General features: G+C 72.1%; 108 protein-coding genes, 1 tRNA gene and 1 riboswitch (1 of these 110 running past the window's edge). Of the genes, 72 read left to right on the top strand and 37 right to left on the bottom strand.

From position 1 onward, the window contains the following. Together ACLJQM_RS30100 and ACLJQM_RS30095 are read left to right on the top strand one after the other, a co-directional pair. Positions 1 to 252, top strand: the end of a protein-coding gene (locus tag ACLJQM_RS30100) for a hypothetical protein (RefSeq protein WP_360774200.1). Its footprint begins 315 nt before the window's first position; only the last 252 of its 567 coding nucleotides appear in the window; its start codon lies beyond the left edge, outside the window; it ends in the stop codon at positions 250 to 252. Next, complete coding sequence (locus ACLJQM_RS30095; RefSeq protein WP_410633681.1) at positions 249 to 1,427, top strand: MAB_1171c family putative transporter; 1,179 nt, start codon at positions 249 to 251, stop codon at positions 1,425 to 1,427. Before ACLJQM_RS30100 ends, ACLJQM_RS30095 begins: the two co-directional genes overlap by 4 nt. An 18-nt stretch (positions 1,428 to 1,445) precedes the next feature. Here the strand turns inward: ACLJQM_RS30095 and ACLJQM_RS30090 are convergent, their stop codons facing one another. Then, positions 1,446 to 2,348, bottom strand: coding sequence for an SMP-30/gluconolactonase/LRE family protein (locus ACLJQM_RS30090; protein ID WP_410633680.1), 903 nt, complete (start codon positions 2,346 to 2,348; stop codon positions 1,446 to 1,448). Between the two features lie 178 nt (positions 2,349 to 2,526). Between ACLJQM_RS30090 and ACLJQM_RS30085 the strand changes: the two genes are divergently transcribed. From ACLJQM_RS30085 to ACLJQM_RS30075, 3 genes are all read left to right on the top strand, one after another. Continuing rightward, on the top strand, positions 2,527 to 2,850 hold the full coding sequence (locus ACLJQM_RS30085; RefSeq protein ID WP_160697098.1) for a PadR family transcriptional regulator: 324 nt from the start codon (positions 2,527 to 2,529) through the stop codon (positions 2,848 to 2,850). Further along, on the top strand, positions 2,847 to 4,079 hold the full coding sequence (locus ACLJQM_RS30080) for a DUF1700 domain-containing protein (RefSeq protein WP_410633678.1): 1,233 nt from the start codon (positions 2,847 to 2,849) through the stop codon (positions 4,077 to 4,079). The genes ACLJQM_RS30085 and ACLJQM_RS30080 overlap by 4 nt, the downstream gene beginning before the upstream one ends. A gap of 169 nt (positions 4,080 to 4,248) precedes the next feature. Continuing rightward, positions 4,249 to 5,133 (top strand): alpha/beta fold hydrolase, encoded by an 885-nt coding sequence (locus ACLJQM_RS30075; RefSeq protein ID WP_410634069.1) that lies wholly within the window; start codon positions 4,249 to 4,251, stop codon positions 5,131 to 5,133. Positions 5,134 to 5,314: 181 nt separating this feature from the next. On the opposite strand, the gene ACLJQM_RS30070 is transcribed toward ACLJQM_RS30075, so the two are convergent. Beyond that, positions 5,315 to 5,839 (bottom strand): general stress protein, encoded by a 525-nt coding sequence (locus ACLJQM_RS30070; protein WP_247013271.1) that lies wholly within the window; start codon positions 5,837 to 5,839, stop codon positions 5,315 to 5,317. Between the two features lie 234 nt (positions 5,840 to 6,073). Between ACLJQM_RS30070 and ACLJQM_RS30065 the strand changes: the two genes are divergently transcribed. Genes ACLJQM_RS30065 through ACLJQM_RS30050 form a run of 4 tightly spaced genes read left to right on the top strand, consistent with a single transcriptional unit; the run spans position 6,074 to position 10,257 of the window. After that, a complete protein-coding gene (locus tag ACLJQM_RS30065) occupies positions 6,074 to 7,438 on the top strand; it encodes a glutamine synthetase family protein (RefSeq protein ID WP_247013269.1) in 1,365 nt (454 codons plus the stop codon). Continuing rightward, complete coding sequence (locus ACLJQM_RS30060) at positions 7,419 to 8,129, top strand: gamma-glutamyl-gamma-aminobutyrate hydrolase family protein (protein ID WP_360774185.1); 711 nt, start codon at positions 7,419 to 7,421, stop codon at positions 8,127 to 8,129. The genes ACLJQM_RS30065 and ACLJQM_RS30060 overlap by 20 nt, the downstream gene beginning before the upstream one ends. Further along, entirely contained in the window at positions 8,126 to 9,490 is a 1,365-nt protein-coding gene (locus tag ACLJQM_RS30055; RefSeq protein WP_410633676.1) for an aldehyde dehydrogenase family protein, read from the top strand. The genes ACLJQM_RS30060 and ACLJQM_RS30055 overlap by 4 nt, the downstream gene beginning before the upstream one ends. Then, positions 9,490 to 10,257 carry a 3-oxoacyl-ACP reductase gene (locus ACLJQM_RS30050; RefSeq protein WP_247013263.1) on the top strand — a complete coding sequence of 256 codons (768 nt, stop codon included), beginning with the start codon at positions 9,490 to 9,492 and terminating at the stop codon, positions 10,255 to 10,257. Before ACLJQM_RS30055 ends, ACLJQM_RS30050 begins: the two co-directional genes overlap by 1 nt. Here the strand turns inward: ACLJQM_RS30050 and ACLJQM_RS30045 are convergent. Beyond that, complete coding sequence (locus ACLJQM_RS30045; protein ID WP_410633675.1) at positions 10,254 to 10,460, bottom strand: hypothetical protein; 207 nt, start codon at positions 10,458 to 10,460, stop codon at positions 10,254 to 10,256. The two genes, ACLJQM_RS30050 and ACLJQM_RS30045, sit on opposite strands and share 4 nt — an antisense overlap. 72 nt (positions 10,461 to 10,532) lie before the next feature. Here ACLJQM_RS30045 and ACLJQM_RS30040 point away from each other — a divergent pair, with 72 nt between their 5' ends. From ACLJQM_RS30040 to ACLJQM_RS30010, 7 genes are all read left to right on the top strand, one after another. Then, the gene (locus tag ACLJQM_RS30040) at positions 10,533 to 11,825 is read left to right on the top strand and encodes a helix-turn-helix domain-containing protein (RefSeq protein WP_410633673.1); all 1,293 of its coding nucleotides are present in this window, start codon (positions 10,533 to 10,535) and stop codon (positions 11,823 to 11,825) included. Positions 11,826 to 12,024: 199 nt separating this feature from the next. Continuing rightward, a riboswitch (glycine riboswitch) is annotated at positions 12,025 to 12,123 on the top strand. Positions 12,124 to 12,162: 39 nt separating this feature from the next. Continuing rightward, positions 12,163 to 14,994: an aminomethyl-transferring glycine dehydrogenase gene (gene gcvP / locus ACLJQM_RS30035; protein WP_410634068.1), complete on the top strand. Its 2,832-nt coding sequence runs from the start codon at positions 12,163 to 12,165 to the stop codon at positions 14,992 to 14,994. A 3-nt stretch (positions 14,995 to 14,997) separates the two neighbouring features. Then, a complete protein-coding gene (gene gcvT, locus ACLJQM_RS30030) occupies positions 14,998 to 16,089 on the top strand; it encodes a glycine cleavage system aminomethyltransferase GcvT (protein ID WP_410633671.1) in 1,092 nt (363 codons plus the stop codon). A gap of 13 nt (positions 16,090 to 16,102) precedes the next feature. Next, positions 16,103 to 16,480 carry a glycine cleavage system protein GcvH gene (gene gcvH / locus ACLJQM_RS30025; protein ID WP_247013255.1) on the top strand — a complete coding sequence of 126 codons (378 nt, stop codon included), beginning with the start codon at positions 16,103 to 16,105 and terminating at the stop codon, positions 16,478 to 16,480. Next, entirely contained in the window at positions 16,480 to 17,754 is a 1,275-nt protein-coding gene (glyA, locus tag ACLJQM_RS30020; protein WP_410633670.1) for a serine hydroxymethyltransferase, read from the top strand. Before gcvH ends, glyA begins: the two co-directional genes overlap by 1 nt. Beyond that, on the top strand, positions 17,751 to 18,752 hold the full coding sequence (gene lipA / locus ACLJQM_RS30015) for a lipoyl synthase (RefSeq protein WP_410633669.1): 1,002 nt from the start codon (positions 17,751 to 17,753) through the stop codon (positions 18,750 to 18,752). Before glyA ends, lipA begins: the two co-directional genes overlap by 4 nt. Positions 18,753 to 18,766: 14 nt before the next feature. Further along, positions 18,767 to 20,134 (top strand): L-serine ammonia-lyase, encoded by a 1,368-nt coding sequence (locus tag ACLJQM_RS30010; protein ID WP_247013250.1) that lies wholly within the window; start codon positions 18,767 to 18,769, stop codon positions 20,132 to 20,134. A gap of 75 nt (positions 20,135 to 20,209) precedes the next feature. On the opposite strand, the gene ACLJQM_RS30005 is transcribed toward ACLJQM_RS30010, so the two are convergent. Further along, a complete protein-coding gene (locus ACLJQM_RS30005; protein ID WP_410633668.1) occupies positions 20,210 to 20,440 on the bottom strand; it encodes a hypothetical protein in 231 nt (76 codons plus the stop codon). A gap of 105 nt (positions 20,441 to 20,545) precedes the next feature. Between ACLJQM_RS30005 and ACLJQM_RS30000 the strand changes: the two genes are divergently transcribed. Continuing rightward, positions 20,546 to 21,271: a FadR/GntR family transcriptional regulator gene (locus tag ACLJQM_RS30000; RefSeq protein ID WP_247013246.1), complete on the top strand. Its 726-nt coding sequence runs from the start codon at positions 20,546 to 20,548 to the stop codon at positions 21,269 to 21,271. Positions 21,272 to 21,372: 101 nt separating this feature from the next. Here ACLJQM_RS30000 and ACLJQM_RS29995 read toward each other — a convergent pair whose 3' ends face one another. Then, positions 21,373 to 22,311: an NADP-dependent oxidoreductase gene (locus ACLJQM_RS29995; RefSeq protein WP_410633666.1), complete on the bottom strand. Its 939-nt coding sequence runs from the start codon at positions 22,309 to 22,311 to the stop codon at positions 21,373 to 21,375. A 140-nt stretch (positions 22,312 to 22,451) separates the two neighbouring features. Continuing rightward, positions 22,452 to 23,315 (bottom strand): helix-turn-helix domain-containing protein, encoded by an 864-nt coding sequence (locus ACLJQM_RS29990; protein ID WP_410633664.1) that lies wholly within the window; start codon positions 23,313 to 23,315, stop codon positions 22,452 to 22,454. A gap of 39 nt (positions 23,316 to 23,354) precedes the next feature. Here ACLJQM_RS29990 and ACLJQM_RS29985 point away from each other — a divergent pair, with 39 nt between their 5' ends. Both ACLJQM_RS29985 and ACLJQM_RS29980 read left to right on the top strand, forming a co-directional pair. Then, positions 23,355 to 23,852 carry a MarR family winged helix-turn-helix transcriptional regulator gene (locus ACLJQM_RS29985; protein WP_360782759.1) on the top strand — a complete coding sequence of 166 codons (498 nt, stop codon included), beginning with the start codon at positions 23,355 to 23,357 and terminating at the stop codon, positions 23,850 to 23,852. Between the two features lie 79 nt (positions 23,853 to 23,931). Next, positions 23,932 to 25,821 (top strand): transglycosylase domain-containing protein, encoded by a 1,890-nt coding sequence (locus ACLJQM_RS29980; protein WP_410633661.1) that lies wholly within the window; start codon positions 23,932 to 23,934, stop codon positions 25,819 to 25,821. 15 nt (positions 25,822 to 25,836) lie between these two features. Here ACLJQM_RS29980 and ACLJQM_RS29975 read toward each other — a convergent pair whose 3' ends face one another. After that, a complete protein-coding gene (locus ACLJQM_RS29975; RefSeq protein WP_360782756.1) occupies positions 25,837 to 26,493 on the bottom strand; it encodes an O-methyltransferase in 657 nt (218 codons plus the stop codon). A 69-nt stretch (positions 26,494 to 26,562) separates the two neighbouring features. Here ACLJQM_RS29975 and ACLJQM_RS29970 point away from each other — a divergent pair, with 69 nt between their 5' ends. Continuing rightward, positions 26,563 to 27,885: a PLP-dependent aminotransferase family protein gene (locus ACLJQM_RS29970; protein WP_410633659.1), complete on the top strand. Its 1,323-nt coding sequence runs from the start codon at positions 26,563 to 26,565 to the stop codon at positions 27,883 to 27,885. A 279-nt stretch (positions 27,886 to 28,164) separates the two neighbouring features. On the opposite strand, the gene ACLJQM_RS29965 is transcribed toward ACLJQM_RS29970, so the two are convergent. From ACLJQM_RS29965 to ACLJQM_RS29955, 3 genes are all read right to left on the bottom strand, one after another. Beyond that, positions 28,165 to 29,943, bottom strand: a complete 1,779-nt coding sequence (locus ACLJQM_RS29965) for a hypothetical protein (protein ID WP_410633658.1) — start codon at positions 29,941 to 29,943, stop codon at positions 28,165 to 28,167. A gap of 312 nt (positions 29,944 to 30,255) precedes the next feature. After that, complete coding sequence (locus tag ACLJQM_RS29960; RefSeq protein ID WP_410633656.1) at positions 30,256 to 32,235, bottom strand: SDR family oxidoreductase; 1,980 nt, start codon at positions 32,233 to 32,235, stop codon at positions 30,256 to 30,258. 58 nt (positions 32,236 to 32,293) lie between these two features. Then, complete coding sequence (locus tag ACLJQM_RS29955; protein ID WP_360782745.1) at positions 32,294 to 32,497, bottom strand: hypothetical protein; 204 nt, start codon at positions 32,495 to 32,497, stop codon at positions 32,294 to 32,296. A 204-nt stretch (positions 32,498 to 32,701) separates the two neighbouring features. Here ACLJQM_RS29955 and ACLJQM_RS29950 point away from each other — a divergent pair, with 204 nt between their 5' ends. Together ACLJQM_RS29950 and ACLJQM_RS29945 are read left to right on the top strand one after the other, a co-directional pair. Continuing rightward, positions 32,702 to 33,925, top strand: coding sequence for an NAD(P)/FAD-dependent oxidoreductase (locus ACLJQM_RS29950; protein WP_410633654.1), 1,224 nt, complete (start codon positions 32,702 to 32,704; stop codon positions 33,923 to 33,925). A 21-nt stretch (positions 33,926 to 33,946) separates the two neighbouring features. Further along, the gene (locus ACLJQM_RS29945; protein ID WP_410633652.1) at positions 33,947 to 34,327 is read left to right on the top strand and encodes a hypothetical protein; all 381 of its coding nucleotides are present in this window, start codon (positions 33,947 to 33,949) and stop codon (positions 34,325 to 34,327) included. Here ACLJQM_RS29945 and ACLJQM_RS29940 read toward each other — a convergent pair. Continuing rightward, on the bottom strand, positions 34,303 to 35,523 hold the full coding sequence (locus ACLJQM_RS29940) for a multidrug effflux MFS transporter (RefSeq protein WP_247013225.1): 1,221 nt from the start codon (positions 35,521 to 35,523) through the stop codon (positions 34,303 to 34,305). The two genes, ACLJQM_RS29945 and ACLJQM_RS29940, sit on opposite strands and share 25 nt — an antisense overlap. 203 nt (positions 35,524 to 35,726) lie before the next feature. Here ACLJQM_RS29940 and ACLJQM_RS29935 point away from each other — a divergent pair, with 203 nt between their 5' ends. Genes ACLJQM_RS29935 through ACLJQM_RS29910 form a run of 6 tightly spaced genes read left to right on the top strand, consistent with a single transcriptional unit; the run spans position 35,727 to position 42,226 of the window. Continuing rightward, entirely contained in the window at positions 35,727 to 36,578 is an 852-nt protein-coding gene (locus ACLJQM_RS29935; RefSeq protein WP_410633650.1) for a fumarylacetoacetate hydrolase family protein, read from the top strand. Positions 36,579 to 36,580: 2 nt separating this feature from the next. Beyond that, positions 36,581 to 37,885, top strand: a complete 1,305-nt coding sequence (locus ACLJQM_RS29930) for an enolase C-terminal domain-like protein (protein ID WP_410633649.1) — start codon at positions 36,581 to 36,583, stop codon at positions 37,883 to 37,885. After that, entirely contained in the window at positions 37,878 to 38,624 is a 747-nt protein-coding gene (locus ACLJQM_RS29925) for an SDR family NAD(P)-dependent oxidoreductase (RefSeq protein WP_360782733.1), read from the top strand. The genes ACLJQM_RS29930 and ACLJQM_RS29925 overlap by 8 nt, the downstream gene beginning before the upstream one ends. 40 nt (positions 38,625 to 38,664) lie before the next feature. Beyond that, positions 38,665 to 39,696: a sugar ABC transporter substrate-binding protein gene (locus ACLJQM_RS29920; protein ID WP_360782786.1), complete on the top strand. Its 1,032-nt coding sequence runs from the start codon at positions 38,665 to 38,667 to the stop codon at positions 39,694 to 39,696. Then, positions 39,693 to 41,216: a sugar ABC transporter ATP-binding protein gene (locus tag ACLJQM_RS29915; protein ID WP_410633647.1), complete on the top strand. Its 1,524-nt coding sequence runs from the start codon at positions 39,693 to 39,695 to the stop codon at positions 41,214 to 41,216. The genes ACLJQM_RS29920 and ACLJQM_RS29915 overlap by 4 nt, the downstream gene beginning before the upstream one ends. Further along, the gene (locus ACLJQM_RS29910) at positions 41,213 to 42,226 is read left to right on the top strand and encodes an ABC transporter permease (protein WP_360782727.1); all 1,014 of its coding nucleotides are present in this window, start codon (positions 41,213 to 41,215) and stop codon (positions 42,224 to 42,226) included. Before ACLJQM_RS29915 ends, ACLJQM_RS29910 begins: the two co-directional genes overlap by 4 nt. 56 nt (positions 42,227 to 42,282) lie before the next feature. Here ACLJQM_RS29910 and ACLJQM_RS29905 read toward each other — a convergent pair whose 3' ends face one another. Continuing rightward, complete coding sequence (locus tag ACLJQM_RS29905) at positions 42,283 to 43,002, bottom strand: FadR/GntR family transcriptional regulator (protein WP_247013213.1); 720 nt, start codon at positions 43,000 to 43,002, stop codon at positions 42,283 to 42,285. Between the two features lie 80 nt (positions 43,003 to 43,082). Here ACLJQM_RS29905 and ACLJQM_RS29900 point away from each other — a divergent pair, with 80 nt between their 5' ends. Genes ACLJQM_RS29900 through ACLJQM_RS29890 form a run of 3 tightly spaced genes read left to right on the top strand, consistent with a single transcriptional unit; the run spans position 43,083 to position 45,243 of the window. Then, positions 43,083 to 43,421 (top strand): L-rhamnose mutarotase, encoded by a 339-nt coding sequence (locus ACLJQM_RS29900; protein ID WP_247013211.1) that lies wholly within the window; start codon positions 43,083 to 43,085, stop codon positions 43,419 to 43,421. Between the two features lie 5 nt (positions 43,422 to 43,426). Further along, positions 43,427 to 44,395 (top strand): aldo/keto reductase, encoded by a 969-nt coding sequence (locus ACLJQM_RS29895; protein WP_247013209.1) that lies wholly within the window; start codon positions 43,427 to 43,429, stop codon positions 44,393 to 44,395. Beyond that, positions 44,392 to 45,243: an amidohydrolase family protein gene (locus ACLJQM_RS29890; RefSeq protein WP_247013207.1), complete on the top strand. Its 852-nt coding sequence runs from the start codon at positions 44,392 to 44,394 to the stop codon at positions 45,241 to 45,243. The genes ACLJQM_RS29895 and ACLJQM_RS29890 overlap by 4 nt, the downstream gene beginning before the upstream one ends. A 31-nt stretch (positions 45,244 to 45,274) precedes the next feature. On the opposite strand, the gene shbA is transcribed toward ACLJQM_RS29890, so the two are convergent. From shbA to ACLJQM_RS29870, 4 genes are all read right to left on the bottom strand, one after another. Beyond that, positions 45,275 to 45,862, bottom strand: a complete 588-nt coding sequence (gene shbA / locus ACLJQM_RS29885) for an RNA polymerase sigma factor ShbA (protein ID WP_410633646.1) — start codon at positions 45,860 to 45,862, stop codon at positions 45,275 to 45,277. A gap of 323 nt (positions 45,863 to 46,185) precedes the next feature. Beyond that, complete coding sequence (locus ACLJQM_RS29880; protein WP_410633644.1) at positions 46,186 to 46,482, bottom strand: DUF202 domain-containing protein; 297 nt, start codon at positions 46,480 to 46,482, stop codon at positions 46,186 to 46,188. Between the two features lie 70 nt (positions 46,483 to 46,552). After that, positions 46,553 to 46,906, bottom strand: a complete 354-nt coding sequence (locus ACLJQM_RS29875; protein ID WP_360782715.1) for a YidH family protein — start codon at positions 46,904 to 46,906, stop codon at positions 46,553 to 46,555. Between the two features lie 202 nt (positions 46,907 to 47,108). Further along, positions 47,109 to 47,582: a GtrA family protein gene (locus tag ACLJQM_RS29870; RefSeq protein ID WP_410633642.1), complete on the bottom strand. Its 474-nt coding sequence runs from the start codon at positions 47,580 to 47,582 to the stop codon at positions 47,109 to 47,111. A gap of 149 nt (positions 47,583 to 47,731) precedes the next feature. Here ACLJQM_RS29870 and ACLJQM_RS29865 point away from each other — a divergent pair, with 149 nt between their 5' ends. Together ACLJQM_RS29865 and ACLJQM_RS29860 are read left to right on the top strand one after the other, a co-directional pair. After that, positions 47,732 to 48,142 carry a hypothetical protein gene (locus ACLJQM_RS29865; protein WP_360782709.1) on the top strand — a complete coding sequence of 137 codons (411 nt, stop codon included), beginning with the start codon at positions 47,732 to 47,734 and terminating at the stop codon, positions 48,140 to 48,142. A gap of 81 nt (positions 48,143 to 48,223) precedes the next feature. After that, on the top strand, positions 48,224 to 48,517 hold the full coding sequence (locus ACLJQM_RS29860; RefSeq protein WP_247013195.1) for an iron-sulfur cluster biosynthesis family protein: 294 nt from the start codon (positions 48,224 to 48,226) through the stop codon (positions 48,515 to 48,517). A gap of 54 nt (positions 48,518 to 48,571) precedes the next feature. On the opposite strand, the gene ACLJQM_RS29855 is transcribed toward ACLJQM_RS29860, so the two are convergent. From ACLJQM_RS29855 to ACLJQM_RS29840, 4 genes are all read right to left on the bottom strand, one after another. Further along, positions 48,572 to 49,693 (bottom strand): glycerate kinase, encoded by a 1,122-nt coding sequence (locus tag ACLJQM_RS29855; RefSeq protein WP_410633640.1) that lies wholly within the window; start codon positions 49,691 to 49,693, stop codon positions 48,572 to 48,574. Then, complete coding sequence (locus tag ACLJQM_RS29850; protein WP_360782702.1) at positions 49,690 to 50,622, bottom strand: 2-hydroxyacid dehydrogenase; 933 nt, start codon at positions 50,620 to 50,622, stop codon at positions 49,690 to 49,692. Before ACLJQM_RS29850 ends, ACLJQM_RS29855 begins: the two co-directional genes overlap by 4 nt. A gap of 9 nt (positions 50,623 to 50,631) precedes the next feature. Further along, complete coding sequence (locus tag ACLJQM_RS29845) at positions 50,632 to 51,519, bottom strand: SGNH/GDSL hydrolase family protein (protein ID WP_410633638.1); 888 nt, start codon at positions 51,517 to 51,519, stop codon at positions 50,632 to 50,634. A 106-nt stretch (positions 51,520 to 51,625) separates the two neighbouring features. Beyond that, a complete protein-coding gene (locus ACLJQM_RS29840; protein ID WP_410633637.1) occupies positions 51,626 to 53,704 on the bottom strand; it encodes an alpha-galactosidase in 2,079 nt (692 codons plus the stop codon). Positions 53,705 to 53,881: 177 nt separating this feature from the next. Here ACLJQM_RS29840 and ACLJQM_RS29835 point away from each other — a divergent pair, with 177 nt between their 5' ends. The 24 genes from ACLJQM_RS29835 to ACLJQM_RS29720 all read left to right on the top strand — a co-directional run bounded on the left by ACLJQM_RS29835 (position 53,882) and on the right by ACLJQM_RS29720 (position 79,084). Next, positions 53,882 to 54,691 (top strand): CoA transferase subunit A, encoded by an 810-nt coding sequence (locus ACLJQM_RS29835; RefSeq protein WP_360782693.1) that lies wholly within the window; start codon positions 53,882 to 53,884, stop codon positions 54,689 to 54,691. Positions 54,692 to 55,481: 790 nt separating this feature from the next. After that, positions 55,482 to 56,240, top strand: coding sequence for a CoA-transferase subunit beta (locus tag ACLJQM_RS29830; protein ID WP_247013183.1), 759 nt, complete (start codon positions 55,482 to 55,484; stop codon positions 56,238 to 56,240). Beyond that, complete coding sequence (locus ACLJQM_RS29825; RefSeq protein ID WP_410633635.1) at positions 56,237 to 57,418, top strand: thiolase family protein; 1,182 nt, start codon at positions 56,237 to 56,239, stop codon at positions 57,416 to 57,418. Before ACLJQM_RS29830 ends, ACLJQM_RS29825 begins: the two co-directional genes overlap by 4 nt. A gap of 12 nt (positions 57,419 to 57,430) precedes the next feature. Beyond that, positions 57,431 to 58,168, top strand: coding sequence for a protocatechuate 3,4-dioxygenase subunit beta (pcaH, locus tag ACLJQM_RS29820; RefSeq protein ID WP_360782687.1), 738 nt, complete (start codon positions 57,431 to 57,433; stop codon positions 58,166 to 58,168). Continuing rightward, positions 58,165 to 58,719, top strand: a complete 555-nt coding sequence (gene pcaG, locus ACLJQM_RS29815) for a protocatechuate 3,4-dioxygenase subunit alpha (protein ID WP_410633634.1) — start codon at positions 58,165 to 58,167, stop codon at positions 58,717 to 58,719. The genes pcaH and pcaG overlap by 4 nt, the downstream gene beginning before the upstream one ends. A gap of 17 nt (positions 58,720 to 58,736) precedes the next feature. Next, positions 58,737 to 59,513, top strand: a complete 777-nt coding sequence (gene pcaD / locus ACLJQM_RS29810) for a 3-oxoadipate enol-lactonase (protein ID WP_410633632.1) — start codon at positions 58,737 to 58,739, stop codon at positions 59,511 to 59,513. After that, positions 59,510 to 59,911, top strand: coding sequence for a 4-carboxymuconolactone decarboxylase (gene pcaC, locus ACLJQM_RS29805; protein WP_410633631.1), 402 nt, complete (start codon positions 59,510 to 59,512; stop codon positions 59,909 to 59,911). The genes pcaD and pcaC overlap by 4 nt, the downstream gene beginning before the upstream one ends. Positions 59,912 to 59,921: 10 nt before the next feature. Further along, positions 59,922 to 60,752, top strand: coding sequence for an IclR family transcriptional regulator C-terminal domain-containing protein (locus ACLJQM_RS29800; protein ID WP_247013172.1), 831 nt, complete (start codon positions 59,922 to 59,924; stop codon positions 60,750 to 60,752). Then, complete coding sequence (locus ACLJQM_RS29795; protein ID WP_360782677.1) at positions 60,745 to 61,353, top strand: nucleotidyltransferase family protein; 609 nt, start codon at positions 60,745 to 60,747, stop codon at positions 61,351 to 61,353. Before ACLJQM_RS29800 ends, ACLJQM_RS29795 begins: the two co-directional genes overlap by 8 nt. A gap of 591 nt (positions 61,354 to 61,944) precedes the next feature. Further along, a complete protein-coding gene (locus ACLJQM_RS29790; RefSeq protein WP_410633630.1) occupies positions 61,945 to 62,814 on the top strand; it encodes an AAA family ATPase in 870 nt (289 codons plus the stop codon). A gap of 31 nt (positions 62,815 to 62,845) precedes the next feature. Next, entirely contained in the window at positions 62,846 to 64,606 is a 1,761-nt protein-coding gene (locus ACLJQM_RS29785; protein WP_410633628.1) for a hypothetical protein, read from the top strand. 289 nt (positions 64,607 to 64,895) lie between these two features. Beyond that, a tRNA-Arg gene (locus ACLJQM_RS29780) sits at positions 64,896 to 64,972 on the top strand. A 34-nt stretch (positions 64,973 to 65,006) separates the two neighbouring features. Then, positions 65,007 to 66,119, top strand: a complete 1,113-nt coding sequence (locus ACLJQM_RS29775; RefSeq protein ID WP_360782668.1) for a vWA domain-containing protein — start codon at positions 65,007 to 65,009, stop codon at positions 66,117 to 66,119. Beyond that, positions 66,112 to 67,224: an XdhC family protein gene (locus tag ACLJQM_RS29770; protein ID WP_247013162.1), complete on the top strand. Its 1,113-nt coding sequence runs from the start codon at positions 66,112 to 66,114 to the stop codon at positions 67,222 to 67,224. Before ACLJQM_RS29775 ends, ACLJQM_RS29770 begins: the two co-directional genes overlap by 8 nt. Positions 67,225 to 67,447: 223 nt before the next feature. Then, positions 67,448 to 67,972, top strand: a complete 525-nt coding sequence (locus ACLJQM_RS29765) for a (2Fe-2S)-binding protein (protein WP_247013161.1) — start codon at positions 67,448 to 67,450, stop codon at positions 67,970 to 67,972. Further along, positions 67,972 to 70,413, top strand: coding sequence for a xanthine dehydrogenase family protein molybdopterin-binding subunit (locus ACLJQM_RS29760; protein WP_247013159.1), 2,442 nt, complete (start codon positions 67,972 to 67,974; stop codon positions 70,411 to 70,413). The genes ACLJQM_RS29765 and ACLJQM_RS29760 overlap by 1 nt, the downstream gene beginning before the upstream one ends. Beyond that, positions 70,410 to 71,264, top strand: coding sequence for an FAD binding domain-containing protein (locus ACLJQM_RS29755; RefSeq protein ID WP_360782663.1), 855 nt, complete (start codon positions 70,410 to 70,412; stop codon positions 71,262 to 71,264). Before ACLJQM_RS29760 ends, ACLJQM_RS29755 begins: the two co-directional genes overlap by 4 nt. Before the next feature lie 89 nt (positions 71,265 to 71,353). Then, positions 71,354 to 72,076 (top strand): SRPBCC family protein, encoded by a 723-nt coding sequence (locus ACLJQM_RS29750; protein WP_410633626.1) that lies wholly within the window; start codon positions 71,354 to 71,356, stop codon positions 72,074 to 72,076. 361 nt (positions 72,077 to 72,437) lie between these two features. Then, a complete protein-coding gene (locus tag ACLJQM_RS29745; RefSeq protein WP_360782782.1) occupies positions 72,438 to 73,661 on the top strand; it encodes a sensor domain-containing diguanylate cyclase in 1,224 nt (407 codons plus the stop codon). 44 nt (positions 73,662 to 73,705) lie between these two features. Continuing rightward, positions 73,706 to 74,770 (top strand): NAD(P)-binding domain-containing protein, encoded by a 1,065-nt coding sequence (locus tag ACLJQM_RS29740; RefSeq protein WP_247013151.1) that lies wholly within the window; start codon positions 73,706 to 73,708, stop codon positions 74,768 to 74,770. 68 nt (positions 74,771 to 74,838) lie between these two features. Next, entirely contained in the window at positions 74,839 to 75,069 is a 231-nt protein-coding gene (locus ACLJQM_RS29735; protein WP_247013149.1) for a hypothetical protein, read from the top strand. Between the two features lie 273 nt (positions 75,070 to 75,342). Continuing rightward, positions 75,343 to 76,899 carry a discoidin domain-containing protein gene (locus tag ACLJQM_RS29730; RefSeq protein WP_360782779.1) on the top strand — a complete coding sequence of 519 codons (1,557 nt, stop codon included), beginning with the start codon at positions 75,343 to 75,345 and terminating at the stop codon, positions 76,897 to 76,899. 11 nt (positions 76,900 to 76,910) lie between these two features. Then, a complete protein-coding gene (locus ACLJQM_RS29725; protein WP_410633624.1) occupies positions 76,911 to 78,143 on the top strand; it encodes an MFS transporter in 1,233 nt (410 codons plus the stop codon). Further along, positions 78,140 to 79,084 (top strand): TolB family protein, encoded by a 945-nt coding sequence (locus tag ACLJQM_RS29720; protein WP_410633623.1) that lies wholly within the window; start codon positions 78,140 to 78,142, stop codon positions 79,082 to 79,084. Before ACLJQM_RS29725 ends, ACLJQM_RS29720 begins: the two co-directional genes overlap by 4 nt. Here the strand turns inward: ACLJQM_RS29720 and ACLJQM_RS29715 are convergent. After that, positions 79,074 to 79,646: a TetR/AcrR family transcriptional regulator gene (locus ACLJQM_RS29715; RefSeq protein ID WP_410633622.1), complete on the bottom strand. Its 573-nt coding sequence runs from the start codon at positions 79,644 to 79,646 to the stop codon at positions 79,074 to 79,076. The two genes, ACLJQM_RS29720 and ACLJQM_RS29715, sit on opposite strands and share 11 nt — an antisense overlap. Positions 79,647 to 79,724: 78 nt before the next feature. On the opposite strand from ACLJQM_RS29715, the gene ACLJQM_RS29710 reads away from it, so the two are divergent. Continuing rightward, positions 79,725 to 81,119, top strand: coding sequence for a cytochrome P450 (locus tag ACLJQM_RS29710; RefSeq protein ID WP_410633621.1), 1,395 nt, complete (start codon positions 79,725 to 79,727; stop codon positions 81,117 to 81,119). Here ACLJQM_RS29710 and iolD read toward each other — a convergent pair. The 8 genes from iolD to ACLJQM_RS29670 are packed head-to-tail and all read right to left on the bottom strand — an operon-like array spanning position 81,090 to position 89,340. Continuing rightward, positions 81,090 to 82,925 (bottom strand): 3D-(3,5/4)-trihydroxycyclohexane-1,2-dione acylhydrolase (decyclizing), encoded by a 1,836-nt coding sequence (iolD, locus tag ACLJQM_RS29705; protein WP_410633619.1) that lies wholly within the window; start codon positions 82,923 to 82,925, stop codon positions 81,090 to 81,092. The genes ACLJQM_RS29710 and iolD overlap by 30 nt on opposite strands. Then, the gene (gene iolB, locus ACLJQM_RS29700) at positions 82,922 to 83,812 is read right to left on the bottom strand and encodes a 5-deoxy-glucuronate isomerase (RefSeq protein ID WP_410633618.1); all 891 of its coding nucleotides are present in this window, start codon (positions 83,810 to 83,812) and stop codon (positions 82,922 to 82,924) included. Before iolB ends, iolD begins: the two co-directional genes overlap by 4 nt. Further along, positions 83,809 to 84,699, bottom strand: coding sequence for an aldolase (locus tag ACLJQM_RS29695; RefSeq protein WP_410633617.1), 891 nt, complete (start codon positions 84,697 to 84,699; stop codon positions 83,809 to 83,811). Before ACLJQM_RS29695 ends, iolB begins: the two co-directional genes overlap by 4 nt. Next, positions 84,696 to 85,625: a 5-dehydro-2-deoxygluconokinase gene (gene iolC / locus ACLJQM_RS29690; RefSeq protein ID WP_410633616.1), complete on the bottom strand. Its 930-nt coding sequence runs from the start codon at positions 85,623 to 85,625 to the stop codon at positions 84,696 to 84,698. Before iolC ends, ACLJQM_RS29695 begins: the two co-directional genes overlap by 4 nt. Further along, positions 85,622 to 86,404 carry an ATP-binding cassette domain-containing protein gene (locus ACLJQM_RS29685; protein ID WP_360782629.1) on the bottom strand — a complete coding sequence of 261 codons (783 nt, stop codon included), beginning with the start codon at positions 86,402 to 86,404 and terminating at the stop codon, positions 85,622 to 85,624. The genes iolC and ACLJQM_RS29685 overlap by 4 nt, the downstream gene beginning before the upstream one ends. Continuing rightward, positions 86,401 to 87,444, bottom strand: a complete 1,044-nt coding sequence (locus tag ACLJQM_RS29680) for an ABC transporter permease (RefSeq protein ID WP_247013129.1) — start codon at positions 87,442 to 87,444, stop codon at positions 86,401 to 86,403. The genes ACLJQM_RS29685 and ACLJQM_RS29680 overlap by 4 nt, the downstream gene beginning before the upstream one ends. Next, positions 87,444 to 88,439, bottom strand: coding sequence for a sugar ABC transporter substrate-binding protein (locus ACLJQM_RS29675; protein WP_360782623.1), 996 nt, complete (start codon positions 88,437 to 88,439; stop codon positions 87,444 to 87,446). Before ACLJQM_RS29675 ends, ACLJQM_RS29680 begins: the two co-directional genes overlap by 1 nt. A gap of 22 nt (positions 88,440 to 88,461) precedes the next feature. Beyond that, positions 88,462 to 89,340 carry a TIM barrel protein gene (locus ACLJQM_RS29670; RefSeq protein ID WP_410633615.1) on the bottom strand — a complete coding sequence of 293 codons (879 nt, stop codon included), beginning with the start codon at positions 89,338 to 89,340 and terminating at the stop codon, positions 88,462 to 88,464. Between the two features lie 124 nt (positions 89,341 to 89,464). On the opposite strand from ACLJQM_RS29670, the gene ACLJQM_RS29665 reads away from it, so the two are divergent. From ACLJQM_RS29665 to ACLJQM_RS29655, 3 genes are read left to right on the top strand one after another with little or no spacing between them, the layout of a single operon-like run. After that, positions 89,465 to 90,472: a LacI family DNA-binding transcriptional regulator gene (locus tag ACLJQM_RS29665; RefSeq protein WP_410634067.1), complete on the top strand. Its 1,008-nt coding sequence runs from the start codon at positions 89,465 to 89,467 to the stop codon at positions 90,470 to 90,472. Further along, the gene (locus tag ACLJQM_RS29660; protein WP_360782617.1) at positions 90,469 to 91,467 is read left to right on the top strand and encodes a Gfo/Idh/MocA family oxidoreductase; all 999 of its coding nucleotides are present in this window, start codon (positions 90,469 to 90,471) and stop codon (positions 91,465 to 91,467) included. The genes ACLJQM_RS29665 and ACLJQM_RS29660 overlap by 4 nt, the downstream gene beginning before the upstream one ends. A gap of 14 nt (positions 91,468 to 91,481) precedes the next feature. Then, the gene (locus tag ACLJQM_RS29655) at positions 91,482 to 91,937 is read left to right on the top strand and encodes a GNAT family N-acetyltransferase (RefSeq protein WP_247013120.1); all 456 of its coding nucleotides are present in this window, start codon (positions 91,482 to 91,484) and stop codon (positions 91,935 to 91,937) included. A 28-nt stretch (positions 91,938 to 91,965) separates the two neighbouring features. On the opposite strand, the gene ACLJQM_RS29650 is transcribed toward ACLJQM_RS29655, so the two are convergent. Continuing rightward, the gene (locus ACLJQM_RS29650) at positions 91,966 to 92,274 is read right to left on the bottom strand and encodes a hypothetical protein (protein ID WP_410633613.1); all 309 of its coding nucleotides are present in this window, start codon (positions 92,272 to 92,274) and stop codon (positions 91,966 to 91,968) included. 34 nt (positions 92,275 to 92,308) lie between these two features. Beyond that, entirely contained in the window at positions 92,309 to 94,150 is a 1,842-nt protein-coding gene (asnB, locus tag ACLJQM_RS29645; protein ID WP_410633612.1) for an asparagine synthase (glutamine-hydrolyzing), read from the bottom strand. 403 nt (positions 94,151 to 94,553) lie between these two features. Here asnB and kdpF point away from each other — a divergent pair, with 403 nt between their 5' ends. From kdpF to ACLJQM_RS29605, 8 genes are read left to right on the top strand one after another with little or no spacing between them, the layout of a single operon-like run. Continuing rightward, positions 94,554 to 94,655 carry a K(+)-transporting ATPase subunit F gene (gene kdpF, locus ACLJQM_RS29640; RefSeq protein WP_360782605.1) on the top strand — a complete coding sequence of 34 codons (102 nt, stop codon included), beginning with the start codon at positions 94,554 to 94,556 and terminating at the stop codon, positions 94,653 to 94,655. Then, positions 94,655 to 96,316 carry a potassium-transporting ATPase subunit KdpA gene (gene kdpA, locus ACLJQM_RS29635; protein ID WP_410633610.1) on the top strand — a complete coding sequence of 554 codons (1,662 nt, stop codon included), beginning with the start codon at positions 94,655 to 94,657 and terminating at the stop codon, positions 96,314 to 96,316. The genes kdpF and kdpA overlap by 1 nt, the downstream gene beginning before the upstream one ends. Then, positions 96,313 to 98,364, top strand: a complete 2,052-nt coding sequence (gene kdpB / locus ACLJQM_RS29630; protein WP_410633608.1) for a potassium-transporting ATPase subunit KdpB — start codon at positions 96,313 to 96,315, stop codon at positions 98,362 to 98,364. Before kdpA ends, kdpB begins: the two co-directional genes overlap by 4 nt. Positions 98,365 to 98,370: 6 nt before the next feature. Further along, positions 98,371 to 98,982 (top strand): potassium-transporting ATPase subunit C, encoded by a 612-nt coding sequence (locus tag ACLJQM_RS29625; RefSeq protein ID WP_410633606.1) that lies wholly within the window; start codon positions 98,371 to 98,373, stop codon positions 98,980 to 98,982. Positions 98,983 to 98,986: 4 nt separating this feature from the next. Continuing rightward, positions 98,987 to 101,515, top strand: coding sequence for a DUF4118 domain-containing protein (locus tag ACLJQM_RS29620; protein WP_410633605.1), 2,529 nt, complete (start codon positions 98,987 to 98,989; stop codon positions 101,513 to 101,515). Then, positions 101,512 to 102,210, top strand: coding sequence for a response regulator (locus ACLJQM_RS29615; protein WP_247013107.1), 699 nt, complete (start codon positions 101,512 to 101,514; stop codon positions 102,208 to 102,210). The genes ACLJQM_RS29620 and ACLJQM_RS29615 overlap by 4 nt, the downstream gene beginning before the upstream one ends. Before the next feature lie 21 nt (positions 102,211 to 102,231). Beyond that, positions 102,232 to 102,456, top strand: a complete 225-nt coding sequence (locus tag ACLJQM_RS29610) for a hypothetical protein (protein ID WP_410633603.1) — start codon at positions 102,232 to 102,234, stop codon at positions 102,454 to 102,456. Beyond that, complete coding sequence (locus ACLJQM_RS29605) at positions 102,453 to 102,656, top strand: hypothetical protein (RefSeq protein ID WP_410633601.1); 204 nt, start codon at positions 102,453 to 102,455, stop codon at positions 102,654 to 102,656. Before ACLJQM_RS29610 ends, ACLJQM_RS29605 begins: the two co-directional genes overlap by 4 nt. 60 nt (positions 102,657 to 102,716) lie before the next feature. Here the strand turns inward: ACLJQM_RS29605 and ACLJQM_RS29600 are convergent, their stop codons facing one another. Further along, positions 102,717 to 103,313, bottom strand: coding sequence for a hypothetical protein (locus ACLJQM_RS29600; RefSeq protein ID WP_360782584.1), 597 nt, complete (start codon positions 103,311 to 103,313; stop codon positions 102,717 to 102,719). A 178-nt stretch (positions 103,314 to 103,491) separates the two neighbouring features. Between ACLJQM_RS29600 and ACLJQM_RS29595 the strand changes: the two genes are divergently transcribed. Further along, positions 103,492 to 103,779 carry an acylphosphatase gene (locus tag ACLJQM_RS29595; protein ID WP_247013097.1) on the top strand — a complete coding sequence of 96 codons (288 nt, stop codon included), beginning with the start codon at positions 103,492 to 103,494 and terminating at the stop codon, positions 103,777 to 103,779. A 133-nt stretch (positions 103,780 to 103,912) separates the two neighbouring features. Continuing rightward, entirely contained in the window at positions 103,913 to 107,515 is a 3,603-nt protein-coding gene (smc, locus tag ACLJQM_RS29590) for a chromosome segregation protein SMC (protein ID WP_410633598.1), read from the top strand. A 4-nt stretch (positions 107,516 to 107,519) separates the two neighbouring features. On the opposite strand, the gene ACLJQM_RS29585 is transcribed toward smc, so the two are convergent. From ACLJQM_RS29585 to ACLJQM_RS29570, 4 genes are all read right to left on the bottom strand, one after another. Then, positions 107,520 to 107,645 (bottom strand): hypothetical protein, encoded by a 126-nt coding sequence (locus ACLJQM_RS29585; protein WP_360782577.1) that lies wholly within the window; start codon positions 107,643 to 107,645, stop codon positions 107,520 to 107,522. Between the two features lie 92 nt (positions 107,646 to 107,737). After that, positions 107,738 to 108,238: a DUF3455 domain-containing protein gene (locus ACLJQM_RS29580; protein ID WP_247013092.1), complete on the bottom strand. Its 501-nt coding sequence runs from the start codon at positions 108,236 to 108,238 to the stop codon at positions 107,738 to 107,740. An 86-nt stretch (positions 108,239 to 108,324) separates the two neighbouring features. Next, a complete protein-coding gene (locus ACLJQM_RS29575) occupies positions 108,325 to 109,890 on the bottom strand; it encodes a sodium:solute symporter (RefSeq protein ID WP_410633597.1) in 1,566 nt (521 codons plus the stop codon). A 15-nt stretch (positions 109,891 to 109,905) separates the two neighbouring features. Further along, positions 109,906 to 111,105, bottom strand: a complete 1,200-nt coding sequence (locus ACLJQM_RS29570; RefSeq protein WP_410633595.1) for an anhydro-N-acetylmuramic acid kinase — start codon at positions 111,103 to 111,105, stop codon at positions 109,906 to 109,908. Positions 111,106 to 111,245: 140 nt separating this feature from the next. On the opposite strand from ACLJQM_RS29570, the gene ftsY reads away from it, so the two are divergent. Beyond that, positions 111,246 to 112,562, top strand: a complete 1,317-nt coding sequence (gene ftsY, locus ACLJQM_RS29565) for a signal recognition particle-docking protein FtsY (protein ID WP_360782569.1) — start codon at positions 111,246 to 111,248, stop codon at positions 112,560 to 112,562. Here ftsY and ACLJQM_RS29560 read toward each other — a convergent pair. Further along, positions 112,559 to 112,685: integrase core domain-containing protein (locus ACLJQM_RS29560; protein ID WP_410634065.1), on the bottom strand; the 127-nt coding region annotated here is incomplete at its 5' end. The two genes, ftsY and ACLJQM_RS29560, sit on opposite strands and share 4 nt — an antisense overlap.

Raw genomic sequence — 112,685 nt, 5'->3', positions numbered from 1 at the left:
GCCGACGGCGTGGCCATCGACGCCGCCGCCGGGCGGCAGCTGATGCCGCACCTTTCGCCCGAGCTGGTGCGGCGGGTGCTCGGCCGGACCACCTACAGCGAGGTCGAGGAACGCGAAGCCGAACTGGTCGCGAGCCTGCTCGCCCAGCGCGTCGTGCGGCCCGAGGAGCGGCGTGAGCCGGCCGCCGACGTGCCCGAAGGCGTGCAGCGCTTCGACTCGCTCTTCGGCCGCGCGCGCCGCCGTTCGCCGTGATCGAGACCCTGGCCTACCTGCTGTGCGTGGTGGGCTTCGCGGGCTTCGGCTACAAGCTCGTCGAGGCGCGCCGCAGCCAGCCGGTGCGGACGATGTGGTTCCTCGCCGGGTTCGGCATCTGCATCGCCACCGGCATCATGGTGCTGACGCCGGCGATGGCGGCCCTCGTCGGCCCGGGCCCGGTCGGCGAGTGGGTCCTCAGCCTGGCCGGCGACGAGCTGAAGCTGGGCGCGATCGGGTTCGCCGTCGCCTTCACGCAGTCCGTGTGGCGCGGCGAAGGCGCGCGCCTGGCGCCGCACGCGCTGTTCACCGGCACGACGATGGCGCTGCTCGCGGTGTGCTTCACGCTGTCGCGGCCGCAACGCGTCGGCGACGACACGGTGTTCTCGCCCGCGACGCTGCCGTTCGCGCTCGCCGACAAGGTGGTGTTCCTGCTCTACAGCCTGATCAGCCTCGGGCTGCTGTTCGCGGTGTTCGTCCGCAGCGCGCGCCACGCGGAGCCGGGACCGCTGCGCGCCGGGCTGTGGCTGCTGGTCGTCGGCGTCGGCGCGGCGTTCGCGTGGACGTTCTGGGACGTCGACGACGTCCGGCAGCTCGCCCGGACAGCGCGCATCGGCGCCCGCGAGGACCTGCCGTCCTCGGTCCTCGCGGCGGCGACGGTCGGTTTCGTGACGGCGGGCGCGACCCTCAGCGCGTGGTCGCCGGCGGTCTCGTCGGTGATCGGCCGGGTCCGGGCATACCGGGCGTACCGCCGCATCGAGCCACTGTGGACGGCCCTGCGCACGGCGGTCCCGGGCATCGTCCTGGACCCGGGCCGCGAACTGGCGGGCGGCCCGGAGTTCGCGCTGTACCGCCGCGTCATCGAAATCCGCGACGGCCACCTCGCCCTGCGCGCCCACTTCGACCCGGACCTCCCCGCCCGAGCCGAGAAGGCGGCTCGCGACGAGGGCGTGAGCGAAGCGGACCTCCCCGCCACGATCGAGGCGATCACCCTCGCGGCGGCGATCGAAGCGGGCCGGGCCGGCCGCCGCTTCGACCCGGCGAAGGCGGCACCGGACGACCAGCCCGACGCGGAGGCGGACGTCGCGGCCGAGGCGGCGTGGCTGGTCCAGGTGAGCCGAGCCTGGCAACGCGACGCGGTGGTGGCCCGGCTCCGCGAGGCCGCACTCGGCTAGCGGATCGGGGCGGGGCCGTCAGCGGGGGTAGCGGGCTCCGTTCACCGTCACCCTCAGCGTGTACACCGAACTCGAAGCCGTGATGAACAGTTCGTTCCCGCGTGCGCCGCCGAACGTGAAGTTCGAGCAGATCTCCGGGAGGCGCAGCTTGCCGATCCGCGTGCCGTCCGGGTCGAAGCAGTGCAGGCCGTCGTGCGCCGCCGCCCAGACGCGGGCGTCGCTGTCCACGCGCAGCCCGTCGAACCCTCCGCTGTCGCTCGTCGCGAAGATCTCGCCGCCGGTCAGCTTCCCGTTCTCGCCGACTCCGAACACCCTGATGTGGCTGGGGTCCTGGCGGGTGTCCGCGATGTACAGCAGCGACTCGTCCGCCGAAAACGCCAGCCCGTTCGGGCGCGAGAAGTCGTCCGCGACGATCCGGACCTCCCCCGACGGGGCGACGCGGTAGACGTGGCAGCCGCCGATTTCGCTTTCCGCCTGGTACCCCTCGTAGTCGCTGTCGATGCCGTAACTCGGGTCGGTGAACCAGATTGACCCGTCCGAGTGCTCGACGACGTCGTTCGGGCTGTTCAGCCGCTTCCCCTCGAACTCCGACGCCAGCACCGTGATCGAGCCGTCGTGCTCGGTGCGCGTGACGCGGCGGAGGCCCTGCTCGCAGCTGATCAACCGTCCGTGGCGGTCGACGGTGTGCCCGTTCGCGTAGTGCGACGGCTGGCGGAAGACGCCGACCCGGCCCGTCGTCTCGTCCCAGCGCAGGGTGCGGTCGTTCGGGATGTCGCTGAACACGAGGTAGCGCCCGGCCGGGAAGTACGCCGGACCCTCGGTCCACCGGCAGCCGGTGTGCAGGCGCTGCGTCCACTCGTCGCCGTTGACGCGCTTGAACCGCTCGTCCAGCACTTCGAACTCGGTCTTGATCAGATCCATCGGTCACCCCTTCGAACGGAATCCCCACGATAGGCACGCAGCCGCACACGACGCAGGCGTATGCCGCGCCCGGTGGACACCCAGGCCCGAGCGGGCCCGACACGCCCGTCGGGCCCTCCGCCGTGCGCACTACTGTGCAATGCGTGGTACCTTCCCATGCGTAAGACTGGAGGGTGCAGTGGAGATCAGTCAGCTGCTCAAAGGGGTGCTCGATCTCGCCGTTCTCGCGGTGCTCCGCGACGAAGACGGCTACGGGTACGACGTCCTGCGAAGACTCAGGACCGCGGGACTGGACGAGGTGGGGGATGCCTCCGTGTACGGGACGCTGCGCCGGCTGTACAAGGCCGGCCTGCTCACTTCGTACGTGGTTCCCAGTGAAGAGGGCCCGCACCGCAAGTACTACAGCCTGAACGAGCCGGGCCGGGCGCGGCTCGCGGAGTCGGGCAAGACCTGGCAGAGCTTCGCACTGACGATGAACGTGCTTTTGGGAGAGGCAGCATGAGCGACAAGCCGACCGCCGTGCGGGTGTACCTGGCGCGGGTCCGCACCGCGCTCGCCGACCTGCCCGCGAGCGAGATCGAAGAGATCCTCGAGGACGTCCGCCCGCACCTGGCGGAGCTGGAAGCCGAACTCGGGGAGGGCGCCCGCGTCGAGGCGCTCATCGAACGGCTCGGGACGCCCGAGAGCTACGCCGCCGAGCTGCGGGCGTCCGGGGGGTACCCGCCGGCCGGGGAGGGCGCGACACAGGTGCTCGCGACGGCGGCCGCGCCCAGCCTGGCGAAGCCGCGGATCGCCCTGTGGGGCCTGGTGCTCTGCGCGGTCGCGCTGGCGCTGCTGGCGTTCGGCGCCGCGATCAGCATCCACGCCGACGTGCTGCTGGGGACGCTGCTGTTCCTGCCGGTGTTCCTGATCAGCCTCGCGCTGCTGCTGCGCGGCGGGGTCGGGCCGGTGCTGGCGCTCCCGGAGGTGAGCTGGCTGCGGGGCGCGCTGGCGAAGGGGCGCGAGCAGGACGACACCGGGCGGGTGCTGCGCTGGCTGGGCTCGATGAAGCCGGCGTGGTGGGTGCTGTGCGCCGTGGTGCTGCTCGGCTTCGGCGTCCTGCTGATGATGCGCCAGCGCAGCGCCGTGCTGCTGCTGCCGTTCCTGCTCGTGGCCGCGGCCGGGATCGTGTGGGCCGGCCCGCGGGTGCGCGGCGACCGGCGGCTGCTGTGGCTGGTCGTGCCGGTTTCGGCATTCGTCGTCGGCGGAGCGCTCGGCGGGTTCGGTGCCGCGGTCGACCTCATCTCGAACCGGTACTACCCCTCGCAGCAGTCGTCGTACTACCCCTCGTCGTCCGACCGGTACGGCAACCAGCAGCTCACCTACGGCGGCGAGGAGGTCGAGAACGTCTACGCGTTCGACGCCGAGGGCAAGCCGCTGACGGAGGTCTACCTCTACGACGAGCGGGGCCGGCCGCTCGCGCTGACCCGCTACGGCTGCGAACGCTCGAGCGGCACCAAGGAGAAGATCGGCGAGGACAACCGGTTCCCGCGCCCGAAGATCGAGCAGGGCGTCACCGACAGCCGGGGCGACTACAACGGCTACTACGGCAACCGCGCCGCCTGCCGCGAGGACGCGGGCGTGCCGTTCAGCGCCGCGATCCCGAAGGTGACGGTCCCGCCGTCGAGCACGAGCACACCGGCACCCGCTACTTCTTCGTCCGCGCCGGCCACGCCGACGCCGACGAAGTAACGGGGGGACGAACGCCGGGAGCGCGGGTCGGGGCCCGCTCCCGGCGTTCACCCGATGCGAACGCGCCGGAAACGTCCCGCGAACGCGCGCGTGCTGAGCTGGGCGGGTGCTCTCGGACAGCTTCGCCCCGCGGACCCGGGTGGTCCACGGGCACGAGCGTGCCTACCGGATGGCCGGGCGCGGCCCGGCGGTGCTCTTCCTGCACGGGATCGGCGACGACTCCTCGACGTGGCTCGAGCTGCTGACGTCGCTGGCGGACGACTTCACGGTCATCGCGCCCGACCTGCTCGGCCACGGCTTCTCCGCTAAACCGCGCGCGGACTACTCGGTCGCGGCGTACGCGTGCGGCATGCGCGACCTGCTGACGACGCTCGACGTCGACCGGGTGACGGTGGTCGGGCACTCCCTCGGCGGCGGGGTCGCGATGCAGTTCGCCTACCAGTTCCCGGAACGCTGCGAACGCCTGGTGCTGGTCGGCTCCGGCGGCGTCGGGGCGGGCGTCCACCCGCTGCTGCGGCTGGCGGCGGCGCCGGGGGCGGGGCTGGTGCTGCCCTTGCTGGGCGCGCGGCAGGCGTTGCCGGTGCTGCGCGGGCTCGCCGGGCTGCTGCGGTTCTCCGAAGACCTCGACTACGTGCTCGCCCGCTACCTCCGGCTGGTCGAGCCGGACACGCGCTCGGCGTTCCTGCGGACGTTGCGCTCGGTCGTCGACTGGCGCGGGCAAGTGGTCAACATGCTGGACCGCTGCTACCTGACCGAGGGGATCCCGACGCTGCTGGTGTGGGGAACCGAGGACCGCGTCGTGCCGAGCGGGCACGCGCTGCGGGCGCACCGGGCGATGCCGGGCAGCCGGCTGGTGCTGTTCGAGGGCGCGGGGCACTTCCCGCACCGGTCGGACCCCGCGCGGTTCGCCGAGGTCCTGCGGGAGTTCTTGGACTCGGCCCCGGCGGCCCGGTACGACCGGGCCCGGTGGGGTGACCTGCTGCGGGCGGGACGGCCGGCCGGGACACCGGATCCCGCGGTGGTGCCGGACCCGGCGGTGTCGTCGGGGACCTGAGCAGCCCCCGTTTTCCACGCTACCGGCGGGCACCGACAGTTCCGGGCGCCGACGGTTCCGGGCACCGACGGTTCCGGGTGGCCGGACCACGGCGAACACCGGGCCGGGGTCCGCTCCTGACACGACGAAGGCCGCCTCCGGAGCACCGGGGGCGGCCTTCGATCGTCAGTGGGTCAGTGGGTCAGTGGCCGAAAGCGCTGCGGGCCGCGAGGTCCGCCAGCAGCGCGCGGCCCTTCTCGGCGTTGCGGGGCTGGGACAGCACGTCGTAGCGGCGCGCCACCAGCTGGCTCTGCGAGACGAACCCGCGCTTGTTGCGGTTCACCGCGTATCCCAGAGCGCCGAACAGCAGGTTGAACCCGAGGCCGGCCACCAGGCCGATCACGATCGGGACCAGGCCCGCGCCCGGGTTCAGCAGGCTGAGGACCAGGCCGAGGAACAGACCGAACATCGCGCCGGACGTCGCCGCGCTGCCCAGGACCTTGCCCCAGGACATCTTGCCCGCGATGCGCTCGACGAGCATCGGCTCGACGCCCACGATCGTGACGTCGGTGACCGGGAAGTCCGTGCCCGCGAGGTGGTCGACCGCGCGCTGCGCCTGCTCGTAGGACTCGTAGGAACCGATCGGCCAGCCGGTGGGCAGGGTCGGCAGCTGGGGTCGCGCCTGCTGCTGTCCGATCGTGTTCTGCTGCGTGAATGCTGTGGTCATCGATCTCACCTCTCCTGCCCCGTACAACGCGGGAGTACCCCGGAATCCTCCCACGCCGCAAGATTCACAGACTCTTCTCAGCCGGGCAAACCGTGCAATCCGGCCCGCGCCCGGCGCCGCCGCCGACGGCTCGCTCAATGGTTCAGGAAAATACCTTTGTTCCGGTTGACCCGGCGGGGCTGACCGGGTAGGAAGAACCGGCAAAGGATTCATACCAAACCTTTGGGGCGACCGATGGCACGCAGACGAGGCATGCTCACGCTCGACGAACTCCGCGCACGCGTGGACGCGGGCACGATCGACACGGTGCTCGTCGCGCTCACGGACATGCAGGGGCGGCTGCAGGGCAAGCGCTGCTCGGCCGAGTACTTCCTCGACGAGGTCGTCGGGCACGCCACCGAAGCCTGCAACTACCTGCTCGCCGTCGACGTCGACATGAACACCGTCGACGGCTACGCGCTTTCGTCGTGGGAGAGCGGCTACGGCGACTTCGTGCTGCGCCCCGACCTCGAAACCCTGCGCGAGATCCCCTGGCACGAGGGCACCGCGCTGGTGCTCGCCGACGTCGAGCGCGTGCAGGGCGGCCCGGTCGGGGTGTCGCCGCGGCAGATCCTGCGCCGTCAGCTCGACCGGCTCGCCGAGCGGGGGCTCGCCGCCTTCGTCGGGACCGAACTCGAGTTCATCGTCTTCGACGACACCTACGAAGCCGCCTGGGACAAGCACTACCACGGCCTCAAGCCCGCCAACCAGTACAACGTCGACTACTCGATGCTCGGCACCGCCCGCCTGGAGCCGCTGCTGCGCCGCATCCGCAACGACATGGCCGGCGCCGGGCTCTACCCGGAGTCCGCCAAGGGCGAGTGCAACCCCGGCCAGCAGGAGATCGCCTTCCGCTTCACCGACGCGCTCGCCACCTGCGACAACCACAGCGTCTACAAGAACGGCGCCAAGGAGATCGCCGCGCAGGAGGGCAAGAGCCTCACGTTCATGGCGAAGTACAACGAGCGCGAGGGCAACTCCTGTCACATCCACATCAGCCTGCGCTCGACCGAGGGCCGGGCGGTGCTCGCGGGCGACAGCGAGCACGGCTTCTCGAAGCTGATGGAGCAGTTCCTCGCCGGCCAGCTCGCCGCGCTGCACGAGCTGACGTACTTCCTCGCGCCGAACATCAACTCCTACAAGCGGTTCGTGCCCGGCAGCTTCGCGCCGACCGCGATCGCTTGGGGCACCGACAACCGGACGTGCGCGCTGCGCGTGGTCGGGCACGGCGAGTCGCTGCGCGTCGAGAACCGCGTGCCGGGCGGGGACGTCAACCCGTACCTGGCCGTCGCCGCGCTGATCGCCGCCGGCCTGCACGGCATCGAGAACGAGCTCGAGCTGGAAGAACCGTTCACCGGCAACGCCTACCACTCCGGCCGGGACACGGTGCCGACCACGCTGCCCGAGGCGGCCGCGGCCCTGGCCGGCAGCGAGATCGCCCGCAGCGCGTTCGGCGAAGACGTCGTCGAGCACTACCTGAACGCGGCGAAGATCGAGGTGGACGCCTACAACGCCGCCGTCACCGACTGGGAGCTCGTCCGTGGCTTCGAACGACTCTAGGCCGGTCATCGGCCTCACCAGCTACCTGGAACCCGCGAAGTTCGGAGTCTGGGAGACCGAAGCCGCGCTGCTGCACCGGGTCTACGTCGACTGCGTCGTCGCGGCCGGCGGCATCCCGGTGCTGCTGCCGCCGGTGTCCGGCGCGCACGACCGGCTCGTGTCCACTGTGGACGGGCTGGTGCTGACCGGCGGCGCCGACGTCGAGCCGGCGCGCTACGGCCAGGAGCCGCACCCCACCACCTACACCCGGCCGAACCGGGACGCCTTCGAGTTCGGCCTGTTCGCGGCCGCGCGGAAGGCCGGGAAGCCGGTGCTCGGCGTGTGCCGCGGCCTGCAGGTGATGAGCGTCGCCCTCGGGGGATCGCTGGTCCAGCACCTGCCGGACGCGCGGGGGACCACCGAGCACCAGCCCGCGCCCGCGACGTTCGGCCGGGGCACCGTCACCCTCGCCGAGGGGAGCCGGGCGGCGGCGATCCTGGGGTCGGAGACCAAGACGTTGTGCTACCACCACCAGGCGATCGACCGGCTCGGCGCCGGCCTCGAACCGGTCGGCTGGGCCGCCGACGGCACGATCGAGGCCGCCGAGATCCCGGGCGAATTCGCGCTGGGCGTGCAGTGGCACCCCGAGCAGGACAGCGACGACGTCCGGCTGTTCGCCGCGCTCGTCGACGCGACCGAGGAGAACCGATGAGCACCTTCGACGTCCTGAACCCCGCCACCGAGGAGGTGGTGCGGACCATCCCGCTGACCAGCGCGGAGGAGACCGACGCGGCGATCGCCCGCGCGCAGGCGGCGTTCCCGGCCTGGCGCGACGTCACCCCCGGCGACCGCGCGCGGCTGCTGCGCCGCTTCGCCGGCGCCGTCGAGGGCGACCTCGAGAACCTCGCGCGGCTCGAGGTCGAGAACTCCGGGCACACCATCGGCAACGCGCGCTGGGAAGCGGGCAACGTCCGCGATGTCCTCAACTACTACTCCGCCGCCCCGGAACGCCTGATCGGCAAGCAGATCCCGGTGCCGGGCGGCGTCAACGTCACCTTCCAGGAACCCCTGGGCGTCGTCGGCGTGATCGTGCCGTGGAACTTCCCGATGCCGATCGCGGGCTGGGGTTTCGCGCCCGCGCTCGCCGCCGGCAACACCGTCGTCCTCAAGCCCGCCGAGCTGACGCCGCTCACGGCGATCCGGCTGGGCGAGCTGGCGCGCGAGGCGGGCATCCCCGACGACGTCTTCCAGGTGCTGCCCGGCAAGGGATCCGTGGTCGGGCAGCGGTTCGTGGACCACCCGGGCGTGCGCAAGGTCGTCTTCACCGGCTCCACCGAGGTCGGCAAGCAGATCATGGCCGGCTGCGCGGCCCGGGTGAAGCGCGTGACGCTGGAGCTGGGCGGCAAAAACGCGAACATCGTCTTCGCCGATTCCGACCTGGAGAAGGCCGCCGCGACCGCGCCCTACGGCGTCTTCGACAACGCGGGCCAGGACTGCTGCGCCCGCTCGCTGTTCCTGGTGCAGGCGAGCGCGTACGACCGGTTCATGGAGCTGCTGGAACCCGCTGTGCACGGCGTCGTCGTCGGCGACCCCGGCGACGAGAAGACCGAGATGGGGCCGCTGATCTCGGCCGCGCACCGGGAGAAGGTCGCTTCCTACGTGCCCGGCGACGCGCCGGTCGCCTTCCGCGGCACCGCGCCGTCGGGTGCGGGCTTCTGGTTCCCGCCGACCGTCCTCACCCCGCCCGACCTGCGGCACCCGGCCGCGGCGGAGGAGGTGTTCGGCCCGGTCGTCGCCGTCGTGCCGTTCGCCGAAGAGGCCGACGCGATCCGCATGGCGAACGCCACCGAGTACGGCCTTTCGGGGTCGATCTGGACCCGGGACGCCGGGCGCGCGTTCCGGGTGGCGCGCGGCGTCGAAGCCGGCAACCTCTCGGTCAACTCGCACTCTTCGGTGCGCTACTGGACGCCGTTCGGCGGGTTCAAGCAGTCCGGCCTCGGCCGTGAGCTGGGCCCCGACGCCGCGGCGGCGTTCACCGAAACCAAGAACGTCTTTCTCAGCACGGAGGAGTAATGGTCCAGCGATTCGAAGGCCGCGTGGCGGTCATCACCGGCGGCGCGAGCGGCATCGGGCTGGCTTCGGCCCGCCGCCTGGCGAGCGAAGGGGCGAAGGTCGTCATCGCGGACCTGACCCCGGCCGTCGGCAAGGCGGTCGCCGACGAGATCGGCGGCGCGTTCATCCAGGCCGACGTCACCGACGCCGAGCAGGTCGAGAACCTGTTCCACAGCACGGTCGAGCAGTTCGGCTCGGTCGACGTCGCGTTCAACAACGCCGGGATTTCGCCGCCCGAGGACGACTCCATCCTGACCACCGGCATCGAGGCGTGGGAACGCGTGCAGCGCGTCAACCTGACGTCGGTGTACCTGTGCTGCAAGGCCGTCCTGCCGCACATGCAGCGCCAGGGCCGCGGTTCCATCGTCAACACCGCGTCGTTCGTCGCGGTGATGGGCGCGGCGACGTCGCAGATCTCCTACACCGCGTCCAAGGGCGGGGTGCTCGCGATGAGCCGCGAGCTGGGCATCCAGTTCGCGCGGGAGAACATCCGCGTCAACGCGCTGTGCCCGGGGCCGGTGAACACCCCGCTGCTCAAGGAGCTGTTCGCGAAGGACCCGGAACGCGCGGCACGGCGGCTGGTGCACGTCCCGGTCGGCCGGTTCGCCGAGCCGGAGGAGATCGCGGCGGCGGTGGCGTTCCTCGCCAGCGACGACGCCAGCTTCATCACGGCGTCGCAGTTCCTGGTCGACGGCGGCATCTCCGGCGCGTACGTCACCCCGCTCTAACGGCGCGTCTTCGCCCCGGGTTTCCGCACGCCGTACACCTCCCGCAGGTACTTCCAGGCCGCGTTGAGGGTCTTGCGCTCTTCGGAGATCTGGCGTTCGCGCCGCCGCAGGATGCGGGTGGCGATCTCGGCGGCGAGGAACGCCCCGGCGGCGAAGGTCAGCGTGCCGACGATCAGGACGAGGGCGATCACGGTGGTGGTCATGGTGACCAGCGTCGAGCCGGCGTGGGCGATTCGTCCCCGCGCAAAGCTAGCGGGTTTCGTTAGCTTTGTGAGGTGACGCACTGGCGCGCCGACGAGTGGGCGGAAGCGGTCCGGGCCGGGATCCGCTCCCGGGGCCTCTCCCTGGACGAGGCCGCCAGGCGCATCGGCGTTCCGACGTCGACCCTGCGCAGCTGGATCGAGCACCGGCACGCGCCGAAGGTCACCGTCTTCGACCACTGGGCGCAGCTCGCCGAGGTGACCGGGCTCGGGGAGGCCGAGCTGCTGCGCGTCGCCGGGGTGCTGCCCGACTCGCTCGCTTCGCCGGTGCACGTCGCCCAAGCCGCGAAGGCGCTGCGGGAAGGCATCGACCAGGCCGGGCAGTTCCTCCGGCAGGCCACCGCGCTCGTCTACTCCTCGCCCGGCACGCAGGTGGCCAACCTCATCGCCGCGTCGCCGATCGACTGGGAGATGCGGATCCGCTCGGCCACCCGCGGCGACGAGGTCCGCGTCACCTACCACCACTACGTCGGGGTCGTGCCGCCGCGGGACTTCCCGCACGACGACGCCGAGGCTCGCCGGATCCTCGAGCACGAGGTCCTCGGCGAGCTGTGGCGGCCGCTCGGACTCTACTGGCGGGTCGCCGAGGTGCACGACTGGCACGAGCCGCCGCGGCTGGTCATCCAGGTGCCGGAGCAGGAGGCGACGCGCCCGCCCGTGCCGTCGCCGGTCGTCGCGGCGCCACCGGTCGTGGTGCTGTCGCCGATCTGGGGGTACGGCGAGCTGCTGGCGTCGCTGGTGGCCGACGGGCTCGGGTTCGGCAACGTCGACTTCCGCTACTTCGGCCTCCCGGACGCGATGGCCGACCGCGTCCGCACCACCGCCCGCGAGCTGGCCGGGCCCGCGCCGCGGCTGGTGCACTCGGTGCCGCCGATCATGCTGCTGCACGGCCTGGCCGTGCCCGACCTGACCGGCCGTCTCCCGGTGGTGGTCCGCTACGGGCCTCGCATGCGCGCGCGGGCGGCGCGGATCTACCGGTCGGCGCTGCTCGAAGCCGGCTTCGACGACCCCCTCGACGGCGCCCGGGCGATCGAGGAGGCGATCGCGGTCCCGCCCGGCTGCCCGTACTACGAGGTGACGCTGGCCGACGAGGACGTCTTCGACGGCGACCGCCCGTCCCTGGACCGGCTCAACGACTCGGTGGCCTGGCACGCCGAGCAGATCGTGGAGCAGGTCCTGCTGGGTGCGGGCCACCCGCCGGTCCCGCTCGGCGGGCCGTTGAAGCGGCTGGTCCTGCCCTCGGGCCGGGTCCGCCGCCCGCCCGCGCTCGCCGGCGGGGTCGCGCGCCGGGTCGACGGCGAGCCCTGACCCGCTGGTCGACGTGGGGTCGAGGATCACTGTGGCGTTGGCCGGGTTGTGTAGACGCCCGCCGGAACCGCCGGGTACCGTAACCGCCACAACTGCAGATCGGGCCGTTGAGCCGAGGCGGGAGAGCCCTCACGAAGTCGGTGGGGCACCGAAGGAGCAAACTCCCCGGAATCTCTCAGGTACCTGCTACCGCTTCGCGCGAGGCCACTCTGGAAAGCAGGCGCACCCGCGCCTCACCCAAGGTGAAAGCCGCTTCACACGCGGTGAAACTCTCAGGTGCCATGACAGAGGGGGAGTTCCCAGCGCACCGTTGTGTGCCCGGCCCGAGGAGCTCCCGATCACCTCCACGCAGTTCGACGCCCGCCACATCGGCCCGTCCGAGGCCGAGCGCGCGAAAATGCTGGCCGAATGCGGCTACAGCAGCCTGGACGCCCTCGTCGGCGCCGCCGTCCCGAGCGCGATCCGCGCGACGAAGGAACTCAGCCTCCCGCCCGCCGCGTCCGAAGAGGAAGCCACCGCGGAGCTGCGCGCGCTCGCCGCGCGCAACCGGCCGATGACGCAGATGATCGGCCTCGGCTACTCCGACACCGTCACCCCCGGCGTGATCCGCCGCAACGTCCTCGAGAACCCCGCCTGGTACACCGCGTACACGCCCTACCAGCCGGAAATCTCGCAGGGCCGGCTCGAAGCCCTCCTCAACTTCCAGACCATGGTCGCCGACCTGACCGGCCTGGCCACCGCGAACGCGTCCCTGCTGGACGAGTCGACCGCCGTCGCCGAGGCCGTCACGCTGATGCGCCGCGCGTCCAAGTCGAAGTCCAACAAAGTCGTCCTGGACGCCGAGTGCCTGCCGCAGACCATCGCCGTCGTGCGCACCCGGGTCGAGGCGCTGGGCATCGAGGTCGAGGTCCGCGACCTGCTCACCGGCCTGCCGGACGAGTTCTTCGGCGTCGTCGCCCAGTACCCCGGCGCGTCCGGCGTGCTGCGCGGCCGCGGCTTCTACCACGCGATTTCCGAGTCGGCGAAGGCCGCGGGCGCGCTGTTCACCGTCGCCGCCGACCTGCTCGCCCTGACGCTGGTCACCGCACCCGGCGAGTTCGGCGCCGACGTCGCCGCCGGTTCGACGCAGCGCTTCGGCGTCCCGCTCGGCTACGGCGGCCCGCACGCCGGGTACATGTCCGTGCGTGCCGGCCTCGAGCGCTCGCTGCCCGGGCGGCTGGTCGGCGTCTCGGTCGACGCCGACGGCAACTCCGCCTACCGCCTCGCGCTGCAGACCCGTGAGCAGCACATCCGCCGCGAGAAGGCGACGTCCAACATCTGCACCGCGCAGGTCCTCCCGGCCGTGCTGGCCGCGATGTACGCGGTCTACCACGGCCCGGACGGCCTGAAGAAGATCGCCCGGCGCGTCCACGGCCTCGCCGCGGGCTTCGCCGCAGCCCTCCGCAAGACCGGCGTCGAGGTCGTCCACGAGTCCTTCTTCGACACCGTCGTCGCGCACGTCCCCGGCCAGGCCGCCGAGGTCCACGCGGCCGCCCGTGAAGCCGGCATCAACCTCGGGCACGTCGACGCCGACCACGTCCGCGTCGCCTTCGACGAGGTCAGCACCCCCGCGATCGCGGCGCAGGTCCTGAAGGCGTTCGGCGTCGAAGGCGACCTCGAAGACGGCGTCGCGCTCCCGAACGGCCTGGCCCGCGAGAGCGGCTTCATGGGCCACGAGGTCTTCGGCACCCACCGCTCCGAGACGGCGATGCTGCGCTACCTGCGCAAGCTGTCCGATCTGGACTACGCGCTCGACCGCGGCATGATCCCGCTCGGCTCCTGCACGATGAAGCTCAACGCCACCACCGAGATGGAGCCGATCAGCTGGCGCGAGTTCGCCGGCATCCACCCGTTAGCGCCGGCCGAAGACGCCGAGGGCTACCACACGCTCGTGGGGCAGCTCGCGGAGTGGCTGGCCGAGGTCACCGGCTACGACAAGGTGTCCCTGCAGCCCAACGCGGGCAGCCAGGGCGAGCTGGCCGGGCTCCTCGCGATCCGCGCGTACCACCGCGCGAACGGCGACGACGCCCGTGACGTCTGCCTGATCCCGTCGTCCGCGCACGGCACCAATGCGGCTTCCGCGGTGCTCGCCGGGATGCGCGTGGTCGTCGTGAAGTGCACCGACGAGGGCAACGTCGACCTGGCCGACCTGCGGGCCAAGGTGGACGCCCACCAGGACACGCTCGCCGCGATCATGGTCACCTACCCGTCCACGCACGGCGTCTACGAGCACGACATCGACGAGCTGGCCAAGATCGTCCACGACGGCGGCGGCCAGGTGTACGTGGACGGCGCGAACCTCAACGCCCTGCTGGGCCTGGCCAAGCCGGGCGAGTTCGGCGGCGACGTCTCGCACCTGAACCTGCACAAGACCTTCTGCATCCCGCACGGCGGTGGCGGCCCCGGCGTCGGCCCGGTCGCGGTGCGCGCGCACCTCGCGCCGTACCTGCCGAACCACCCGCTGCTGGACCAGGCCGGTCCCGAGACCGGCGTCGGCCCGATCAGCGGCGCGCCCTACGGCTCGGCGTCGATCCTGCCGATCTCCTGGGCCTACGTCCGGATGATGGGCGCGCCCGGCCTGACCGCCGCGACGAAGGTCGCCGTGCTGGCCGCGAACTACGTCGCTTCGCGCCTGGCCCCGCACTACCCGGTGCTCTACACGGGCCAGGACGGTCTGGTCGCGCACGAGTGCATCCTCGACCTGCGCCAGATCACCAAGGAAACCGGCGTGACGGTCGACGACGTCGCGAAGCGGCTCATCGACTACGGCTTCCACGCGCCGACCATGTCGTTCCCGGTCGCCGGCACGCTGATGGTCGAGCCGACCGAGTCCGAGGACCTCGGCGAGATCGACCGGTTCATCGCCGCGATGATCGCCATCCGCGCGGAGATCGACGAGGTCGCCGCCGGTCGCTGGAGCGCCGAGGAGTCGCCGCTGCGGGGCGCCCCGCACACCGCCGAGACGCTGGTGGGGGAGTGGGACAAGGCGTACGACCGCGAGCTGGCCGTGTACCCGGCCGGGGTGTCGCGCAAGAACAAGTACTGGCCCCCGGTGCGTCGCATCGACGGCGCCCGCGGCGACCGTAACCTCGTGTGCTCCTGCCCGCCCCTCAACACTTACGAAGGCTGATCCGTGTCACGCGAAACTTCCCTGCACGGAGTCCACAAGGGACTCGGTGCGCTGTTCACCGACTTCGCCGGCTGGTCCATGCCGGTCCGCTACGCCAGCGAGCTGGCCGAGCACAAGGCCGTCCGCGAGGCGGCCGGCCTGTTCGACCTCTCGCACATGGCCGAAATCCACGTCACCGGGGCGCAGGCCGCCGACGTCCTGGACTTCGCGCTGGTCGGCAACCTGACCGGCGTCAAGCCCGGCCGGGCGCGGTACACGATGATCTGCGACGCCGACGGCGGCGTGCTCGACGACCTCGTCGTCTACCGCCTCGCCGACGAGCACTACCTGGTCGTCGCCAACGCGGGCAACGCGAAGGTCGTCGCGGACGCCCTCGCCGAGCGGGTCGCGGGCTTCGACGCCGTCGTCGACGACCGGAGCGAGACCACCGCGCTGATCGCCGTCCAGGGCCCGAACGCCGCGGCGATCCTCGGCTCGGTGACCGACGCCGACCTGGCCGCGCTCAAGTACTACGCCAGCGTCCCGGCGGTCGTGAAGGGCCACGACGTCCTGCTCGCCCGCACCGGCTACACCGGCGAAGACGGCTTCGAGCTGTTCGTGAACGCCGACGAGGCCCCGGCGGTCTGGCGGATCCTGACCGAGGCGGGCGAGGGCCACGGCCTGGTCCCGGCCGGCCTGGCCTGCCGCGACACGCTGCGGCTGGAAGCCGGGATGCCGTTGTACGGCAACGAACTCACCCTCGACCAGAGCCCGTTCGAAGCCGGGCTCGGCCGCGTCGTCAAGTTCGAGAAGCCGGGCGACTTCGTCGGCCGCGCGGCGCTGGAGGAACGGTCCAAGCAGGACGTCCCGCGCGTGCGCGTCGGGCTCAAGGGCGCCGGTCGCCGCGCCCCGCGGCACGGCTACAAGCTCCTGGCCGACGGCAAGGAGATCGGCGAGGTCACCAGCGGCGCGCTGTCGCCGACGCTGGGTCACCCCATCGCCATGGCGTACGTCGATCGGGCGTACACCGAGCCCGGCACCGAGCTCTCCGTCGACATCCGGGGCAGGATCGAGCCCGTCGAGGTCGTCGCCCTTCCCTTCTACTCCCGCGCGTAAAGGACTCCCAGCTGTGAGCATCCCCGAAAACCTGAAGTACACCAAGGAACACGAGTGGCTGTCCGTCGAAGACGGCGTCGCCACCGTGGGCATCACCGCCTTCGCCGCCGAGTCACTCGGTGACATCGTGTTCGTCCAGCTGCCGGACGCCGGCTCGGCGATCACCGCCGGCGAGGTGTTCGGCGAGGTCGAGTCGACCAAGTCGGTCAGCGAGCTGTACGCGCCCGTCTCCGGCGAGGTCGTCGAGGTGAACGGCACCACAGCCGACACCCCCGAGGTCATCAACTCCGACCCGTACACGGAAGGCTGGCTGCTGAAGGTGCGTCTGACCGGGGACGTGCCGGACCTGCTCGACGCCGCCGCGTACGCCGCGCTCACCCAGGAGAACTGATGACGACGTTCGACCAGCACCTGTCCGAAGTCGACCCCGAGGTCGCCGCGGCCGTCGCCGACGAACTGACCCGCCAGCAGTCCACCCTGGAAATGATCGCGTCGGAGAACTTCGCCCCGGTGGGCGTGCTCGAGGCGCAGGGGTCGGTGCTGACCAACAAGTACGCCGAGGGCTACCCCGGCCGCCGCTACTACGGCGGCTGCGAGCACGTCGACGTCGTCGAGCAGCTCGCCATCGACCGCGCGAAGGCCCTGTTCGGCGCCGAGCACGCCAACGTCCAGCCGCACTCGGGCGCGCAGGCCAACGCGGCCGCGATGTTCGCCGTGCTCAAGCCGGGCGACACGATCCTCGGCCTCGACCTGGCGCACGGCGGGCACCTGACGCACGGGATGAAGATCAACTTCTCGGGCAAGCTCTACAACGTCGTCGCCTACCACGTCGACAAAGAGACCGGCATCGTCGACCTCGCCGAGATCGAGCGCCTGGCCGTCGAGCACAAGCCGAAGCTGATCATCGCCGGCTGGTCCGCCTACCCGCGTCAGCTCGACTTCGCCGAGTTCCGCCGGATCGCGGACCTGGTCGAGGCCAAGCTGATGGTCGACATGGCGCACTTCGCCGGGCTGGTCGCGGCCGGGCTGCACCCGTCGCCGGTGCCGCACGCCGACATCGTCACCACGACCACGCACAAGACCCTGGGCGGCCCGCGCGGCGGCCTGATCCTGTCGCGGCAGGAGCTGGCGAAGAAGATCAACTCGGCGGTGTTCCCCGGCCAGCAGGGCGGGCCCCTCGAGCACGTCATCGCGGCCAAGGCCGTCGCGCTGAAGATCGCCGCGAGCGAGGAGTTCAAGGAGCGCCAGCAGCGCACCCTGGAAGGCTCGCGGATCCTGGCATCGCGGCTGTCGCAGGCGGACTGCGCCGACGCGGGGGTGCGCGTGCTGACCGGCGGCACCGACGTCCACCTGGTGCTGGTCGACCTCGTCCAGTCCACCCTGGACGGTCAGCAGGCCGAGGACCGGCTGCACGAGGTCGGCATCACGGTCAACCGCAACGCCGTCCCGTTCGACCCGCGCCCGCCGATGATCACCTCCGGTCTGCGCATCGGCACGCCGGCGCTCGCCACCCGCGGGTTCCAGGCCGAGGACTTCACCGAGGTCGCCGACGTCATCGCCGAGGCGCTGAAGCCGGACTTCGACGACGCCCTGCGCTCGAAGCTGCGCGACCGCGTCGAGGCGCTGGCCGCGAAGCACCCGTTGTACGCGGACCTGTCCCGGTGAGCGCGCTGCCCGAGGGCCGGAAGCTGCTGCGTCTCGAGGTACGCAACAGTGAGACGCCGATCGAGAAGAAGCCGCCGTGGATCAAGACGCGGGTGCGGATGGGGCCGGAGTTCACCGAACTCAAGGGCCTGGTGCGCCGTGAGGGTCTGCACACGGTGTGCGAAGAGGCTGGTTGTCCCAACATTTACGAGTGCTGGGAAGACCGGGAGGCCACGTTCCTGATCGGTGGCGATCAGTGCACGCGCCGCTGTGACTTCTGTCAGATCGACACGGGTAAGCCTGCCGAGCTGGACCGGACTGAGCCGCGGAAGGTCGCCGAATCCGTGCAGGCCATGGGCTTGCGGTACTCGACGGTCACCGGTGTCGCCCGTGATGACCTTGAGGACGGCGGCGCGTGGCTGTACGCGGAGACCGTGCGCCAGATTCACGCGTTGAACCCGGGTACGGGGGTCGAGTTGCTGATCCCGGACTTCAACGCGGATCCGGCGCAGCTGGCTGAGGTGTTCGGGTCGCGGCCTGAGGTGTTGGCGCACAACGTGGAGACGGTTCCGCGGATCTTCAAGCGGATCCGTCCGGGCTTCCGCTATGCGCGTTCGCTCGAGGTCATCACGAAGGCGCGTGAGGCGGGTTTGGTGACGAAGTCGAACCTGATCCTGGGCATGGGTGAGACGCCGGATGAGGTGGCTCCGGCGATGCAGGACCTGGTCGATGCGGGGTGCGAGATCCTGACGATCACGCAGTACCTGCGTCCGTCGCCGCGGCACCACCCGGTGGACCGGTGGGTCAAGCCCGAAGAGTTCGTCGAGCACTCGAAGGCTGCCGAGGCGATGGGCTTCGCGGGCGTGATGGCGGGACCGCTGGTGCGCTCGTCCTACCGCGCGGGACGGCTCTACGCGCAGACCAAGGGTTACCGTGGGGAGGAGCTGCCGTCGAACCTGCAGCACCTCGCCGACCAGGGCCCGGCCGCGCAAGAAGCCAGCTCTCTGCTGGCGCGATAGGAAGGGGCGGATCAATGGCGATCAGCGTCTTCGACCTGTTTTCCATCGGCATCGGCCCGTCGAGCTCCCACACCGTCGGGCCGATGCGGGCGGCACTGACCTTTGTGGACGGACTCGGTGACGACCTCGCGCGGACTTCCCGCGTGCAGGCCGAGCTGTTCGGCTCGCTCGGCGCGACCGGCTTCGGCCACGGCAGCGACAAAGCCGTCCTGCTCGGGCTTTCCGGTGAGCGTCCCGAAGAGATCGACACCGACACCGTGCCGGGCAAGATCGCGGAGATCCGCGAGTCCGGGCGGCTGAAAGTCGGCGGCACGCACGAGATCGCGTTCGACGAGGACAACGACCTCACCATGCACCGCCGCAAGTCGTTGCCCGCGCACCCGAACGGCATGGTCTTCCGCGCGTTCGACGCCGCCGGTGAGCTGCTGCGCGAGCGGACGTACTACTCGGTCGGCGGCGGATTCGTGCGCGACGAGTCCTACGAGACCGACGCGGTGTTCGTCGAGGACTCGACGCCGGTGCCGTACCCGTTCCGCACGGGCGCGGACCTGCTCGGGCACTGCGCGGAAACCGGGCTGCCGATCAGCGAGGTCATGCTGGCGAACGAGCTGGCCTGGCGCTCGCGCGAAGAGGTGCGCGACGGGCTCCTGGACATCTGGGCCGTCATGGCCGAGTGCGTCCGCAACGGCTGCACGCACGAAGGCGTCCTCCCGGGCGGCCTGAAGGTACCGCGGCGCGCGAAGGCGTTGCACGAGAAGCTCCTGGCCGAGGACGGCCTGGACGACCCGCTGTACGCGATGGACTGGGTGAGCCTGTACGCCTTGGCGGTCAACGAGGAGAACGCCGCGGGCGGCCGCGTGGTGACGGCCCCGACCAACGGCGCGGCGGGGATCATCCCGGCGGTGCTGCACTACTACCAGCGCTTCATCCGCCACTCGACCGACGACGGCATCGTCAAGTTCATGCTCACGGCGGGCGCGATCGGCTCGATCCTCAAGCAGACGGGCTCGATCTCGGGCGCCGAAGTCGGCTGCCAGGGCGAAGTCGGCTCGGCGTCGGCGATGGCCGCGGCGGGCCTGACGGAGGTCCTCGGCGGCTCACCGGCCCAGGTGGAGAACGCGGCGGAGATCGGGGTGGAGCACCACCTCGGGCTCACTTGTGATCCGGTCGGCGGCCTGGTCCAGATCCCGTGCATCGAGCGCAACGCGGTGGGCGCGTCGAAGGCGATCCACGCGGCCCGCATGGCGATGCGCGGCGACGGCAGCCACGTGGTGACGCTGGACAAGGCGATCAAGACGATGCGCGAGACGGGCGCGGACATGAGCGTCAAGTACAAGGAAACCGCCCGCGGCGGCCTGGCGGTGAACGTCATCGAGTGCTGACCTGAGGTCCGCACTTTCACGTGAAAGTGCGGACCTGGGGTGACACGCACTTTCACGTGAAAGTGCCGCTTCGGCTCAGCGCGGCTCGTCTTCCGGCTCGACCGCCAGCCGCAGGCCGACTTCGACCAGGGTCCAGCCGAACTGCTGTCTTTTCGTGCCCGTGTGGCGTTTCGGCGTCGCGCGCCCGGGTGGGCGGTTGCGCACGCCGTGGCGCAACTCGTTCTCCCGTTCGTGGACCAAGTCCTCGGCCATCAGGAAGTGCACCGGATCGCCCCCTGCGTCGATGTGCGGTGTCGGTCGCTCCATCGTCGCTCACCGTGGCCGTCTCGATCCACCGGTTTTCCGCGCCGCGAACACCGGCGCGGGAACGCAGGGTGACCGCGGCCGGCGTGCGGCGCCTAGACTCGCGGGATGGAGTCGACGTCGGTGGCGAATGCCGGTGAAGCGCTGTTCCGGCCGGTTCGCACGGGCAACGCCTTCGAGGAGACGGTCGAGCGGCTGCTGCAGGCCATCCGGCTCGGCGTGGTCGGCGCGGGGGAGCGGCTGCCGTCGGAACGGGAGCTCGCCGAGCGGCTCGGGGTCAGCCGCGTGACGTTGCGGGAAGCCATCCGGGCGCTCTCCGACGCCGGTTACGTGGAGTCACGCCGAGGTCGGTACGGCGGCACGTTCGTGAACGAGAGCCTCCCCGCACCTTCCGAGAAGTCACCCAGCGGCAAGGTCGACGCCGTCGGGCTGGAGGACGCGTTGAGCCTCCGGTACGTCCTCGAAACCGGCGCCGCCGAGATGGCCGCGGCGCGGTCGCTGAGCCCCGCCGACCGGCAGCACCTCACCGGCACGCTCGCCGAGGCCGCGGGCGCGGACCTCGAGGACTACCGGCGCAAGGATTCCCGCCTGCACCTGGCGATCGCCGAGGTCACCGCATCCGGCTCCCTGACCACGGCGATGGCCGACGCCCGCACCCGCGTCAACCAGCTGCTCGACCGGATCCCCTTGCTGCCGCCCAACCTCGAGCACTCGAACGCCCAGCACGAGGCCATCGTCGACGCGATCCTCGCCGGCGACGCCCCCGCCGCCCGCCAGGCGATGGCGGAGCACATCGAAGGCACGGCGTCCCTCCTCCGCGCCTTCCTCTCCTGACGCTCGGACCATTGTCAGCTCGGGTAGCGCTCAGGCGGGGCGGCGACCACTTTGCCGCGCACTCGGCGGCGGGGTGCGCGGGTCGTTGGCTCGGATAGCGCTCAGGCCGGGACGACGACGACCTTGCCGTGCACCGCGCCCTCGGCCGCCCGTGCGTGCAACGCCGGCAGCTCGGCCAGCGGCACCCGCTCGGCCACGTCGACGCGCAGCTCGCCCTGGTCGACCAGGGCCACCAGCTTCGCCAGCTGATCGGCGTCGCTGCGGACGAACAGGTCGATGCCGCGCACGCCGCGTTCCTCGTCGGACGGCGCCGGCATCCACACCGTCGTGTTCACCAGCGCGCCGCCCGGCCGGATCAGGGTGACCAGCGCGGCCAGCTCCGCCGGGTCGACCGGGGCGAGGTTGAGCACCAGGTCGACCGGCTCGGTCACCGCCGCAGTCACCGGTGTCGTGGTGTGCTCGACGACTTCGTCGGCGCCGGCGGCCTTGACCGCGTCGGTGCTGCGCGGGCTCGCCGTCGCGATGACGTGGGCGCCGGCCCCCTTGGCCAGCTGCACGGCGTAGCCGCCGACCGCGCCGCCGGCGCCGTTGATCAGCACGCGCTGCCCCGAGCGCAGCCCGCCGTGGTCGAAGAGCGCCTGCCGCGCGGTCAGGCCGACCAGCGGCAACGCGGCCGCGTCGGCCAGCGGGACGTCCCGGGGCGCCGCCGTCAGGGCCTCGGCCGGTGCGACGACGTACTCCGCGGCCGCGCCGGGGCCGTCCATCGGCAGGAAGCCGACGACCCGGTCGCCGGCCGCCAGGCCGTCGACGCCGTCACCGAGCGCGTCGACCGTGCCGGCGACGTCGATGCCCGGGGTGTGGGGCAGCTCGACGGGGATGGGGCCGCGCATGAAGCCGCCGCGGATGTTGCCGTCGACGGAGTTGAACGACGTCGCGGCGACCCGGAGCCGGACCTGCCCCGCGCCCGGCACCGGCAGGTCCACGTCCTCGTAGCGCAGGACTTCCGGGCCGCCGTAGTCGTGGAAACGCACTGCCTTCATCGGAGTTCTCGCTTTCGGTGAGAGCCATGTGCTTCGAATTCGAAGCAACTGCGGACCACGCTACAACTGCTTCGAATTCAAAGCAAGTGTTGCCGGTCACCCTTGATCCACACGGCTCAGGATCGTGGTCGCGGCCGGGCTCAGCCTGGGCCGGCTTGGCCCACCCTGAGCACGGCCGGCCCGCGGGCGGCGCGGACGACCTCGGCGAGGCGGACCGCGTCGGGCGAGGACGGCGCCGCGGTGAGGACCACCGCCATCAGGTCGTCCCCTGGCACGTCGAGCAGGCTGCCGTCGAGCGCGACGTCCTCGCCGTCCGGCGTGCGGAACACCGCGCGGTTCTCGTACGCCGACACCGTTTCCGGGGCGCGCCACAACGCGTCGAACGCCCGGCTGGTGCTCCGCAGCTCGTCGACGAGGCCGGCGAGTCCCTCGTCGGCGGGGTACCGCAGGTGCGTGTCGCGGAGCCGGGCGGCGAGCGCGGCGCGGAACCCGGCCTGGTGCTCGTCGGTCCGGGAGATCTCCCCGCGCGCGTCGCGGAACGTGCGCCACGCGACGTTCCAGTCCCGGCCGCTCCCGGTCGCCGCCCCGCCGCCGAGCGCCAGCCACGCACCGTTGACGGCGACGACGTTCCACGCCCGGTCGGTCAGGAACGCCGGGGTGCCGCCGAACCGCTCCAGCAGCCGGATCGCCGCCGACCCGGCCTCGCGCGGCACCTGCCCGTCGGCGGCCGCGTACCCGGCGAGCGCGCACAGCCGCTCGTAGTCCGCCCGGCTGATCCGCAGTGCGCGGGCGATCGCGGTCACCACGCCGGCCGACGGGTGGCGGCGGCCCTGCTCCAGCCGGCGCACGTAGTCCGCGGACACCCCGGCCAGCTCGGCGAGCTCTTCCCGGCGGAGCCCGCGGACCCGCCGCCCGGTCCGCGGCCCGGCGGGCGGCTCGGCCCGCTCGCGCAGCCGGCGGACCGCGGCGCCCAGCTCGGACAGCGACATGGCGCCAGTCTGCACCACCAGACTCCTTCGAATTCGAAGCAGTAGACTCCGGGCATGCCGCAACCGTCGCTCGACCCCGTGCAGCTCGGCGCCTACTTCGACCTCGTCGAGGTGACCAGCCTGCTGCGGCACGCGGTCGAGCAGCAGCTGCGCGAGGCCGGCGAGCTCAGCTACGTGCAGTTCCAGCTGCTGGCCCGGCTCGGGGACTCGCCGACGGGCAGCCACCGCATGACCGACCTGGCCGACGGCGTCGTCTACAGCCGCAGCGGCCTGACCTACCAGGCGGGCCTGCTCGAGAAGGCCGGCCTGGTGGTGCGGTCGCCGTCGCCGGACGACGAGCGGAGCACCACGGTCACCATCACCGACGCCGGGCGCGAGCGGCTCGCGCAGGTGCTGCCCGGGCACATCGAGGTGGTCAGCGGCCTGCTCTTCGAGCCGCTCTCCCGCGCCGACGTCGAAACCCTCGCCGGCCTGCTGGCCCCGGTCCGGGACCACATGCGCTCGACGCCACCGCGCTCGGCGGCTCCCCGGAGGCGCGCCGGCGGCGGCTAACGGCGTGTCTTGACAGGATTCGAACAACCCGCGGTAGTTCTCCACAGAACCTTTTCACCCGTCCGGCCGTCATCCGTTCGTGACCTTGCCGAACGAGGAGCCGACCGACGAACCCGCCGTCAAAACCCCGCGACGGCGGCGGTGGCGGCGCATCCGGCGGACCGCGTACTGGACGTTCGGCGTGCTGGCCGGCGTCCCGCTGATCGCGTTCTGGGCCGCCTACCTCGTGCTCGACGTCCGCAGCCCGCAGGAGGTGCTGGCCGGGCTCGACAAGACCGTCGTGCTGCAGTACTCCGACGGTTCCGAGCTGCTGAAGGTGATCCCGGCCGACGGCGACCGGATGTTCGTGCCCTACGCGCAGGTGCCGGCGAAGCTGCGGGACGCCATCATCGCCACCGAGGACCCGACCTTCTGGGACAACCAGGGGTTCGACCCGACCGGCATCGGCCGCGCGTTCCTCACCGGCGTCGGCGGCGGGTCCGGGATCACCCAGCAGTACATCAAGAAGTCCACCGGCGACGACGACGCCACGATCGGCCGCAAGTTCGCCGAGCTCGTGCTGGCCACGAAGATCACGCAGGAGCAGAGCAAGGAACAGATCTTCGAGAGCTACGTCAACATCATCTCCTTCGGCCGCGGCACGTTCGGGCCCGCGGCGGCGATGAACGCCTACTTCGGCAAGAAGCTCGACGACTCGATCACCTGGAGCGAAGCGGCTTTCCTCGCCGGGATGATCCAGTCGCCGTCGGTGCACGACCCGGCCGCGTCCGGCGACGCGCACGCCGGGCGGCGCTGGGAGTACGTGCGCGACAAGCTCCGCGGCCGCGGGTACGTCAAGAGCGGCGAGGCGATGACGTACCCCGGTCCCGAGATCCAGCCGCCCTCGGAAACGCGGGCGGGCCGCGTGACCTACGACGAATTCCACGTCAAGCAGCAGGTGCTCGCCGAGCTCGACCGGGCAGGCTTCCCGCTCGGCCGGCTCCAGCAGGGGAACATGACGGTCGAGACGACGCTGGACCGCGGGATGCAGGACGCCGCCGGGAAAGCGTTGCAGGACCGGCTGAAGGGCGAACCGAAAGAGTTCCGCGGCGCCGTCGTCGCGGTCGACCCGCGGACCGGGGCCGTCCGCGCGTACAACGGCGGCGACCAGGGCGTGCGCGACTACGCGGGCACCTCGCACGCGCCGGGTTCGGCGTTCTACCCCTTCACGCTCGCCGCGCTGCTGGGCCACGGCTACGGCGCCGACCAGCCGATCCCGTCGCCGTCGAAGCTCGAGTTCCTCGGCGAGAACTTCCAGTACCCGGACGTCTGCGGCCCGAGGTGCACCCCGCGCACGGCCATGGGGAAGCACGCCGACGGGCCCTTCGTCGCGCTGGCCAAGCAGCTCGGCCCGGACGCGCTGAGCGAGACCGCGCGCCGGGCCGGCATCCCGGAGACCGTCGACGGCGTCCCGACCATGCGCGAGAAGGACGGCTTTCTCATCGGGCCGGGCATCGCGGTCGGCCGGTACCCGGTGCGGCCGCTCGACCTGGCCGGCGCCTACGCGACCTTCGCCGCCGACGGCCGGCGCGCGACCCCGCACCTGGTCGCGAAGGTGCGCGACGAGAGCGGTGCGGTGGTGTGGGAGGCCCCGGACACCGCGAGCCCGGCGTTCGGCGACGACGACGCCAGTCACCGCGTCGCCCGTGACGTCACCAGCACCCTGACCGACGACGGCGGCACCGTGCTGCGCACCGGCGAGGCCGAGCACGGGAACAGCCCGGACAACCAGGACGCCTGGGCCGTCGGCTACACCGGGCAGCTCGCGACCGCGGTCTGGATCGGCTCCGACGACGACCGGCGGCTCAAGGACGCCCACGGCGCGAAGCTGACCGGAGACGTCGTCCCGGCCGACGTCTGGCGCGGCTTCATGACGGCGGCGCACCAGGTGGTGCCGCCGCCGTCACCGGTGGCCCGGCCACCGCGCTGAGCCTTCGGAAAGCGGTTACCGGACGATGCCCAGCACGAACCCGTCGTGCCCCTTGGTGCCGACGGTCTGGACGGCGGTCGCGTCCAGCCGCGGCTCGGCGGCGAGCACGTCGAACATCTCCCGCGCGCCGCGGACGTTCGGGTCGTCGCTGCCCGCGTCGGCGACCCGGCCCTGGCGCACGACGTTGTCGACGACGATCGTGGTGCCCGGCCGGGACAGCTCCAGCGCGGCCCGCACGTAGTTCGCCAGGTTGGCCTTGTCGGCGTCGATGAACACGAAGTCGAACGGCCCGGTGAGCGTGGGCAGCGTGTCCAGCGCGGCGCCGACCCGGATCTCGGCGACGTCCTCGCCGAAGCCCGCCCGCGCCAGGTTCGCCTTCGCGACTTCCGCGTGTTTCGGTTCGTATTCGCAGGTCACCAGCTTGCCGCCGGCCGGGAGCGCGCGGGCCAGCCAGATCGTGCTGTACCCGCCGAGCGTGCCGATCTCGAGGATCGCCCGCGCGCCGGACAGGCGGGCCAGCAGGTTCAGCAGCTTGCCCTGGTTGGGCGCGACGGCGATGGACGGCAACCCGGCGGCGGCCGAGTCGGCGAGTGCGTCGTCGAGCACCGGATCGGGGGCGAGCAGCGCTTCGGTGAGGTAGTCGTCGACTTCGGCCCAGGTCTTGTCGGTCATGGCACCTCCACGGCCAATCTAGCGGGCTGGGATCATGCTCAGGAGCGACCGGAAGCGGGAAAGGTGGACATGGACGACTACCGCGTCGTCGCGGACACCCTCGCGGCCGACATCGAAGCCGGCCGGCTGCGCCCCGGCGACCGGCTCCCGCCGCAGCGCCGGTTCGCGCGGCAGCACGGCATCGCGAACTCCACCGCCGCCCGCGTCTACGGCGAGCTCGTCCGGCGCGGCCTGGCCGTCGGCGAAGTCGGCCGCGGCACGTTCGTCCGGGCCGCGAAGCCGCCGCCCGAGCCCGCGCTCGCCGAGCCCGGCGACGCCCGCGTCGACCTCGAACTCAACTTCGCCGTCCTGCCCGACCAGTCGGCGCTGCTGGCGAAGGCACTGGAACCGTTGCTGCGCCCGGACGTCCTCACCGCGGCCCTGCACCCGATCGGCGCCGCGGGGACACCGGCGGCCCGGACGGCGGCGGCCGCGCTGCTCACCCGCGGCGAGTGGCGCCCGGACCCCGCGACGATCCTGTTCACCGGCAACGGCAGGCAGGCCATCGCGGCGGCGATCGCCGCGTTCGTCCCGGTGGGGGAGCGGCTCGCGGTGGAGTCGCTGACGTACCCGGTGGTCAAGGCGCTGGCGGCGCGGCTCGGGATCGAGCTCGTGCCGATCGAGACCGACGAGGACGGCCTCGTGCCGGCGGCCCTCGCCGCGGCGGAGCCGGTGCGCGCCCTGTACGTCCAGCCGACGCTGCACAACCCGCTCGGCACGACGATGCCCGCGCGACGGCGGGAGGAGCTGGCCGAAGTCGTCGAGCGGCTCGACCTGCCGGTGATCGAGGACGGCATCTACACGTTCCTGCGCGACGACGTCCGGCCGTTCGCCGCGTACGCGCCGGAGCGGACCGTCTTCGTGGACAGCCTGTCCAAACGCGTCGCGCCCGGCCTGACCGCGGGCTTCCTGGTGCCGCCGCCGCGGTGGGCCGCCCGGCTGGCGTCGTCGGTGCGCTCGGGTGGCTGGGCGGCGTCGCGCTTCGCCGTCGAAGCGGCGACGCAGTGGATCGTGACGGGCACGCTCGCCGAAGTCGAGGCCGCCAAACGCCGCGACGCCGCCGCGCGGGCCTTGCTGGTCCGGGAGAAGCTCCCGGACCTGCGCGGCGACGCGGCTTCGTACCACCGCTGGTGGGAGCTGCCGGACCACTGGCGAGCGGACACGTTCGTGGCCGCCGCGGCCCGGCACGGGATAGCGCTCTCCCCGGCGGCGGCGTTCGCCGTGCTGCCGGGGCACGCGCCGAACGCCGTGCGGGTCGCGGTGTCGGCGCCGCCGGTGGAGATCTTGAGTGCGGCGCTGGACGTCTTGGCCGGGCTGGCGAGCGGGAGCCCGGACGACCTGCTGGCGGATTGAGCTTCCGGCCACGCCGGTGCCGAACTCGGCCGCGCACCCCGGTGTTTCGCGGAGTACGAGCGGGCGATGGCGGGTGCGCAGTGCCGAGGTGGTCGCCGAAAGCGTCCGGTTCGGCGGGCGCGCTCAGCGAATCCGGCCGGGCTGGCGGGCGGGAGCCCGGACGACCTGCTGGCGGATTGAGCGCCCGGCCACGCCGGCGCCGAACTCGGCCGCGCACCCCGGTGCTGTCGAAACCGCCTTCGCGGAGTACGAGCGGGCGATGGTGGTGCGCCCCGCCGCTCAGGGCGCGTACTTGCCCACGAAACTGCCGCAGGTCACCGGGCGGCCGGTGAGGCGGGCCTGGATCGCCGTCTCCAGGCCGAGGTAGGTGAACACCGGCGTGTCGGCCGGGACCGACGCCGGGACCGGGCCGCCGGTCGCCAGCAACCGGCTCGGCACCGTCTGGAACAGCACCAGGTACCCGCCTTCACGGTTGAGCTCGTCGCTCTTCGCGAGCATCCGCTCGGGCGCGTCGCCGACGATTTCCAGGGGCAGCGGCCATTCCAGCGGGAACGGGTTGTTCAGGCGGAAGGCGGGGTAGGCGAACGCGTTGTCCGGCAGGACCGCCGTGCGCGGGGCCGGGAAGCGGTCGAGGCAGTCGCGGATCTGCCGGACGTAGGCGTAGGTCGAGGGGTTCGTGCGGATGCCCGACATCGCCGGGCTGACGTCGCCGAGGTCCGCGGTCAGCCGGTCGTGCCCGAGGTCGAGGTAGGCGGCCTGGTCGTGGCGCGCGACGACGACCCAGCCGCACACCGCGACCGCGGTCAGCCCGGCCGTCGCGGTGACCCAGCGGCGCGCCAGCCGCGGCCGGGGCGGGACGACGTGGCTCAGCAGCAGCAACGCCGTCAGCGCGAGGGTGCCGGTGAGCAGCGTCGGGGTGTCGTTGCCCCACGACAGGCTGGTCATGAACCCGGTGGCGAGCACGAGCAGCCCGGCCCACGGCACCCTCCGCGCCACGGCCGCGTTCACCGGCACGCTGACCGCGACGATCCACCACAGGACGTCGGCCCAGCGCGAGGAGCCGGTGAACCGGCCGTCGACGACGGTCCAGACCACCGCGGCCGCCCCGGCGAGCACCAGCACCCAGGACGCGGCCCGCCCGGCCGCGCCGAGCCGGTCGCCGGGCAGCCGGACGGCCAGCAGCACCACGGCGATCGCGGCGAAGAACCCGAGTTCGCGCACCGGTGCGCGGGTCAGCGCCTCGGGGTCGGCCAGCCACAGCCCGAGCAGCCGTTCGCCGTACGCGGGCACGCCGCCGGTGAGCTGCTCGACCATCTCGGCGAACCCGCCGCCGATGGCGACCCAGGCGACGTACGCCAGCCCGGGCGCGCCGAGCGCGAGCAGGTCGAGCAGCACCCGCACCACGCGCCGCGCCCCGGTCCGGGTGGCCGGGTGCAGCAGCAGCCACAGCACGCCGATCACGGCGGCCAGCGCGAAGCTCTGCTTGACGAACACCGCGCAGCCGAGCAGCACGAGCCCGCCGCGGCGGGCGAGCGCGCGGCCGGTGCGCAGCCCGGTGTCCAGCGCCCACGCGCCGCACGCGGTGAGCGCGATGCCGTCGACGGTGTGCCAGGCCATCAGCGGGAAGGCGTTGAGGTTGATCAGCGACGCGGCCGCGACCATCGCCGTCATGCCCGGGCCCCAGTCCAGCACCCGGCGCCGGGTGACGAGCGCGGCGAAGGCGATCGTCGCCACGACGATCTCGATCATGGACAGGAAGCTCGACCCGAAGAACAGCGGCATCGGGAGGGCGAAGTCGACGACGTGCAGCACGGCCGAGCCGAGCGGGCGCGCGGAGATGATGTCGGCGTGCGGGACTTCGCCGTGCAGCACGCGCCACGCCTGCGCGAGGATGAACCCCTGGTCGGAGGGGTGGAACCCGAAGCGCCCGACGCGCAGTTCGGTGGCCAGCGCGAGCAGCACGACCCAGCCGGCGTGGATCCCCCAGCGCAGCAGCGACCGGGAAGCCTTCGAGGGCGCGGGTTCCGCGGCGGCGTGCGCAGGACTCGCCACGTCCACGCCGCGCCCGCCTTCCGCTCCCGATCACACCCGGAAAGCGATGGTACTGGCCGGGGCGGTCCGGGGTGCGATGGCCGTGCGCCGGACCATCGGCGGGCGGTGGGTGGCGACCCCGGTGGGCCACCACCCACCTGCCGTCACCCGAAGGCGGGCCGGGCGGTGCCGATCTCGGCCGTCTTGTCGGCGCGTTCCCCAGTGGTGCTACTCGGCATTTCGAACTCCCCAGTTCACGCCCGTACCGTTGTACGGGACTCGCGCGAGGGTAGAAGTACCGTTGCCGCCGTGCCAGGGTTTCGGCGGAATACGCGGGGATCAAGCACGACGGCGCCAGATCGAGCGGGTGACCGCCGCCGCGACCGACGCCGGCGCGGGCCGGCGGGGCAGGTCGCGGGCCTCCGGCGCCGACTCCCGCACGGCCGAGTACGCCAGGTGCGCGGCGAAGCGGGAGAGCCGCGGCGCCACGAGCGTCGCCAGTTCGGCCGCGCGGCCTTCGGGCAGGCTCAGCACCTCCGGCCGGTCCTCGCACGCCTTCACCACCAGGGCCGCCGCGCGTTCCGGGCTGCTCGACGGGAGGCCGCGGTAGCCGGTCGGCGCGATCATCGGGGTCCGGACCAGCGGCATCCGCACCGACGTGAACGTGACGCCGTCCGAGAGCGTCTCGCGCCCGGCCGCCAGCCCGAACTCCTCCAGCGCCGCCTTCGAAGCCAGGTAAGCGGAGAAGCGCGGGGTGTCGGTCTGCAGGCCCATGGTCGTCACGTTGACGACGTGGCCGAACCGGCGCTCGGTCATCGACGGCAGGAACCCGAGGATCAGCCGCACCGGGCCGAAGTAGTTGATCGCCATCGTGCGCTCGAAGTCGTGGAACCGTTCGGTGGACAGCGCGACCGAGCGCCGGATCGACCGGCCCGCGTTGTTCACCAGCACGTCCACCGCGCCGTGCTCGCCGAGGACGTCCTTGACGAGCGCGTCGACCGCGTCGCCGTCGGTGAGGTCGCACGGGTACGCCGCCGCGGAGCCGCCCGCCGCGAGGATCTCCTCCCGCACCTCTTCGAGTTCCGACGCGCGCCGGGCCACGAGGATCACCTTCGCGCCCTTGCGGGCCACGGCCAGCGCCGACGCCCGGCCGATCCCGGACGACGCGCCGGTGATCAGCACCGTCCGCCCGGCGAGGCCGTGGGTGCGGCGGGCGCGGTCGGGGTCGAGGTGGGCCTGCCAGTACCGGTACAGCGGCGCCGCGTAGTCCCGCAGCTCCGGCAGTTCGACGCCGCTGCCGAACAACGCGGTCGTGGTGCGCGCGGTGTCGAACTCGACCGGCATGCTCAGGTGCGGCAGCACTTCGAGCGGGACGCCCAGCTCTTCGAGGACGGCGGCCCGCGTGGCCCGGCCGCCGGGCAGGCGGTCGATCCCGGCCGCGGCCGCCTTCGCGACCCGCCCACCCGCGCGCCGGACCACGCCCGAGGCCCGGGCGGGCAGCGCGGCCCGGACGACCGGCCCGCCGGCGGCGCGCGCGAAGGCGTTGTAGACGGAGTTGAGCGACTGCGGCCACGCGGCGGCGAGGTGGTAGGTCGACCCCGGCGGCGCGTCCCGGTGCATCAGGAACTCCATCGCGTCGACGACGTAGTCGACCGGCACCAGGTTCGTCGCGCCGAGGCCGGGCGCGGCCAGGGGGAGGCGCTTCGGCAGGGCCGCCAGCCGCGAGATCGCGGGGAGGAAGAAGTAGGGGCCGTCGACCTTGTCCATCTCGCCGGTGCGCGAATCGCCGACGACCGCGGACGGCCGGTAGACGCGGAACGGCAGCGCCTGCTCGCGGACGAGCTTCTCGGCCTGGAACTTCGTCGCGTGGTACGGCGAGCCGAAGCGCTGGCCGAGGTCGAAGTCGGCCTCGGTGAACCGCCCGGCGTGATCGCCCGCGACGGCGATCGACGACACGTGGTGCACCAGCCCGGCGCCGGCCGCGGCGGCGAAGGCGAGCAGGTGCCGGGTGCCCTCGACGTTGGCGCGCCGGTTGGCCTCTTCGCCGGCGGTGAGGTCGTAGACCGCGCCCAGGTGGACGACGTGGTCGAGGTGCCCGCACTCGGCGGGGTCGACGCCGAGCCGCGGTTCGCCGAGGTCGCCGACCACGGGCCGCAGCTTGTCCGCCCCCGCCCAGTCCCGGCTCAGCGCGGCCAGGCGCTCGCGGGAGGTCTCGCGGACCAGCGCGTACACCGCGGACGTCTCCGGCCGCCGGAGCAGCCGCGCGACCAGGCGTTTTCCGATGAAACCCGTCGCACCCGTCACGAAGTAGGTCGTCATGGCCGGTCCCTTCCGTCGGGGCCGACTCTAACCTACTGAGAAGTAGGAACGGTAGTTGTCAGGTTTGGGCCGTCTCTTCCGCCGTCGCGACGACAGCGTCACGCAAGGCGGCCCGCAGCCGTCCGACGTCGAGCGGCCCGAGTACCGCCGCCTCGCCGGGTGGCGCGACCAGTACCACCTTGTCGTTGCTGACGAACACCGTCACGTCCCTGCGCCTGCCGGCCAGATCCCGGCAGCCGATCGACCACTCGCCCCGACTCATGGTCGCCGCCCTCCGATTCTTCGTCGATCGTGCTTCGTGCGAGGGTGGGAGGGGGCCGTGACAGCGCTATGACGCCGGTTCACCCGATCTGCCTACTCGCGGGTTTTGCCTTGCGCTTCGCGGATTTCCGGCGTATCCCCCGGTCGTGGCGCGGCCGGTTCCGGAGTACCGTCCGCACCGTCTCGTCGTCGTGGGAGGTCGCTGATGTCGGAGCCGCGCAAGATCGTCGTCGTCGGAGCGGGACTGGGCGGGGCGTCCGCCGTAGCCGCGTTGCGAGAGCGCGGCTACACCGGCGAAGTCCTGTTGATGGGCTCGGATCCGCACCGCCCGTACGAGCTGCCGCCGCTGTCGAAGGGTGTCCTGCTCGGCAACACCGACGAGCCCGACTGGGTGCACGAAGAGAAGTACTACGCGGAAAAGGACGTCCGCTTCAGCCCCGGTGTCACGGCGACGCGCGTCGAGCTGGGCGCCCGCCTGGTCCTCGACGACGCGGGCGGCGAGCACCGCTACGACCGCCTGGTCCTGGCCACCGGCTCCCGGCCGCGGTCGCTCCCGGTCCCGGGCGGCGACCTGCCCGGGCTCTACACGCTGCGCACCCTGGACGACGCGTTGAAGCTGCGCTCGGCGTTCGCGGCGGCGGAGCGGGTGGTGATCGTCGGCGCCGGCTGGATCGGCTCGGAGGCCGCGGCGGCGGCCCGCACGCACAACGCGGACGTGACGGTCGTGGACCCGGTCCCGGTGCCGCTGGCGAACGTCGTCGGCGAGACGATCGGCGGCGTGTTCCGCGACCTCCACGTCGCGAACGGCGTGAACTACCGCCTGGGCGAGCAGGTCGCGGAGATCACGGGCGGCCCGGACGGCGTCCGCGGCGTCCGCTTGGCGGGCGGCGAAGAACTGGCGGCGGACGTGGTCCTGATCGCGGTCGGCGCGGCCCCGCGGGTGGAGCTGGCCCACGCGGCCGGCTTGGAACTGTCCGACGACGGCGGCGTCTGCGTCGACGCGGGCCTGCGCACGGCGGCCCCGGACGTGTACGCGGTGGGCGACATCGCGGCCCACTTCCACCCCCGCTACGGCCGCCGCATCCGCGTGGAGCACTGGGCGAACGCGAAGGACCAGGGCACGCACGTGGCACAGAACTTGCTGGGGGAGAACGAGCCCTTCCTGGCCTCGCCGTACTTCTTCACCGACCAGTACGACCTGGGGTGCGAGTACCGGGGGCTGGCGGACCCGGCGGCGGACGAACTGGTGGTGCGCGGCGACCTGGCAGCCCGCGAGTTCACGGCGTTCTGGCTCCGCGACGGCGAAGTGGCGGCGGCGATGAACGTGAACACGTGGGACGACGGCGACGCACTGGGAGCGTTGGTCGACGGCCGCGCGAAGGTGACGGCGGAGCAGCTCAAGACGGCGGATCTGGCCTCGCTGACCTGATCTTCGTGCGAGTATCGCCGCGTGAAGGAATCAGACTTCGAGGACAGCTTCCACCCGACCGACGCGGAAATCCGCGCCTGGGCGTACAGCGGCGAAGACGAACCGATGCAGGACTGGGACATCCTGCTCGCCGCGCCCGGGAACCTGCCCCTCCTGCTCGAGCTCGCCGGGGATCCTGCGTGCCCGGCCCGTGAAACGCTGCTCGGCAGCCTCTACTGCGTGGTCGGCCACGAGCAGTCGAAGGAGCAGTTCCGCGAGACGGCCGAGGTCGCCGCACGGTCGGGGAATGCCTGGCTGGAGACCTGGGCTCGCCGGGTCCGCGAGATCCTCGACCACCCGGAAGCGTTCAACCGCAAGGACTGGTGCGGCTTCCCCGGCTACGCGACCAAGCCGACGGGCTGACTTTCCCGCGTCAAAACCGAGAACGCCACCAAAGCCAGCACCGCGAACCCCGCCATCGTCGCGGCCATCGGCACCGCCGTTCCCGGCCCGCCGAGGCCGACCAGCGGCGTCGCCGCCGCGCCCACCACGAACTGCAGCACCCCCAGCAACGCCGACGCCGACCCGGCCGAACGCGCGTGGGAAGCCAGTGCCAGCGAACTCGCGTTCGGCATCACCAGCCCGATGCTCGACACCAGCAGGAACAACGACACCAGCAGGAACGCCAGTGGCGCCCGCAGCAGCGCCGACGCCAGCACGAAAGCCCCGCCCACGACACCCAGAAGCAGCCCGGACAGCAACAGCGCCCGTTCGCGCACGCGCCCCACGAGCCGTCCGTTGAGCTGGCCCGCCAGCACGATCCCGACGCCGTTGACGCCGAACACCACGCTGTACGCCTGCGGACTCAGCCCGTACACGCCCTGCAGCGCGAACGAAGACCCCGAGATGTAGGCGAACATCGACGCGAACAGCAGTCCCGACGCCAGCGCGTACCCCGCGAACGACCGGTCCGCCGCCAGCCGCCCGTAGGTCCGCATCACCTGGCCCAGCCGAGCCGGGGAGCGTACGGCGGACGGCTCCGGCAGGAAGAACACCACCACGGCCAGCAGCAGGGCGCCGAACACCGTCAGCACGACGAACACCCCGCGCCACGACGTCCAGTTCAGCAGCTGGCCGCCGAGCAGCGGGGCCAGGATCGGGGCCAGGCCGCTGACCAGCATCAGCGTGGAGAAGAACTTCGTCATCGCGGTGCCGGAGTAGAGGTCGCGGACCGTGGCGCGCGCGATCACGATGCCCGCGGCCGCGCCCAGCGACTGGACGAACCGCGCGCCGACCAGCAGCCACGCGTCCGGGCTCACCGCGCACAGCACCGAGCCCACGATGTACAGCACCAGCCCCGCCAGCAGCGGGCGGCGGCGGCCCAGCGCGTCCGACAGCGGGCCGAGCACCAGCTGGCCCAGCGCCAGCCCCACGATGAACGCGCTCAGCGTCAGCTGGACCGTGCTGTCCGCCGCGCGCAGGTCCTCGGCCATCCGGGGGAGGGCGGGCAGGTACATGTCGATCGACAGCGGCCCGAACGCCGAGAGACCACCCAGGATGAGGACGAACTTCAGCTGCGCGCGCCCGCGGGTCGCGGTACGTTCCGCCGTGGTGGTCATCGGCCTCCTCCCGGTCCTGCTTCCGACCAGCGACGCCGGCGCCGGTGCTATTCCGGCTGTGATCGGTGACACCCCGTGCTCAAATGAGCGTGAACCGATACTGATCCGACCAATTTCCGGCCGATTCGCCGCTGGCTCTGGATCGAGGCCCGCGACTGCGATATACATCGGATGTCTGGTCGGTGTGGGTGAAGGGAATATCCGTGCAGCTAGTGCGCCTCGGAGAGCCGGGAAGTGAGCGTCCGTTCGTGCGGGCCGATGACGGCACCACCTACGAACTGGGCGGGCTGACCGCCGACATCGACGGCGGCTTCCTCGCCGCGGACGGGATCGCGCGCACCGCCGCCGCGCTCGCCGCCGGGGAACTGCCGGAGGCGGACGTCGACGGCCTGCGCGTGGGCTCGCCGATCGCGCAGCCCGGCAAGGTCGTCTGCATCGGCATGAACTACCGCCGCCACGCCGAGGAGACCGGCGCGACGCCGCCCACCGAGCCCGTCGTCTTCATGAAGGCGCCGGACGTCGTGGTCGGCCCGGCCGACGACGTCCTCGTCCCGCGCGGGTCGGTCAGCACCGACTGGGAGGTCGAGCTCGGCGTCGTCATCGGCAAGACCGCCCGCTACCTCGACAGCGTGGACGAAGCTCTGGAGCACGTCGCCGGCTACGTCGTCTCGAACGACGTCTCCGAGCGCGAGCTGCAGTTCCGCACCGCCCAGTGGGACAAGGGCAAGTCGTGCGAGAACTTCAACCCGCTCGGCCCGGCGCTGGTCCCGGCGAGCGAGGTGCCGGACCCGCAGGACCTCGGCCTGCGGCTGTGGATCAACGGCGAGAAGAAGCAGGACTCCTCGACCAAGGACATGATCTTCGGCGTCGCCGAGATCGTCCACCACCTGAGCCAGGTGATGGTGCTGCGCCCCGGCGACCTGATCAACACCGGCACCCCCGAAGGCGTCGCCCTCGGCCAGCCCGACCCGAAGCCGTACCTGCGTGACGGCGACGTGATCGAGCTGGAGATCGACGGGCTTGGCCGGCAGCGCCAGACCGCGAGGCAGGCCTGACCATGGCGAAGATCATCGGCATGGAGGTCCTCGACGTCCGGTTCCCGACCTCGCGGGAGCTCGACGGCTCGGACGCCATGAACCCCGACCCGGACTACTCCGCCGCCTACGTCGTGCTGCACACCGACGGCGGACCGGACGGCTACGGCCTCGCGTTCACCATCGGCCGCGGCAACGACGTCCAGGCCGCCGCGATCCGGGCGCTCGCCCCGCACGTCGTCGGCCGGGACGTCCCGGAGGACGCGGCCGCGCTCGGCGACCTGTCCCGCACGCTCGTCGGTGACTCGCAGTTCCGCTGGCTGGGCCCGGAAAAGGGCGTCGCGCACATGGCCGTCGGGGCGGTCGTCAACGCCGCCTGGGACCTCGCCGCGCGGCGCGCCGGCCTGCCGGTCTGGCAGTTCGCGGCGCGCATGGCGCCCGAGGAGCTCGTCTCCCTGGTGGACTTCCGGTACCTGTCCGACGCGCTCACCGAAGCCGAAGCCCTCGACATCCTGCGCCGGGCCGAACCCGGCCGGGCCGAGCGGGCCAAGCAGCTGGAAGAGCACGGCTACCGCGCCTACAGCACGTCCCCGGGCTGGCTCGGGTACGCCGACGCGAAGCTCGTGCGGCTCGCCGAACAGGCCGTCGCGGACGGCTTCGGGATGATCAAGCTCAAGGTCGGCGGCAACCTCGAGGACGACGTCCGCCGGATGAAACTGGCCCGCGAGACCGTCGGCGACGGCATCCGGATCGCCGTCGACGCCAACCAGCGCTGGGACGTCCGGGCCGCGGTCGACTGGATGACCGAACTCGCGCCGTACGATCCGTACTGGATCGAGGAGCCGACCTCGCCCGACGACGTCCTCGGCCACGCGGCGATCGCGAAGGCGCTCGCGCCCATCAAGATCGCCACCGGCGAGCACGTCCAGAACCGCGTGGTCTTCAAGCAGCTGCTGCAGGCGAACGCGATCTCGGTGCTGCAGCTGGACGCCGCCCGCGTCGGCGGCTTCAACGAGAACCTCGCGATCCTGCTGCTGGCCGCCAAGTTCGGCGTCCCGGTGTGCCCGCACGCCGGCGGCGTGGGGCTCTGCGAGCTCGTCCGGCACCTGTCGATGTTCGACTTCGTGGCGGTGTCGGGCACCGACGCGGACCGCTCGATCGAGTGGGTCGACCACCTGCACGAGCACTTCACCGACCCGGCCGTCGTCGAGCGCGGCCGGTACCTCGCCCCGACCGCACCCGGGTTCTCCGCGCGCATGCACGACGCCACGCTGCGCCGGTTCCGCTTCCCGGACGGTCCCGAGTGGACGGAGACCGCAAGTGAGTGAATTCGAGGGCCTGGTGGCCGCCGTCACCGGGGGCGCCTCGGGCATCGGCAAGGCCGTCGCGACCTCGCTGGCCGCACGCGGCGCGCGGGTGGCGGCCCTCGACCTGAAGCCCGGCGAGGACGGCATCCGCTGCGACGTCTCCTCCGATGACGAAGTCCGCTCGGCGATCGACGCCGTCGTGGAACGCTTCGGGCGCCTCGACATCCTGGTCAACAACGCGGGCATCGGCGCGCAGGGCGACGTCTCGGCCAACGACGACGACGAGTGGCACCGCGTGTTCGACGTCAACGTCGTCGGCATGGTCCGGCTCGCCCGGGCCGCGCTGCCGCACCTGAAGAACTCGCCGTCCGCGGCGATCGTGAACACCTGCTCCATCGCGGCCTGGGCCGGCCTGCCCAACCGCGCGCTGTATTCGGCCAGCAAGGGCGCGGTGCTCTCGCTGACCCTGGCGATGGCGACCGACCACCTGCCGGACCGGATCCGCGTCAACTGCGTGTGCCCGGGCACGGCGGACACCCCGTGGGTGGGCCGCCTGCTCGACGCCGCCGACGACCCGGCGGCCGAACGCGCGGCCCTCGCGGCGCGCCAGCCGATGGGCCGGCTGGTCACCGCCGAAGAGGTCGCGAACGCCGTCGTCTACCTCGCCAGCCCGCTTTCCGCTTCGACCACCGGCACCGCGCTCGCGGTCGACGGTGGCATGTACGGCCTGCGCCCGCGCGGCCCCGTGCAACCCCAATAGGACTTTCGCTGTCATCAAGGAGGATGCGGTGCGCAATAGGGTGATCACGGTGGCCGCCACGGCCGCCGTCTGCGGCCTGGTACTGGCCGCCTGCGGGTCCACCAAGGACAACGCGTCGGCGCCCGCGGCGGGTGGCGGCTCCGGCGGCAAGGTCGGCGCGACCCTGCCGCTGCTGACCTCGCCGTTCTGGCAGGCCTACAACAACTACGTGCCGCAGATGGCCAAGTCGGAGGGCGTCGACGTGCTCCCGGCCGTCAACGCGGACAGCGACCCGGCGAAGCTGATCACCGACATCGGCACGTTCCTCAACCAAGGCGTCAAGGGCCTGGTCGTGACGCCGCTGGACTCGGCGGCCATCGTCGCCGGGCTCAAGCAGGCCGAGAACAAGGGCGTGCCGGTCGTCGCGGTCGACGTCGCCCCCGAGAGCGGCAAGGTCGCCATGGTCGTGCGCGCCGACAACAAGGCCTACGGCACCAAGGCGTGCGACGCGATCGGCGCGAAGGTCAAGTCCGGCAAGGTCGTGCAGATCATGGGCGACCTCGCCTCGGTCAACGGCCGCGACCGCTCGGAAGCCTTCCGCGACTGCATGAAGTCGAAGTACCCGGGCGTCCAGGTGCTGGAGATCCCGGCCGAGTGGAAGGCCGACAAGGCGTCCTCCGGGCTGGACAGCATGCTGACCGCGAACCCGGACATCAAGGCCGTCTACATGCAGGCCGGCGGCGTCTACCTCGCCCCGACCGAGCAGGCGCTCAAGCGCAAGAACCTGTTCTTCCCGGTCGGGGACCCGAAGCACATCGTGCTCGTGTCCAACGACGGCATCCCCCAGGAGCTGGCCGCGATCCGCGCCGGCGAGCTCGACGCCACCGTGTCCCAGCCGGCCGACGCCTACGCGAAGTACGGCCTGTACTGGCTGAAGAAGGCCATGGCGGGCGAGACGTTCAAGCCGGGCCCGACCGACCACGACAGCACCATCGTCGAGATCAGCCCCGGCATCCTCGAGGACCAGCTGCCCGCGCCCGTCATCACCAAGGACAACGTGGACGACAAGGCCCTGTGGGGGAACAACCTGTGACCGCGCTGCCCGCCGGCGAATCCGCCGTCCCGGTGGTCAGCGCGGTCGGAGTCGGGAAGCGCTACGGCCCCACCGTGGCGCTCCACGACGTCAGCCTCACCGTGCACCCCGGCGAGTCCCACGCGCTCGTCGGGCGCAACGGGGCCGGCAAGTCGACGCTCGTCTCCATCCTCACCGGCCTGTCCGCCACGGACACCGGGCACGTCGAGTTCGGCGGCGAGCCGGCCCCCGCGCTGACCAGGCAGGACGACTGGAAGGCGCGCGTCGCCTGCGTGTACCAGCACGCGATGGTCGTCCCGCAGCTCACCGTCGCCGAGAACCTGTTCCTCAACCGGCAGGCGGGCGGCGGGTTCGCGATCGGCTGGAAGTCGTTGCGGCGCCAGGCCCGCGAGCTGCTCGACTCGTGGGACGTGCACGTCGACGTCGACACCCCGGCCGGCGAGCTGTCGGTCGAGGACCGGCAGTTCGTCGAGATCGCCCGCGCGCTGTCCTACGGCGCCCGGTTCATCGTCCTCGACGAACCGACCGCGCAGCTGGACAGCCAGGCCATCGAGCGGCTCTTCGACCGGATGCGCCAGATGCAGGCGGGCGGGGTGACGTTCCTGTTCATCTCGCACCACCTGCACGAGGTGTACGAGGTCTGCCAGGCCGTCACGGTGCTGCGCGACGCGAAGCACGTGCTGACCGCGCCGGTCGCCGAGGTCGGCAAGGCGCAGCTGGTCGACGCGATGACCGGCGAACCCGGCGGCCTGTCGGTGCGCGACGCCGCGACGCGGGAGTCCCTCGAACCGGACGCCCCGGAGATCCTCGCGGTCGACGGCCTGTCCGGCGACGGCTTCTCCGACGTCTCCTTCCGGCTGCACCGCGGCGAGGTGGTCGGGTTCGCGGGCAGCAACGCCAGCGGGAAGCACCAGGTCGCCGAGACGGTCTACGGCCTGCGGACGCCGTCCGCGGGCACGGTCCGCGTCGACGGCGAGCCGTTGCGCCCGGGCGACATCCCGGCGGCGCTGCGGGCGGGCATCGGCTGCGTCCCGCGCGACCGGCACCACGAAGGCCTGGTGCTGGAGCACTCGATCGCCGACAACGCCACGCTGTCCATTTTGGACAAACTGGGCCGCGGCGGGATCGCTTCGCCGGGCACGAGGTTCGCGAAGGCGTCGCAGGCGCTGAAGGACTACGACATCGTGGCCGCGAGCGCCGAGCAGCCGGTGTCCGACCTTTCCGGCGGCAACCAGCAGAAGATCGTCCTGGCGCGGGCGTTGCTGAGCGACCCGCGCGTGGTCGTGCTGATCAACCCGACCGCCGGGGTGGACGTGAAGTCGAAGGAGGCGCTGCTCGCGGTCGTCGACCGGGTGCGCGCCGAGGGCAAGGCGGTGCTGATCGTCAGCGACGAGCTCGACGACCTGCGCCTGAGCGACCGGGTCCTGGTGCTGCGCGCCGGGTCCGTGGTCGCCGAGCACCAGGCCGGGTGGTCCGACGGCGACCTCGTGGCCGACATCGAAGGAGTCGAGCTTTCGTGACCGACGTGATGACCTCCCCGCAGACGGAGCTGCCCGCGCCACCCCGGCGCCGGAAGGCCGGCTGGCTGCGTGAACTGGCCCTGCTGCCCGCGCTGATCGTCGTGTTCGTGATCGGCGGCCTGGTCGACGACACCTTCGTCGGCTGGAGCAACATCGTCAGCATCCTGACCGCGTCGGCGGCGCTGTCGCTGGTCGTGCTGGGCGAGTCGCTGGTGCTGATCACCGGGAAGTTCGACCTGTCGCTGGAATCCACGATGGGCCTGGCGCCCGCGCTGGGCGCGATGGTCGTGATCCCGGCGGCGTCGGCCGGCTTCGGTGTCGAGCTGCCCGCCGCGATCGGCCTCTTGATCATCCCGCTGTGCGGGGCGCTGGTCGGGTTCGTCAACGGCTTCCTGATCGTGAAGCTGAAGCTGAACGCCTTCATCGTCACCCTGGCGATGCTCACCGTGCTGCGCGGCGTGCAGGTCGGGTCGACGCAGGGCAAGACGCTGTTCAACCTGCCGGACTCGTTCACGAACCTCGCCACGACGACGTTCGCCGGCCTGCCGATGTCGGTCTGGCTGGCGGCGGCGCTGTTCGCGGTCGCCGGCTGGGTGCTGCGCTACCACCGCGTCGGCCGCGCGCTGTACGCGATCGGCGGCAACCGCGAAGCCGCGCGGGCGGCCGGTGTCCGCGTCGACCGGATCGCGTGGGCGGTGTTCGTCGTCGCCGGCGTCCTCGCGGCGATCGGCGGGCTCGCGTACACCGGTTACGTCGGCGCGCTGGGCGCGAACCAGGGCTCCGGGCTGATCCTGCAGGTGTTCGCGGCGGCGGTGATCGGCGGCGTCTCCCTCGACGGTGGCAAGGGCACGCTCGTCGGCGCGCTGACCGGCGTCCTGCTGCTGTCGTCGGTGTCGAGCCTCCTGAACTACGCGCACGTCCGCGCGGAGTGGCAGGGCGCGATCTACGGCGCGATCATCCTGGTGGCGCTGATCATCGCCCGGTACGCCGGGGGAAAGCCCCAGACCTGACCCGGCCCGGTGATCATCCGACGAACCGGGAGGGGCAGGAGGTGAGTGTGTGCGTGTCAGGAGGCTTCGGCGGTGAGGTCCGGCGTGGTCGGGTCGTCCGCGGTGCCCAGGGCGTTGCGCAGCCACTGCTCCACGCCCGCGACGTGCACGGTCGCCCACGAGCGCGCCAGTTCCGGCTCGCGCGCCGCGATGGCCTCGTAGATCGCCGAGTGCTGCTCCCGCGTCTTCGCGACCGCGCCCTCCTGGGTGAGGCCGCGCCAGATGCGGGCGCGCGCGGTCGGCCCGGAGAGGCTGTCGAGCAGCGAGCACAGCACCGGGTTGCCGGAGCCGTCGGCGATCTTGCGGTGGAACTGGAGATCGTTGGCGACCAGCGCCTCGACCGTCGGCGAGTCCTCGAGCTCCCCGAGCAGCTGGCCCAGCTCGGTGATGTCGTCGTCGCTCATGTGCAGCGCGGCCAGCGCGGTCGCGGCGGGCTCGAGGATCCGCCGCACGGCGAGGAAGTCGAGCACGGTGTCGTCGCGGTGGAAGTCGACGACGAACGTCATCGCGTCGAGCAGCAGGTTCGGCTCGAGGCTGGTGACGTACGTGCCGTCGCCCTGGCGGACGTCGAGCACCCTGATCAGGCACAACGCCTTGACGGCCTCCCGCAGGGAGCTGCGCGAGAGCCCGAGCCGCTGGGCCAGCTCGGCCTCCTTGGGCAGCCGGTCGCCCGGCGCCAGCTCGCCGGAGATGATCATGTCCTTGATCTTGTCGATCGCGACATCGGTGACGGGCATCGCGTCCGTCCTCCCTGCACCAGACCTCGGATGTTTCGGTGTTCCTCCCCAGCGTGCCATGTTCCGGCGAAGGAGTGGCGATGACCCACCAGCCCGCACCGCAAAGAGTGGCGCTCCATACCCGCCTGAAGCCGGGCAAGGAAGCCGAGTACGAGTCCGTCCACGCCGTCATCCCGCCCGGGCTGGACACGGCGTTGCGCGAAGCCGGCGTCCGCACCTGGCGGATCTGGCGTAACGGTCTCGACCTCTTCCACGTCGTCGAAGTGGACGACTACGCGGCGATGCGCGCGGCGTTGCGGGACCACCCCGCCAACGTCCCGTGGCAGGCGAGGATGGCCGAGCTGCTGGCCGTCGAAGACGACTACTCCGGCGACGACACCGGCATCGGGCTGGTCTGGGAACTGCCGGTGAAGGAGTGACGGCGTTGGAACTCCCCCTCTCCCCGCTGGGCCTCGGCTGCGCGCAGCTGGGCAACCTCTACCACGCGATCACCGACGAGACGGCGGCCGCGACCGTGCACCGCGCGTGGGACGAGGGCATCCGGTACTTCGACACCGCGCCGCACTACGGCCTCGGCCTCTCGGAGACCCGCCTCGGCGCTGCCCTGCGTTCGTACCCCCGCGACGAGTTCGTCCTCTCGACGAAGGTCGGGCGCGTGCTCGAACCGGACCCGGACGGCGCCGGGCGGCAGGACGACGAGGGCTTCGCCGTCCCCGCCGCGTACCGGCGCCGCTGGGACTTCAGCCGCGACGGCGTCCTGCGGTCCTTCGAGGACAGTTTGGTGAGGCTCGGGCTCGACCGCGTCGACGTCGTCTACGTCCACGACCCCGACGACCACTTCGAAGAAGCCCTGCGCGGCGCCTTCCCCGCGTTGCGCGAGCTGCGGGAGCAGGGCGTGATCGGCGGGTTCGGCGCCGGGATGAACCAGGCGCCGATGCTCACCGAGTTCGTCCGCCGCACCGACCTCGACGTCCTGCTCGTGGCCGGCCGCTACACGTTGCTGGACCAGCCGGCGCTCGACGAGCTGCTGCCGCTCTGCCTCGACCGCGGCGTCCGGGTGGTCGCCGGCGGCGCGTTCAACGGCGGCATCCTGGCGACGGCCGAGCCGGGCCGCGTCTACGACTACGCCGACGCCCCGCCGGAGCTGGTCGAGCGGGCCGGCCGGATCGCCGCGATCTGCGCGCGGCACGGCGTCGAGCTGCCGGAAGCGGCGCTGGCGCTGCCGATGGCGCACCCCGCGGTGGCGTCGGTCGTCGTCGGCGCGCACGATCCTTCGCAGGTCAGCGTCAACGCGCGGCGGGCCAGGGCGGTCGTGCCCCCTCGGCTGTGGACCGAACTCGTCGACGCGGGCCTGCTGCGGGCCGACGTCGTCATCGCCGAAGGAGTCTCATGATCGACGCGCACCACCACCTCTGGGACCCGTCGCGGCGCGAATACCCGTGGCTGGCGGGCGCGGCCCTCGACCCGATCCGCCGTCCGTACACGGTCGACGACCTGCGTGCGGTGACGAAGGCGGCCGGCGTGCACGCGACGATCCTGGTGCAGACGACCTCCTCGGCCGAAGAGACCGAGGAGTTCCTCGCGACGGCCGAGGCCGAACCGGTGATCGCGGGCGTGGTCGGCTGGGTGGACCTCGAAGCCCCCGGCGTCGCCGACCGGCTGGCCGCGTCGACCGGGCCGCTCGTCGGGATCCGGCACCAGGTGGAGACCGAACCGGACGACGAGTGGCTGCTGCGGCCCCCGGTGCTGGCCGGGCTGGGCGCGGTGGCGTCGGCGGGGCTGACCTACGACCTGCTCGTGCGCGTCGGGCAACTGCCCGCGGCCGCGTCCCTGGCGGCACGGCTGCCGGAGCTGCGGCTGGTCTTGGACCACGCGGCCAAGCCGCCGATCGCGGCGGGGGAGTGGGAGCCGTGGGCGTCCGGGGTGGCCGCGCTGGCCGCGCACGAGAACGTCGTGTGCAAGCTTTCGGGCCTGGTCACGGAGGCGGACTGGACCGGATGGGAGGTCGGCCACCTGCGCCGGTACGTCGACCACGTGCTGGACGTGTTCGGCCCGTCCCGGCTGCTGTTCGGCTCGGACTGGCCGGTCTGCGAACTGGCGGCGTCCTACGAGCTCGTCGTGGACGCGGCCGTCGCCCTCACCGGCGGGCTGTCGGACGCGGAGCGGCTGGCCGTCTTCGAGCACAACGCGCGGGCGGTCTACGACGTGGATGCGGGCGGGGAGACCTCTTCCAGGGGGTAAAAGAGGTTTCCCCGCCCGCCGCTCGGGAAGCTCAGAACTCGTCGTCGCCGATCATGCCGCGCAAGCGGGTCAGGGCCCGGTGCTGCGTCACGCGCACGTTGCCCGGCGAGATGCCGAGCGCTTCGGCGGTCTCCTGCGCGGAGAAGCCGACGGCGATGCGCAGGGTCAGGATCTCCTGCTGCACCCGCGGGAGCGAGGCGAGGAGGCGGCCGAGGCGCGCGCCGAGGTCGAGGTGCAGGGCGTGGGTCTCCGGCTCGTTGCCGGCGACCAGCGGGCGCTCGGGGAGTTCGGGGACGGGCTCGGAGCGGTCGCGGGCGACGGCGCGGTAGGCGTCGGCGACCTTGTTGGCCGCGATCGCGTGCACGAGGTAGAGGAACGACCCGCCCCGGTCCTGATAATCGGGAAGAGCCTTCAACACCGCGAGGCAGACTTCCTGGGCGACGTCGTCGGCCGAGAGGTAGGAGAGGTCTCGCCCGCCCATCCGCGCCCGGCAGTAGCGGACCACGACCGGCTCGATCATCTGGAGCAGGGAGTGGATGGCCGCGGGGTTCCCCTCACCCGCGTCCTTCACCAGGGGGTCGAGGTCCTCCTTGGTGAGCCGCCCGCCGGGCCTGGGCAATGACTCCGGAGTGCGATAATCGCGAACGGCGGAAGTGGGTTCCGCGGTGATCTGCGGCGGTGCTGTCATGGTCGTCTCCCCGGCCGACCCTCGACCGCCGCTGCCGGGGGGCTCCACTCTCCGTGACTTTCCGGTTGCAGATACTCCGGGAGACCCGGGGTGATCTGCGATCCGTGCGACGCTGGGTAATCGTAAGCACCTCGATGGCGGTCAGTCCAGATTTCAACGACCAATACCCCGTTCGCAGCATCGACCGTGATGTTCCCGCGACCAGACCCCGCACATTGCGATTAATCGGTTTCAGGATGTGCCGACTTCACCCGTCAGTGGAGGAACGCCACGGAAGTGGCAGTCGCGGTCACGGCGAGCGACGCGATCGCGGGCAGCGCGGGGTGCGCCGGCCCCGGTTCGGGGGTCCGCAAGGACCGTTCGCGCAGTGTCCCGATGGCCGCCAGCAGGGCAGACGTCCCCGCGGACAGCAGTACGGGCACCAGGGCGACACCCCAATGGCGCTGGGCGGCGGCGTGCAGGAGCAGTAGCGTGCAGGCGGCAGATGCCAGCGCGGTGCGCCGCCAGGCGAGGCCGGTGCGCTCGGCTTGGGCTCCGCGGGTGGGGGTCACGACCCGGTCCGAGGGCGCATGACGGTATTTCTGACCTGGCGATAATCGCGAAGCAGCGGTATTCGCGGCGTCACGAGACGACCAGCAGCACCGCGGCGGCGACGATGAGGGTCAGCAGACCGCCGGTCAGCACGAGGATCAGCAGGCTCCGCGGCAGTGGCTCTCCGGCACGCATCGCAACCTGCACCCGCCGCCACCGGGGGTACGCGGTCGCGGCGAGAACGGCGGCGAGCACGACGCACAACCCGGCGAGAACGGCACTGGCCGCGGCGGGCGACGGCACCAGCTGGTGCACGGCCACGCCGCCGGCGAGCAAGCCGAGGGCGGTGCGGACCCAGGCGAGGAAGGTGCGTTCGTTCGCCAGCGTGAACCGGTAGTCCGGTTCAGCGCCTCCGGCGTGGGGCTTGATGTCGTCCGAGGCCACGCCTGCAGACGCTAGCCGCTGAGTGCGGCGGGGGCTGGTCGGTGTGCGGGCACCCACGTGGGGGTCCTGGGATCGCCGCAGGGGTCGCCGGGTGGTGCGTCTCGCTCGCGGCGGCCGGATCGCCCGGCGCCGGGTCGGGTCAGCTGCTGTGCGCAGCGGTGTGCGGGCACCCACGTGCCTCGCCCGCGGCCGCCGGACCGGGTCAGGCGCTGTGCGCCGGCACCGCTGCCCGGTGTGCGAACACCCACCACCGCAGCACCGCGAACCGCACGAACCCACCGACGAAGCTGGCCAGCAGCAGCGTGCCCGTTTCCTCCCACGACGTCGGCCGGTCGACGAGGGCGTCGAGCAGTGCGAGCACCGCCGAGCCGTAGCCGGCGTAGAAGGCGAACGTGATGAAGTCCTGCAGGTGCCGCTTCCCGGCGTTGCTGGGCCGGCCGGCGAAGGTGACGCGGCGGTGGAACTCGGTGTTGCCGACCGTCGTGAGCGCGATCGCCACCAGGTTCGCGACCTGGGAGCCGAGCTCGTCGCGCAGCAGGAGGAAGAGGAGCGCCTGGACCCCGGTCGTCACGACGCCGGCGACGACGTACCACGCGGCGTGCGTGCCGAGCTCGTGGTGCCGGTCCGGGTCGGTGGCGAGCAGCCGATGATCCGGTGCGCACCTGGTGGTGGCCATGATCCCAACCTACCCTGCGTTCACAAACTTGTGAATGTGTTAAAGCGGTTGAAGAAATGTGATCCCGGTGACACCGCCGGGGTTTCGGGCCCCCGACGTCCGGGGTAGGTCACCGGGGATGACGAGTTCCGAGCGCGAGGAGACGACTGGTGAGTGACCGTGACTCGGTCGAACCGGACAGCTTGAGCCCCAGCGAAGCGCTGGACGAGGACGAGCTGCGCGTGGATCCGCTCGAAGAGGGCGTCGAGCCACCGGAGCACTGGAGCGCCGCGGACCGCTTCGGCACGACGCCGAGCGAGATCCGGGAGGGCGAGCCGATCGAACAGCGCCTGGCCGAAGAGGAGCCGGACGCCGAACCGGAGCCGGTGCCGGAGCGCCCGCTCGCGGCGACGCCGGCGGCGGAGCTCGACGAGACGATCGAGGACGCCCCGCCGGACTACGAGCAGGTGACCCCGGACGACGAGGTGCCGCACCGGCACGCGGACCCGGATCCCGGCGAACAGGCGGATTACGCCGGCGGCTCGGTCGCCGACGCCATCCGCGCGGCCCGGCAGGGCTGATCCGCTCAGACTGCGCGTCCGTTCGGGCGCCCCTAGCGTGGGGCACCAGTGCATCGGACCGCGACGAAGGGAAGGCCGAAGATGCTGACCGTGACCGAAGCCGCCGCCGAGGCGATCACCGCGCTGACCAGCCAGGGGGAGGGCGACGCCGGGCTCCGCCTGGCAGTCCAGAACGCCGACGGCGAAAGCGCTCAGCTGGCCCTGTCGGTGGCGCCGGAACCCGCCGAGGGCGACAGCGTGCTCGGGGTCGACGAGGGCCCGAAGGTCTTCCTCGAACCCCAGGCGGCGGCGCTGCTCGACGACAAGGTGCTGGACGTCCAAGAGGACGAAGCGGGCGGAGTCGCTTTCGCGGTGCTGCCCCAGCACACGAGCTGACCGCGGCGGACGGGCCTTTCGCAGCGTCGCGAGAGGTCCGTTCGCCCGGTTGCGTCACCCGCGGGAGCGCCACTCCCGCACCAGCCGCGCGGCGCAAGCCCGCAGCAGCGCCGGCGCCTTCGCTTGCGCCTCCTCCACCGAAGACGCGTGATCGATCAACGCGCTGCTCCCGACGACGCCCAGCCGCGCGAGCCCGGCGTCGTCGAGCTGGATCCGCCCCGCGAGCACCAGCAGCGGAATCCCCTTGGCCCGGGAAGCGATCCCGGCCGCCGCCTTGCCGTTCAGGCTCTGCTCGTCCAGCGACCCTTCCCCGGTGATCACCAGGTCCGCGCCCCGCACGGCGGCGTCGACCCCGGTCAGCCCGGCGATCAGGTCGAACCCCGATTCCACGGTCGCGCCCAGCCCGGCGATCGCGCCGGCCGCGACCCCGCCACCGGCACCGGCGCCCGGCACGCGTGAGACGTCGGGCGCCCCGCCCACCTGCAGCGCGTGCGCCCACCGGCCGAGTCCTTCTTCGAGGAGCGCCACCTCTTCTTCCCGCGCGCCCTTCTGCGGCCCGAACACCGCGGCGGCCCCCGACGGGCCCAGCAGCGGGTTCGTCACGTCGGTCGCGACCGCGACGCGCACACCGTCGAGGCGTTCGCGCACCGGCGTCAGCTCGGTGGACGCGACCCGCGTCAGCGTCGCGCCGCCCAGCCCGACCGGCGCGCCGAACGCGTCCAGCACACCGGCGCCGAGCGCGCCCAGCATCCCGGCGCCGCCGTCGGTGCTCGCCGTGCCGCCGACCGTCAGCACGAGCCGCTTCGCGCCGTGCATCAGCGCGTCCATCAGCAGTTCGCCGACGCCCCAGGTGTGCGCGGCCAGCGCGGTTTCCGGGGTGGGGTCGACGAATTCGATCCCGCACGCCCGCGCCGATTCGACGTACGCGGTGCCGTCGAGCACCGCGTACCGCGCCTTGACGTGCTCGTCGAGCGGGCCGCGGACGGACAGCCGGACGATCCGGGCGCCCGCCGCTTCGAGGACGTCGAGGGTGCCTTCGCCGCCGTCGGCGACCGGGCAGGAGACGACTTCGGCGTCCGGCAAGGCATCCCGGACGCCCAGTGCGATGGCCTCCGCGGCCTCGACCGCGGTGAGACTGCCCTTGAACTTGTCGGGCGCGACGACGACACGGGTCACGGCTTCACCTCCGTCAGCGGGTCTCGCCCGGCGAGCACCGCCGCGACGTTGCGGGCGGCCAGCACGGCCATCGCGGTGCGGGTTTCGACCGTCGCGGACCCGAGGTGCGGGCTCACCACGACGTCGTCGCGGCCGAGCAGCCGCGGTTCGACCTCGGGTTCCTTCTCGAACACGTCCAGCGCGGCCCCGGCGATCTCCCCGGCTTCGAGCGCGTCGGCCAGCGCGGCTTCGTCGACGACCGGGCCGCGCGTGGTGTTCACCAGGTAGGCGCCGGGTTTCATGGCGCGCAACGCGGCCGCGTCGATGAGGTGCCGCGTCTCGGGCGTCAGCGGGCAGTGCAGCGAGACGACGTCCGAGCGCGCCAGGAGTTCTTCGAAGGAAACGGAACCGCGTCCCGACCGTCCCGAATGGACGATCTCCATGCCGAACGCCTCGGCCCGCTTCGCCATCGCCCGCCCGATCTGGCCGTACCCGACGATGCCGAGCGTCTTGCCCTGCAGGCCCGAGCCGAGCAGGAAGCCGAGGTGGAACGACCACGGCGTGCGCGAGCGCAGCAGCCGTTCGCCTTCGCCGAGCCGCCGCGTGACGGCGAGCAGCAGGCCGAAGGCGAGGTCGGCGGTCGCGTCGGTGAGCACGCCCGGCGTGTTCGTCACGACCACGCCGCGCTCGGCCAGCGCCGGGACGTCGACGTTGTCGTAGCCGACCGCGACGTTCGCGACCACCTTCAGGCCCGGCCCGGCGGCGTCGGCGAACGCGCCGTCGAGCCGGTCGTGCAGCATCCCGACCACGGCGTCCGCGCCGGCCACGAACTCGTGCAGTTCTTCCGGCGTGAGCGGGCGGTCGGCGGGCGAGACCACCACTTCGCCCGCTTCGGCGAGGAGCTTCACCGCGTCGTCGGGAATCCACCGGGTCACCGCGATCTTGGCCACCCCGACAGCCTAGTCCCCCTGAACGGCCCCGAGAACGATCTCCGACTGCGCCGCCGCGCCCGCGCCGTTGGGGTGGAAGGGGAAGGCGAGCAGCAGCGGGTTGCTCACCGAAACCGGGATCAGGCCTTCGACGTACCGCACGGTGGGCGCCTGGCAGGCGTCGTGGCCGAGCGTGGGGGAGTAGGTGTCGACGAGCTCGACGTCGTTGGCCGCGGCGACCCGGGCGAGCATCGCGTTCATCTGGAGGAACTTCGCCTGCAGGTAGGCGATGTCGCCGTCGGCGACCGGGATCACCGGCCAGCACCCCTTGCCGCTCGCGGGCAGCCCGGCGAGGTAGTTCACCAGCAGGATCCGTGCGTTCGGCGACCGGTCCTTGATGCCCCGCAGCGCCGCGGCGATCTTCGGTTCCGTCGCGGTGACGGCGTTTTCCAGCTGGTCGACGCCGCCGGCGGTGAACTTCGCCTTGCAGGTGCTGACCGGGAGCAGGTTGAGGCACTTCGTCACGGCCGCCGCGAGCCCGATGTCGTTGCCGCCGATGCCGACGGTCACCAGGTCCGTGGCCGGGGTGAGCCGGTCGAACTGCGGCGGGTTCGTCCCGCCCAGCGGCAGCTTCTGCGGCTGCGTGAAGTCGGTCGTCGTCGCACCGCCGCAGCTCGCGTCGCGGAACGTCTCGACGCCGAGCGCGCCGGCCAGCTCGTGCGGGTAGTCCGAAGTGGACTGCGCGCAGTCGAGCGGCGTGTACTGCGTGGTGGGCGGGAAGGTGACGAAGACGTCGGCGGTCCAGGAGTCACCGAGTGCGACGTACTCGTGGTAGCTCGTGCTCGCCGACGCCGGAGCGGCGAAGGCGAGCATGGCGAGCGCGGGCACGACGAGCAGAGCGGACAGGCGCTTGCGCATGCTGCCTCCGTTGGCGAGCGTGGTGAAGGACTTTCACATTCAGCTCGCGTCCGGTGAAAAGTCAATCGACGTCACCCGCTCCGGCCAGTCCGATCGACGTGGGTAATCAGACCCTGGTCAGCCGCACCACCGCGCTCGCGTACCCGCTGCCGGGGAAACCCACGTCGAGGCCGTGGCTGAGCAGCACCGCGCCGTCGTGCACGACGCCGCCGGAGTCGCGGTAACGCCCCGCCGGGTCGAGCCCGGCGAGCCGCGGCGGCGTGAACGGCCGCGCGAACTCCGTGGGCCGTCGCCAGAAGAAGACGACCACCTCGCCGCCGAGCACGTACTGCACCGCGGTCAACGCCGAGGTCGCCGGGTCCGCCAGCCGGTACAGCTCGCCGTGCTGCACGACCGGCCGGATTTCCTTGTACAGCGCGACGAGCTCCGCCGCTTCCGCCAGTTCGGCGGCGGACCAGCGAGGCAGGTCGCCGCCGAGGCCGAGCACGCCCGCCATGGCGACGTGGAAGCGGAAGCTCAACGGCGCTTCGCGGCCGGTGGTGGGGTTCGGGCTGTCGGTGACCCAGGCCGACATCGTGCCCGCCGGGTAGAGCTGCCCGTAGCCGTGCTGGATGGTGATCCGGTCGGCGGCGTCGGTGTTGTCGGACGCCCAGATCTCGTCGGTCCGGGCGAGGATCCCCAGGTCGGTGCGCCCGCCGCCGCCCGCACAGCCCTGGATCCGCAACGCGGGGTGCGCGGCGCGCAGCCGGTCCAGGATGGCGTGCACCGCGCGGACGTGGTCCACCCACACGCGCCCGGCCTCCCCGCCCGGCCAGCCGGCTTCGGTGAAAGCGCGGTTCATGTCCCACTTGAGGTAGTCGACGCCGTGCTCGCCGACCAGCCGGTCGAGCCACTCGTGCGCCCACCCGGCGACGTCCGCGCGCGCGAAGTTCAGCACGAGCTGGTTCCGGAGCTCAGTGCGTTCGCGGTTCGCCATGTGCAGCACCCAGTCCGGGTGCGCGCGGTAGAGGTCGCTGTCCGGGTTGACCATCTCCGGCTCGACCCACAGCCCGAACCGCATCCCGTGCGCGTGGACCGCGTCGGCCAGGGGCTTGAGCCCGGCCGGGAAGCGTTGTGCGTTCGCGGTCCAGTCGCCGAGCCCGGCGGCGTCACCGGTGCGGGCGCCGAACCAGCCGTCGTCCATCACGAACAGTTCCGCGCCGAGCTTCGCGGCGGCCGCGGCCAGCTCGGTTTCGGTCTTCTCGTCGACGTCCCACCCGGTCGCTTCCCACGAGTTGTAGACGATCGGCCGCAGTTCCCCGGGGTGCGGCTGGACGAACTCGCGGACGTAGGCGTGCCAGCGCCGGCTCGTCCCGCCGAAGCCGTCGGCCGCGTAGAGCCCGGCGAACACCGGCGTCTCCCAGGTTTCGCCGGGCCGCAGCCGCCAGGCGACGTTCTCGTGGCCGAACCCGCCGGTCCACGTCACGCGCCCGGTGTGCGTGCGCTCGACGGTGATCCGCCAGCTCCCGCTCCAGGCGAGCGCGGTGCTCCAGACCTCGCCCGCCGTCTCGGTGGCGTCGCCCGCGTCCAGCATCACCCACGGGTCGACCTGGTGGCTCGACACGCCGCGGCGACTGGTCAACGTCGTCTCGCCGACCGGCAGCGGCTCGCGCAGCACGCCGTGCTCGGCGCTCCACGCGCCCGACGTCCGGGTCAGCCGGGCGCCGTCGCGGCGGGGGAGCGTCCACGCCGCGGAATCGGTGCGCAGCAGGGAAACCGGCTCGTCCGCGCGCAGCGACGTCCAGCGTTCGACGACGTCGCCGCGGACGCGGTAGTGCAGCGAGAGCTCCAGGGGGTAGTGCCGGTCGGCGAGCCGCACGACCAGGGAGTCCTCGGTGCTGGTGTGCCCGGCGTAGCGCCACTCGAGCGCCGACGTGCCGTCCTCGTACCGCACGGCCAGCGCCGCGACGCCGAAGAACGCGCCGCCCTCGGCCGGGAGTTCCTGCCGCTCGTCGCCCGGCTCGTCGAAGCTGCTGTCGGCGGGGTTGCGGCGCGCGGCGACCTGCGCGGCCTGGGCCGGCGTCAGCGGCGGGCCCCAGTGGACGTGCCGCGGCCGGTCGTCGGCGTCGAGCCGGAAGGCGTACGAGCTCTCGGGGGTGCGCAGCAGCCAGAGCCGGCGCGCGGGGTCGTGTTCGACGAGCGACATGCTCCCGAGCGTAGGCACGACCAAGCTTCCGCACGGCTCCCGGCTGATCCGGATCGGCCGAGCTTTCGCTGTACGTGCGTCATCCATTGGGTGGAAGACGGCTGTTCGGGGGCCGGGAGGCGTGCTATGTTCGGTTGCAGAACGAGTGTGCGTGATGCGAACAGTTTGGAGCACGTGATGGCGGAGCTGCTGTCGCTCGAGGAGGCCGTGGCCCGGCTGGTGCACGACGGGGACACCGTCGCGCTTGAGGGCTTCACGCACCTCATCCCCGTGGCGGCCGGGCAGGAGATCATCCGGCAGCGCAAGCGTGACCTCACGCTGGTGCGGATGACCCCGGACATCGTCTACGACCAGCTGATCGGCGCGGGCTGCGCCCGCAAGCTGATCTTCTCGTGGGGCGGCAACCCGGGAGTGGGCTCACTGCACCGCTTCCGCGACGCCGTCCAGCACGACTGGCCGGTCCCGCTGGAGATCGAGGAGCACAGCCACGCGGGCATGGCGAACCGCTACGTCGCCGGCGCATCAGGTCTGCCGTTCGCGGTCCTGCGCGGCTACACGGGTACGGACCTCCCGGCCCAGACGGACACGATCAAGCCGATCACGTGCCCCTTCACCGGCGAGCAGCTGACCGCGGTCCCGGCCCTGAACCCGGACGTGACGATCGTCCACGCCCAACGCGCCGACCGCGCGGGCAACGTCCAGATGTGGGGCATCACGGGCGTCCAGAAGGAAGCGGTCCTGGCGGCGAAGCGCTCGATCGTGACGGTGGAGGAGATCGTCGACGAGCTGGAGCCCCGCCCGGGCGCGGTAGTCCTCCCATCTTGGGCGGTCACCGCGGTGGCCGAGGTCCCGGGCGGCGCGAAGCCGTCGTACGCGGCGGGGTACTACGAGCGCGACAACGCGGCGTACCAGGCATGGGACGCGGTGGGTCGCGACCGCGAGGAGTTCACGAAGTGGCTGAACAACCTGACGGGGGTGACGGCATGAGCCGGACCCGCACCCTTCCCCCGCCGCCGAGCCATCCCCGCCCCGCCCATTCGAGCCCGCCTCGCCCCGCCGGTCTCGGCTGCCTGACCGACGCGGGCCGCGTCGCTGCAACTCGGCCTGCCGATCGCACCCGCCCGGGCCGCGCTGGCGCCGCATCCGGGCCCGTCGGTGGCACCCGCCCGGGCCGCGCCGGCACCGCATCCCGGCCCGTCGGTGGCACCCGCCCGGGCCGCGCCGGCACCGCATCTCGGCCCACCGGCCGCACCCGCCAGGCCCGCGCTGCCGCCTCATCCGGGCTCGTCGGTGGCACCCGCCCGGGCCGAAGCGCCGCCGCATCCCGGCTCACCGGCCGCACCCGCCAGGCCCGCGCTGCCGCCTCATCCGGGCCCGTCGGTGGCACCCGCCCGGGCCGCGCCGGCACCGCATCCCGGCTCACCGGCCGCACCCGCCAGGCCCGCGCTGCCGCCTCATCCGGGCCCGTCGGTGGCACCCGCCCGGGCCGCAGCACCGCCGCATCCCGTCCCGCCGGCCGCACCCGCCAGGCCCGCGCTGCCGCCGCATCCGGGCCCGTCGGTGGCACCCGCCCGGGCCGCAGCGCCGCCGCATCCCGTCCCGCCGGCCGCACCCGCCAGGCCCGCGCTGCCGCCGCATCCGGGCCCGTCGGTGGCACCCGCCCGGCCCGCGCCGGCACCGCATCCCGGCCCACCGGCCGCACCCACCCGGCCCGCCCAACCGCATCCGCCGGCGCACCCCGCCCCCTCACCCGAACCCGCCCCGCGGAGGTCCGAGCATGAGCACCGACTACACCGCGGACGAGATGATGAGCGTCGCGGCCGCCCGCGCCCTCGCCGGCGGCAAGTCCTGCTTCGTCGGCATCGGCCTCCCCAGCAAGGCGGCCAACCTCGCCCGCCGCACCCACGCCCCCGACCTGAACCTGATCTACGAATCGGGCTGCCTCGGCGCGAAGCCCTCCCGCCTGCCCCTCTCGATCGGCGACGGCGAGCTGGCCGACACCGCCGACGCCGTGGTCAGCGTCCCCGAGGTCTTCAACTACTGGCTCCAGCCGGGCCGCATCGACGTCGGCTTCCTCGGCGCCGCCCAGCTCGACAAGTTCGGCAACATCAACACCACGGTCATCGGCTCCGACTACCACGACCCGAAGGTCCGCCTCCCGGGCGCGGGCGGCGCCCCGGAGATCGCGGCCTCCTGCGGCGAGGTGTTCATCGTCCTGCGCCAGAACCCGCGCGCGTTCGTGGAGAAGGTCGACTTCGTCACCTCGTTCGGCCACGGAACGGGCAGGGGCGACCGTGAGCGCCTGGGCCTCCCCGGTCAGGGCCCGACCCTGGTGGTCACCGACCTGGGCCTGCTGCGCCCCGACCCCGAGACCGCCGAACTGACCCTCACCGAGCTCCACCCCGGCGTCGAGCTCGATCGGGCCATCGCGGCGACGGGGTGGAAACTGAAGGTCGCGGAGGACCTGAAGGCCACCCCCGCCCCGACCGAGCAGGAGCTCAAGGTGCTCCGAGACCTGGAGAAGGCGAGCGCATGACCGACGTCTACATCCTCGACGCGATCCGCACCCCGTTCGGCCGCTACGGCGGGGCGCTGGCCGGCGTCCGCCCGGACGACCTCGCCGCCGGGGTCCTCAAAGCCCTCCAGGCCCGCACCGGCCTCGATCCGTCCACAGTGGACGAAGTCACCCTCGGTGACGCGAACGGCGCGGGCGAGGACAACCGCAACGTCGCCCGCATGGCCGCGCTGCTGGCCGGCTGGCCGACGACCGTCCCGGGCAGCACCGTCAACCGCCTCTGCGGCTCCGGCCTCGACGCGGCGATCCAGGCGAGCCGGGCGATCCAGGTCGGCGACGCCTCCCTCGTCGTCGCCGGCGGCGTCGAGTCGATGACCCGCTCGCCGCTGGTCATGCCGAAGCCCGAAAAGGCGTTCCCCGCCGGCAACCAGACCCTCTACAACACCGCGCTCGGCTGGCGGATGGTCAACCCGGCGATGCCGTCGCAGTGGACGGTCTCCCTCGGCGAGTCCACCGAACAGCTCGCCGAGCGCTACGGCATCGGCCGCGACGAGCAGGACGCCTTCGCCGCGCGCAGCCACGTCAACGCCGCCAAGGCCTGGGACGAAGGCTTCTACGACGACCTCGTCGTCCCGGTCGAGGGCGTCGACCTGGCCCGCGACGAAGGTATCCGCCCGGACTCCAGCCCCGAGAAACTCGCCAAGCTGAAGCCCGTGTTCCGCAAGGAAAACGGCACCGTCACGGCGGGCAACGCCTCCCCGCTCAACGACGGCGCCTCGGCCCTCCTGCTCGGCGACGAAGCCGCCGCCGGCCGGCTGAACAGGGCCCCGCTCGCCCGCATCGCCGGCCGGGGCGCGGCCGGCGTCGACCCGGACGTCTTCGGCATCGGCCCGGTGCGCGCGGCCGAGATCGCCCTCGAGCGCGCCGGCATCGGCTGGGACGACCTGGCCGCGGTCGAGCTCAACGAGGCCTTCGCCGCGCAGTCGCTCGCCTGCCTGCGCGACTGGAAGGACCTCGACCCGGAGATCGTCAACACCCACGGCGGCGCGATCGCCATCGGGCACCCGCTCGGCGCGTCGGGCGGCCGGATCCTCGGCACCCTGGCCCACGACCTGCACCGCCGCGGCGGGGGCTGGGGCCTGGCCGCCATCTGCATCGGCGTCGGCCAGGGCCTGGCCGTCGTCCTCGAAGGCCGGTAAAGGAGAACAGACGTGGCCACTCCGACCGAACTCAGGCTGCCGCGCTACGGGCAGGACCCCGAAGGCACGCACCCCCCGCTGGACTCCACCGGCTACCGCTCCACGGCCTTGCGGCACCCCAAGCAGGACCTGGTGCTGCTCCCGCAGATGCTGACCGAGGTCACCGGCCCGCTGCTCGGCCCGGGCCGGCTCGGCGAGCTCGACAACGACCTCACCCGTCAGCACGCGGGCGAGCCGCAGGGCCAGCGGATCATCGTCACCGGCCGGCTCCTCGACGGCGACGGCCGCCCGGTGCGCGACTCCCTCGTCGAGATCTGGCAGGCGAACGCCGGCGGCCGCTACCGGCACACCGGCGACCGCTGGCCGTCGCCGCTCGACCCGAACTTCGACGGCGTCGGGCGCGCCCTGACCGACAGCGACGGCCGCTACACCTTCACCACCATCAAGCCCGGCGCCTACCCGTGGAAGAACCACGACAACGCCTGGCGCCCCGCGCACATCCACTTCTCGGTGTTCGGCTCGGCGTTCACCCAGCGGCTGGTCACCCAGATGTACTTCCCGGACGATCCGCTGTTCTCCCAGGACCCGATCTTCAACTCGATCCCGGACGAAAAGGCCCGGCAGCGGATGGTCTCGCGCTACGACCACGAGATCACCCAGTCCGAATGGGCGCTCGGGTTCCAGTTCGACATCGTGCTGCGCGGGCGTGACGCGTCGGTGTTCGAAGAGGAAGAGGACGAGGACGAATGACCAGGCTGCTCCCCACCCCTTCGCAGACGGTCGGCCCCTACCTGTCGATCGGGCTGCCCTGGCCCGACGGCCCGCACGTCGTGCCCGAAGGCACGCCCGGCGCGTTCCGGATCCGCGGCACGGTCCGCGACGGCAACGGCGACCCGGTCCCGGACGCGATGATCGAGACCTGGCAGGCCGACCCCGACGGCGGCTTCGCCCACCCGGACGACCCGCGCGGCGCGGCGAACGGCGAGTTCCGCGGCTTCGGCCGCTGCCCGACCGACGCCGACGGCACGTACGAGATCCTCACGCTGCTGCCCGGCGTTGTCCCCGGCGAAGGCGGCACCACGCAGGCGCCGCACATCGACGTGTCGGTGTTCGCGCGCGGCCTGCTCAACCGGGTCGTCACGCGGATCTACTTCGAGGACCAGGACAACTCCGCGGACCCGGTGCTGGCGACCGTCCCGGCGGAGCGGCGCGCCACGCTCATCGCGGCGAAGACCGACGACGGCTACCGCTTCGACGTGCGCTTGCAGGGCGACGGCGAGACGGTGTTCTTCGCGGTATGAACGGAGGAGGAGGCGGCGTGAGCTCCGTGCGGGTGCACCGGGTCGTGGAAGGCCCGGAGGACGGGCCGGTGGTGGTGTTCGGCGGGTCGCTCGGCAGCGACCTCCGGATGTGGGAGCCCCAGGTGGTGCCGCTGCTCGAACGCGGCTTCCGCGTGGTCCGTTACGACACACGCGGTCACGGCGCCTCGCCGGTGCCACCGGGTCCGTACGAACTGGACGACCTGGGCGCCGATGTCCTCGCGCTGCTCGACGAGCTCGTGGTCGAGCGGGCCCACCTGGTGGGGCTTTCGCTCGGGGCGATGACGGGCATGTGGCTCGGCGCCCACGCACCGGACCGGGTGGCGAGCCTGGTGCTGTGCTGCACGTCCGCGAAGCTCGGCCCGCCGAGCATGTGGGCGGAGCGGGCCGCCAAGGTCCGCGCCGAGGGCACTTCCGCGGTCGCGGCGGCGGGCGTCACCCGCTGGCTCACCCCGGGCTACGCCGAGCGGCACCCCGACCGCGCCGCCTACCTGCGGTCGATGATCGCCGGGGTCCCGGCCGAGGGGTACGCGGCGTGCTGTGGCGTGATCGAGCGGATGGACCAGCTCGACGCGCTGCCGAAGATCACCGCCCCGACGCTGGTGATCGCGGGCGCGGACGACCCCGCGACCCCGCCGGAGGAGCACTCGCGCCCGATCGCGGAGGGCATCCCGGGCGCGCGGCTGGAAGTCGTCGCGGACGCGGCGCACCTGGGCAGCTACGAGCAGCCGGCGGAGTTCACCCGGCTGATCCTCGACCACTTGGAGCGAGTGTGACCGACCGGCACGAACAGGGCATGAAGGTGCGGCGCGAGGTGCTCGGGGACGAGCACGTCGACCGCGCGGTCGCGGGCACGACGGACTTCAGCCGCCCGTTCCAGGACTACATCACCGAGGGCGCGTGGGGGTCGGTGTGGTCCCGCGACGGCCTCGACCGCCGGACGCGCAGCTGCGTGACGCTGGCGGCGCTGACGGCGTTGCAGGCGCACAACGAGCTGGCGATGCACGTCCGCGCGGCGGTCCGCAACGGCCTGACGGCGGCGGAGATCAGCGAGGTCCTGCTGCACACGGCCGTCTACGCGGGCGCGCCGGCGGCGAACGCGGCGTTCGCCATCGCGCAGCGCACCCTCGCCGAGCTCGGCGAGCCGAGCACCCGGCCGGCCGACGCCGGATAGGGTGCCGGTCATGGACGCGGGGAGGCCGATCGACGTCGAGCTGGACAGCGAGCCGGCGCACCGTGGTGCCCACCACGTGCAGTCGCTGGAGCGCGGCCTGGCCGTGATCAAGGCCTTCCACGCGGGAGCGGCGGAGCTGACCCTGAGCGACGTCGCCCGCGCGACCGGCTTGACCCGCGCGGCGGCCCGCCGGTTCCTGCTGACGTTGACCGACCTCGGCTACGTCCGCACCGACGGCAAGTACTTCTCCCTGACCGCGCGCGTGCTGGAGCTGGGCTACGCGTACTTGTCGAGCATGACGTTGCCCGAGGTGGCCCAGCCGCACCTGGAGAAGCTGTCCGCGACGGTCCACGAGTCGAGCTCGGTCTCGGTCCTCGAAGGAACGGACATCGTCTACGTGGCGCGGGTGGCGATCTCCCGGATCATGACGGTCAGCATCAACGTGGGCACCCGCTTCCCGGCGTACGCGACCTCGATGGGCCACGTCCTGCTGGCCGGCCTCAGCAAGGCGGAGCTGGAGGCGTACTTCCTGGTGGCGAGCCTGGACCGCCTCACCGACCACACGGTGACGGCCCCGGACCCCCTGCGCGCGGAACTGGCGGCGGTGGCCGACCAGGGCTGGGCGATGGTCGACCAGGAACTGGAGGAAGGCCTCCGCTCGGTGGCGGCCCCGATCCACGACCGCAAGGGCCGCACGGTGGCGGCGGTCAACCTGTCCACGCACGCCAGCCGCACGACGGCGGAGTCGGTCCGCGAGAACCTGGTCCCCCCACTCCTGGAGACGGCCCGCGCGATCGAAGCGGACCTGGCGATCGGAGCCCCGGGCCGAGCCCATGGCTGACCCCCCACTGCCTGCCACCCGGGTCGCCGGCCTCCTCCTGGCCGCAGGAGCCGGCCGCCGTTTCGGCGGCCCGAAGGCCCTGGTCGAGCTGAACGGCGAACCCCTGGTCCGCCGAGCCCTCCAAACCCTGACGGCGGCAGGCTGCACCCCGATCCGCGTAGTCGTGGGCGCAGCAGCCGCCGAAGTCCGCGCCCTCCTCCCCGACCCATCGTCGGCGGTGTTCGCGGAGGACTGGCAGACGGGCATGGGAGCCTCCCTCCGAGCAGGCTTGGCCGCACTGGCGGAAACCCCCGACGCTCCGGTGGCGGCCTTGGTCCACCTGGTCGACCTGCCGTGGGTAGGCCCCGAGATCCTCACGCGGGTCGCCGCGGAGGCAACCCCGGAGGCAGTGGCCCGCGCGTCGTACAACGGAGTCCCCGGCCACCCAGTCCTCCTCGGCCGCGACTGGTGGCCGGAGATCGCAGCCACCGCCCAAGGCGACCGAGGCGCCCGAGACTGGCTCGCGACCCGCAAGGACCTGAGACTGATCGAGTGCGCCGACCTGGGTAGCGGCCGCGACGTCGACCGCCCCACTGACTTGCCGAACCCGCCGCCCCGCTGACCACCCGCCCCAGCGCAAGCGGCTTCCGGCACTTCGCCGCTCCGCCCGCACTGCTCCCCGCCACCCCAAAGGTCGCGACCTTCCCGCCCAGCCCCTCCCACGCCGTCGCGGCCCGCGGACCCCACCCGACGAGTCGACACGCCCCACGCGAGCCACCTCGGCCCGGACCATCGGCCGCCCCGGTACTGCAGCCGCCCGCCCTCCGGCAGGCGGTCCGGCCTGCCGTTCGCCTCCGCCGGCTGGCCTCGGGTCGCCCCGGTTCCGCAGCCATCTCGGCCAGCAAGTCGCGCCCGATCTGCGAGTTGCCCCCGCTGCCCATCGGCCAGTGCGTCGCAGCGCGGCACGCCAGTTGCGCCCGGCCACCCCGGCATCCCGCGGCCAGCAAGCCGCCGCCCCGCCGGGCAGCCGGCCGCACCCGGCCGCGCCTCGCCGGGCACCGGGCCGCGTCCGGCAGGCGCCCCGCCGCGCACACGGCCGCACCCCGGCCGTGCCCGCCGCGCGCCCCGGCGGGCACGCGGCCGTGGGTCATCCGTCCGGGCCTCCTGCTCCGCACACACCGCACCCTCCCCACCCGCCGCCTACGATCGGGGCGTGACCGACTTGCTCGCCTCGCCCGAAGAACTCGCCGTTGCTCTCGACGGGACCGGTTACCTCGCCGATGACGGGCTGGCCACCGCCGGGTTCCTCGCGCTCAAGATGGGGCGCCCGCTCTTCTGCGAAGGCGAACCCGGTACCGGCAAGACCTCGCTCGCCCTCGCCCTGGCCGCCGCGCTCGATCGGCCGCTCGTGCGGCTCCAGTGTCACGAGGGCATCGACGCCGCCCAGGCGCTCTACGAGTGGGACTTCCCCCGCCAGCTCCTGCACCTCCGGGCGCTCGAAGCCGCCGGCACGCTCGATGTCGAGGCCGCCGAACGGTCGCTCTACACCGAACGGTTCCTCCTCGCCCGGCCCCTTCTGCAGGCCCTCAAAGCTCCCTGCGTCCTGCTCGTCGACGAGATCGACCGCGCCGATGACGAGTTCGAAGCCTTCCTCCTGCAGCTGCTCGACGAGAACGCCGTCACCATCCCCGAGTACGGGGAGGTCCGAGCCGCGCAGCCGCCGCTCGTCGTGCTCACCTCCAACCGGACGCGGGAGGTGCACGACGCTCTCAAACGGCGGTGCCTCTACCACTGGCTGGAACACCCGGACCTGGTTCGGGAGGTCATGATCCTGCGCCGTAGAATCCCTCGAATAGGTGAAGTTTTAGCTGGGCAGATCGCTGAAGCGGTGCATCGGCTCCGTGAAATGGACCTGCTGAAGCCACCGGGAGTAGCTGAGTCACTCGATTGGGCGAGAGCCCTGATGACTCTTGAGCGCGACGAGCTGGACGCGGCCACCGCGGCGCGGACGCTCGGGGCCGTCCTGAAGTACAGCGAAGACCTCGACCGGGTACGGGCGAAACTCGACGCCCTGTTCGCCTGACCCGAGGGCCGAGACGGGGGAGAACCTGCGGATGAGCGTGGCGGAAACGACCGAGACGAGACCGGCCGCGGAGCCGGCGCCGGATCGGCCCGAGGCGGCCGGGGCGAGGACCGGCACCTGGCGGGGCAAGCTCGCCGCCGTGGCCGCGATCCTCGGCGGCACCGCGCTGATCGCCGTGCACGCGTCCTTCTACGGCCACTGGCTGATCGACGACGCCGCCATCACGTTCGCCTACTCGCGCAACGTCGCCGACGGCTTCGGGCCCGTCCTGCAGCCCGGCGCCTCGCCGGTCGAGGGGTACTCCAACCCCACCTGGATGGTGCTGCTCGCGCTCGGGAAGCTCGTCGGCCTGTTCGACCACGGGACGCTGTTCGGGGTCAACGACCAGATCCTCTTCCCGAAGGCGCTCGCGCTGGCGTGCTGCCTGGGCGTCCTCGTCCTGTTCTACTTCGGCGCCAAGACGCTCACCCGCCGCCCGGCGCTGGTCACCTTCCTCACCGGGGCCGTGCTCGCCGCGATCCCGTCGTTCGTGATCTGGTGCTTCTCCGGGCTCGAGAACTCCTTCTACGCCCTGACCGTCGCCGCGCTCGCGGTGGTGATCCTGCGCGCGGTCCAAGGCGGACGGCTGCTCGGCACGCAGGTCGCCGTCGGCACCGGGCTGATCGCCGTGCTCGCCGCGCTGACCCGGCCCGACGGCATCATCTACGCCGGTGCGTACCCGATCGTCGTCCTGCTGTTCCTCAAGCGGGAGCTGCTCGGCCGCAGCGTCCGCGCGGTCGTCCTGTCCGTCGCCGGCTTCGCCGTCCCGTACGGCGCTTACGTCGTCTTCCGCTGGTTCGAGTTCGGCCGGCTGGTGCCCAACACCGCCGTCGCCAAGGGGCAGGAGCCGCCGAACCTCGACGACCTCGCGCGGCCCGGGGAGATCGTCTCCTACGTCGGCTGGCTGGTCGTCGCGATCGCCGTCGCGTGCCTGGTGATGCTGATGATCCGGCCGTCGAAGCTGCGCACCGGCCTGATCGCGCTGCTGGTGCCCTTCGGGCTGACCGTCGTCGCCTACATCGTCCTCGAGTACGACTGGATGGGGCAGCTGCGCTTCGCCACCCCGGTCTGGACGCTCGGCGCGTTCGGCGCCGCGGTCGTGGTCGTCGAGGCCCTGTCCGCGGCCCGGCTGCGCGGCCGGATCGTGCTCGCCTGCCTGCTGGTCGTGGCCGCGGTCAGCTCGGTGAGCGGGTTCTACACCCAGGGCACGACCTACCGCGCCAACGTCAAGACCGCGTTCTGCATCGTCGCCGAGCGCGACGCGCAGGCCGTCAACGGCTTCGCGGACATCCTGAAGCTGCCGAACAGCGCCCAGGTCGGGCTGATCGACCTCGGCGGGACGTCGCTGGGCAGCCGCATCCGGGTGCTCGACCTGGCCGGCCTCGGCGACAAGCCGATCGCCGACTACCTGCACCGCGCCGACATGCAGGGCCTGCGGGACTACGTCTTCACGAAGGCCAAGCCGGAGCTGATCACGTTCATCGGCTCGTGGATCACCACGCTGCAGTTCGACCGGGACCCGCGGTTCGAGCAGGACTACGTGACGATCTTCGTCAACCAGCCGATCGGGAACATGACCGTCGATTCGCGCAACTGGGTCAGCTACCACGTCCGGCGCGACCTGGTCGACCCGGCGAAGCTCGCCGAACTCCAGGCGTACGCGCAGAAGACGCTGCCGCCGATCCTGGAGCTGAACAAGACGGCCGGCCTGCGCGGCTGCGCGAACATCCAGCCCGGCATGAAGGTTTCCTGACGCACGAACCCGAAACGCCCGCCCGGTCCACAATGGACCGGGCGGGCGTTTTTAATTGCGTTGCCGGGCTCGCGCGACTCCGGCATCCTTTTCCTCACACAGCCGGAACCGCCACCGAGAGGAGGAGATCGTGACCCGACAACGGAACCGCCGCGCCACGGTCTCCCACGCCGTTCGCTGAAATCTTTCCGAAAAGCTCTTCGCGCCCACCCGCCGCTACCGGGTCGGCCGCGGCGAAGAGCGCGGTCCGCGTGCCCACCCGGGGAGGGGCGGGTGCGCGGGCCGCCTCGTCCCGGTAGCTCAGCAGGACAGAGCGCGGCGCTACGAACGCCGAGGTCCGAGGTTCGACTCCTCGCCGGGACACCAGCAGTGCACCCCCGAACGAGCGCACAATGGAGGCATGACCACCGCCGCCGATCCCGTCGCCGGGTACGCCGGGTTCGCCGCTGCGCTGCGCGAAGCCGGGGTGGCCTGCGACGCCCACCGCGTGCAGGCCTACCTGGCCGCCGTCGCCGAGATCGACGTCGCCGAGCCCACGCAGCTGTACTGGGCCGGGCGGCTGACGCTGTGTTCGAGCCCCGACGACCTCCCGAGCTACGAAGAAGCCTTCAGCCAGTGGTTTTCCATCGAAACGCCGACTCCGCAGCGCACGAAGACCGCCGCGCCGAAGCAGGCCCGGATCGCGCCGCTCGTCGACGCCGAGGGCGGGGACGCCGAGGGCGGCGATGGCCAGGACCAGCTGAAAGTCGCCGCGAGCGCCCAGGAAGTGCTGCGCCACCGCGACCTCGCCGCGCTGACCACGGCCGAACGCGAACACCTGCGTGAGCTGCTGGCCACCCTCAAACCGGTGCCCCCGAAACGGCCGGCCGCCCGGCGGACGCCGTCGCGGCGCGGCCGGCTCGACCCGTCGCGCACGCTGCGCGCCATGCTCGCCAGCGGTGGCGAGCCGCTCAAGCTCGTGCACGCCCGCCGCGGCACGCGCCCGCGCCGGGTGGTGCTGCTCATCGACGTTTCCGGTTCGATGAGCCCGTACGCCGACGCGCTGCTGCGGTTCGCCCACGTCCTGACGCGGTCCGCGCCCCAGGCGGTCGAGGTCTTCACCCTCGGCACGCGCCTCACGCGGGTGTCGCGCCAGCTGCGCCAGCGGGACCCGGAACGCGCCATGCTCGCGGCCGGCTCCGCGGTGCCCGATTTCGCCGGCGGCACCCGGCTCGGCGAGACGCTGCAGGCGTTCCTCGACCGCTGGGGCCGCCGCGGGGTGGCCCGCCGCGCGGTGGTCACGGTGTTCTCCGACGGCTGGGAGCGCGGCGACACCGGCCTGCTCGGCGAGCAGCTCGCCCACCTGCGCCGGCTCGCGCACGCCGTATTCTGGGTGAATCCCCACGCCGGAAGGGCGGGGTACGCTCCGGTCCAGTCGGGCATCGTCGCGGCGCTGCCCCACATCGACCGGCTGCTGGCCGGGCACACCCTGGCCACCTTGGAACAACTGCTCCGGGAGATTGCCGATGCGTGACGTACTGGACGACGTGTTCCGCCGCTGGACCGACGGCGAGACCGTCGGACTCGGCACCGTGGTCGCCACCTTCTCGTCGGCGCCGCGCGCGCCCGGCGCCGCGATGGTCGTCGCCCCCGACGGCACCGTCGCCGGCAGCGTGTCCGGCGGCTGCGTCGAAGGCGCGGTCTACGAGCTCGCGCAGGAGGTCGTCGCCGAGCGCAAGCCGGTGCTGCAGCGCTACGGCGTCACCGACGACGACGCGTTCGCGGTGGGCCTGACCTGCGGCGGGATCATCGACATCTACGTCGAGCACGTCGACCGCGCGTCGATGCCGGAGCTCGGCGACGTCGTCGCGTCGGTGCGCGGCGGCGAGCCCGTCGCCGTGGTGACGGTGATCGAGCACGAGCGTGAGGGCCTGGTCGGCGAGCACATGATCGTCTGGCCGGACCGCACCGCGGGCTCGCTCGGGTCGTCGCGGATGGACGACGCGGTGGCCGACGACGCGCGCGGCCTGCTGGCCAGCGGCCGCACCGGCACCCTGCACTACGGCCCGGACGGGCAGCGCCGCGGCGAGGGCATGGCGGTGTTCGTCAACTCGTTCGAGCCGCCGCCCCGGCTGCTGGTCTTCGGCGCGATCGACTTCGCCGCCGCGATGGCCCGCATGGGGGGCTACCTCGGCTACCAGGTCACGGTGTGCGACGCGCGGCCGGTGTTCGCCACCAGCAGCCGCTTCCCGGACGCGCACGAGGTCGTCGTCGACTGGCCGCACCGCTACCTGAAGGCGGAGGCGGACGCGGGGCGGATCGACCAGCGCACGGCGATCGCGGTGCTGACCCACGACCCGAAGTTCGACGTGCCGCTGCTGGAGATCGCGCTGCGCCTGGAGGTCGGTTACGTCGGCGCGATGGGCTCCCGCAAGACCCACGACGACCGGTTCGCCCGCTTGCGCGAAGCCGGGATCACCGAGGGGGAGCTGGAAAGGCTGTCCTCGCCGATCGGTCTCGACCTCGGTGCCCGGACACCGGAAGAAACCGCCGTCTCGATCGCCGCGGAGATCATCGCGCTTCGGTGGGGTGGCGGCGGCAAGCGGCTCGCCGAGCTGACCGGACGCATTCACGGCTGATGAAAGCCCCCGGGCGGCACTGCTCCGGGTGGCTTACAAAAGTTCACCCATCCGGACTTCCGCACGTGCGGAGTTGCGCAGTGCTTTCCCGCGCATCTGCGGAACAAGTAGTTGAACGTGTGACATCAGGGCTTGTCCGCGCCAAGGTCGCGTAGCACGCTCGGGAGTCTGTGAGCCCGATCACCTCGGGCAGGCCGTTCCCGAACCGGCTTTTGGAGGCCTGATGCGCATCACCGTCACCGTCGACGGGACGAAGTACACCGACGAAGTCGAGCCCCGCACCCTGCTCGTGCACCACCTGCGCGAAAAGCTCGGCAAGGTCGGGACCGTCGTCGGCTGCGACACCAGCAACTGCGGCGCGTGCACCGTCCACCTGGACGGCCACAGCGTGAAGTCCTGCTCCGTGCTGGCCGTGCAGGCCGACGGCTGCGAGGTCACCACCATCGAAGGCCTCGCCCGGGACGGGCAGCTGCACCCGGTGCAGAAAGCCTTCCACGACAACCACGCCCTGCAGTGCGGGTTCTGCACGCCCGGGATGATCATGCAGTCGATCGACCTGCTGGCCGACAACCCGGATCCGGACGAACAGGCCGTCCGGGAAGGACTCGAAGGCAACCTCTGCCGCTGCACCGGCTACCAGAACATCGTCCGGGCGGTCCGCGACGCCGCGCAGAACATGAGCCCCGGCGCCGGCCCCGAAGCGGAACGGATCTCCGAGAACAAGCACGTCGGCGTGGGTGGTGACTGATGACCGCCACGATCGAGCCGGAGGTCGGGAAGTCCCGCCGCCGCAAGGAAGACGAACGGCTGATCACCGGCCGCACCCGCTGGACCGACAACCTCGCGCTGCCCGGGATGCTGCACATGGCGGTCCTGCGCAGCCCGTTCGCGCACGCCAAGATCGTCTCGATCGACACGTCGGCGGCGAAGGGCGCCGCCGGGGTGGTCGCCGTGTTCACCGCGAAGGACCTCGACCCGGACAGCTCGATCGGCATGCCCTGCGCGTGGCCGATCACGCCGGACATGAAGGCGCCGCGCCGCCCGGTGCTCGCCGCCGACCAGGTCAACTTCGCCGGTGAGGGCGTCGCGGTCGTCGTCGCGCGGACGTCGGCCGAAGCGCACGACGCGCTCGAAGAGATCGACGTCGAGTACGACGAGCTCCCGGTCATCCTCGACATGGAAGCCGCGATCGCCGACGGCGCCCCGCTCGTCCACGAAGACCAGGGCAGCAACACCAGCGCCGTCTGGAAGTTCGACTCGGCCGAAGCCGGCACCGGCGGCAACGTCGAAGAGGCCATCAGCTCGGCGGAGGTCGTCGTCAAGCGCCGCTTCCGCCAGCAGCGCCTGGTCCCGGCGTTCATGGAGCCGCGCGCCTGCGTCGTCGACCCGACGGGCACGCAGCTCACCATGTGGTCGGCCACCCAGGTGCCGCACATCCTGCGCGTGATGTCGGCGCTGACGCTCGGCATCCCCGAGCACAAGCTGCGCGTGATCGCCCCGGACGTCGGCGGCGGCTTCGGCGGCAAGATCGGCGTCCTGCCCGAAGAGATGATGTCGCTGCTGGTCGCGCAGAAGCTCGGCAAGCCGGTCAAGTGGAACGAGACGCGCTCGGAGACGATGCTCGCCGCGCACCACGGCCGCGACCAGATCCAGGACATCACCATCTCGGCCACCCGGGACGGACAGGTGACCGGCCTCAAGGTCGAGCTGCTCGCCAACCTCGGCGCGTACAACGGCCTGGTCGGCACCGGCGTGCCGATCCTCGGCGCGTTCATGTTCAACGCGATCTACAAGTTCCCGGCGTACCACTTCGCGTGCACCAACGTGTACACGACGACGACGCTGACCGACGCCTACCGCGGGGCCGGCCGGCCGGAAGCGACGTTCGCGATCGAGCGGATCATGGACGAGCTCGCCGTCGAGCTCGGCGTGGACCCCCTGGAGCTGCGCGAGAAGAACTGGATCAAGCACGAGGAGTTCCCGTTCACCACGGTGTGCGGGCTGACCTACGACTCGGGCAACTACGAAGCCGCGACGGCGAAGGCCAAGCAGCTCTTCGACTACGACGGCCTGCGCGCCGAGCAGGAGAAGCGCCGCGCGTCCGGCGACAAGGTCCAGCTCGGCATCGGCATCTCGACGTTCACCGAGATGTGCGGGCTCGCGCCGTCGCGGGTGCTCGGCTCGCTCGACTACGGCGCCGGCGGCTGGGAACACGCGGCGATCCGGATGCTCCCCACCGGCAAGGTCGAGGTCATCACCGGCGCGTCCGCGCACGGCCAGGGCCACGAAACGGCGTGGAGCCAGATCGTCGCCGACCAGCTCGGCGTCGCGTTCGAGGACGTCGAGATCATCCACGGCGACACCCAGTCCTCCCACAAGGGCATGGACACCTACGGGTCGCGCTCGCTGGTCGTCGGCGGGATCGCCGTCGTCAAGGCGGCGGAGAAGGTGGTCGCGAAGGCCAAGCCGATCGCGGCGCACCTGCTCGAATGCGCCGAGGACGACCTGGAGTTCGCCAACGGCAAGTTCACCGTGAAGGGCACCGACACCTCGACCGGGATCGCCGACATCGCGCTCGCGGTGTTCGCGGCGCACAACCTGCCCGACGGGGTCGAGCCGTCGCTCGACTCGGACGCCACGTTCGACCCGGAGAACTTCTCCTACCCGCACGGCACGCACCTGTGCGCGGCCGAGGTGGACACCGAGACGGGCCGGATCAAGCTGCGGTCCTACGTCTGCGTCGACGACGTCGGCGTCGCGGTGAACCCGCTGATCGTCGAGGGCCAGGTGCACGGCGGGCTCGCACAGGGCATCGCGCAGGCGCTGTTCGAAGGCACCGAGCACGACGAGAGCGGCACGCTCACCACCGGCACGTTCGCCGACTACCTGCTGCCCTCGGCGGCCGACCTGCCGTCGTTCACCACCGACCGCACGGAAACGCCGTCGACGACCAACCCGCTGGGTGCCAAGGGCGTCGGCGAGGCGGGCACCATCGCCTCGACCCCGGCGGTGGTCAACGCGGTGATCGACGCCGTGCGCCACTTCGGGGTGAACGACATCGAGATGCCGTTGACGCCGATGCGGGTCTGGCACGCGATGCAGCACGGCACCACCGACGCGGGCGGCCCCGGCCGCGGCGAAGCCGGTGGCGGACTCGGTTCGATCGACGCCTCCGGAGGTGCGCAGTGATCCCGGCTCCCTTCGAGTACGCCCGACCGTCCACAGTGGACGAAGCGGTGCAGGCGCTGGCGTCGGCGGGCGAGGACGCCAAGGTGCTGGCGGGCGGGCAGAGCCTGCTCCCGGTGCTGCGGATGCGGCTCGCCGCGCCGACGACGCTGATCGACCTCGGGCGCGTCCCGGAGCTGCGCGGTGTGCGCGAGGACGGCGACGCGCTGGTGATCGGCGCGATGACCACGCACTACGACGTCCAGCACGACCCGCTGGTCGCCGAGCACGCGGCGCTGCTCAAGGCGGCGACCGACACGGTCGCCGACCCGCAGATCCGCCACCGCGGCACGCTCGGCGGCGCGATCGCCCACGCCGACCCGGCGGGCGACCTGCTGGCGCCGGTGCTCGCGCTGGAAGCGTCGCTGGTGGTGGCCGGGCCCTCGGGGCGCCGGACGGTGCCGGCCGCGGAGTTCTTCCAGGACCTGTTCACCACGGCGCTGGCCCCGGACGAGCTGCTCGTCGAGGTCCGTGTGCCCAAGCACACCGGGTGGCGGGCGCACTACGAGAAGTTCAACCGGGTCGCCCAGGCGTGGTCGATGGTCGCGGTCGCGGTCACGGTCCGCACCGAGGCGGGCGTCATCGAGGAGGCCAGGGTCGCGCTGACGAACATGGGCTCCACGCCGGTGCGCGCTTCGGGCGTCGAAGCGGCGCTGGTCGGCGTCCAGGCCGCGGCGGATTCGATCCGCGCGGCGGCGTCGCACGCGGCCGAAGGCACGAATCCGCCGGTCGACGGCAACGCCGACGTCGAATACCGCCGCCACCTGGCGAAGGTGCTGACGGGCCGTGCCATCGCGGCGGCGGCCGGGGCCTGAGGACTCCGGTCGTCCACCCTGGCCGCGGCCCCGGCGGCGGCTAGGGTGGGCACCGGACACCCCAGGTCTGGCAGAGAGGAGGTCGGCCCGTGCGGCTCGACCACGAATTCACCGTCCCGGCCCCGATCGGCGAGGTCTGGCAGGCGGTCGTCGACCCCGAGCGCGTCGCCCCGTGCATGCCGGGAGCCACGCTGACCAAGGTCGAAGGGGACGCCTTCAGCGGCACGGTGAAGGTCAAGCTCGGGCCGATTTCGCTGCTCTACAAGGGGAAGGGCGAGTTCCTCGAGAAGGACGAGACCGCGCACAAGATCACGATCAAGGCCTCGGGCAAGGACTCGCGGGGGGCCGGCACGGCGTCCGCGACGGTCACCCTGACGTTGACGGAGAGCGACGGCGGCACCCACGGTTCGGTGGCGACCGACCTGGCGATCACCGGCAAGCCGGCCCAGTTCGGGCGGGGCCTGATCAGCGAGGTGGGCGGCAAGATCCTGGACACGTTCGCGGGGTGCCTGTCGGGGAAGCTCGCCCCGGAGCCGGCTGCCGCTCCGGCGCCCGAGCCCGCTGTTGCGGCGGCGCCCGAGCCCGCGGTGAAGCCCGCGCCGACGACGGCGGAGATCAACACCGAACCCCGGCCCTCGGCACCGCAGCCGGACCGCCCGCCACTGCGCAGCGTCCCGGCGGCCCCGGAGACCGAAGCGATCGACCTGCTCGACTACGCGGGGCAGTCGGTCTTGAAACGGCTGGCGCCGGTGCTGCTCGGCATCGCCGCGGTGGCCGGCGTGATCGCGATCATCCGCGCGCTGCGCAAGTAGGCGGGTCCCGGCGAGCCGCATCGCTTCGCCGGTGCTCGCGGGCTCGGCCAAGGCCGTCGGCGCGATTTCGCTCGGCGTCGCCGCGGTCGCGATCATCGCGCCCTGTGCAAGTAAGCGCGCGCCGAAGGGTCGCGATCTACCCTGCGCAGATCTTCCGGCAGGCCGCCCGGTTCAATTCCGCCGGACCGGCGACGTGGCTCGCTCGAACGGCTACGCTGGGCGACCTGGTCGGCCGAACTTCGCGCAAGGGGTACGTCACGATGCCGGTTCGTCACATCGGCGGCTTCGGCTCTTGAGAGCCCAGGCCGCCGTGCGCCGGGAAGCGCTTTCCGACTGGCCGGGGTGGCCCGCGCGGTGGGAGATGTGGACCGCGGCGAAAACGCGGTGGATCGTCTACGCCCTCGGCTGCGAGCTGCTCGCCGTCGGCGCGACCGCCGTCGCGCTGGGTACCGGGTTCGGGGAGCCGGTGCGGCCGGTCTGGTTCGCGGTGCTCGTCGCGCTCGGGGTGGCGCAGGCCGAAATGTCGCGCCGCATCGAACGGCTGCGGCGGTGGATGAGCGGGCAGACGCACATCAACGTCACCTCGGTCTGGTACCTCGCCGGCGTCGTGCTGCTGCCGCCCGCCTGGGTCGCGCTGCTCGCCCTCGTGCTCTACGCCCACCTGTGGGCCCGGGTGTGGCGCCAGGTCCGGACGCGGCCCGCGCACCGCTTCGTCGCGAGCACCGCGTGGGCGATGCTCTCCTGCTTCGCGGCTTCGTCGGTGCTCGCCGTGCTGGGGTTGCACGGGACGCCGTTGCAGACCCCGCGCGGGTTGTTCGCGCTGTGCCTCGCCGCGGCGGTGTTCGAGCTGGTGAACATCGGGCTCGTGGCGGCGGGCATCTACCTCTACACGAGCCAGCGCTCGGCGGCCGACCTCATCGGGACCTGGGAGGACAACGCCTTCGAGCTGGCGACCCTCTGCCTCGGCGGGCTGGCCGCCTTGGCGCTGGTCGAGCAGCCCGTGCTGGTCGTGTTCGTGGTCGCGCCGTTGCTGCTGCTGCACCGGTACCTGCTGCTGAAGCAGCAGCTGCAGGTCGCCGCCGTCACCGACGAGAAGACCGGGCTGCTCAACACCGCCGGCTGGCACGACTCCGCCGTCCGGGAGCACGCCCGCGCGCTGCGCCGGGGCACCGGCAGCCGCTTCGCCGTGCTGATGATCGACCTCGACCACTTCAAGAAGATCAACGACACCTACGGCCACCTCACCGGCGACGACGTGCTGGCGGCCGTGGCGGTGGCGATCTCGGGCTCGGTGCGCCAGGGCGACACGGTCGGCCGGTTCGGCGGCGAGGAGTTCGTGGTGCTGCTGCCGGGCATCGGCCACGGCGACGTGCTCGCCATCGCCGAACGCGTGCGGGTGGCGGTGGGCGAGCTCAACGTGGTCATCTCGACCGGCGGCGGGACGGTCCGGGTGAGCGGCCTGTCGGTGTCGATCGGGGTGGCGTGCCACCCCGGCAGCGGCCATGCGCTCGACGACGTGCTCCGCGCCGCCGACGCGGCGCTGTACCGGGCGAAGGAAGCCGGCCGCAACCGCGTCGCCGTGTGACGAACGGCGCGAAATAGCCGCCCGCGCAGGCCGTTGAACCCGGTATGAGCGGCGCGGATCACGAGACGGACGTGGTGGTGATCGGGGCCGGCCAGGCGGGCCTGTCCGCGGCGTACCACCTGCGGCGCGCCGGCTTCGCCAACCGGACCGGCTTCGTCGTGCTGGACCACGGGAAGCGCGCCGGGGGAGCGTGGCAGTACCGGTGGCCGTCGCTGGTGCTCGGCAAGGTGCACGGCATCCACGACCTGCCCGGCATGGCCTTCGGCTCCCCGGACGTGACGCGCCCCGCCTCCGAAGTCGTTTCCGAGTACTTCGCGCGCTTCGAAAGCGTGTACGACCTCCCGGTGCAGCGCCCGGTCGACGTCCGGTCGGTGACGCGGGCGGGCGACCGGCTGGTGGTTTCGAGCCCGGCGGAGTCCTGGGCGGCGCGGGCCGTGATCAGCGCGACCGGCACCTGGGACCGGCCGTTCTGGCCGCACTACCCGGGCCAGGAGACGTTCGCCGGCCGCCAGGTGCACACCGCGGACTACGCCGGGCCCGAGGACTTCCGCGGCGAGCGGGTGGTCGTCGTCGGCGGCGGCGCGTCGGCCGTGCAGCTGCTGATGGAGTTCGCCCCGCTCGCCCGCGCGACGGCGTGGGTGACGCGGCGCCCGCCGGTCTGGCGGGACGAGCCGTTCAGCGAGAACTGGGGACGCAACGCCGTCGCGAAGGTCGACGAGCGCGTGCGGGCCGGGCTGCCGCCGGAGAGCGTCGTGAGCGTGACCGACCTGGCCGTGACGCCGGAGGTGCGGGCCGCGCGGGCGGCCGGGATCCTGGAGCGCCGCCCGATGTTCGCCCGGATCGTGCCCTCGGGCGTCGAGTGGGCGGACGGCACGCGCTTCGACGCCGACGTGATCCTGTGGGCCACCGGCTTCCGCGCGGCGATCGACCACCTCGCCCCGCTGCACATCCGCGAGCCGGGCGGCGGCATCCGCGTGGACGGCACGCGGGTGGCGCTCGAGCCACGGCTGCACCTGGTGGGGTACGGGCCGTCGGCGAGCACGGTGGGGGCGAACCGCGCGGGGCGGGCCGCGGTGAGCGAGATCCGGAAGCTCCTGACCACGGCCTGACCGCCCACTTACGGGCGATTTGTGGCGTTTCGCCCCGAACCGCCCCGATGCCGTGAAATGATCATGGGGTGAAGAAGACACTGGGGCGTCTGGGCGCCGTCACCGCAATCACCGGTTCACTGCTCGGCCTCGCGGCGGGCACCGCTTCCGCGGGGAACCCGCAGTACATCCGCAGCTACCAGTGGCAGGCCGACTGCGAGCGCGCCGCGGACGAAATCCGCAGCGGGGCCGACCTCGCCGCGTACTGCCGGTGGGACCAGGGGCACACCGAGTGGGACCTGTACGTCCTCTCGCTCTGATCCCGCGAAGAAAAGGTGCCGCTCCCCGGCCGCAACCGGGGAGCGGCACCTTTTTTCGTGGCCGTCCCACGTCGCGAAGCAGTATCCCGGTCAGCGAAACAGGACAAGACAAGAACTTGTCAGGCCAAGCTACTCGCCGTTAAGGTCCGCTTAGTTAGGAAACTTTCTTAACTGTTTTACCCGACGCCGCAGCCCCGTCAAGCCACCGCCAAGGCCCTTAAGGAGTGCGACGTGCCGTCCACCCGATTACGACCCCTCGCCCGACTCGCCCCGGTGCTCGCCGCCGTGGTCCTGCTGCCCTCCGCCATCGCCGCGGCCGCCACCACCCAGGCCGCCGATGTGCTGCTCTCGCAGGGCAAACCCGTCGCCACCTCGACCGTCGAAAGCTCGTCCTACGCCGGGACCAAGGCCGTCGACGGCAGCACCACCACCCGCTGGGCCAGCGTCGAAGGAGCCGACCCGCAGTGGCTGCGGATCGACCTCGGCCAGTCCGCCGCCGTCCACCGCGTGGTGCTGAACTGGGAAGCCGCCTACGCCAAGAAGTACCGCATCGAGGTCTCCGACGACGGCACGACGTTCACCACCGCCGCCACCGTCGACAACGGCGACGGCAAGACCGACGACCTGACCGGGCTCACCGCCCACGGCCGGTTCGTGCGCTTCGTCGGCCTCACTCGCGCCACCGGCTACGGCTACTCCTTCTGGGAAATGCAGGTCTTCGGCAGCACCGACTCCTCCGGCGACACGCAGGCCCCGACCGTCCCGGCCGGGCTCACCGCCGGCACCGCGACCGCCACCGGCGTCCCGCTGAGCTGGAGCGCCGCCACCGACAACGTCGGCGTCGCCGGGTACGACGTGCTGCGCAACGGAACCGTCGTCGCCACCAGCGCGACGACGTCCTACACCGACACCGGGCTCACGCCGGACACCAGCTACACCTACGCGGTCCGCGCGCGCGACAACGCGGGCAACGTCTCGGCCGCGAGCACGCCCGTCACGGTGAAGACCGCGGCCGGCAGCCCGGGGTTCACCCTCGCCGCCGCCGGTGACATCGCCGAACGCTGCACGTCCAGCAGTTCCAGCTGCGCCCACGTCAAGACCGCGAAGCTCGTCGAGACCATGAACCCCGCGGCCGTGATCACCATGGGGGACAACCAGTACGACGACGCGCACCTGTCGGACTTCAAGTCCTACTACGACAAGACCTGGGGCAAGTTCAAGAGCAAGACCCGCCCGATCCCCGGCAACCACGAGACCTACGACGACACGCCGTACAAGGGCTACGACGACTACTTCGGCGCCATCGCGAAGCCGAACGGCAAGCGGTACTACAGCTGGGAAATGGGCAACTGGCACTTCATCGCCCTGGACTCCAACGACTTCGCCACCCACGAGTTCGGCCCGGACGAGCAGATGGCGTGGCTGAAGCAGGATCTCGCGAACAACAAGAAGGGCTGCGTCGCCGCCTACTGGCACCACCCGCGGTGGAGCTCCGGTGACCACGGCGACAACCCCGACAGCATCGAGCTGTGGAACCTCATGGCGGCCAGCAAGGTCGACCTGGTCCTCAACGGCCACGACCACGACTACGAGCGGTTCGTCCCGCAGAACGCCGACGGCAAGGCGGACGGAGGCGGCCCGGTCGAGATCGTCGGCGGCTCCGGCGGGGCGAGCCTCTACGACCTGAGCTCGCCGCACGCCACGACCGCGAAGCTGCTCAAGACCTACGGCGTGCTCAAGCTGTCCATGACCGACACGAGCTTCCAGTCGCAGCTCATCGGCGTCGACGGCAAGGTCCTGGACAGCAGCCCGACCTACACCTGCCACTAGGAGGGACGCGCATGTACATCGCGGCGAGCCGGACCTCGGACCTGGCGGCCGGCACCGACCGGAAACCCGCGCTGAAGCGGGTGTCCGCCAACGTGGTGGCGCTCGGCATGGTCAGCCTGGTCACCGACGTCTCCTCGGAGATGGTGACCGCCGTCCTCCCGCTCTACCTGGTGCTCGGCCTCGGGCTGAACCCGCTGCAGTTCGGGCTGCTCGATGGGCTCTACGCGGGTGCCACCGCGGTCGTGCGGGTGCTCGGCGGGCACCTCGCCGACCGGTGGCGGCGGCTCAAGGCGGTCGCCGGGTTCGGGTACGGCTTGTCCGCGGTGTGCAAGCTCGGGCTGGTCGCGGCCGGCTCGTCGGTCGCGGCGATCGGCGTCGTCCTCGCCGCCGACCGCACCGGCAAGGGGCTGCGCACCGGCCCCCGCGACGCGCTGATCTCGCTGAGCAGCGAGCCGGCGACGCTCGGCCGGTCGTTCGGGGTGCACCGGGCGATGGACACCGTCGGTGCGTTCCTCGGCCCGCTGGTGGCGATGGCCGTGCTCGCGCTGAGCCTCGGCAGCTACCCGAGCGTCTTCGTCACCAGCTTCTGCATCGCCGCCATCGCGGTGCTGCTGCTCGCCCTGTTCGTGCACGACCGGCCGGCCACGGCCGACCGCGCCGCCGTCTCCCTGCGCGCCGCGCTCGGCCTGCTGCGGCAGCAGGACTTCCGGCGCGTCGCGCTGTGGGCGGCGCTGCTGGGCCTGGTCACGGTCGGCGACTCGTTCGTCTACCTCGTCCTGCAGCGGCGCTGGGAGATCGCGGCGACGTGGTTCCCGCTGCTGCCGCTCGGCACCGCCGGCGTCTACCTGGTGCTGGCCGTGCCACTCGGCAAGCTCGCCGACCGGGCCGGGCGCTGGCCCGTGTTCCTCGGCGGGCACGCCGCGCTGTGCCTGGCGCTGGTGCTGCTCTGCGGCCCGCAGGCCGGGATCTGGCTGGGGATCGTCGCGCTCGGCCTGCACGGCGTGTTCTACGCGGCCACCGACGGCGTCCTGATGGCCGCCGCCGGGCCGCTCATCCCGCGTGACCTCCGGGGCACCGGGATGGCCGTCGTGCAGACCGGGCAGGCCGTCGCCCGGATGGTCTCCTCCGTCCTCTTCGGACTGGCGTGGACGCTGTGGGACCTGCGGCCCGCGGTGCTCGTCGCCGGGGCCTGCCTGGCCGCGGTCGCCCTCGCCGCCGCGATCGCGAAGCCGGTGCGCCCGTGAAGAAGATCGTGCTCGCCCTCGCCGGCACAGTGCTCCTGATCGCCGCGGCCGTCGTCTACACGGTCAGCTCGCGGCACGACACCGCCGAGGCCGGCCCGGCCGCGCAGCTCACCCTCGCACCCGGGCAGCTGTTCTACCGTGACACGGCCACCGGCCGCGTCGGCGCCGTCCCGCTCGCCGGAACGGGCGCGAAACCGCAGCTCAGCGGCCTGAAGTGCGACCGGTTCGCGGTGGCGCGGCAGACGGCGGTGTGCCTGGCCGTCAAGCCGGGCACGCTCCCGGCGGTCACCGACGTCCTCGTCCTCGACGGCGGGCTCGGCGTCCGCCACACCGAAACCCTGCCCGGCACCCCGAGCCGCGCCCGGGTCTCGCCGGACGGCAAGCGCGTCTACTGGACGTTGTTCGTCACCGGCGATTCCTATGCGCAGACGGGGTTCTCCACCCGGGCCGGACTGTACGAAGTGGACACCGGACGGCTCGTCAAGACGATCGAAGAGCTGCCCGTCTTCCTCGACGGCAAGCGCTACTTCGCGGCCGACGTCAACTACTGGGGCATCACGTTCGCCCCCGACGGCAACCGCTTCTACGCCACGCTCGGCAGCAAGGGCACGACCTACCTCGTCGAAGCCGACTACGGGCGCTATCGCGGGAAGGTGCTCCGGGAGAACGTCGAATGCCCGTCGCTGTCGCCGGACGGCAAGCGGGTGGCGTTCAAGAAGAAGGTCGGCGAGGGGGTCTGGCGGCTCTCGGTGCTCGACCTCGCGAACCTGCAGGAAACCGAGCTGGCGGAAACCCGCAGCGTCGACGACCAGGCGCTCTGGCAGGACGACCACACCATCCTTTACGGACTGGAGAACGCCGTCTGGGCGGTTCCGGCGGACGGCTCCGGCGCGCCGCGGCAGCTGGTCGGCGGCGCCGCGTCGCCCGCCGTCACGGGGTGACGCCGACCGCCGCGAACAGCGTCCGGACGCAGAGGTCGCGCAGCTCGGCCTGGGTGATCTTCGGCTGGTCGAGCCAGTCGAGGATGACGGTGGCGACGAACGCCAGCCAGCCGCGGACGGCCACCCGTGTCGTCTCGGTGACGGTGGTCAGGGCGCCGAGCGCGGCCAGGATGCGCTCGGCGTTCGCGGCCATCCCGGCCTCGCGGATCCGCAGGACCTCGCGGTCGGCGCCCGCGGCGGCGCGGTGCACGATGCGGTAGCCGTCGGGGTGCGTGCGCGCGAACTCGAGGTACACGTCGAGCCCGGCCCGCAGCTGCTCCGCCACGGGCAGCGCCGGGTCGGGCTCGCTCATCTCCAGCAGCTGGTCGCGCTGGCTGCGGACGATCTCGGCGAAGAACTCCTTCTTCGTCGGGAAGTAGTGGTACAGCAGGCCGCGCGAGACCTGCGCGATCTCCGCGACCTCCTCGATCCACACCTCGTCGTACGGCCGCTTCGCGAACAGCCCGGCGCCGATGGTCAGCAGCTGCTCCCGCCGCTCCTGCGTGCTCAGCCTGGTCCGCATGCCCCCGAGCTTACTTGACACGGGTTCAGTAGCGGGGGATCGTGAGCCTATTGGATCCGGGTTCAACAAGGAGCTACCGTGGACACCAGCGGGATTCCGCACCGGCCGGGCCGCCTGCCGGTGATCGGCGACCTGATCGGGGCCAACCCGCGCACGCCGCTGCAGGACACCGTGCGCATCGGCAAGCGGCTCGGGCCGATCTTCACCCGCAAGGTGTTCGGCTTCGAGATCGTCCTGGTCGGCGGCGTCGACCTGGTCACCGAGCTGAACGACGAAGCGAAGTTCGGCAAGCACGTCGGCATGGGCGTGGAGAACCTGCGCGCGCTCGGCGGCGACGGTCTGTTCACCGCCCACACCCACGAGCCGAACTGGCGGCTGGCGCACGACATCCTGCAGCCGGCGTTCTCCGCCGAGGCGATGCGCCGCTACCACCCGATCATGCTCGACGTCGCCCGCGAGCTCGTGGCAGCCTGGGACGCGGCGAGCGGCCCGGTCGACGTCTCGGCCGACATGACCCGGCTGACCCTGGAGACCATCGGCCGCGCCGGCTTCGGCTACCGGTTCGGCTCGTTCGAGCGCGCCGAACGGCACCCGTTCGTGACGGCGATGATCCGCGCGCTGCGGTACGCGCAGCTGCAGAACGTCAAGCTGCCCTTCGTCCGGCGCGCGATCGCCGGGACGCCGGAGCAGAACCGCGCCGACATCGCGGTGATGACGGACCTGGTCGACGAGGTCATCGCCGGGCGCCGCGGCAGCGGCGAGGAGAGCCGCGACCTGCTCGGCCTGATGCTCAGCGAAGGCCACCCGGTGACGGGGGAGCGCCTCGACCCGGTGAACATCCGCAACCAGGCGATCACGTTCGTCGTCGCCGGCCACGAAACGACGTCCGGCGCGCTGTCGTTCGCGCTGTACTACCTGACCCGCCACCCCGAACTGCTGGCGAAGGCCCGCGCCGAGGTCGACGCGGTGTGGGGTGAGCGCGAGCCGGGGTTCGCCGACGTCGCGAAGCTGCGGTACGTCCGCCGCGTGCTGGACGAGGCGATGCGCCTCTGGCCGACGGCGCCCGGCTATTCCCGCGAAGCACGTGAAGACGTCGTGCTCGGCGGGAAGTACCGGATGCGCAAGGGCGACTGGGTGATCGTCCCGCTCCCGCTGGTGCACCGCGACCCGGCGGCCTGGGGCGACGACCCGGAGGCGTTCGACCCGGACCGCTTCGAGCCGGCTGCGGTGAAGAAGCGCCCGGCGCAGGCGTACAAGCCGTTCGGCACGGGTGAGCGCGCCTGCATCGGCCGCCAGTTCGCCTTGCACGAGGCCGTTTTGGCGCTGGGCGTGGTGCTGCAGCGCTACGACTTCGACGTGGATCCGGCGTACGAGCTGAAGATCGTGGAGTCCCTCACGCTCAAGCCGAGCGGCTTCACCTTGCGGCCGCGGGTCCGGGCCGGCCTACGAACCCAGGTAGCGCAGCTGTCCTGACTTGCTCCGCTCGTACTCGTCCCGGCCCGCGAGGTGCTCGGGCACGCCGACCTCCCACCAGGCTCCGGCTTCGGTCCACGTCGACGGCTGCGTCTTCACCACGACCACCGCCGGCCGCCGTTCGGCCACCGACGCCTCCCGGGCCGACGCGTAAGCCGTCCGCAGTGAGTCCACTGTGGACGCCGTGAAGACCAGGCACCCCAGCGACTCCGCGTGCCGGGCGAAGTCCACTCTCGGCGGGGAAGCGTGCGAAGTCGTGCAGTCGGCGTAGAAGTTGTTGAACGGCTTCCCGCCCTGCCCCTCCTGGAGCCGCGCGATCACCGCGTAGCCGTCGTTGTCGCAGACGACCGCGACGAACGGGTGCCCGGCGAACGCCGCCGAGAACAGTTCCGAGTTCAGCATCAGGTACGAGCCGTCGCCCAGGAGCGTCGTCACCAGGCCGGGCCACGCGATCGCCGCGCCCCACGCGCCGGACAGCTCGTACCCCATGCACGAGAACCCGTATTCGACGTCCATCGACACCGAACCGGACCCTCGCCAGCCGCCGATCAGCTCGCCCGGCAGCCCGCCGGACGCCGTCATGACGTAGTCGCCGCCGGCCGAGAGGTCGTTCACCACCCCGACGACCTGCGCGTAGGACGGGACTTCCGCCGCGGCCGACCGCAACGAGTCGATGTGCGCGTCCCAGGAAGCGCGTTCCGCCGAAGCCCGTGACGTCCACGCCGGGTCCACCCGCCAGCTCTCCAGCTGCGCGGCGAGGTCCGTCAGGCCCGCGTCGGCGTCCCCGGTCACGGACAGGGCACCGTGCTTGACGGCGTCGAAGCGGGCCGCGTTCAGCGACACCAGCCGGACGTCGGGGGAGAACACCGTCCACGACGCCGTCGTGAAGTCCTGCAGCCGCGTGCCGACGGCCAGGACCACGTCCGCCTCGGCCGCCAGGACGTTCGCCGACGACGAGCCCGTGACGCCCAGCGGCCCCGCGTGCAGGGGGTGCGCGTGCGGCACCAGCGTGCGGCCCGCGGTGGTCTCCACGACCGGGATCCCGTGCCGCTCGGCGAAGTCGAGGGCCCGGCGCGCGGCACCCGAGTACCGGACCCCGCCGCCGAGCACCAGCAGCGGGCGCTGAGAGGCCCGCAGGACACCCGCCGCCTCGGTGACCGAACGCCGGTCCGGGCGCGGGCGCAGCGGCCGGTGCGTCACCGGGGCGAACAGCGCGTCCGGGAAGTCGTACGTCTCCGCCTGGACGTCCTGCGGCAGCGCCAGCACCACCGGCCCGCTGTCCGCCGGGTCCGTGAGCACCCGCGCGACCTGCGGCAACGTCGAGATCAGCTGCTCGGGCCGGGTGATCCGGTCGAAGTAGCGCGAGACCGCGCGGAAGGCGTCGTTCACCGTCGCGGTCGCGTCGCCGAACGGCTCGATCTGCTGCAGCACCGGGTCCGGCGCGCGGCTGGTGAACGTGTCGCCCGGCAGCAGCAGCACCGGCAGCCGGTTCGCGTGCGCGACCCCGGCCGCGGTGACCATGTTCAGCGCACCCGGCCCGATCGACGACGTCGCGACGCCGACCTGCCGCCGGTGCGTGGCCTTCGCCAGCCCGACCGCGGCCAGCGCCATGCCCTGCTCGGTGTGTCCGCGCCAGACGGGCAGTTCGTCGCGGTGTTCTTCCAGGGCCGTCCCGAGGCCGAGGACGTTCCCGTGCCCGAAGATCGCGAAGACGCCGGGGAAGAGCGGGACTTCGCGCCCGTCCAGGGTTTCGGAGCGCTGCGCCAGGATCCAGCGGACCAGCGCCTGAGCCGTCGTCAGCTTCACTGAACACGCCCTTCGTGACTCGTGACGGGGCACCGCGGGTCGAGGTCCTGCGACGCCCACGTATCGCGGACCCAGCTGTGCGCGGGGTCGTCGCAGAACGCCATGGACCGCTCTTCGGCCGGCCCGGCCAGGACGTTCAGGTAGTACATCGGGTAACCCGGCGCGGCCACGCACGGGCCGTGGTAGCCGCGCGGGATGAGGAACACGTCGTGGTCGCGCACGGCGACGTCTTCGTCCAGGTCGCCGTCGGCGGTGTAGGTCCGGTGCAGGCCGAAACCCTCGCGGGACGGCGTCACGCCGTCGCGCCCGGCGATCCGGAAGTAGTAGATCTCCTCGTTGACGACCTCGCACTCGGTCGCCTCGTCGTGCTTGTGCGGCGGGTACGACGACCAGTTCCCGCCCGGGGTGATCAGCTCGCACGCGTTGAGCTTGTCGGCGTGGTCCCAGACCCCGGGCACCCCGAAGTTGGTCACCTGCCGCGTCGCCTGCCCGGCCCCGCGGACCTCGACCGGGACGTCCTCGGCAGGTCCGTACGCCGGGGAAAGGCGGCGGGTGCACCGTGCCATCGGGAGCGCGACCTCCAGACCGTCCGTTGTCGACAACTCGACTTCGGCGTCACGCGGCACGTAGGCGAAGTCCGTCACGCGCGCGAAGACCGACTTCCGGCCGCGCAGCTCGAAGACCTGCCCGTCGACGCGGACCGTCGCGGAACCGGCCAGGGGCAGCACGAAGGCCTCGAACCCGCCGGTGTGCAGGATCCGCGTCTCGCCGGGCGCCAGCGACAGCACCCGCAGCCCGGTGTAGGTCCAGCCCGCGCTGTCCGGGGTGAGCCGGACCGGGTCGGTGTCGTCGGACAGTGTCCCGAGTGGACGGTGGAGCTTGCTCACTTCGCGGCCTCCAGTACCTTCGCGGCGGCTTCCACGGCCGCACCGACGTCGCCGTCGGGCGGGTAGAGCAGGGTGCGGCCGACGACCAGGCCGCGCACGACGTCGTGGCGCAGCGTCCGGCCCCACGAGGCCAGGTCGGCGGCCGGGTCGCCGGAGGGCACCCCGCCGAGCACGACCACCGGCAGCGTCGTCGCGCCGAGGACCTCGGCGGAGTCGGTCGAGGGCAGCTTGAGCCAGGTGTGCGCGGACGTCGCGCCGAGGCCGGAGGCCACCGTGACGGCCCGCGCCAGGGACACGGGATCCTTCTGCAGCACCAGGTTCCCGTCGTCCCGGCGGTAGGGGAGCGGCTCGATCATCGCCACCAGCCCGTACGCCGCCAGCTCGGTGACGGCGTCGGCGCACGCCTGCAGCGTCGGGATCGTGCCGGGGTCGGCGTCGACGAGCCGCAGCAGCATCTTGCCGCCGTCGAGCCCGCAGTCGACGAGCGTGCGGGCGTCGTAGCCGGTGAACCGGTCGTCGATCTCCCAGTCCGCGCCGGCCAGGCCGCCGCGGTTCATCGAGCCGAACACGACCTTGTCGTGCAGCGCGCCGAGCAGGAGGAGCTCCTCGACGACGTCGGGGGTGCCGAGGATGCCGTCGACCGCCGGGTTCGCCAGGGAGGCGAGCAGCCGGTCCAGCAGCGTCCGCCGGTCGGCCATGGCGAGCGGGTCCTCGCCGACGCCCAGCGCCCCGCGGGCCGGGTGGTCGGCCGCGACGAGGAACAGGGTGCCGTTGTCGGACAGCAGTTTCGAACGGCGTCTGCGCGTCGCGTAGGCCTGGCGGACCGCGCCCGGGTTCGTCGCCCGGGTGTGGAGGAGTTCGCGCCAGCGCTCGTCGGTGAGGATCACAGCAGCTCCTCGATCTCCTCGGCGGTCGGCATGGCGTCGGCGCAGGCCAGCCGGGACGCGACGAGCGCGCCCGCCGCGTTCGCGTACTTCGCGAGGCGCACCGGGTCCCAGCCGGACAGCAGGCCGTGGATCAGCGCACCGCCGAAGCCGTCACCCGCGCCGAGCCCGCACACGACCTCGACGCGCCGCGGCGGCACGGTCGACCGGCCGTCCGGCGTCGCCACCAGGACACCCTCGGCACCCTTCTTGATCACGGCGAGCCGCAGACCGCGCTCCAGCAGGCGGTCCGCGGCGGTGTCCGGGTCCGCCGTGCCGACGGCGACCTCGACCTCCGTGCGGTTGCCGACCGCGACGGTGACGTGGTCGAGCAGCCCGCCGATCTCTTCCCGCGCCTGCCCGGCCGACGGCCAGAACATCGGCCGGTAGTCGAGGTCCAGCACGGTGTGCTCGCGGCGGCCGCGCGTTTCGAGGATCTTCCGCTGGGTCGTGCGCGCGGGTTCGGCGGAGACGCCGGTGCCGGTGACCCACAGCAGCGGGACCGACGTGACGACGTCCCAGGGCACGTCTTCGTCGGTCAGCGTGAGGTCGGGGGCGATGGGGGAGCGGTAGAACAGCAGCGGCGGGTCCGCGGGCGGGTTCAGCTCGCAGAACACCACCGGTGTCTGGAGGTCCGGCGACGTGCCCACGTGTGCCGGGGACACGCCGAAGCCGTCGAGCGCCTGCCGGACGTAGTCGCCGAAGCCGTCCGGCCCGACCTTGGTGAGCACCGCCGTGCGCCGGCCGAGCCGCGCGGCGGCGACCGCGACGTTGGTCGCGGTGCCGCCGAGCGACTTGGCGAACGTGCTGACGCCGGCCAGCGGCACGCCGCTCTGCTCCGGGTAGAGGTCGACGCCCACCCGGCCGATCGTCAGCGCTTCGAGACTCACGCCTTCTCCACCTGCCGCAGTTCGTGTTCCAGGGCTTCCAGCTCCGCACCGCCCGCCATCTGCCGGGTCAGCTCGTTGATGTCGATGTCCTTCTTCTCGTACGCGCCGAGCGGAGCACCGCGTTTGAGGAGCAGGAACCGATCCGCGACCGGGAAGGCGTGGTGCGGGTTGTGCGTGATGAGCACGACGCCGAGCCCGCGGTCACGGGCCTGGGCGACGTACTTCAGCACCACCCCGGCCTGCTTGACGCCGAGCGCGGCGGTCGGCTCGTCGAGGATCAGCACCTTCGCGCCGAAGTACACCGCCCGCGCGATCGCCACGCACTGGCGTTCGCCGCCCGAGAGCGTCCCGACCGGCTGCTCGACGTCCCGCAGGTCGATGCCCATGTCGGACAACGCCTTCTTCGTCGTCTCGCGGCCCTTCTTCCGGTCCAGGAACCGGAACGGGCCGAAGCCGGTCGTCGGCTCCGAGCCGAGGAAGAAGTTCCGCCAGACGCTCATCAGCGGCACCACCGCGAGGTCCTGGTACACGGTCGCGATGCCGTGGTCCAGCGCCTCGCGCGGCGAAGCGAACCGCACGGGTTCGCCCTCCACGAGGAACTCGCCCCGGTCGTGCTGGTGCACGCCGGACAGGATCTTGATCAGCGTGGACTTCCCGGCGCCGTTGTCGCCGAGCACGCAGGTGACCTCGCCCGCGTTGACCACAGTGGACACTTCGCGCAGCGCGATCACGCTGCCGTAGGTCTTCCCGATGTCGCGGACTTCGAGCAGCGGGCTCATCGGCGTACCCTTTCCGCACGGCGCCGGAACGCGTTGTTCACCAGGACCGCGGCCAGCAGCATGATGCCGAGGAACAGCATGAACCAGTCGCTGTTCCACTGCGCGAACACGATGCCCTGGCGCGCCATGCCGAAGATCAGCGCGCCGATCGCCGCGCCCACCGCCGAGCCGAACCCGCCGGTGAGCAGGCAGCCGCCGATCACCGCGGCGATGATGTACTGGAACTCCAGCCCGATGCCCTGGTTCGCCTGGACGCTGGCGAAGCGCAGGATGTTGATCGAGCCGACGAGCCACGCGCCGAGCGCGGTGCCCATGAACAGCAGGATCTTCGTGCGCACCACCGGCACGCCGACCGAGCGGGCGGAGACCTGCGAGCCGCCGACGGCGAAGATCCAGTTGCCGAAGCGGGTGCGCATGAGCAGCACCGCCGCGACCGCCGTGACGACGATCCACCAGATGATCGACGACTGGAACTCGGTGCCGCCGACGTCGAAGGTGGACGCGAACAGCGCGCCCGCCGACTCGTAGCCGCTGGTCGAGCGCATCCCCGACACCTGGACGGTGCTGGTGACCAGCCGCGTGACGCCGAGGTTGAGGCCCTGCAGCGCCAGGAACGACCCCAGCGTGACGATGAAGCTCGGCAGCCCGGTCTTCATCACCAGCCAGCCGTTGAACGCGCCGACGCCGAGGGCGAAGGCGAGCGAGACTCCCAGTGCGAGCCAGACGTTCCAGCCCGCCTGCGTCGCCAGGATCGCCGTGACCAGCGACGTCGACGCCGTCATGACGCCGGCCGAGAGGTCGAACTCGCCGCCGACCATGAGCAGCGCGACCACGACGGCCATGATGCCCAGCGTCGAGGAGTCGTCGAGCCAGGTCGCCACGCCCAGCGGGCTGAGGAACTGGCCGGTGACGACGGAGAAGAAGACGAACACGAGCACGGCGCCGAGCAGCGCACCGATCTCGGGCCGGACGACCAGCCGGTCGGTCAGGCTCTTCTTCCCCACCCGTTCGTCCGGCTGGGCCTGGATCGCCGCCGTCATCAGCGCGTGCCGCGCTGCGCGTACGGGGCCACGGTGTCGATGTTGGTCTTGTCGACGAAGCCGGGGCCGGTCTGGACCGGCTTGCCGCCGCCGATGGTGTTGCCGTTTTCCTTGTACAGCTTGAGGAACACGATCGGCAGGTAGCCCTGCTCGTACTGCTGCTGGTCGACGGCGAAGAGGATCGTGCCCGCCTTGATGGCCGCGACGACGTCGGCGTTGAGGTCGAACGTCGCCACCTGCGCCTTCGAGCTGGCCTCCTTGGCCGCGTCCACCGCGCGGGCCGCGACCTGCGAGTTCAGCGCCAGCACGGCGTCGATCGACGGGTCGGACTGCAGCGCGCCGCGGATCCGGGCCTGCGCGTCGGTCGGGTTGGAGATGTCGACCTGCAGCGTGGAGACGGTGCCGAACGTCTGCTTCGCGCCGTCGCAGCGCTGGTTCTGGCCGATGTTGCCGGCCTCGTGGATGACGCACAGCAGCTTCGTCTTGCCCGCCGCCTTGAGCCGCTGCCCGGCGCCCTGGCCCGCAAGGCCTTCGCTCTGCCCGACGTGCGCGATCGCGCCGAAGGCCGCGCTGGAGTCCTCGCCGGAGTTGATGGTGACGACCGGGATGCCGGCCTTGACCGCGTTCTGGATCGACGTCTGCAGCGCCTGCGGGTTCGCCATCGAAACCACCAGGCCGCCGACCTTCTGCGCGACCGCGTTGTCGATCAGCCGGGCCTGGTTGCCCGGGTCGCCGTCGGCGAAGTAGTCGACGCCGACGTTCAGGTCCTTGCCCGCCTGCTCGGCGCCGTTCTTGACGACGTTCCAGAAGGCGTCACCGGACGTGCCGTGGGTGACCACGGCGATCTTCAGCGGGCCGCCCGTGCTCGGGGCCGCGGCCGACGAGTTCGCGCTGCTGGCCGAATTGTTGTCGGCGGACGGGCCGCTGCACGCGGACAGGACCAGTCCGGCGGCGGCGATCGCCGCCACACCGGCCAGCTTCTTCATAGAGAACACAGTCACTCCTTTGGGACCGGGATTACAGGGAGTCGATGATCTTCGCGAGGTGGGCCAGGCTGCGCTCGGTGTCCCGCCGGGGCAGGTCGTCGGGGCTTTCCTCGCCCAGGGCGGTGTCCTGTTCGAGGACGTACCAGCCGTCGTAGCCGGCGGCCTGGACGGAGCGCACCATCGAAGCCACGTCCACGTCCCCCTCGCCGAGCGGGGTGTAGATGCCCCGCCCGACCGCGTCGGTGTAGCCGAGCCGTCCCGCGCGGACTTCGGCCGCCAGGTCCGCCCGGACGTCCTTCAGGTGCACGTGCCCCACCCGCTCGGGATACCGCTTCGCCAGCTCGACCGGATCCGTCCCGCCGATCATCAGGTGCCCGGTGTCGAGGCACAAGCCGAGCTCGGAATCGGCGAGGAAGCGCTCGACCTCGGCCTGCTGCTCCACGTGCGTCCCGACGTGCGGGTGCAGCACCGTGCGCAGGCCGTGGGCGGCGGCGATGTCGCGGATCTTGCCGGCGGTGCCGAGCAGCGTCGCCCATTCGGCGCCGGTGAGTTTCGGGCGTTCGTCGTAACCGTCGAGCCCGGTCGCGGCGGCGAGCACGAGGACGTCGCCCCCGCAGGCGGCGAACAGCGCGGCGGACTCTTCGGCTTCCGCGAGGGCGGCTTCCTGGTTTTCGTGCAGGACGACGGCGAGGAACCCGCCGACGAGCGTGAGGCCGTGCGTCCCGAGCAGCTCCCGGAGCCCGGCCGGGTCGCGGGGGAGGTAGCCGGGCGGGCCGAGTTCGGTCGCCTGGACGCCGAGCGCCGCCATCTCGCCGAGCACGGTCGCGGCGTCGAGCACCCGGCCCCAGCCCGGAACTTCGCAGACGCCCCAGGAGATCGGCGCGGCGGCTACTCGGATCGTCGCTGTCACAAGGGCCTCCGTCGGTGGCGTTGGAGCGCTCTATTGATTAGAGCGCTCTAATCTTGTAGCGTCCGTCACAGCAAGTCAAGACCCGGGTTTCCGGTGCTCAGGGGAGGTGCTCGTGCGTCCGACGATGGAGGACGTCGCCGCCAGGGCGGGCGTTTCGCGCGCGCTGGTCTCCCTGGTGATGCGGAATTCGCCGAAGGTGTCCGACGCCCGGCGCGCCGCGGTCCTGCGCGCCGCCGAAGAACTCGGCTACCAGCCGCACGTGATGGCGCGGTCGCTGGCCAGCCGGACGTCCACGGTGCTCGGCGTGATGGTCAACGACCTGCGCAACGCGTTCTTCGCCGACATCGTCGAGGAGCTGGACCGGGCCGCGCAGGCCGCGGGCTTCGACCTGATCCTCAACACCGGCGGCCGCAGTCCCACGCGCGAGTGGAACGCCCTGCACAACCTGCTGTCCTTCCGCCCGGCGGGGATCATCCTGCTTTCGCCGGTCGTGCCGGCGGCGTCGATCCGGATCGCGGCCAAGCAGTGCCCGGTCGTGCTGGTTTCGCGGACGATCCGCGCGTCCACAGTGGACACGGTGAACGACGACGGCGAGGCGGGCTCCGCGCTGGCCGTCGGCCACCTGGCCGGCCTCGGGCACCGGCGCATCGCGCACCTCGACGGCGGCGGCGCGGCCGGGGCGGCGCAGCGGCGGCGCGGCTTCGAGTCGGCCATGCGGGCGCACGGCCTGGAGCCGATCGTCGTGCGCAGCGAGCACACCGACATCGGTGGCGAAACCGCCGTGCGCGAGCTGCTCGCCACGTACTCGCGCGCCGAACTGCCGACGGGGCTGGTCGCCGGCAACGACTTCAACGCCGTGGGCGCGATCTCGGCCCTCGAAGAGGCCGGGCTGCGCGTACCGGGGGACGTGTCGGTCGTCGGGTACGACAACACGTCGCTGGCCGCGCTGCGCCACCTCTCACTGACCACGGTGGACCAGTCGCGCACGGACATGGCGCGGCTGGCGTTCGCGGCGCTGATCGAGCGCGTCCGCGGGGAGCGCACGGAGCCGGTCCGGCACCTGCTGCACCCCTCCCTGGTGGTCCGCGCGACCACCGCCGGGTTTTCTGCGACAGGAGGAGCACCACGATGAGGTTGGGACTGGCGGGCACCGGCCGGATCGGCACCGCGCACGCGGAGACGCTGAAGGGCTTCGAGGAGGTCGGGTCGGTCGTGGTGGCCGACGTCGACCCGGCGCGGGCCCGGTCGGCGGCCGCGAAGCTGGGCGTCGAGACGACGTCCCTCGACGACCTGTTCACCGCGGGCCTCGACGGCCTGGTCGTCACGGCCGCCACGGACGCGCACCCGGGCCTGATCATCGCGGCGGTCGACGCGGGCCTGCCGGTGTTCTGCGAAAAGCCGGTGGCCGCGGACATCCCCGGCACCCTGGCCGTCATCGACCGCATCGGCGCCTCGGACGTGCCGGTCCAGATCGGCTTCCAGCGCCGCTTCGACGCGGGCTACCAGGCGGCGCGGGCGGCGGTCGCGTCGGGCGAACTGGGCTGGCTGCACACCCTGCGCGCGACGACGTTCGACCCGGCGCCCCCGCCGGCGGAGTACGTGGCCCATTCGGGCGGGTTGTTCCGCGACTGCGGCGTCCACGACTTCGACATCATCCGCTGGGTCAGCGGCCGCGAGGTCGAGGAGGTCTACGCGATCGGCGCCAACCGCGGTGAGCGGTTCTTCGCGGACGCGGGCGACGTCGACACGGCGGCGGCGACGCTGACCCTGGACGACGGCACCCTGGCGACGGTGTCCCTGACCCGCTACAACGGCGCGGGCTACGACGTCCGGCTGGACGTGCTCGGGTCGGTGTCGGGTGTCGTCGTCGGCCTGGACGACCGGGCGCCGCTGCGCTCGGTCGAGCCGGGGGTCGCCCCGCTGCCCGGGCCGGCGTACCCGGGGTTCATGGAGCGGTTCCGGCCCGCGTACACGACGGAGTTGAAGGCGTTCCTGGACGTCGTCGCGGGCCGGGCGCCTTCGCCGTGCGTCGCGGCGGACGCGCTGGAGGCGTTCTACATCGCGGAGGCGTGCGAGGTGTCCCGGCGTGAGCGGCGTCCGGTGCGGCTGGCGGAGGTCCGGCGCTGATCACGCTGACGGTTTTGGACGAGCCCGCGCTCTCCCGCCTGCTGGACGCGGCGGTGACCGGTGCGGATCCCCTGGAAGTGATGCCCCCGGTGCCCGGCCCGCCCGGCTGGACGCCGGCCCGCCGAGACGCGTTCCTGGCGTTCCACCGAGGTCGCTCGCTCGACCCGGCGACCGCGGTGGAACGCACGTGGGTGGTCGACGTGGACGGGACCGCGGTGGGCGCCGCCCGGCTGGAGCGCCACGGCGACGCGGTGGAAGCGGGCATCTGGCTGAGCCGGGACACCCGCGGCCGCGGGATCGGCCGCGAGGTGACCAGGCTGCTCCTGGCCGAAGCCCGCACGTCGGGCGCCGCCCGCTTCACCGCCTCGACGACACCGGACAACGCCGGCGCCCGTTCGGTGCTGGCCGCCCTCGGCGCCACGCTCACCACCGAGGGCGACGAGATCCGCGCGGACCTGCGCCTCGGCTGAGCAAACCTCGTGAGCGGGAAACAGTGTGCTAACCCTGTTTCCCGCTCACGACCAGCCGCGGCAGGATCTCCGTCCGCACGTACTCGAGCGCGTCCCGCTCCGGGAGGATGTGCGGCCCCTGCACCCACGCGACCCCGTGCCGCACCGCCGCGGCCGTGACGCGCTCCCGCAGCGCGCCCACCACCCCCGCGCCCAGCACCAGCGCGTCCACGACACCCAGCCGGGACAGCACCGCTTCCTCCGAAACGACGCCGTCCGCGGCGAAACCCGCCGCGGACAGCGCCGCCGTCACCCTCGAGACCGTGGCCGGGTTGCGGCCGAACAGCAGCACCTTCATGCCGCCCAGGCTCACACCTCAAGGGCACTCGAGGTCAAGACAGTTCGAGCGTGGGGGAGTACATCTCGATCCAGTGGTAGAAGTCGAGCACCCGATCCAGCCCGATCCGCATCGCCGGGTCCATGGTCGCCGGGTCCACTTCGGACGCCCGGTGCGCCCACCCGCGGTCCACCAGCCCGAACACCTGGTGGCCCGGGTCGGCCAGCACCTCCTTGACCTGCTGCTGCAGCGCCGCCGCGTAGCCCGGGTCCTGCGTCGACGGGTACGGGCTCTTCACCCGCTGGGCCACCGACTCCGGCAGCACGTGCTTGGTGGCGTGCCGCAGGAGGCTCTTCTCGCGGCCGTCGAACGTCTTCAGCGACCACGGCGTGTTGTACACGTACTCGACCAGCCGGTGGTCGCAGAACGGCACGCGGACCTCCAGGCCCACCGCCATCGACGCGCGGTCCTTGCGGTCGAGCAGCATCCGCACGAACCGGGTCAGGTGCAGGTTGCAGATGGTCCGCATCCGCGCCTCGAGCGCGGACTCGCCGTCGAGGTGCTCGACCGCGGAAACGGCCGACGAGTACTGGTCGGCGACGTAGGACTCGACGTCGAGCTTCTTCACCAGGTCCGGTGTGTACAGCGACGCCCGCTCGTCCATCATCGACGTCCGGAACGCCAGCCACGGGAACGTGTCCGCGTTGACGGCCTTCTCGTCGTGGAACCAGCGGTAGCCGCCGAACACCTCGTCGGCCGACTCGCCGGACAGCGCCACCGTCGACTGGCCGCGGATCGCCTTGAACAGCAGGTAGAGCGAGGTGTCCATGTCGCCGAGGCCGGCCGGGATGTCCCGGGCCCGCAGCACCGCGCGCCGGACCTCGGGGTCGGTCAGGTCGCCGGGGTTGAGCATGACGTCCTCGTGCGCGGAGTTCACCAGCTCGGCGACGTCCCGCACGAACGGCGAGTCCGCGGTGTCGCGCATCTCGTCGGGCTTGAAGTTCTCCTCCTGGCCGAAGAAGTCGACGGAGAACGTCCGCAGCTGCTCGCCGTGCTCGGCCAGCCGCGCGGCGGCCAGGCCGGTGACGGCGCTGGAGTCCAGACCACCGGACAGCAGCACGCACCGCGGGACGTCGGCGACGAGCTGGCGGTTGACGATGTCGGTCATCAGCTCGCGCACGCGCGCGACCGTCGTCTCCTGGTCGTCGGTGTGCTTCTTCGCGTCCAGCTTCCAGTAGGTGCGGGTCTTGATGCCCTCGCGGGACACGGTGACGATCGTGCCCGGCTGGACCTCTTCCATGTCCTTCCACAGCGACCAGCCCGGCCGCTTGGTGAAGCCGGCCAGCTCGCGGAAGCCGTCGAGGTCGACGACCTTCTTCGCGAGCGGGTTGGCCAGGATGGCCTTCGGCTCGGAGCCGAACAGCACGCCGTCGCGCGTCGGGTAGTAGTAGAACGGCTTGATGCCCATCCGGTCGCGGATCATCACGAGCCGGTCGTCGCGCTCGTCCCAGATCGCGAAGGCGTACATGCCGTTGAGGTGGTCGACGACCGCGTCGCCCCACTGCAGGTAGCCGTGCAGCACGACCTCGGTGTCGCTGTCGGTCTCCCACTGGTGGCCGAGCTTCGTCAGCTCTTCCTTCAGCTCGGTGAAGTTGTAGGCCTCACCGCTGTAGACCATCGCGACGTCGCCGTTCGGCGTGTGCACCGACATCGGCTGCCGGCCGCCGGGCAGGTCGATGATCGCGAGCCGCCGGTGGCCGAGCGCGACGTTCCGGCGCACCCAGGTGCCTTCGTCGTCCGGGCCGCGGCAGGACATGGTCGCGGTCATCGCGTCGACCACCTCCTCGCGGCGGGTGAGGTCGGCGTCGTAGGAAACCCAGCCGGCGATACCGCACATAGGTGATCCCCTCTCCCAAAGATTTGCTTAGCCGATACAACTATCGGTAACACAGGTGTAACACGACCTGAAGATGTTGTCTGCCCGAATTGCACTTTCCGCACTTGTTTGGTCACGCGGTGTGTTGTGAGTCACTGACCAACTGCATGCAGTCACAGTGGGGCAAACGTTTGCGTGACCGCCGCCACCTGCCATAAAGACGGCGTAAATGCGTGTCAGGAACGCATCAAGGCGCCGTCAGCCGCAGGTCGGAACCGGGTCCCGGAGCCGCAGAGTGAAGGCGTCCGGTCACCGAACCCGGTGACCCGTCTTGAGAGGTGCCTGTGGCCGACTTGCTCTACGCCGTCCTGCTGATCGGCGTGTTCGTGGTGCTCGCGCTGGCGCTGCGCGGGATGGAAAAGCTGTGAGCGGCGCCGGAACCGTGGCCAATGTCGTCGGCGGACTGCTGGCGCTGGGCCTGCTCGGCTACCTCTTCGTCGCGCTGATCAAGCCGGAGAAATTCTGATGTCCGACACGACGGCCGGGCTCATCCAGCTCGGCCTCCTCCTCGCCGCCCTCGCCGCGGTCTACAAACCGCTCGGCGACTACCTGGCGCGCGTCTTCTCCAGCGAGAAGCACACGAAGCTCGAGAAGGGCCTGTACAAGCTCTTCCGCGTCAACCCGGACTCCGAACAGCGGTGGCCGACCTACGCCGCCGGTGTGCTCGGCTTCTCGTTCGTCTCCGTCGTCCTGCTCTACCTGCTGCAGCGGCTGCAACCGCTGCTGCCGTGGAACCTGGGCCGCGGCGCGGTGAGCCCCGGCGTCGCGTTCAACACGGCGATCTCCTTCGTCACCAACACGAACTGGCAGTCCTACGTCCCCGAGACGACGATGGGCCACTTCGTGCAGATGGCCGGCCTGACCGTGCAGAACTTCCTGTCGGCGGGCGTCGGCCTGGCCGTGGCGATCGCCGTGACGCGCGGGTTCGTCCGCGCGAAGACCGACCGCCTCGGCAACTTCTGGGTGGACCTCACGCGCGGCACGGTCCGCGTGCTGCTGCCGATGGCGTTCGTGTTCGCGCTGGTGCTGGTCGCGCTCGGCGTCGTGCAGAGCCTCAAGGCCGGCGTCGCCGTCACCAACCCCGACGGCAGCCCGAGCACCATCGCCCTCGCCCCGGCCGCGAGCCAGGAGGCCATCAAGGAACTGGGCACCAACGGCGGCGGCGTCCTCAACGCCAACTCCGCGCACCCGTTCGAGAACCCCAACGCCTGGTCGAACCTCGTCGAGCTGTTCCTGATCCTGGTGATCCCGGTCAGCCTGACCCGCGCGTTCGGCAAGCTGGTCGGCAAGCCCAAGCAGGGGTACGTGCTGCTCGGCGTGATGAGCCTGCTCTGGGCCGCGTCGCTGGCGATCATCTGGTTCTCCGAGGCCTACGCGGACAACCCGGCGGCGCGGGCCGCGGGCGCGAGCATGGAGGGCAAGGAGCAGCGGTTCGGCATCGGCCTGACGTCGATCTTCGCCGACACCACCACCGGCACGTCCACCGGCGCGGTCAACGGCGCCCACGACAGCCTTTCGGGGCTCGGCGGCGGGGGACCGCTGCTGAACATGCTCTACGGCGAGATCTCGCCGGGCGGCGTCGGCACCGGGCTCTACGGGATCCTGGTCATGGCGATCATCGCGATGTTCCTGGCCGGGCTGATGGTCGGGCGCACCCCGGAGTACCTGGGCAAGAAGCTCGGCCGGCGCGAGGTCACCTGCGCGGCGATCGCCATGCTGGCCATGCCGACCGTGGTGCTCCTCGGTTCCGGGATCGCGCTGCTGCTGCCGGACACGGTGGGCGCGCTCGGCAACGGCGGCGCGCACGGCCTGTCCGAGATCCTCTACGGCTACGCGTCCACCGGCAACAACAACGGCAGCGCGTTCGGCGGCCTGACCGCGACGAACGACTGGTTCCAGTCCTCGTTCGGCGTCGCCATGGCGTTCGGCCGGTTCATCCCGATCCTCGCCGTGCTCTGCCTGGCCGGCTCCCTGGCCGCGCAGCGCAAGGTGCCCGAAACCGCGGGCACGCTGCCCACCACCGGCCCGCTGTTCGCCACCATGCTCACCGGCACGGTGGTGCTCGTCGCGGCCCTCACCTTCATCCCGGCGCTCGCGCTCGGGCCCATCGCGGAGGCACTCGCATGACCGTCACCGAAGAACGACCCCAGGTGACACCCGCCACTGAGACGACGAGCCGGGTCGGCGCGGGGGTGTTCAGCCCGCGCCAGCTCTGGACGTCGCTGCCGGACGCGTTCCGCAAGCTCAACCCGAAGCACCAGCTCGGCAACCCGGTGATGTTCGTGGTGTGGGTGGGTTCCGCGCTCACCACGGTCTTCGCGGTCACCGACCCGAGCGTCTTCACGATCCTGATCGCCGTCTGGCTCTGGTTCACGGTGCTCTTCGCGAACCTCGCCGAAGCCGTCGCGGAAGGGCGCGGCAAGGCGCAGGCGGAATCCCTGCGGCGGGCGAAGAAGGAGACGGTCGCGCGCCGGCTCACCGCGACCGGCTCGGAGGAGCAGGTCCCGGGCGTCGAGCTGAAGATCGGCGACCTGGTCGTCGTCGAGGCGGGCCAGGTGATCCCGGGCGACGGCGACGTCGTCGAGGGCATCGCGACCGTCGACGAGTCGGCCATCACCGGCGAGTCCGCCCCGGTCATCCGCGAATCCGGCGGGGACCGCAGCGCCGTCACCGGCGGCACGACCGTGCTGAGCGACCGGATCGTCGTGAAGATCACCACCAAGCCGGGCGAGTCCTTCGTGGACCGCATGATCGCGTTGGTGGAAGGCGCTTCGCGGCAGAAGACGCCGAACGAGATCGCGCTGACCATCCTGCTCTCGACGCTGACGATCATCTTCCTGCTCGCCGTCGTCGCGCTGCAGCCGATGGCCCGCTACTCCGGGTCCGAGCAGTCGGTGGTCGTGCTGACCGCGCTGCTGGTGTGCCTGATCCCGACGACGATCGGCGCGCTGCTGAGCGCCATCGGCATCGCGGGCATGGACCGCCTGGTGCAGCGCAACGTCCTGGCGACGTCGGGCCGCGCGGTCGAGGCCGCCGGTGACGTTTCGACGTTGCTGCTCGACAAGACCGGCACCATCACCTTCGGCAACCGCCGGGCCACCGAGCTGATCCCGGTCGGATCGTCCACACCGGACGAACTGGCCCGCGCGGCGAGGCTGGCCAGCCTCGCCGACGAAACCCCCGAGGGCCGCAGCGTCGTCGAGCTGACGGCGGACCACGCGGCCCAGGACGAGCACGGCGAGTTCGTCCCCTTCACCGCGCAGACGCGGATGAGCGGGCTCGACGTCGGCGACCGGCGGATCCGCAAGGGGGCGGCGAGTGCCGTCCGCGCGTGGGTGCGGGACAACGGCGGCGAGTTCCCCGACGAGACCGAGCGCGTGGTCGACGAGATCAGCGCGCAGGGCGGCACGCCGCTGGTCGTCGCGGAGAACACGGTGGTGCGCGGCGTGATCCGGCTGTCCGACGTCGTCAAGCCGGGCATGAAGGAGCGTTTCGCGGAGCTGCGCGAGATGGGCATCAAGACGGTGATGATCACCGGCGACAACCCGCTCACCGCCAAGGCCATCGCCGCGGACGCCGGCGTCGACGACTTCCTCGCCGAGGCCAAGCCCGAAGACAAGATGGCGCTCATCAAGAAGGAGCAGGAAGGCGGGCGGCTGGTCGCGATGACCGGCGACGGCACCAACGACGCGCCCGCGCTCGCCCAGGCCGACGTCGGCGTCGCGATGAACACCGGCACCTCGGCGGCCAAGGAAGCCGGGAACATGGTCGACCTCGACAGCGACCCCACGAAGCTGATCGAGATCGTCGAGATCGGCAAGCAGCTGCTGATCACGCGCGGCGCGCTGACCACGTTCAGCGTCGCCAACGACCTGGCCAAGTACTTCGCCATCCTGCCCGCGATGTTCACCGCCATCTTCGCCCAGCTGGGCGGGCTGAACATCATGCACCTGGCCACGCCGAAGTCGGCGATCCTCTCCGCCGTCATCTTCAACGCGCTGATCATCGTCGTGCTGATCCCGCTGGCCCTGCGGGGCGTGCGGTACAAGCCGTCGTCGGCGTCCGCGCTGCTGCGCCGCAACCTGCTCGTCTACGGCCTCGGCGGGATCGTCAGCCCCTTCCTCGGGATCTGGCTGATCGACCTGCTCGTGCGCCTCATCCCAGGAATCGGGTGAACGAAAGTGAACACGCTCGTCAAGCAGACCTGGGCGGGGCTGCGCGTCCTCATCGTGATGACGGTCCTGCTCGGGGTCCTCTATCCCCTGGCGGTGTGGGCCATCTCCCGCATCCCCGGCCTCGAAGGCAACGCCGAAGGCTCGGTCGTCACGCAGAACGGCCAGGCCGTCGGGTCGTCGCTCATCGGCGTCGACCCGGTGCCCGCCGACCCGGCGCGCGACCCGTGGTTCCACACGCGGCCCTCGGCTCTCTCGAAGGACGTGCTCGGCCCCGGCGACCCCTCGACGTCCGGAGCGTCCAACAAGGGCCCGTACAACGAAGACCTCGTGAAGGCCATCGGGGAACGGAAGGACGCCATCGCGAAGCGCGAAGGTGTGTCGCCCGATCAGGTACCGCCGGACGCCGTGACGGCGTCGGGTTCCGGCCTCGACCCGGCGATCAGCATCGCCTACGCGGACCTGCAAGCCCAGCGGGTCTCCCGGAACACCGGCCTGCCGCTCGACCGGGTGAAGCAGCTGATCGAGGCGAACACGAGCGGCGCCGGGATCGGCGTCCCCGGCGTGAATGTGCTCCAGCTCAACTTGGCCGTGCGCGGCGCGGCCGGAGGGGCACACTGACAGCGTGACCACCGTGAACAAGCCGCGCCGGGGGGAGCTGAGGATCTACCTCGGCGCGGCTCCGGGCGTCGGCAAGACGTTCGCCATGCTCGGCGAAGCGCGCCGGCGCTCCGACCGCGGCACCGACGTCGTCGTCGGGCTGGTGGAGACGCACGGCCGGGAGAAGACCGCGGTGCTGCTCGAAGGCCTGGAGCTCGTGCCGCGGCGGCCCGCCGGTCACCGCGGCCGCGAGTTCGACGAGATGGACGTCGACGCGATCCTCACCCGTGCGCCCGAGGTCGCCGTCGTGGACGAGCTCGCGCACACCAACGTGCCGGGCTCGCGCAACGCCAAGCGCTGGCAGGACGTCGAGGAGCTCCTCGAAGCGGGCATCGACGTGCTGTCCACGGTCAACGTCCAGCACCTGCAGAGCCTCAACGACGTCGTCGAGCGGATCACCGGCGTCACACAGCAGGAGACCGTGCCGGACGAGGTGGTTCGCCGCGCCGAGCAGCTCGAGCTGGTCGACATCACGCCCGAGGCGCTGCGGCGGCGGCTCGCGCACGGCAACGTCTACCCGGCCGAGCGGATCGACGCCGCGCTCGGCAACTACTTCCGCCCGGGCAACCTGACCGCGTTGCGCGAGCTGGCCCTGCTCTGGGTCGCCGACCAGGTCGACGTCGCCCTGCAGCGCTACCGCGCCGAGCAGAGCATCACCGACACCTGGGAGACGCGCGAACGCGTCGTCGTCTCGATCACCGGCGGGCCGGAGAGCGAGACGCTGATCCGCCGCGCCAGCCGGATCGCCACCCGGGCCGGCGCCGAGCTGCAGGTGCTGCACATCCTGCGCGGCGACGGCCTGTCCGGCATCGGCCCGACCGCGATGGCCCGCTGCCGCACGCTGGCCGAGGAGGTGGGGGCGACCTTCCACACCGTCGTCGGCGACGACGTCCCGGCCGCGCTGCTGGACTTCGCCCGCGGCGTCAACGCGACCCAGCTGGTGATCGGGACCTCACGGCGTTCTCGCGTGGCGCGGTTGTTCGACGAGGGCATCGGCGCCGGGGTCGTGCGGCAGTCCGGGTCGATCGACGTGCACATGGTCACCCACTCCGAGGCGGGCGGGCGGCTGCGGACGCGGCTGGGCGCGAGCCCGCTGGGGTTCTCGCGGCTGGTCGCGGGCTGGGTGCTCAGCGTCGTGCTGCCGGTGCTGGTGACCGTGGTCGGGTTCTTCATCCCGGCCGGGCTCGACTTCGCCACCGACGTCATCTCCTACGTGCTGGCCACGGTCGTCGTGGCGCTGGTCGGCGGGCTCGGCCCGGCGCTGGTCGCGGCCGTGCTCGGCGCCGGGCTGCTCAACTTCTTCTTCACCCCGCCGCTCTACACGCTCACCGTGCACACGCCGCAGAACCTCGTGACGCTGATCGCGATGGTCGTGGTCGCGGTGCTCGTCGCGCTGGTCGTCGACCAGGCCGCGCGCCGGGCCACGCAGGCGGCGCGGGCGCGGACGGAGGCGGCGCTGCTGGCCTCCTACGCGCGGACCGTGCTGACCCACGCGAACCCGATCGAGCGGCTGCTGGAGAAGGTCCGCGAGAACTTCGGGCTGACGTCGGTGACGCTGCTGGAGAAGCAGGAAGGCGCGTGGCGGGGCGTGGCGGCCGCCGGGGAACGGCCGTGCGCGGACCCGGACGAGGCCGACGTCGACATCGCCGTCACCGCCGACGTCCACCTGACCCTGCGCGGGCGGGCGCTGCCGGCGGCCGACCGGCGCGTGCTGGAAGCCGTGGCCGGGCAGGCGTTGCTCGCGTTGCGCCAGCAGCGGACGGCGGCCGCGGCCGCGGCGGCGGAGCGCAAAGCGGAGGCGACCGAGCTGCGCACGACGTTGCTGTCGGCCGTCGGGCACGACCTGCGCACGCCGCTGACGTCGATCAAGGCGTCCATCGGCAGCCTGCGCGCGCCCGACCTCCGGCTGTCCGAAGAGGACACCGCGGAGCTGATGGAGGCCATCGAGCTGTCCGCCGACCGGCTCGCGGGCCTGATCGACAATCTGCTCGATTCCTCGCGGCTGGCCACCGGCGCGGTGAAGCCGCACCTGCGTCCGGTGGGGTACGACGAGGTCGTCGCGCACGCGTTGTCCACTGTGGACAACTCCGACGCGGTGCGAGTGGCGGTCGACGACCAGCTCCCGGTGGTGCTCGCCGACCCCGGCCTGCTGGAGCGCGTGGTGGCGAACGTGCTGGACAACGCCCTGCGGCACGGGGGTTCGCCGGTGTCCGCGCGGGCCTCCGCGCACTCCGGGCACGTCGAGCTGCGGATCGTCGACCACGGCAAGGGCCTGCGCAAGGGCGCGGCGGACTCGGCGTTCGCCCCGTTCCAGCGCCTGGGCGGCGACCGCGACACGACCCCGGGCGTCGGGCTCGGGCTGTCGGTGGCGAAGGGCTTCACCGAGGCGATGGGCGGCACGATCCGCGCCGAGGACACCCCGGGCGGCGGGCTCACCATCGTGGTTTCGCTGCCCGCGTTCAGCGTCGAGTTCCAGGAAGAGGGGGTGCGATGAGCGACCCGGGTGCCACCGTGCTGGTGGTGGACGACGAGCCGCAGATCGTGCGGGCACTGCGGATCAACCTCAACGCCCGCGGCTACAAGGTGATCACCGCGCACGACGGCACGGCCGCGCTCAAGGCGGTGGCCGAAACCAAGCCGGACGTGGTGGTCCTGGACCTCGGCCTGCCGGACCTGGACGGCACGGAGGTGATCGCGGGCCTGCGCGGCTGGACGACGGTCCCGATCATCGTGCTGTCCGCGCGCGGCGACTCGGCGGACAAGGTCCAGGCCCTCGACGCGGGCGCGGACGACTACGTGACGAAGCCGTTCGGCATGGACGAACTCCTGGCGCGCCTGCGGGCCGCGGTCCGCCGCTCGGCGGTGACCGGCGCGGACGGCGCCGAGGCGGTGGTGGAGACGTCGTCGTTCAGCGTCGACCTGGCGGCCAAGCGCGTCCGCCGCACCGACGGTTCGGAAGTCCACTTGACGAAGACGGAGTGGGGAGTCCTGGAACTGCTGGTCCGCAACCGCGGCCGGCTGGTGGCGCAGAAGCAGCTGCTGCACGAGGTGTGGGGCCCGTCGTACGAGACGGAGTCCCACTACCTGCGGGTCTACCTGGCCCAGCTGCGCCGCAAGCTGGAGCCGGAACCTTCGCGGCCGCGTCACCTGCTCACCGAACCGGGCATGGGTTACCGCTTCGAGGCTTGACCCGGCGGGTACCCCGGTCGGGTGACCGAAGGGAAATGGCTACCGGGCGGCCGCTTGCCGGGGAAGGCCGCACTGGCGTTGGCGATCGTGTGCACGGTGTGCGCACTCGGCACCGGCCTGCTCACCGTCGGCGGCGGGCTCCCCGGGCTGCAGCGCGGGATCCAGCTCGCCGTGACGGCGCTGTGGCTGGTCCTGGCCGGGTGCTACTGGTTCCGCTACGCCCGGACGCGCCGGCGCCGCGGATGAGCGAGCCCGCACCCCACCGCGGCCGGCGAGCCCGGCTGCTGGGCCTGCTCCTTTTGGCGGCGCTCGGCTACCTGGCGGGGGTGGGGGTGTCGGCCGCGTTCGGCGTCGAGGACCCGTGGACCCGCGGCATCATCGGGATCGGCCCGCCGCTCGGGGGCGCGCTGGCGGAGTGGATCCGGCGGCGCGCCCGCGGCGCCTAGAACGCCGGAAGGCCCCTTCCCCGGCGGTGCTGCCGGGGAAGGGGCCTTCCGGGAGTTCGCTTACTGCGCGCGGGTCGAGCTGCCAGTCACGCCGGACGACGTACCGGTCGAGGTCGGCGCGCCGCCGGTGCTCGTGCCGCCGCCGGTGCTGGTCGGCGGCTCCTCCGTCGTCGAGGTCGGGGGTGGCGGCGTCGTGCTCGTCGGGGGCTTCGGGGTGGTGGAAACCGGCGGCTTCGGGGTCGTCGGCGTCGTGACCGGTGGCGGGTTGCCGCCCGTGTCGCTGCGCGGGGGCGGCGGGGGCTGGGTCACCAGCGTCGTCGTGGTCTTGCCGTCCGGGCTGACCGACACGACCGTGGTCGGGGCGCTCGACGACGTCGTCGCCGACTCGCTCGTCGGGGCGCCCACCGTCGACGGGCCGGCCGACGAAGGGGTGGTCGGGATCGTCTGCAGGCCGGCCTGCGAGGTGCCCTGGCCGCCGGTGCCTCCGGTGCTGCCCGCGGTCGTGGCCGGGTCCGGGCCCGCCAGCTCGGCGACGGCGGCGAACGCGGTCGCGACCACCAGGCCGGCGACCCCGAGCACCACGTACCCGGTGCGGTTCGGTTTGCTGCTCTTCGGCGGCGCGGTGTCGATCCTGGTGATCCCGTCGGGGCGGGGCATACAGGCTCCTTGGGGGAAGCTTCGGGGAGGCGCGGGCGAGGTCGGTAACGGGGCACTGCGCCCGCGGCGGGGGAGCGACCTCGGCCCGGAGGTTATCACCGGCGTGCGGGTATTCGCCCAGGTAGTGGCCTTGATCCGTTACTGTGCGCGGTCAGTTGACCCGGAAGGGAGAGATGGCGTGAGTGAGGAAGAAACGAACACCCGGGTGACGGCGTGGGTGCGCGGCCGGGTCCAAGGGGTCGGTTTCCGCTGGTGGACGCGCAGCCGTGCGCTCGAACTGGGTCTGGTCGGGAGCGCGAGCAACCTCGCCGACGGGCGTGTCGAGGTCATAGCGGAGGGTAGCCGGGACCACTGTGCGCGGCTGCTGGCCGCGCTGCGGTCGGGAGAATCACCCGGAAGTGTGGAGCACGTCGCCGAGCGCTGGTCCGACCCGAAAGGGGGACTCAGCGGTTTCGCCGAGCGGTGACGCATGGTTGCCGCGGCGGCGCCCGGTGTGCTAGGCGCGCCGAGGAGGGGCGCGTCCGGCGGACCCCGGAGGCCCCCAGGTAGCCTGGGACGATTGAAACGCCAGTACCGGCAGCCAGAGGGGTCAGCACCCAGTGCACCTGAAAAGCTTGACGCTGAAGGGCTTCAAGTCCTTCGCCTCGGCCACCACGCTGCGCTTCGAGCCCGGGATCACCTGCGTGGTCGGGCCGAACGGCTCCGGCAAGTCGAACGTGCTGGACGCGCTGCGCTGGGTCATGGGCACCCAGGGCGCCAAGGACCTGCGCGGCGGCAAGATGGAGGACGTCATCTTCGCCGGCACCGCGGGCCGCGCCCCGCTCGGCCGCGCCGAGGTCACCCTCACCATCGACAACGCCGACGGCGCGCTCCCCATCGAGTACTCCGAGGTGTCGATCACCCGCCGGATGTTCCGCGACGGCGCCAGCGAGTACGAGATCAACGGCGACCGCTGCCGCCTGATGGACGTCCAGGAACTGCTCTCGGACTCCGGCATCGGCCGCGAGATGCACGTCATCGTCGGGCAGGGCCAGCTCTCGGCGATCCTCGAGTCCAAGCCCGAGGAGCGCCGCGCCTTCATCGAAGAGGCCGCCGGCGTCCTCAAACACCGCAAGCGCAAGGAACAGACCCTGCGCAAGCTGGCCAACATGCAGGGCAACCTCGACCGCCTCGGCGACCTCACCACCGAGCTGCGCCGCCAGCTCAAGCCGCTGGGCAAGCAGGCCGAGATCGCCCGCAAGGCCCAGTCCGTCCAGTCCGAGCTGCGCGACTCCCGCCTGCGCCTGCTCGCCGACGACCTGGTCACCCAGCGGGACGCGATCGCGCGCGAAGAAGCCGACGAGAAGACCGCCCGCCAGCGCCGCGGGGAGGTCGAGCAGCACCTCGAGCTCGTCTCCGCCGAGGAAGCCGAGCTGGAGTCGTCGCTGGCCGAGGACGCGCCGCTCCTGCAGACCGCGCAGGAGACTTGGTACAAGCTGTCCGCGCTGGCCGAGCGCCTGCGCGGCACCGTCCGCCTCGCGATCGAGCGGCAGCGGCACCTCTCCGCCGACGTCACGACGTCGACCGGCGGCCGCGACCCCGAAGAGCTCCTCGAAGAGGCCGAGCGGGTCGCCGAGCAGGAAGAGGAGCTCAACGAGGCCGTCATGGAGGCCCGGGAGCTGCTCGCCGAGACCGTGCTGCGCCGCGAAGACCTCGAACAGCGCGTCCAAGCCGCGGAGCGCGCGCACTGGGCCGCCGTCCGCGCCATCGCCGACCGCCGCGAGGGCATGGCCAAGCTGACCGGCCAGGTCGAGGCGCTGCGCAGCAAGAACGGCGCCACCTCCGACGAGATCGACCGGCTCAGCGTGTCCCTCGAAGAGGCCGCCGAGCGCGCCGAGATCGCCGTCGAAGAACTCGAGATGGCCAAGGCCGAGGGCGGCGTCGAGGAGTCCGACGACGCCGGTCTGATGGACCGCCACGACCGCGCGGTCGAAGCCAACAACGCGGCCAAGGCGCGCGTCGAAGAGCTGGTCAAGGCCGAACGCGCCGCCGAGCGCGAGATCGCGTCGGAGAAGGCGCGCGTCGAGGCGCTGTCGATGGGCCTGCGGCGCAAGGACGGCGCGGGCGCGCTGCTCGGCGCGTCCCACGAGCTGCCGGGCCTGCTCGGCTCGGTCGCCGCGCTGCTCACCGTCGAGCCGGGCTACGAGGTCGCGCTGGCCGCGGCGCTCGGCCCGGTGGCCGACGCGGTCGCCGTCACCGGCGGCGAAGACGCCCTGCGCGCGTTGAAGTACTTGAAGGAAACCGATTCCGGCCGGGCGGGCATCCTGCTCGGCGGTCCGGAGTCCACTGTGGACACCTACTCGTGGCCGTCGCTGCCGGAAGGCGCGCGCTGGGCGCGTGAGGTCGTCACGGCGCCCGCGCAGCTGCGGCCCGCCGTCGAGCAGGCCCTCGAGAAGCTGGCGCTGGTCCGCGACCTCGACGCGGCCCGGCACCTGGTCGCGGTGCACCCGGAGGTCCGCGCGGTCACCGCCGAGGGCGACGTCTTCGGCGCCCGCTGGGCGATCGGCGGCTCCGGCAAGCGCGAGAGCGTGATCGAGGTCCAGGCCGCCGTCGACGAAGCGGCCGAGCGGCTCCGCCTGGCCGAGCGCTCGCTGGAGCGCTACGCGGCCGAGCTGGAAGGCGCCCGCGCCGAGCAGCAGGCGCGCCGCGAAGAGGTCTCGCAGGCCAAGGACGCGCTCGGCGAGGCCAAGGTCCGCAAGGCCCGGTCGTCGGAGCGGCTCAACCGGATGCAGCAGGCCGCCCGCCAGGCGCAGGCCGAGGTCGAGCGGTTCTCCGGGCAGCGCGCGAAGGTCGAGCAGAGCCGCGTCCAGGCGCTGGCCCAGCTCGCCGAGCTGGAGGAACGGCTCGCCGCCGTCGCCGAGCAGCCGGTCGAGGACGACCCGGACACCGCCGAACGCGACGCCGCAGTCGAGGAGCTGGCCGTCGTCCGGCAGCAGGAGATGGAAGCGCGGCTCGCGCAGCGCACCGCCGAGGAGCGGGCGCGCAGCATCGCGGGCAAGGCCGAAGGGCTCCGCCGCGCCGCGCACGCCGAGCAGCAGGCCCGCGAACGCGCCGAGCGCGCCGCCGCGGCCCGCAAGCGTGGCGCCGAGATCGCGAACGCCGTGGTCAACGGCGGCGAGATCGCCCTCGACCGCATCGAGCACTCCGTCCAGCGCGCGGCCACCGAACGCGACGAGGTCCAGGCCCGCCGCCAGACCCGCGAGCAGGCGCTGACCGGCGTCCGCGCCAAGGTCCGCGAGCTGACCGGCGAGCTGGAGAAGCTGACCGACGCCGTGCACCGCGACGAGGTCCTGCGCGCCGAGCAGCGGCTGCGCCTGGAGACCCTGGAAGCGAAGATCGCCGAGGACTTCGGCATCGGCCTCACGGATCTGGTGCAGGAGTACGGCCCGGACGTCCCGGTCCCGCCGAGCGCGGGCGAGATGGCCGAGTACGAGGCGGCCAAGGACCGCGGCGAGGACGTCACCCCGCCGCCGCCGATGCCCTACGACCGCGACACCCAGGCCCGCCGCGCCAAGCGCGCCGAGAAGGACCTCTCGTTGCTGGGCAAGGTGAACCCGCTCGCGCTCGAGGAGTTCGCGGCGCTGGAGGAGCGGTACAAGTTCCTCTCCACGCAGCTGGAAGACCTCAAGGACACCCGCAAGGACCTCGAAGCCGTCATCAAGCAGGTCGACGAGAAGATCCTCGAGGTCTTCGCCGGCGCGTACGCCGACGTGGCCCGCGAGTTCGAGACGGTCTTCAGCGTGCTGTTCCCCGGCGGCGAGGGCCGGATGGTCCTCACCCAGCCGGACGACCTGCTCAGCACCGGCGTCGACGTCGAAGCCCGCCCGCCGGGCAAGAAGGTCAAGCGGCTGTCGCTGCTCTCCGGTGGCGAGAAGTCGCTGGTCGCGGTGGGCATGCTGGTCGCGATCTTCCGCGCGCGCCCCTCACCCTTCTACGTGATGGACGAGGTCGAGGCGGCGCTCGACGACACCAACATGCGCCGCCTGATCGGCCTGCTGGAGCAGCTGCGCGACTCGTCGCAGCTGATCATCATCACCCACCAGAAGCCGACGATGGAGATCGCCGACGCGCTCTACGGCGTGAGCATGCAGGGCGACGGCATCACGAAGGTGATCTCGCAGCGCCTGCGCACGGCCGACGACGAACCGGTCGCGGTCGGCTGACGCGTCACATGTCGTCTTCGCGCGGCGCGCGGCGGTCGTCGCCCCGCGCGCGCGGCTCGTAGGTGCCGAGATCGTTGCCGATGTGGGTGGCGTCGTCGATCCGCGGCCGGCGCCCGCGCGGCGTCATCATGCCGCGTTTGACGCCTCGCTTGCGGTCGGACCGCAGGTGAGACCCCCTCTCCGCTCCCAGGTTACGGAAGCGGAGAGGGCGGTCACATCCCCTTAGCCGGCGACCCAGAACGCGTAGTCGGCCGAGTAGCGGACCGCCGTCTGGGCGCCGTCGGTGCACGCTCCCGCCGGAGCCACGCCGCCGCGGGTGTTGAGGCGCTGGATGTACGTCACCTTGCCGAAGACGCCGTCGCCGGTGTTCAGGTTCGCCTTGAGCAGCAGTTCCGGGATCGCGCCGTCGCGCGGGGCGTTGGCCACCGCCGCCGCGCCGACCGTGCTGCCGTCCACGATGGACGTCCAGACCGGGCCCTTGCTGTGCAGCGCCACCGGCTTGCCGTGCTTCGACAGCACCGCCGCGGGCTGGATCAGCGTCCACGCGCCGGCGGTGCAGCCGTAGATCTGCACGCCCTCGGCCGGGTACGCGGCCAGGGCCTTGTTGCCCGCCGGGACCTTGATCGCGTCCGGCACGCGCGGGGCCGCCGGGGTGGCCGAGGCCGTCGCCGCGCCGCCGAGGAGCAGGCCGCCGATCGCGAGCGCCACCGTCATCCGCTTCATGAAGTCCACCTTCGAAGTCCTCCCGCCGCTTCTCGGCGGGCTCCCGCAAACCGACACGGGCGCCCGCCGGAAACGGTTCAGAAGGATCAGGCGGTGGTGACCTCTTCGCTCTCGCCCACGGCCTCGGCTTCGGCCGCCTTCGGGTCCGGCGTCCGGTGCCGCAGCGACAGCAACCCGCCCACGACCAGCGTGATCACCACGCCCAGCAGCGTGTACCACGGATACGCCAAGGCCACGCGGTCCCCGGCCGCCTTCGAGAAGTCGATCCCGATCAGGCCACCGGTCTTCGCGCTGAACTTCACCCCGAGGATGACGAACGCCATCACCACGACGGTGGCGACGAACGCGACGATCGCGTCCACCTGCCGCGCCTTCTTGATCAGCAGGCCGAGCAGGAACGACCCGAGCAGCGCGCCGTAGGTGTACCCGGTGATCGCGAGACCCAGCTCGATGACCGAGTTCTTCGTGGTGGAGAACAGCGACGCGAACACCGCGAACACGACCGCCCAGATGAGTGTCCACATGCGACCGTGCTTGAGCAGCTTCGAATCTTCCGGCGCGCGCTTGGTGAACCGCTGGTAGAGATCGGCCACAGTGGACGTCGAAAGCGCGTTGAGCGCCGAAGCCAACGCTCCCATGGTCGACGCGAGCACGCCCGCGATGAGCAGGCCCGAGACGCCGGCCGGCAGGTCGTCGATGATGAACCGCGAGAACACGTCGTCCGGGCTCTGCAGGCCGAGCTGCGCGACCGACTTGCGCCCGTTGAACACCCACAGCATCGCCCCGACCAGCAGGAACAGCGCGAACTGGATGGTGACGATGATACCGCTGCCGATCAGCGCCTTCTGGCCGTCGCGCAGGCTGCGCGTGGCCATCAGCCGCTGCGCGATCAGCTGGTCCGCGCCGTGCGAGGCCATCGACAGCGCCGCGCCGCCGAGCACCGCCGTGATGAACGCGTACGGGCTGGTCAGCAGGTTCTTCGTGAAGTCGACGAGCATGAACTTGCCGTCGTCGGACGCCTGGGTCATCCAGTCGCCGGGCAGCTTGTTCAGCAGCACGATCGCGGCCACCGCGGCGCCGCCGAGGTAGAGGGTCAGCTGGATGACGTCGACCCAGACGACCGCCTTGATCCCGCCGATGTAGGCGTAGATCAGCGTCAGCGCGGTCAGGATGACGACGATCACCCAGTAGTCGAGGTGGATGTCGTAGTGCCCGAGGATCACCTTGATCGGGATCGCGCCGGCGAACAGGCGGACGCCCTCGGCGAGCAGCCGGGTGATCACGAACGTCACCGACGCCGTGCCCTGCAGCCCCGAGCCGAACCGCTTCCCGAGGAACGCGTACGCGCTCACGAGGTTGCCGCGGAAGTACCGCGGCAGCAGCACGAACGCGGCGACCGTCCGGCCGATGATGTAGCCGAAGGCCAGCTGCAGGAACAGGAACGCGTTGCCGAAGACGAGGCCCGGCGTGCTGATCACGGTCAGCGTCGAGGTCTCCGTGGCCACCACGGACAGCATCACCGCACCCCACGGCAGGCTGCGCTCACCGACGAAGTAGTCGGCCGCCGACCGTTGCTTCCGGCCGACGAGCACGCCTATCAGCGGCATCGCCGCCAGGTAGACCACGATGATCGCGAGGTCAACACCACGCATGGACTTCTCCTACCCTCATCCGGCCTTCTCCGCGACTCGCAACCGCGTCACGGTGCCCCCCAGCGGGGCGGGAAGGATCAGTGGCCCGGCACCCGGCACGAGCGCGCCGAGCAGGCGCGGCCCGCGGGCACCGGTCGCCGACGGCACCGTACCGGGCACGCCGCACCAGGTGAGCCACCCCAGCAGCGCGGTCAGGTACGCCTCCTTGCCGGCGCCGGGCAGGCCGAGGTCGTCGCTGGTCTTGAGCACGGCCGAAGGCAGGTTCCGCGCCAGCGCCGTCATCACCGCCGGGTTGCGGATGCCGCCGCCGGAGGCGATGACGATCGTGACGCCGTGGCGGCGGCACCGCTCGGCCACGGTCACGGCGGTCAGCTCGGTCAGCGTCGCGAGCAGGTCGGCGGGCCCGACCAGGTCGAGGCCGGCCAGCGCGGCGTCGAGGTAGGCCGCGTTGAAGTGCTCCTTGCCGGTCGACTTCGGTGGCGCGGCGGCGAAGTAGGGGTCGGCGAGCAGCCTGCCGAGCAGGTCGGCGCGCACCGAGCCGTCGAGCGCGAGCCGCCCGTCGACGTCGCTGCGCTGCCCGGTGACGCGGTGGGCGGCGAGGTCGAGCAGCGCGTTGGCGGGGCCGGTGTCGTAGGCGATCGCCGGTGCGCCGTCGGCGACGACGGTGATGTTCGCGATGCCGCCGAGGTTGAGCGCGGCGACCGGGCGCCCGGTGTCCTGGGCGAGGCCGCGCAGCCACAGCTGGTCGAGCGTGCTCGCCAGGGGAGCGCCGTGGCCGCCCGCGGCGACGTCGCGGGCCCGCAGGTCGGCGACCACCGGCAGGCCGGTGCGCTCGGCGATCCAGGCCGGCTGGCCGAGCTGGAGGGTGCCGCGGACGTGGCCTTCCTCGACCCAGTGGAACACCGTCTGGCCGAGCGAAGCGACCAGGTCCGCGCTGCCGCCGGCGAGTTCTTCGGCGCCGCGCCGGGCGGCGTCGGCGAACGCCTGCCCGACGCCGGTGTCGAGCCGCGTCAGCTCGCCGGCGGTGCAGGGGCCGGGCGGGAGGGCGGCGAGGAGACCTTCGCGCAGCGGTTCCGGGTAGGGGACGTCGAGCTCGCCGAGCGGCGTCAGCACCACGGTGTCGTCCTCGGCGCGCAGGTCGGCGGCGGCCACGTCGATGCCGTCGACCGACGTGCCCGAAATCAGGCCGATCACCCGGAAGCCGTGGTTGCCCATCCGGAGGGGTTTAGTGCAGGTCTTCCTGTGACGCAACCCACTTGGTGAAGTCTTGGCCCAATCGGGATCGATCTGGTGGCGAATTGCCTGTGTGGACGGGGTGTCCGGGTCCGCGCGGTGCGGATGGAAGGATGGGTCCCGTGTCGAGCACCTGGTTCCTGTTCGTAGTCCTGGCCGTCGTCGTGCTGGTCGCCCTCCTGGTGACCGGCCTGCTGGTCGCGCGCAAGCGCCGGATCAGCCTGGACGCCAAGCGCGAGGTCGAGGAGAAGCCGAAGGGCGGCTCCTACGCGGCCAGCGGGGGCATCGCCCTCGCGCCCGGCGGGTCGGCCGAAGCGCCCGAGCACCCGGTCGAGGACCGGCCGGAGACCGAAGGCCAGCCCGCGGTCGGCGACGACGCCGCCGTGCCGCGTGATTCGGCGCAGCGCACGGTCCGCGACGTCAAGCTCCCCGAAGAGCCCCCCGCGCCCGCCGCGCCGGCTCCGGTCGCCCCGGCGGCTCCGGCCGCTCCGGTGGTCGAGGAGATCGACCCGGCGACGGGCCGCATGGAGCGGCTGCGCGGCCGGCTGGCGAAGTCGCGTTCGGTGTTCGGCACCAGCCTGCTCGGCCTGCTCGGCGCCGGCGACCTCGACGAGGACTCCTGGCAGGACGTCGAAGACACGCTGCTGATGGCCGACCTGGGCGCGGCCACCACGACCCAGATCGTCGACCGCCTGCGCGACGAGCTCTCGCGGCGCGCGATCCGCTCGTCGGCCGAGGCCCGCGAGGTGCTGCACGAGGTGCTGACGGCGCAGCTGTCCACCGGCAGCGAGCGCGCGGTGCGGGCGCTGCCCCACATCGTCGACGGCAAGAAGCAGCCCGCGGTCGTGCTGGTGGCGGGCGTCAACGGCACGGGCAAGACGACGACCACGGGCAAGCTCGCCCGCGTCCTGGTGGCCCAGGACAAGACGGTGGTCCTGGGCGCGGCGGACACCTTCCGCGCGGCGGCGGCCGACCAGCTCCAGACGTGGGCCGAGCGCGTGGGCGCGGAGGTCGTCCGCGGCAAGGAAGGCGCGGACCCGGCGGCGGTGGCGTTCGACGCGGTGAAGCGCGGCGTGGACACGGGCGTCGACGCGGTCCTGATCGACACGGCGGGCCGCCTGCACACGAAGACGGGCCTCATGGACGAGCTGGGCAAGGTCAAGCGCGTCGTGGAGAAGCAGGCGAAGGTCGACGAGGTGCTCCTGGTCCTGGACGCGACGACGGGCCAGAACGGCCTGATGCAGGCCCGGGTGTTCGCGGAGGTCATCGACGTCACGGGCATCGTGCTGACGAAGCTGGACGGGACCGCGAAGGGCGGGATCGTGTTCCAGGTCCAGCGCGAGCTGGGCGTCCCGGTGAAGCTGGTCGGGCTGGGTGAGGGCCCGGACGACCTGGCCCCGTTCGAGCCGGGCGCGTTCGTGGACGCCCTGCTGGGCTAGATGTGATGTCCGGGGAGGTTGGTCAGCCGGGTGACCGGCGGCTTGCCGCCGGTTGAGCTGTGGGGTCGATGATGATTGTAGAAGTGCATCCAGCCCGGTAACGCCGCCCGGCGCAGGGCATCG

The organism is Amycolatopsis sp. cmx-4-83 (assembly GCF_046548815.1).
GTDB lineage: Bacteria > Actinomycetota > Actinomycetes > Mycobacteriales > Pseudonocardiaceae > Amycolatopsis > Amycolatopsis pretoriensis_A.
Note: the sequence above shows the minus strand (reverse complement) of the source record. Positions and strands in the feature narration are given on the sequence as shown.

Excerpts from the sequence above, each read along its gene's own strand:
- ACLJQM_RS30090 (WP_410633680.1), bottom strand. The coding sequence starts at position 2,348 with ATGGATCTGATCAAGACCGAGTTCGAAGTGCTGGACGAGCGGTTCAAG.
- ACLJQM_RS30080 (WP_410633678.1), top strand. The coding sequence starts at position 2,847 with ATGAGCGACAAGCCGACCGCCGTGCGGGTGTACCTGGCGCGGGTCCGC.
- ACLJQM_RS30075 (WP_410634069.1), top strand. The coding sequence starts at position 4,249 with ATGGCCGGGCGCGGCCCGGCGGTGCTCTTCCTGCACGGGATCGGCGAC.
- ACLJQM_RS30070 (WP_247013271.1), bottom strand. The coding sequence starts at position 5,839 with ATGACCACAGCATTCACGCAGCAGAACACGATCGGACAGCAGCAGGCG.
- ACLJQM_RS30065 (WP_247013269.1), top strand. The coding sequence starts at position 6,074 with ATGGCACGCAGACGAGGCATGCTCACGCTCGACGAACTCCGCGCACGC.
- ACLJQM_RS30055 (WP_410633676.1), top strand. The coding sequence starts at position 8,126 with ATGAGCACCTTCGACGTCCTGAACCCCGCCACCGAGGAGGTGGTGCGG.
- ACLJQM_RS30050 (WP_247013263.1), top strand. The coding sequence starts at position 9,490 with ATGGTCCAGCGATTCGAAGGCCGCGTGGCGGTCATCACCGGCGGCGCG.
- ACLJQM_RS30045 (WP_410633675.1), bottom strand. The coding sequence starts at position 10,460 with ATGACCACCACCGTGATCGCCCTCGTCCTGATCGTCGGCACGCTGACC.
- glyA (WP_410633670.1), top strand. The coding sequence starts at position 16,480 with ATGACGACGTTCGACCAGCACCTGTCCGAAGTCGACCCCGAGGTCGCC.
- ACLJQM_RS30010 (WP_247013250.1), top strand. The coding sequence starts at position 18,767 with ATGGCGATCAGCGTCTTCGACCTGTTTTCCATCGGCATCGGCCCGTCG.
- ACLJQM_RS30005 (WP_410633668.1), bottom strand. The coding sequence starts at position 20,440 with ATGGAGCGACCGACACCGCACATCGACGCAGGGGGCGATCCGGTGCAC.
- ACLJQM_RS30000 (WP_247013246.1), top strand. The coding sequence starts at position 20,546 with ATGGAGTCGACGTCGGTGGCGAATGCCGGTGAAGCGCTGTTCCGGCCG.
- ACLJQM_RS29995 (WP_410633666.1), bottom strand. The coding sequence starts at position 22,311 with ATGAAGGCAGTGCGTTTCCACGACTACGGCGGCCCGGAAGTCCTGCGC.
- ACLJQM_RS29985 (WP_360782759.1), top strand. The coding sequence starts at position 23,355 with ATGCCGCAACCGTCGCTCGACCCCGTGCAGCTCGGCGCCTACTTCGAC.
- ACLJQM_RS29975 (WP_360782756.1), bottom strand. The coding sequence starts at position 26,493 with ATGACCGACAAGACCTGGGCCGAAGTCGACGACTACCTCACCGAAGCG.
- ACLJQM_RS29970 (WP_410633659.1), top strand. The coding sequence starts at position 26,563 with ATGGACGACTACCGCGTCGTCGCGGACACCCTCGCGGCCGACATCGAA.
- ACLJQM_RS29960 (WP_410633656.1), bottom strand. The coding sequence starts at position 32,235 with ATGACGACCTACTTCGTGACGGGTGCGACGGGTTTCATCGGAAAACGC.
- ACLJQM_RS29955 (WP_360782745.1), bottom strand. The coding sequence starts at position 32,497 with ATGAGTCGGGGCGAGTGGTCGATCGGCTGCCGGGATCTGGCCGGCAGG.
- ACLJQM_RS29950 (WP_410633654.1), top strand. The coding sequence starts at position 32,702 with ATGTCGGAGCCGCGCAAGATCGTCGTCGTCGGAGCGGGACTGGGCGGG.
- ACLJQM_RS29940 (WP_247013225.1), bottom strand. The coding sequence starts at position 35,523 with ATGACCACCACGGCGGAACGTACCGCGACCCGCGGGCGCGCGCAGCTG.
- ACLJQM_RS29930 (WP_410633649.1), top strand. The coding sequence starts at position 36,581 with ATGGCGAAGATCATCGGCATGGAGGTCCTCGACGTCCGGTTCCCGACC.
- ACLJQM_RS29905 (WP_247013213.1), bottom strand. The coding sequence starts at position 43,002 with ATGCCCGTCACCGATGTCGCGATCGACAAGATCAAGGACATGATCATC.
- ACLJQM_RS29900 (WP_247013211.1), top strand. The coding sequence starts at position 43,083 with ATGACCCACCAGCCCGCACCGCAAAGAGTGGCGCTCCATACCCGCCTG.
- ACLJQM_RS29890 (WP_247013207.1), top strand. The coding sequence starts at position 44,392 with ATGATCGACGCGCACCACCACCTCTGGGACCCGTCGCGGCGCGAATAC.
- ACLJQM_RS29870 (WP_410633642.1), bottom strand. The coding sequence starts at position 47,582 with ATGGCCACCACCAGGTGCGCACCGGATCATCGGCTGCTCGCCACCGAC.
- ACLJQM_RS29860 (WP_247013195.1), top strand. The coding sequence starts at position 48,224 with ATGCTGACCGTGACCGAAGCCGCCGCCGAGGCGATCACCGCGCTGACC.
- ACLJQM_RS29845 (WP_410633638.1), bottom strand. The coding sequence starts at position 51,519 with ATGCGCAAGCGCCTGTCCGCTCTGCTCGTCGTGCCCGCGCTCGCCATG.
- ACLJQM_RS29840 (WP_410633637.1), bottom strand. The coding sequence starts at position 53,704 with ATGTCGCTCGTCGAACACGACCCCGCGCGCCGGCTCTGGCTGCTGCGC.
- ACLJQM_RS29835 (WP_360782693.1), top strand. The coding sequence starts at position 53,882 with ATGGCGGAGCTGCTGTCGCTCGAGGAGGCCGTGGCCCGGCTGGTGCAC.
- ACLJQM_RS29830 (WP_247013183.1), top strand. The coding sequence starts at position 55,482 with ATGAGCACCGACTACACCGCGGACGAGATGATGAGCGTCGCGGCCGCC.
- ACLJQM_RS29825 (WP_410633635.1), top strand. The coding sequence starts at position 56,237 with ATGACCGACGTCTACATCCTCGACGCGATCCGCACCCCGTTCGGCCGC.
- pcaG (WP_410633634.1), top strand. The coding sequence starts at position 58,165 with ATGACCAGGCTGCTCCCCACCCCTTCGCAGACGGTCGGCCCCTACCTG.
- ACLJQM_RS29800 (WP_247013172.1), top strand. The coding sequence starts at position 59,922 with ATGGACGCGGGGAGGCCGATCGACGTCGAGCTGGACAGCGAGCCGGCG.
- ACLJQM_RS29795 (WP_360782677.1), top strand. The coding sequence starts at position 60,745 with ATGGCTGACCCCCCACTGCCTGCCACCCGGGTCGCCGGCCTCCTCCTG.
- ACLJQM_RS29785 (WP_410633628.1), top strand. The coding sequence starts at position 62,846 with ATGAGCGTGGCGGAAACGACCGAGACGAGACCGGCCGCGGAGCCGGCG.
- ACLJQM_RS29775 (WP_360782668.1), top strand. The coding sequence starts at position 65,007 with ATGACCACCGCCGCCGATCCCGTCGCCGGGTACGCCGGGTTCGCCGCT.
- ACLJQM_RS29770 (WP_247013162.1), top strand. The coding sequence starts at position 66,112 with ATGCGTGACGTACTGGACGACGTGTTCCGCCGCTGGACCGACGGCGAG.
- ACLJQM_RS29765 (WP_247013161.1), top strand. The coding sequence starts at position 67,448 with ATGCGCATCACCGTCACCGTCGACGGGACGAAGTACACCGACGAAGTC.
- ACLJQM_RS29760 (WP_247013159.1), top strand. The coding sequence starts at position 67,972 with ATGACCGCCACGATCGAGCCGGAGGTCGGGAAGTCCCGCCGCCGCAAG.
- ACLJQM_RS29745 (WP_360782782.1), top strand. The coding sequence starts at position 72,438 with ATGTGGACCGCGGCGAAAACGCGGTGGATCGTCTACGCCCTCGGCTGC.
- ACLJQM_RS29740 (WP_247013151.1), top strand. The coding sequence starts at position 73,706 with ATGAGCGGCGCGGATCACGAGACGGACGTGGTGGTGATCGGGGCCGGC.
- ACLJQM_RS29725 (WP_410633624.1), top strand. The coding sequence starts at position 76,911 with ATGTACATCGCGGCGAGCCGGACCTCGGACCTGGCGGCCGGCACCGAC.
- ACLJQM_RS29715 (WP_410633622.1), bottom strand. The coding sequence starts at position 79,646 with ATGCGGACCAGGCTGAGCACGCAGGAGCGGCGGGAGCAGCTGCTGACC.
- ACLJQM_RS29685 (WP_360782629.1), bottom strand. The coding sequence starts at position 86,404 with ATGAGCCCGCTGCTCGAAGTCCGCGACATCGGGAAGACCTACGGCAGC.
- ACLJQM_RS29680 (WP_247013129.1), bottom strand. The coding sequence starts at position 87,444 with ATGACGGCGGCGATCCAGGCCCAGCCGGACGAACGGGTGGGGAAGAAG.
- ACLJQM_RS29665 (WP_410634067.1), top strand. The coding sequence starts at position 89,465 with ATGGAGGACGTCGCCGCCAGGGCGGGCGTTTCGCGCGCGCTGGTCTCC.
- ACLJQM_RS29660 (WP_360782617.1), top strand. The coding sequence starts at position 90,469 with ATGAGGTTGGGACTGGCGGGCACCGGCCGGATCGGCACCGCGCACGCG.
- ACLJQM_RS29650 (WP_410633613.1), bottom strand. The coding sequence starts at position 92,274 with ATGAAGGTGCTGCTGTTCGGCCGCAACCCGGCCACGGTCTCGAGGGTG.
- asnB (WP_410633612.1), bottom strand. The coding sequence starts at position 94,150 with ATGTGCGGTATCGCCGGCTGGGTTTCCTACGACGCCGACCTCACCCGC.
- kdpA (WP_410633610.1), top strand. The coding sequence starts at position 94,655 with ATGTCCGACACGACGGCCGGGCTCATCCAGCTCGGCCTCCTCCTCGCC.
- kdpB (WP_410633608.1), top strand. The coding sequence starts at position 96,313 with ATGACCGTCACCGAAGAACGACCCCAGGTGACACCCGCCACTGAGACG.
- ACLJQM_RS29615 (WP_247013107.1), top strand. The coding sequence starts at position 101,512 with ATGAGCGACCCGGGTGCCACCGTGCTGGTGGTGGACGACGAGCCGCAG.
- ACLJQM_RS29605 (WP_410633601.1), top strand. The coding sequence starts at position 102,453 with ATGAGCGAGCCCGCACCCCACCGCGGCCGGCGAGCCCGGCTGCTGGGC.
- ACLJQM_RS29600 (WP_360782584.1), bottom strand. The coding sequence starts at position 103,313 with ATGCCCCGCCCCGACGGGATCACCAGGATCGACACCGCGCCGCCGAAG.
- ACLJQM_RS29585 (WP_360782577.1), bottom strand. The coding sequence starts at position 107,645 with ATGATGACGCCGCGCGGGCGCCGGCCGCGGATCGACGACGCCACCCAC.
- ACLJQM_RS29580 (WP_247013092.1), bottom strand. The coding sequence starts at position 108,238 with ATGAAGCGGATGACGGTGGCGCTCGCGATCGGCGGCCTGCTCCTCGGC.
- ACLJQM_RS29575 (WP_410633597.1), bottom strand. The coding sequence starts at position 109,890 with ATGCGTGGTGTTGACCTCGCGATCATCGTGGTCTACCTGGCGGCGATG.
- ACLJQM_RS29570 (WP_410633595.1), bottom strand. The coding sequence starts at position 111,105 with ATGGGCAACCACGGCTTCCGGGTGATCGGCCTGATTTCGGGCACGTCG.